Raw genomic sequence first — 115,343 nt, 5'->3', positions numbered from 1 at the left:
GAAGGCCGCCCGCAGGTTCGCGTGCCGGTCCAGCAGCGCCTGCCCGGCCCGTCGCATCCGCTGTGGGTCGACGGCACCGCGCAGTTCCAGCCCGAGCTGGACCAGATAGGAGTCGACGCTGTCGTCGGACAGCAAGGCGTGGAACAGCATTCCGGATTGGAGCGGCGACATCGACCAGACATCGGCCAGGTCGGGGTACCGGCTCTCGAGGCGATCGATCGCGGACTGGTCGAGATCCACGAGGTCCAGGTCCGAGGGGGTCAGCCCGCCCGCGCGGGGGCCCGCGGCGTGTCTCGCCAGGGCTCGGAGCGCGCGGATCCACAGCTCCGCGACATCCTCCACCTCGGCCACGGTGAGCACGCCGCCGGGGAACGACCACGTCGCCCGCAGCTGCGGGCCGTTCTCGGTGGTCCTGGTCATGGCGTTGATGTCCAGTACCGCCGCGACCGGCATCTCCGGGTTGTGGGGGTCGCCGAGCCCCGCGTAGTCGACCGGCAGCCATGCCGCCTCACCGGAACCGCCCGCCGTGGCCGTCGCGAACCGGCCCAGGTAGTTGAAGCTGACCTGTGGCACCGGCAACTCGCGGAGCACGGCCGCCGACGCGTCGTCGAGATACCGCAGCATGCCGAAACCGATGCCGTGATCCGGGATCGCCAGCAGCTGCTCCTTGACCGCCTTCACGGCTGCGCCCGCTGCGGGCCCGCCCGCGAAGGCGTCGTCGAGGTCGATGCCCGAGAGATTCAGGCGGACAGGGAATATCGTGGTGAACCAACCGAGGGTCCTGGCGAGGTCGGCGCCGGGAACGACCTGCTCCTCGCGACCGTGACCCTCGAGGTTGACCAGCGCACTGTCGGCCCACACTCCCCGCTCGCGCCGCCACCGGGTGATCGCCATCGCCAGCGCGGCGAGCAGGGCGTCGTTGACGCTGCCGTGGAACGCCTGCGGCAACGAGGTCAGGACCGCGTCGGTCACGTCGGTCGGCACCGAGACCTGAACTTTCTGCACCGTCGCGTTGAGATCGAGGGCGCGGTCCCGCGGCCTGCTGCCGAGCACCGGGTCCTCGGCCGCCAGCATCTCCCGCCACAGGTCCAGCTCCGCGATGCGCTCCTCGCGGTGCACCACCTCGGTCAGTCCGTGGGCCCACCGGCGCAGGGATGTCCCGACCGGCGCGAGCACGGGCTCGGCGCCGGAGGCGATCTGCGCCCAAGCGGCGGCCAGATCCGGTACCAGGATGCGCCAGGACACCCCGTCGATCGCGACGTGGTGCGCGAGCACCAGCAGCCGGCCCTGCCCCTCGGGCGGGTCGAACCAGACTGCCTGCAGCATGATCCCGGCCGCGGGGTCCAGCCGGTCGGCCGCCGCGTCCAGTTCGGCGGCGGCGATCGCGGTGAACTCCTCTCCCACCACCGACGGCACGGCGACCCGGCGGAGCATCCGGTCCCCGTGCTCCGAGCCGATGGGCTGCACCTCAAGGAACCAGTCGCCCCGATCCGACCGCAACCGCGCGCGCAGCGCGTCGTGGTGGTCTACGACGGCCTGCACGGTGCGCCGCAACGAGACCTCGTCGATGTCGGGTGGCAGGGCCAGCACCGCCGCCTGCGCGTAGCGGTGGAACTCACCGCCGCGTTCGAGCATCCAGCGCACGATCGGTGTGAGCGGAACCGTTCCGACGCCGCCGTCGGGGAGTTCCTCCAGCACCTCGGCCCCGGCGGCCTCCGCGACGCGGGCCACCTCGGCGAGCGCGGCGACCGTCTTGCGCTCGAAGACATCTCGGGGCGTGATGACGACCCCTGCGGACTTCGCCCTGGCCACCAGCTGGATCGACATGATGCTGTCGCCGCCGAGCGCGAAGAACGAGTCCTCGACACCGACCGACTCGAGCCCGAGCGCCTCCGCGAACAGCTCGGCCAGCACCCGTTCCGCCTCGCTGACCGGTGCCCGGCTCGCCGTCACCCGTGCCCCGAAGTCCGGCGCGGGCAGCGCCTTCCGGTCCAGCTTGCCGTTCGCGGTCAACGGCAACTCGTCGAGGACCACCAGCGCGGCGGGCACCATGTGCGCGGCGAGCACCTCCGCCGCGAAATCGGAGACGGCGCCGACGTCGAGAACCGTGCCCGCCTCCGGCACGAGGTACCCGACGAGGCGGACTCCACCGCTGCCGTCGTCGCGGGCCAGCACCACGGTCTGCGCGACGCCAGGGCAGCGCAGCAGCGCAGATTCGATCTCGCCGAGCTCGATCCGGAACCCGCGGATCTTCACCTGGAAGTCGCTGCGGCCCAGGTATTCCAGCTCGCCATCGGTGTTCCACCTGGCCACGTCCCCGGATCGGTACATCCGCGCGCCGTCGCCGCGGAACGGGTCGGCCACGAAACGGCCGGAGCTGAGCCCGGTCCGGCCGAGGTAGCCGCGGGCGGCCTGGGCACCCGAAACGTACATCTCGCCCGAGACGCCGGGAGGAACCGGGTGCAGTCGCTCGTCGAGCACGTACACCCGGAGCCCGGGCAGACCCCGGCCGATGACGGACGCGGACGCCTGGGCCGCGAACTCCCGGTCCAGGGGAATGTGGCTGACGTGCACCGTGGTCTCGGTGATGCCGTACATGTTGACAAGCGCGGGGGCCCGGTCGCTGTGCCTGGCGTACCAACGGCCGAGCTGACCGAGGTCGAGCGCCTCGCCGCCGAAGATCACGTACCGCAGGCTGAGCCCGGCCGGGTCGCCGCGCTCCGCCGCCACCCGGTCGGCCTCGGCCAGCTGGTAGAACGCGGTCGGCGTCTGATTGAGCACCGTCACCCGCTCTCGCCGCAACAGCTCCAGGAACATCTCCGGCGCGCGGGCGGTGAAGTAGTCGACGACCACCAGCGTGCCGCCGTACACGAGCGGGCCCCACAGCTCCCACACCGAGAAATCGAAGGCGTAGGAGTGGAACATCGTCCACACGTCCGTGTGGTCGAATCCGAACATGCCCTCGGTGTTGGCCATCAGCGTCGCCACGTTCCGATGCGAGACGACCACGCCCTTCGGTCGCCCGGTCGACCCCGAGGTGTAGATCACGTACGCCAACGACGCCGGTTCCAGCACCTCGCGGCGATCCGCGTCGGTGATCGGCGCGGAGGGCAGGGCGTCGAGCCGGCTGACGATCTCCGGCGCGTCGAGCCGGACGGTCGGGATCGCCGACCCGGGTACCGACTCGGCGTCCTCCACCGTGGTCAGGACGCACACGGGCCGCGAGTCCTCGAGCATGAACGCCAGCCGTTCCGCTGGATAGGTCACGTCCACCGGCAGGTAGCCACCGCCCGCCTTGATCACCGCGAGGAGCGCGACGACCAGCTCGGCGGAGCGCGGCATCGCCACGGCCACCAGGTCCTCCGGTCCCACCCCGAGCGAGATCAGGTGCCGCGCCAGGCGGTTGGCGCGGTCGTCGAGCTCCGCGTAGGTCAGGGAGGTGTTCTCGTAGGTGACCGCGACGGCTCCTGGATGCTCCGCGGCGCTGCGCGCGAACAGGTCCGCGAGCGTGACAGAGGGGACGGCGACGCCCTCCTCGCCTGCGAGCATCCGGTCCCGCTCGGCGGGGTCCACGATGTCGATGTCGCCGATGGTGCGGTCCGGGTCGGCCGTGACCGCTTCGAGGATGCGTAGGTACCGTTCGGCGAAGGTCGCGGCGGTTTCCCGGTCGAAAAGGTCGGTGGCGAAGGTGAACCCGGCGCTCATGCCCGCGGGCTCGCCGTGGTCGTCGTGTCGTTCGCCGAGGGTGAGCTGCAGGTCGAACTTCGACACGCCCAGGTCGTGGTCGACCGCGTCGACGGCGAGTCCGGGCAGCTCGAGGTGGGCGGACAGGTTGTTCTGGTACTCGATCAGCACCTGGAACAGCGGAGAGTGCGCGGTGGAGCGTTCCGGCGCCAGCACGTCGACCAGTCGCTCGAACGGCAGGTCCGCGTTCCCGAACGCCGCCAGGTCGGTCTCGCGGACCTGGGTCAGCAGGTCGGTGAAGGTCGCCGTGGCCGGGGCGTCGCTGCGCAGGACGAGGGTGTTGACGAACATCCCGACCATGTCGTCGAGCTCCGCCTCGCCACGTCCGGCGACGGGGGTGCCGATGGCGATGTCGGCGGTCCCGGACAGGCGGGCGAGCAGCACCGCGAGGGCGGCGTGCGCCACCATGAACAGTGTCGAGTTGTGCTGCCGGGCAATCGCCGCCAGCTCCCGGTGGATGCGCGGGCCGATCTCGAAGTCGACCACCTCGCCACGGAAGGACCGGGCGAGCGGGCGCGGGCGGTCCGCCGGGAGCTGCAGCAGATCGGGCAGCCCGGTGAGGTTGGACGTCCAGTACGCCAGCTGCTGGGAGATCACCGAGTCGGGGTCGTCCTCCGATCCGAGCAGCTCGTGCTGCCAGAGCGTGAAGTCGGCGTACTGCACGGCCAGCGGGGCCCACTCGGGCTCCCGCCCCTCCACCCGGGAGCTGTACGCGGTCATGACGTCGCGGGCCAACGGCGCCATCGAGAAGCCGTCCGCGGCGATGTGGTGCACCACGACCGTGAGGACGTGATCGTTCTCGCCGAGTTCGAAAAGGCCCGCGCGTAACGGGACCTCACGCGTGACATCGAATCCGGCCGAGACGAAGGACGCGATCCGGTCGGCCAGGTCCGCCTCGGCCACCTCCACAGGAACCAGATCCGGCCCGGCCTGCGCGGCGTCCACGATCCGCTGGACCGGCTGCCCGTCGATGGTCGGGAACTCGGTGCGGAGCGATTCGTGCCTGGTCAGCACGTCGCGGATCGCGGCGCGCAGAGCGACCAGGTCCAGGCGGCCGGTGAGCCGGATGGCAAGCGGGATGTTGTACGCCGACGAGGCGGTGTCGAACTGGTTGATGAACCACATCCGCTGCTGCGCCAGCGAGAGCGGGATGCGGTCGGGGCGAGGGACCGGACGCAGCACGGGGCGGTCCCGCCGGTCGGCGGTGTGGTGCTCGATGGCGGTCGCCAGGCGGTGCACGGTGGGCGCCTCGAACAGCACGCGCACGCCGATGTCCGAGCCGAGCGCCTCGTTGACCCGGGCGATGACGCGGGTGGCGGTCAGCGAATTGCCGCCGAGATCGAAGAAGTCGTCGTCGACGCCGATCCGATCGGCGCCGAGGACCGCGACGAACACGTCCGCGATGGCTTCCTCCGCCGGGGTCGCCGGCGCCCGGAACTCCGCGGTGGACAGCACGTACTCCGGTGCGGGCAGCGCCTTTCGATCGAGTTTGCCGACCGGGGTCAGGGGGATCTCCTCGATCATCACGATCGAGGACGGCACCATGTGTCCGGGCAGCCGGGTGGCGGCATGTGCGGTGAGCCGGGCGGCGAGATCGGCGGCTGATCCGTTCGCGGCGGCCGCGTCCGGGGCGGGCAGCACGTAGGCAACCAGCCTGGTGTCCCCGGACGGACCGGTGTGACCGACCGTCGTCGCGAAGTCGACCTCCGGGTGATCGGTGAGTACGGCGTCGATCTCGCCGAGCTCGATCCGGAATCCGCGGACCTTCACCTGGGAGTCGGCGCGCCCCAGGTACTCGAGTCTGCCGTCATCCGTCCACCGGGCCAGGTCGCCGGTTCGGTACATCCGCGAACCGGGCTCACCGTGCGGGCTCGCGACGAACCGCGCGGCGGTCAGCGGCCCGCGGCGGTGATAGCCCCTGGCCAGACCTGCTCCGGCGACGTACAACTCGCCCGGCACACCCACCGGAACCGGCTGCAGCCGGGAGTCGAGGACGACCTCGGCGACGCCACGGATCGGGCCACCGATGGTGACGGGCTCCCCCGCCGACATCGCGTCGCTCATGTTCGTCGCGACGGTGGCCTCGGTGGGGCCGTACGCGTTGAACAGCCGTCGCGTAGGTGTCGCCCACTCGCCGACCAGCTCGCGCGGGACGGCCTCGCCGCCGACGATCACGGAGGTGAACTCGTCGAGGCCGTCGGGTTCGATGGAGGCAAGGGCGGACGGGGTGAGGAAGCCGTGCGTGACCCGCTGGGCGCGCAGCAGTTCCGCGAGTTCGGCGCCGCCGTAGACGGTCGGCGGCGCGATCACCATCGTCGCGCCCGGCCCGAACACCAGCAGGTACTCGAGGACCGAGGCGTCGAAGCTGGGCGAGGAGAAGTGCAGCACCCGTGAGGTCGCCTCGGTTCGGCAGCGGGCCCGCTCCTCGGCGGCGAAGTTGTCCAGCCCCCGATGCGTGACCACGACGCCCTTCGGCATGCCCGTCGATCCCGAGGTGTAGATCAGGTAGGCCGGGTGGTCGAAGCGAAGCGCGGTGCGACGGTCGGCGTCGGTGACGGGGGCGGAGGACATGCGCGCACAGTCGCGCTCGAGATCGGGATCGTCGATCGCCATCCAGTCAACCCGGCCGGGCAGCGAGTCGCGTTCGGTCGTGACCGTCAGCCCCTCGGTCACGCCAGCGTCGGTGAGCATGTGCACGATGCGCTCCGACGGGTAGTTCGGGTCGACCGGCACGAAGGCCGCACCGCTCTTGGCCACCGCCCACACGGCGAGCACGGACTCGATCGATCGGGAGATCGCCACGGCCACATAGGTCTCGGCACACGCTCCGCGTTCGATCAGGACGCGGGCCATCCGATTCGAGCGTTCGTCGAGTTCATGGTAGGTCACCGAGTCGTGGGCGCAGATCACCGCGATCGCGTCGGCCCGGCGGGCCGCCGCGTCGGCGAGCAACTGCGGCAGCAGCCGGATGGACAGCCCCCTCGGCCCGTACACGGGCGCGAGCCGATCACGCTCGGCGGTGCTGAGCAGGTCCAGCGCGGCCAGCGCCGTGCCGGGATCGGCGGCAACCGCCGCCAGTACCCGGACCACCCGGTCGGCGATGGATTCCACCCCTGCTCGATCGAGCAGGTCCGGCAGGTAGGTGAGCCGCAGCCGCAGTTCCGCGTCGGCGGAGGCGATGACGGTCAGCGGGTAGTGCGTCGCGTCGCCACCTTCGATCACATCCGCGATCCGCATCCCGGCGATGTCAGTGACCTGGGACAGCCCGGCCCGGTCGACGGGATACGACTCGAACACGGTGAGGGTGTCGAAGCCGAGCCCGGATCCGACAGCCTGGGCGATCACCGGCAGGCCGAGGTGGTGGTGGTCGAGCAGGGCGGCCTGTTCGGTCTGGACGCGGCTCAACAACTCACCGAGAGTCTCGTTGGGGTCCAGGGTGATTCGAACCGGCAGCGTGTTGATGAACAATCCGACCATCGTCTCGACGCCCGCGATCTGCGGCGGCCTGCCGGAGACGGTTGCCCCGAACACCACGTCGTCCCGACCGGTCAGCATCCCGAGCACGATCCCCCATGCCGCCTGCACCATGGTGTTCAGCGTGACCCCATGCGTCCGGGCCACCTCACGCAGCGCATCGGTCTGCTCCTCGCTGACCGAGGCGTACGCCTCCCCCGGGATGGTGCTCACCTCGCGTCCCGGCTCCGCGGGGACGAGCAGCGTCGGGTCCTCGACGTCCGCGAACGCGCGTACCCACGCGTCCGTCGACTCCGCGACATCTTGGCGCGCAAGCCATTCCAGATAGTTCCGGTAAGGCGCCACCCGCGGGAGCACGCCGGCATCGCCATCGGTGGCATAGAGGACGAGCAGCTCCTTGAGCAGCAACGGTGTCGACCAGCCGTCGAGCAGGATGTGATGGTTGGTCATATAGATCCGGTGCCGGTGCGGTGCCGTCTTGATCAGCATGAACCGCATCAGCGGCGGCGTCGCCATGTCGAAGCTGGTGGCGCGGTCCGCCGCGAGGATCGTCGCGAGCCGTGCCTCGAGCACCGCAGGAACCTCCTCGGACAGGTCCAGTTCGACCCACGGCACCTCCACGTGCTCGGCGATCAGCTGCACGGGCTCGGCGTCGCCGTCCTGGTGGAAGGCGGCACGCAGATTGGGGTGCCGATCCAGCAGTGCCTGCGCGGCACGCCGCATCCGCTCCGCGTCGACGACGCCGTCCAGCTCCAGTCCGAGCTGGACGAGGTAGGCGTCCACCGACCGATCCGACAGCAGCGCGTGGAACAGCAGACCCTTCTGCAGCGGCGCCATCGTCCACACGTCGGTCAGGTCCGGGTACCGGATCTCGAGCCGGTCGATCGCGGCCTGGTCCAGCGACACCAATCCGAGGTCCGAGGGCGTCAGGCCACCCGCTCCAGGGGATTGGGCATACCCGGCGAGCGCCGTGAGCGCCGTGACCCACAGCTCGGCGAGCTCCTCGACCTCGTCCTCGGCGAGGACTCCGATGGGGAACGCCCAGGTGGCCCGCAGCTGGGGGCCTGCGGCGGTCGTCGCGGTGACCGCGTTGACATCGACGGCCGCCGCGACGGGCAGCCGAGGATCCGTGACGCCGCCGAGGTCCCCCGCGTCCTCGACCGGAAGCCAGCCGGTGTCACCGTGATCGGATGTGGCCGTGGCGAACCGGCCGAGGTAGTTGAAGCTGATCTGGGGTGTGGCCAGCTCGCCGAGCACCGAGGAGGCGCCGTGGTCGAGATGGCGCAGCATCCCGTACCCGATGCCGTGGTCCGGGATCGCCAGCAGTTGCTCCTTCACGGACTTGATCGCCGCACCGGCCGCCGGTCCGCCTGCGAACGCGTCGTCGAGGTCGATGCCGGACAGGTCGAGGCGCACCGGGAACACCGCGGTGAACCAGCCGACCGTGCGGGTCAGGTCTGCGCCCGGCACCACCTGCGCCTCACGACCGTGGCCCTCGAGGGTGACGAGCGCGCCGTTCGCGCGCACGCCGCTGTTCTCACGCCACCGGGTCAACGCCAGAGCCAGTGCGGTGAGCAGGCCGTCGTTCACGCTGCCGTGGAACGCCGAGGGCAGCGCGGTCAGCACCGCCTCGGTCACCGCGGGCGGGAGCTCGATCTCGACCCTGGCCACCGTGGCATTGACGTCGACGGCCGGATCGAGCGGCCGCGACCCGAGCAGCGGGTCCGGCTCGGCGAGCATCCGGGTCCAGGTGTCCAGCTCATCGGAACGGTCGCGCGCGGCGTCGACCAGCGCGTGCGCCCAGCGACGCATCGAGGTACCGACGGCGGCGAGGTCCGGCCGCTCGCCCGCCTCCAGCTGTGCCCATGCGGTCGCGAGGTCGGGTATCAGGACCCGCCAGGACACCCCGTCCACCACGAGGTGATGCGCGACCACGAGCAGTCGTCCGACCCCGGCGGGGGTCTCGAACCAGACCGCCTGCACCATGTTCGCTGCGGACGGGTCGAGTCGGCCCTGTGTCTGCGCGAGTGTGTCGGCCACCACGGCCGTGAACTCCGGGCCGGTGACCGCGTCGACCGGGATCCGGCGCAGCACCGTCTCCGCCGACACCGATGCGGTCGGCAGTACCTCGAGCCCCCAGCCTCCCGGCCCGCCGTGCAGTCGGGAACGGAGCATGTCGTGGCGGTCCAGCACCGCCTGCAACGCGCGTTCGAGCACGTCGCGGTCCATGCCGGGCGGGAGTGTGAGCAGCACGGACTGGGAGTAGCGGTCGAAGTCACCCCCGCGGTCGAGCAGCCAACGCACGATCGGCGTGAGCGGGACCTCGCCCACCCCGCCGCCGGGGAGCTCGTCGAGCGTGGGCACCTCGGCGGTCTCGCCGACCACGGCCACCTCGGCGAGCGCGGCGACGGTCTTGTGCTCGAAGACATCCCGCGGCGACAGGAACATCCCGGCCGTCTTGGCCCGCGAGACCAGCTGGATCGACATGATGCTGTCGCCACCAAGGGCGAAGAAGGAATCGTCGACACCGATCGACTCCACCCCGAGCACCTCGGCGAACAGCTCGGCCAGCAGGCGTTCGGTCTCGGTGACCGGAGCCCGGCTCTCGGTGGTGCGGGCGCCGAAGTCGGGCGCGGGCAGCGCCTTCCGATCGATCTTGCCCGCGGGCGTCAGAGGAAGCTCGTCCAGCACCACCAGCGCGGCGGGCACCATGTGCGGCGCCAGCACCTCCCCGACCGAGGCCAGGATCTCCGTGGCAGCGAGCTCGGCGCCCTCCTCGGGCACCACGTAACCGACCAGTCGCCCTACGCCGCGACCGTCGCCGGAGACGGTGGCCACCGCGTCGGCAACCCCGACGCAGCCCCGCAAGGCGGATTCGACCTCGCCGAGTTCGATCCGGAACCCGCGGACCTTCACCTGGAAGTCGCTGCGACCCAGGTAGGCCAATTGGCCGTCGGGTCGCCAGCGCACCACGTCTCCGGTGCGGTACATCCGGGATCCGGGGTCGCCGAAGGGATTCGCCAGGAACCGGTCCGCGGTCGCCCTCGCCCTGCGGTGGTATCCGCGGGCGAGCCCGGGTCCCATGACGTAGAGCTCACCCGCGACACCCACAGGAACCGGGTGCAGGCGCTCGTCGAGGACCGCGACGCCGCACCCGACCGGGGGCCGCCCGATCGCGACCGCCGTGCCAGGGACCATCGGATCGCTGACGGCGGCGACGACGGTGGCCTCGGTCGGACCGTAGGCGTTGAACATCGTCACAGCGGCCCACTGGCGCACCAGTTCCGGCGGGCAGGTGTCGCCGCCGGTCACCACGCACTCGAGGGCATCGAGCCCGGCCGGGTCGACGGACGCCAGCGCGGCGGGGGTGACGAAGGCGTGGGTGACCCGCTCGCGGGCGAGCAGTTCGGCCAGCTCCGCGCCGCCGTAGATGGTGGGCGGTGCGATCACCATCGTGGCACCCGCGCCGAAGGCCAGCAGCAATTCCAGCACGGACGCGTCGAAGCTCGGCGACGAGAAGTGCAGTGCCCGCGCGGCCGGGCCGACGCCGAACCTGGTGCGTTCGTCGGCCGCGAAGTTCGCGAGGCCGCGGTGCGTGAGCACCACGCCCTTGGGGACACCGGTCGAACCGGAGGTGTAGATCAGGTAGGCGGGGTGCCCGAGCAGCAGCGGCGCATGCCGGTCGGTGTCGGTGACCGCCGTTCCCGGCTGCCCGTCGATCTCGGCGCCGAATCCCGGGTCGTCGAGGACCAGCCACTGCGTCGTGTCCGGCAGGTGCGTACGCGACCGCGAGACCGTGAGACCCAGCGCGGCCCCGGAATCGGTCAGCATGTGCTCGATGCGCTCGGCCGGATAGCTCGGATCCACCGGCACATAGGCGGCCCCCGCTTTCGCCACGGCCCACACCGACAGCACCGACTCGATCGACCGCGCCATTCCGAGCGCCACGATAGATTCCGGGCCGACGTCAAGGCCGATGAGCACGCGCGCCAACCGGTTCGAGCGTTCGTCCAGCTCGCGGTACGTCAGGCTGTCGCCCTCGCAGATCACCGCGACGGCATCGGGATCGATCGCGGCGGCGTCCGAGAGCAAGTGGGGCAGGGTGCACGGCGCCGCCCCTGCGGGTCCGGTGACCGGCGTCAGCGACCGGCGCTCGCTCGGATCGAGCAGCTCGATGTCCCCCACCGCGATCGACGGATCCGCGGTCGCGGCCTCGAGGACCCGGACGAACCGCGCGGCGAGGCCGTCGATCGTCGCCGCGTCGAAGAGGTCGGTGGCGAAGGTGAACGCGGCCGCCACCCCCACGGGGGCGCCGTCCCTGTCGTAGCGCTCGTCGAGGGTCAGCTGCAGATCGAAGTTCGCTGTGACGGAATCGAGTTCAACGGGTTCGATGACGAGCCCGGGTAGCTCCAGCCGCGCCCGTTCGGTGTTCTTGAACTCGAGCATCACCTGGAACAACGGGGAGTGTGCGGTCGACCGTTGCGGGGCGAGGACGTCCACCAGGCGCTCGAACGGGAGGTCGGCGTGACCGAACGCGCCGAGATCCGTCTCGCGCACGGAATCGAGCAACTCGGCGAAACTGGTCGAGCGATCGACGCGGGTGCGCAGGACGAGGGTGTTGACGAACATGCCGACGAGGTCGTCGAGCGCGGCCTCGCCGCGGCCGGCGATCGGCGTGCCGACCGCGACATCGTCGGTGTCCGCCAGCCTGCTCAGCAGCACCGCCAGGACGGCGTGCATCGCCATGAACACGCTCGAGCTGCGCTCCCTCGCGGTCGCGACGAGCCTGCGATGGGTATCGGCGTCGATCGAGAACTCCACCCGGTCGCCGCGCAACGAGCGCTCCGCGGGCCGTTGCCGGTCGACCGGCAAGGCCAGCACCTCGGGCAGGCCGGACAGCGTCCGCGTCCAGTAGTTCAGCTGCCGCGCGATCAGGGACTCGGGGTCCTCCTCGGAGCCCAGCATCTCGCGCTGCCAGAGCGCGTAGTCGGCATACTGCACCGGCAGCGGTGCCCACTGCGGGGACTCGCCCGCCATCCGGGAGCTGTACGCCGCCATGACATCCCGAGCGAGCGGGACCAGTGAGAAGCCGTCGGCCGAGATGTGGTGCACGACGACGACCAGGATGTGCTCGGTCTCGTTCAGTTCGAACAGCGCCGCCCGCAACGGAGCCGAGGCGGTCACGTCGAAGCCGGCGGCGACGAACCGGGCGAGTTCTCCTGGCATCGCATCCGGTGACACCGCGATCGGTGACAGGTCCCCCACCACGTCGTCGGCGTCGACGATCACCTGGATCGGTTCCCCGTCGACGAGCGGGAACATCGTGCGCAGTGCCTCGTGCCGGTCGACGACGTCGAGGATCGCCTTGGCCATGGCATCCGCGTCGAGCGCACCGGAGAGCCGGACCGGCAGTGCCACGTTGTAGGCGGCGGAGGACGTGTCGAACTGGTTCATGAACCACATCCGTCGCTGCGCGAGCGAGACGGGCACCCGCGGCGGACGAGCGGCCGCCTGCAACGCGGGGCGCGGAACCGCCCGTGAACTCTCGGTCTCGGCGCACACGGCGAGCGCGGCCACCGTCGGGGAGTCGAAGAGCTCGCGCACCCCGATCCGGGTGTCGACCGCCGCGTTCACCCGGGCCACCAGCCTGGTTGCCACCAGCGAGTTCCCACCGAGGTCGAAGAAGTTGTCGTACACGCCGATACGGCCGAGGCCCAGCAGGTCCGCGAAGATCGACGCGATGATCTCCTCGATCGGGTTCCGTGGCGCCACGAACTCGGAGGTCTTGGCCGCGAACACCGGTTCCGGCAGCGCGGAACGGTTGAGCTTGCCGGTCGAACCGAGGGGGAACTCCTCCAGCACCATCAGCTGCGCGGGAACCATGTAGCCGGGCAGCCGCGAGGCAACGCGTTCGAGCACATCGTCGGTGTCGATCTCCAAGCCGCGCTCGACGACCAGGTAGCCGATCAGCGAGTCGCCCGTGAGCGCGTCGCTGTGCATCGTCACCGCCGCCTGCACCACCGCCGGGTGTTCGAGCAATGCCAGCTCGATCTCGGACAGCTCGATGCGCAGTCCCCGCAGCTTGACCTGGAAGTCGGTGCGGCCGATGTACTCGATGTTCCCGGTCTCGTTCCACCGCACCAGGTCACCGGTGCGGTACATCCGCTCACCCGGCGCGAAGGGATCCGCCACGAAGCGGTCCGCGGTGAGGTCCGCGCGACCGACGTAGCCGCGTGCCAGCTGGACACCGCTCAGATACAGCTCGCCCGCGACACCGACCGGGACCGGGTTCAACCGGCCGTCGAGCACGTACACCCGGGTGTTCCACACGGGCGCGCCGATGGGCACGACCACCTCGTCCGCGGCGCTGCACGCCCAGTGCGTCACGTCGACCGAGGCCTCGGTCGGCCCGTACAGGTTGTGCAGTTCCGCGACGCTGAACTCACGGAACGCCTCGGCCGCCGACGGCGCGAGCGCCTCGCCGCTGCAGAACACCCGGCGTAGCGACCGGCATCGGGCCGGATGCGCGCCCGCGGTGAAGGTCGACAGCATCGAGGGCACGAAGTGGATCGTGGTGACCCGCTCGCTCTCGATCAGCCGCGACAGGTAGTCCGGATCCCGGTGACCGTCCGGGGCGGCGACCACCAGCCGGGCACCGGTCTGCAGCGGCCAGAAGAACTCCCACACCGAGACGTCGAAGGTGGCCGGGGTCTTCTGCACCACCACGTCCTCGGAGGTGAGGGGGTACCGGTGCTGCATCCACGACAACCTGTTGGCGATCCCGGCGTGCGTGACCGCGACGCCCTTCGGCCTGCCGGTCGAGCCCGAGGTGTAGATCACGTACGCGACGTCGTCGGGGCGCAGGCAGCCGAGCCGGTCGGCGTCCACGATCGGCGACGGGTCCTGCGCGCCGAGGTCGAGCCCGTCGATCTCCAACGCCTGCAATGACTCCGGGAGTGCGCCGCGATCGGCGTGGGTGGTGAGCACGCACACCGGCTGGGCGCTGCCCAGCACATATGCGGTCCGGTCCGCCGGATGGTCCGGATCGATCGGCACGTAGGCGCCGCCCGCCTTGACCACCGCATACATGCCGACCACGAGCTCAAGGGAGCGGCGCATGGCGAGGCCGACGGTCGACTCCGGTCCGACCCCGAGCGAGATCAGGTGACGGGCCAGGCGATTGGCCGCAGCGTCGAGCTCGGCGTAGGTCAGCCGGTCCTCGCCGAACACGACGGCGACCGCGTCGGGCGTGCGCGCGACCTGCGCGTCGAAGAGGTCGCCGAGGGTGGTCGCGGGCAACTCCTGCTCGGTGGCGTTCCAGTCGGTCAGCACCTGCGAGCGCTCGCTCCCGGCGAGGAGGTCGACATCACCGACCGTCACCGCGACGTCCTCGGTGACCGATTCGAGCACCCGGACGAAACGCTGCGCGAACCGGCGGACGCTCGGCGCGTCGAACAGGTCGGTGGCATAGGAGAACGCAGCATGGATCCGGCCCGGCGCGCCCTGGCCGTCATAGGTCTCGGTCAGGGTGAGCTGCAGGTCGAACTTGGCGGTCCCGTTGTCCAGCGCCTCGACGTCCACGATCAGGTCGGGCAGTTCGAGTCGCGTGTGGCCGGTGTTCTGGAGCACCAGCAGCACCTGGAACAGCGGGGAGTATGCGGTGGACCGCGTCGGGTTGAGCACCTCCACGACCCGCTCGAACGGGACGTCGGTGTGGCCGAACGCGTTCAGGTCCACCGTGCGGGTCTGCCTGACCAGCTCCGAGAACGTCACCCCGGCTTCGACGGGTGTGCGGAGCACCAGGGTGTTGACGAACATGCCGACCAGGTCGTCGAGCGCGGCCTCGCCCCTGCCCGCGATCGGCGTCCCGATGGAGATGTCGGAAGACCCGCTCAGCCGCGCCAGCAGGACCGCCAAGGCGGAGTGCAGCACCATGAACAGGCTCGAATCCATCTGCCCGGCCCGCGAGATCAGCTTGTTGTGCAGTTCGGCGGAGATCGTGAACTCCTCGATCGCGCCCCGGAACGACTGCTCAGGGGGGCGGGGACGATCCGTCGGCAGCTCGAGCACGTCGGGGGCGCCCGACAGCGCGGTCGTCCAGTAGTCGAACTGGCGAGAGATCAGGCTGTCGGGGTCGTGTTCGTCACCGAGCAGCTCGCGCTGCCACAGGGAGTAGTCGGCGTACTGCACCTCGAGCGGAGCCCAGTCCGGCTCGCTGCCGAGCCTGCGGGAGTTGTACGCGGCCATCACGTCCCGCGCGAGCGGTGCCATGGAGTAGCCGTCGGCGGCGATGTGGTGGACGACCAGGACCAACACGTGCTCGGTCGGTCCGAGGCGGAGCAGCTCGGTCCGCACCGGGAACTCGGTGGTGACATCGAAGCCGGTCGACGCCAGCCCGGTGACCATGTCGCGCAGTCCGCTCTCGGACACGGGCACGGGCGTGAGATCCGGCACCACCTCGGCGGCGGGCCGGATCAGCTGGAAGGGGCCGTCGGGAGAGTCGGGGAACACGGTGCGCAGCGACTCGTGCCGTTCGACGACATCTGCCAGCGCCCTGGCCAACGCGTCGGGGTCCAGTTCGCCCGCGAGGCGCACAGCGATCGGGATGTTGTACGCCGCCGAGGACGGGTCGAACCGGTTGATGAACCACATCCGTTGCTGCGCAAGGGAGACCGGGATACGGTCCGGCCGCTCCCCCGCTGCCAGCACGGGCCGGTCCGAGTCCCGGCGACCGATCGAATCGATCCGCGCGGCGAGCGTCTCGACCGTCGGCGCCTCGAACAGATCCAGCACCCCGATGTCGCTGTCGAGGACGGCGTTGATGCGCGCGACGACCCGGGTCGCGATCAGCGAGTTGCCGCCGAGGTCGAAGAAGCTGTCCCTTGTGCTGATCCGCTCGACGCTGAGGACCGTCGCGAAGACCCCGGCGACTGCCTCTTCGCTGTGGGTTTCCGGTGCTCGGAACTCGGCGGTCGAGGTGACGAAGTCCGGTGCGGGCAGCGCCTTCCTGTCGAACTTCCCCGCGGGAGTCATCGGGATCTCGTCGAGCAGGACGATGCTGGACGGCACCATGTGCCCCGGCAGCCGGGCGGCCAGGTGCGCGGTCAGCTCTGCGGCGGCGATCGCGGCGTCGTTGGTCGGGTGCACGTACGACACCAGCACGGTGTCCCCGAACGGGCCGGGGTGGCCGACGGTGGCGGCGAAGCTGACGTCGGGGTGTGTGGTGAGGGTGGCGTCGATCTCGCCGAGCTCGATCCGGAAGCCCCTGATCTTCACCTGGAAGTCGCTGCGTCCGAGGTACTCGAGGGTGTAGCCGTACCCGTCCTCGGTTCTCGTCCAGCGCGCGAGATCTCCCGTCCGGTACATCCGGGTGCCGGGCCCACCGAACGGGCTGGCCACGAAGCGGTCCGCAGTGGGGACCGGCCGCCGGTGATAGCCACGGGCGAGACCGGTGCCGGTGACATAGAGCTCACCGGGCACCCCCGCGGGCACCGGGTGCAGCCTGCCGTCGAGCACCACCTCACCGCACCCGAGCGGCGGCCTGCCGATGGTGACCTGTTCACCGGGGGTCATCCGGTGGCTGATCGACGAGACGATCGTCGTCTCGGTCGGGCCGTACGCGTTGAACATCCGATGGCCGGGCGCCCACTGCTGCACCAGTTCCGGCGGGCAGGTGTCGCCGCCGGTGACGAGGCACTCGATGTCATCGAGGCCGGCGGGGTCCACGGAGGCCAGCGCAGCCGGGGTGACGAAGGCATGGGTGACCCGGCGGCGCCCGAGTAGTTCGGCCAGTTCCGCGCCGCCGTACACGGTCGGCGGGGCGACCACCATCGTCGCGCCCGCACCGAAGGCCATCAGCAGTTCGAGGACAGACGCGTCGAAACTCGGCGACGAGAAATGCAGGGTTCGCGACGCCGGGGTCACGGCGAACCGGTCACGCTCCTCGGCGGCGAGGCTGGCGAGGCCGCGGTGGCTCAGCACCACGCCCTTGGGCACACCCGTCGAGCCGGAGGTGTAGATCAGGTAGGCCGGGTGCGTGAGCAGCAGCGGGGCACGGCGGTCCTCGTCCGTGACCTGCGCCGGGGAGTAGCGCTCGAGTGCCGCCTCCAGGTCGGGTGCGTCGAGGACCAGCCACGGCACCGCGTCGGGAAGTCGATTCCTGCGTTCGTCGACGGTCAGGCCGAGCGCGGCACCGGAATCGGTGAGCATGTGCTCGATGCGCTCCGCCGGATAGTTCGGGTCGACCGGCACGAAGGCGGCGCCTGCCTTGGCCACCGCCCACACCGACAGCACGGACTCGACGGACCGGGCCATGCCCAGCGCCACTATCGATTCCGGGCCCGCTCCCCGATCGATCAACATCCGCGCGAGCCGATTCGAGCGCTCGTCGAGTTCGCGATACGTCAGGCTCACGTCCTGGAACACGAGCGCCGCCGAATCGGGGTCGATGTGCGCGGCGTCGGCGAACAGCTCCGGCAATGTCCGCGGCGGCACCTCCGGCCCCCCGAACACCGGCGCCAGGGCGTCGCGTTCGTCGGCGTCGAGTAGTTCGATGTCGCCCACCGCGATCGACGGATCCGCGGTCGCGGCATCGAGTATCCGGACGAACCGGGTCGCGAAACGCTCGACGGTGTCCGGATCGAACAGGTCGGTGGCGTAGGTGAACGCGGCCGACATGCCGGCAAGGGCGCCGTCCGCGTCGTGCCGCTCGGCGATGGTCAGGCACAGATCCACCTCGCCCGCGACGCCGTCGGCCTCGGCGTATTCGACTGTGAGCCCAGGCAGTTCGAGGTGTGGTCGCCGCGCATTGCGTACCTCGAGCAACACCTGGACCAGGGGCGCATAGGCTGTCGAGCGGACCGGACACACCGTCTCGACGAGACGCTCGAAGGACTGCTCGGCGTGGTTGAAGGCGCTGAGCTCGCCGAGGCACGCCTCGTGCAGGAGTTTGCCGAACGAGTCGCCGCCGTCGACCCGCGTGCGCAGGACCACTGTGTTGTCGGAGGACTCGACGGTGCCGTCCACGGTCGCGGCGCGAACCGTGACCGGGGTGCCGATGGCCACGTCGTCGGTGTCGCCGAGCCTGCTCAGCAGCACCCCCAGCGCCGCGTGCACCGCGGAGAACACACTCGAACTCCTGTCCCGGGTCAGCGAGATCAACCGCTCCTGGAGATCGGCGCCGATGTCGAACTCCACACGATGGCGTCGGTCCGACAGCACGATCGGGCGGGGTCGATCCGCGGGCAGCGTCAGCACCTCGGGCATCCCCGAGAGGACTCGCGACCAGTGCGCCAGCAACGACGCGGCTTTGTGCTTGCGCCCGGCCATCCGGAAGCTGCGCGCGTGGATCTCCATCAGCCTGGTGTCGGGATCGGCAGCGACGAACCCCTCCAGCATCTCGACGAAGGCGTGGTGCCGCGATCGCAGGTCGTCGTCCTCGTAGAGGTTCGGGTTGCCCCGGAAGTCGATGACGGTGCTCGGCGGGCTGCCGCTCTGATAGATGTTGACCAGCAGGTCGTCGACCGGGCCCGAGGTCATGATGCGGTTCTCGCCGACGACGGAGCCGAGCGTGACCTGTTGGCTGAACAGCATCACGTTGACCATCGGCGCGTGCAGGGAGCGTTCCCCGCTGCGCCCGGCGTCCCTGCGGATGTCCTCGAGGCTGCAGCGCTGATGCCGCAGCGCACCCATCAACTCGAGGTTGACCCGCTGCACCAGCTCGGCGACGGTGTCGCCCGGCCGCACGCTCAGCCGCAGCGGCACCACGTTGACGAGCATCCCGCCGGATCGGTGCAGAACCGAGGTGGTCCGCGCCGAGACGGGGATGTTGACCAGGACATCCTCGGTACCGGTCATCTGGGACAGATAGCAGGCGAATCCCGCGATAACCACGGCCGCCGACGTCGCGCCGCGCCGGAGGTCGGAGTCCTCGAGCAGCAGGACAGCGTCCTCGGTCAGCGGCGCGCTCGCGAGCCGGCTACGGGCGGCGGCGGGCGCGACCTCCGCCACCAGGCTCGAGCCCTCCTCGATTCCACGGATCCGATCGGCCCAGAACTTGCGGTCCGACTCGAACCGGCTGGAGGTGCGGTACTTCACGTCGAGCTCGTACAGATCCGTCAGCGGAGAGCATTTGGCCGGACCGGCGTCCCCGCCCTCCACCGCGGCGGTGTACAGCGCGGCGATCCGGTTCATCACGGTCGCGCCGCCGTAGCCGTCGAGGGCGACGTGGTGAATTCGGCTGTACCAGAGGTAGTCCCGGTCGCCGACCTGCAGGACGGTGATGTCGAACAGGCGGTCGGTCGAGAGGTTCACCGGGGTCGCATAGTCCCGGTGCATCCACTCCACGGCCGCCGCGGCCGGATCGTCCTCACCCCGGAAGTCCACGAAGCCGAGCGGTAGGCCGATCGATTCGTCGACGAGCTGGAACGGTTCACCGTCGACCTCGATCACCCGGAGATAGGGCGACTGGAACTCGTGTGCCGCCGTCTTCGCCGCCTGGTGCAGCACCTCGAAATCGAGATCCCCGTGCAACTCGATGTACTGGGCGATGGTGATCGGGACCGTCGGGGTGAGCTGCTGGGCGAACCACATGGCGCGTTGCGCCGCGGAGAGGGGGAACGCTCCGGCTGGAATGTTGGTAGCCACCGACGGGCCCCTTTCAGAGTTCCTCACGGGCCGAGCGCAGCCGCGCCACCTCGGTCTCGAGTTCTACGAGGCGCCGATGGAGTGCCTGGATGGCGGCCATACACACCCCGTTCGCGTCGGCGACGGAGATCCGCCGGTCCGTGGATCCCAGCCCGAACGCCGCGGCGAAGTCCTGTGCCATCGGGCCCATATGACGCACCGACGGGTGATCGAACCCGTAGGTCCACACGCTGAGCGGCATCTCGGCCAGGCGTTGCAGGACCTCGTCGGCGCCTGCGGGCACGGACCGGCCGGTCTGGACCCCTCGCCGGTGGCTGAGGGCCGAGTTCAGCCAGGCCAGCGGGTGCCGGGTCCGGGCGGAAAGACGCGCACGCGCTCGCCCCCGGCCGGTGTCCACCCACTGGCCAGGGGCGTCCTGCGCGCGCTCGGTGCTCGCTTTCATGGCTTCGGTCACCGAATCGCCTCGGTTCAGTCCGTGAGTTCTGTGACGTCGTGCTTGATGGTCGCGTCGCTGAGCAAGAGCCCGAGCCCGAGCCCGATCGCTCCGAGTCCGAGTCCGAGCCCGATACTGAGCGCCGCGCCGCCGAGTCCGATTACAAGTCCGAGCATGATTCCTCCTGATTGTCGTCTGGTGTCGGAAGTCGGCCGATGTGCCGAACTCCCTGTTGTGAACACCTACAACCCTGATTCATCGACGCGGGCGCCGAAACCAACCCAAGGGGTGGTGACGCCCACCCTTCCCGAAACCCGTGCGGCGGAACCCAACGACTGAAACAGCTGTGCCACAAGAGAGTTGATGGCTGTACCTTGGTCAGGGCGTCATCAGATCATCACCAGAAATCCTGTGCGTGAGCATGCTGGGGCGACCATCCCCGATTCTTGGCCCGGTCCCCGATCGGGACCGAATCCGGGGCGTGATGTGCGTCTGCCGCCCGCTGTTCGAATAGGCGGGCGCCGCGCCGGCGGGTCTGCCGGCCTGCACGTACGCGTTCATCACAACCACCTTTGACGCAGGTCTTTCACGATACGCCGAAGCCCCTGTGCGCGGTCAGCGGCGAGTTTCCCGATTCGACCCTCACGAAAAAGTATTCGACGTGGTCGAGGTGGGCGTCAAGGCGATCAAGGTTGTTCCTTACCTCAGCTATCGAGAATTCGATCTTGCTGCGCGCACCTCCGGAGGGCACGATGGAAACGTGCCCTGGGGTTGTCGTGGACCGAGCAACTGAGTCTCGCCTGATCTACTCGGACAGGGAAGGTCGACAGCACAAGCTGGACCTCTCCCCCGATAGCCCACGCCTGACCGTCGGGCGCTCACCCGATTCCGGGCTGCCGTTGACCGCCGACGAGGAGGTGTCGCGGCTGCACGCGGTCATCGAATGCGTTGGCAGCCACTGGACCGTCGTCGACGACGGCATGTCCCGCAACGGCACCTTCGTCAACGGCGAGCGGATCACCGGGCGCCGACGACTGCGTCAGGGCGACAGCATCAGGATCGGCGGAACCCTGTTGACCTACAACGAGTTCGGCGGCGCGGTCGACGACGCGACCATGGTCGCCGCGAACATGCCGAACGTGCGGTCGTTGACCGAGACGCAACGCGCGGTGCTGACCGGGCTGTGCAGGCCGTACAAGCACGGGGCGACGTTCGCCAATCCGGCGTCGAACCAGCAGATCGCTGCGGAACTGTTCCTCAGCGTCGATGCGATCAAGACGCACCTGCGGGCACTGTTCGCCAAGTTCGATGTCGAGGACCTCCCTCAGAACCAGAAACGGGTGCGGCTGGCCGAGCTGGCCATGCAGAGCGGCATCATCAACGAGCGCGACCTGTGATCAGCCGGCGTTGGCGAGGATGCCCTTGTCCGTCGAGGTAGCCGACCCGCCGTGACCTGCGCGGGCGACCAGCGCGGCCACCGCGTGCGCGACCTCGGCCGCGCGCTCCAGGATCACCGAGTGACCGGCCCCGCTGATGCGCACCAGCTCGGAGGCAGGCAGCCGGGACGCGATGGCTGCGGAGTGCTCGAACGGGGTCATCACGTCGGCGTCGCCGCACAGGACCAACGAGGGGATCCCCACCAGGGAGGACAGCGACTCCGACTCGTCGAAGCCGATCAGGGATTCCAGGAAGCTGGACATCGTGACCACCGAGGTGTCGTTGACCATCGCGGCCGCGAGCGCGACGACCCGCGAATCCACCTGGCGGTTGCCGCACCCGATCACCCGGACGATTCCGGCGCACAGCATGCGGCTGAGCTGCTTGGAGCCCTGCATCATCCGGGGCGCCCGGCGGACCGCCTTCCGGAAGGCGGACACGATCGGGGAATGGAGGAGCCGACCGAGGCCGGCATCCGTGAGCCCGTTGGCGGCCGATGCGATGAGCGCCATCCCGACGATTCGCGAGCCGATCGAGTCCGGGTACTGCCGCGCGTAGGCCAGGGCCGTCATGCCGCCCATCGAGTGGCCGATCAGCACTACGGGGCCCTCGGGGACCACCGTGCGGATGACTGCGTCCAGATCGTGTCCGAGCTGGTCGATCGTGTAGGTGTCGACGGGGCCGTGGCCGGAGTCGCCGTGCCCGCGGTGGTCGTAGAAGACCATGCGGACGTCGGCGCCCCAGGAGTAGGAGAGGTATTCGCGGAGGAAGGACCACGATTCCGTGCGCAGGCAGTGACCGTGCACGAACACCGCGGTGATGGGGGCGTCCACCCGGCCGTACTCCTGGACCGCGAGGGGGACGCCGTCGTCGGCGAGCACCGTGATGCGGCGACCGGCATGATCTCGTGCGCTCGGCGTGCTCAACATTGCGTCCTCCGTACCTGGGTTCGTCCTGTTCCGCCCTCGTCTGCGGTACATACCAATCTGCTATCTGCGGTCATATGGAGCCAGCTACCCAAGTACTCGCTATATCGACCTGAGGGTGAAGTTTCTTACACCTGGGGTGGAATCCGCGGAAATTTTGCTCGACTGGAGTCGTTCCAAGCAGGGGCGAATCCCTCACCCTCAGAACGGTGGGGGTCGGCGCTTCTCGCGTGCGGCGATGATCGCGAGGTGTTCGGCGTGGTGGGCGCGCAGTTGTGCGCACCGCGCGAGGTGGCCGGGGTCGGTGATGGTGGCGAGTTCCGGGAGCGTCGGCGGTAGGTCGGTGGGGTGCATGTGGGTTTCCCACCAGGTCAGTTCGTAGATGCCGGGGTCGGGTGGTTCGGGCGGCGGCGGTGCGGGTGTCGGCTTCGAGGTCGGCCGCGCTGCGAGTTTCTTGGTGCGGGCGCTGGGTCGTTGTTCGACCGGGAGCGGCAGGGTGACCCCGATTGCGCCGTGTTGGCCGATCCAGACGATGACGTCGCCGTCGAGGCGGACGACGCGGAAGAGTCGGTCGGTCTTGGCCTGGTGGTGCCAGATGCAGGCGGGTTCGCCGTTGCTCTCCACGGTCCAGCCGCCCGCGAGAGGGTTGTCAGGGTCGAATTCGACGATGTGGTCGAACTGGCAGTCGCGGGCCTTGACGGTGCAGCCGGGAAACGTGCAGGTGTCGTACTTGTCGAAGACCGCGGCACGGACGGCGTTGCTGGGCCGGTAGGTCAGGGCGCCGCGGGGCGGGTGGTCGTATCCGCCGTGCCCGTCCGGGTACTGGCCGTCGAGCAGGGCCGGGTTCGCCGCGATCGCGTCAAGGATGTCGGTAATCCTGGGCTCGCGAGTGCCGACGCCGGGTGAATACGGAGGCGGTGTCGACGAGTCCTGTCGGGGCGGCAATTGCCCTGCCTTCCTCCGGCGCAGTCGATAGCGGCTCGGGACGCCAGGTGTGGCGGTCTGGACAGAGCTGTCCCCTGAACCGATGTCCACTGAATCAATGTCGCCCTTCGGTTCTCGTGGCGAATCATCGTCGTCAGTGTCGCCATGGCTGCCGTTCTCGCCCTCATCGTTGGCGGCAGCGTTGTGCTCCGCCTGGATGCGCCGAGCATCGGTGATCACCGCCTGCCACGTCGCATCCCCGGCGAGCAACCTCGCCAACTCCGGATCGATCGGCCCGTGACCCTCCACATGCCCGGGATGATCCGCCAACCGAAGCAGACTCTCCAGATCGATATGGATATGCACCTCGGGTTTTGGCCGCTCGGTGCGCGGCAAATGCGCGGTCGGACAGTCATCGCGCCCGCATTGGCAGTGCAGATAGCTCTCGCCGTGCACCAGCGCCATGAACGCATCCGTGCGCAGGTTGTCGACGGTGCGGGGATCCTCCCGGCAGACGGTGCCCGCCATCTCCTGGACGAGCGATTCGAGGGTCCGGCCCTCCGCCGCCGTCAGCGTCGCATATACCTGGGCCATGCCGTGCAGGTCCGCGGTCACCGACACCCGACGACAGTGACGCTCACGCCGCTTGCGCAACTCTTCTGCCTCGATGGGGTTGATGCGGATCAACTCCCGCATTACCTCCGCTACGAGTTTCTTCGGCGTCAGATACAGGGCCGCGTCCGCGAGGTGGCCCTCCATCCGTTCGAGGGTGGCGTCGGAGATCTCCGCGGTCGCGTCGACGATCGCGAACACCCGCGGAAAGTCCACCCGACCTGACACGAACACCTCACGTATCAACGGCAGCCGCAGATCCAGCGCATTGCCCACCGCCACATACCGTTCCGCCGTGAAGGCACTCACACCCAACGCCAGCGAGGTCTCCATCTCCGCCGACCGCCCGGCCCGGTAGGCGAACTCCTCCCCGAACAGATCAACCTCGTGCGCGAACTGCCGCCGCGCAAACGCAGCCGCCGTCAACACCTTGTGCGCCGCGGCGATGTTCTCCGCCCGCCCGTACTCCCGCAACGCCGACAGAGCCGCGGCACCGTCCTCGAAATCCACCGGGCGCTCGACGGCGCGGGCGCCCTCACCTGCGGCGCCACCCCGAAACCCCCCGGTATCGAACATGTGTACGAGTCTACGCGCGGCCGCCGACAGAAATTTTGGGTGCCAACCATGCACACCCAGCACCGGCGGATACCTCCATCGCCAACGCAACACGACCGAAGGCAAACGTCCCGCGAGGTTGACGCTGCCTCAAACAGCAAATCGCCAAAAGTCTCTAGCGGCCCATGCGCGACGACTCGAAGAATGGCTGGTGCCCGTTCGATTCCGTGGATCGCATCACGGCCCAAGCAGAGAAGCTAGTGCCACATCAGGCAATGTTCGCCCTGCTGTGTCCATTGGCTGTGTGGATCGATACCCGATGATTGAGCACATGACGAATGGCATGTCCGTGTCCGGAAGGACGACTCGTCCTGGGCCGCCTCATCTGGTCGGTCTGACCGAGCCGGCTGACCGTCCCTGCAACGTATCCGAGAATTTCTGGGCAGAGTTGTTGGAGGTCGGCTGGGCGGCACGGCTGCGATCCCAGGGCGGCCAGACTCGATTTCAGTTGCGCTACTACGGGGAGCGGTCCGAAGGGCTAATCGTCGGTGACGACTTGCCCGCGCTGGTGTACGCGGTCACCGAGTCTGGACAGCAGATTCTGCTGTTCGACGGTGCGGCGCATGGCCATGACGCGATGTTCTGTGACAGCTGGGACGAAGCCAGACTGCGCACTCGCTGTGCCAATCAGGTGTATGTCGATGCTGAAGGCGAGAACACATTCGAGCTGGTGGTCTGGGTCGGCTACAACATCGACTGGGGGGATGAACGGCACTCCATTACGGACGCTGACGATCCCGACCTGGTCACGCTCGTCGACGGTCGTCGTATCCCGTTCGAGGTCGCCCGGCACGCCGCCTTCGACGCTGTGTTGATATCCGCCACGAACGTGCGGGGCCAGGCCACCGATGCCGTGTCGGAGGAACTGGCCTGAACGGTGCCCACGGCGGGGACGTCGCGTGCCGTTCCGGATGCTGGTCCACGCGGCGCGGTGTTGCCAGGCCGTGCGGGTGGCAGAACGAGTACACGTCCGCGAGGTCGTGAACAAGGCGAACGTTGCCTGATGCAGCAGATACTCCGCGACCTGTCTGAGGATTTGTTGACGCACCTCGGCGATGTCCACGGGTGCGACCTCACCGAGTAGCCGGGCACCGGTGGACTCGCGGCTGTCGATGAGAGCGAGCAGGAGGTGTTCGGTTCCGATGTGGTCCTGACCGAGCAGTGCAGTCTCGCGTGGGCTCTGTTCGAGCACGATCTTCGCTCGGGGCGTAAACGGAATCTGTCCTGATCGGCCAGCCTGGGGCTGTTCGGAACAGCTGATCCGGCTGTCAACGGCTTCGACCGACAGGCCCAACGACTCCAGCGTCTTCGCCGCCACACCGTCGCCCTCACGGAGAAGGCCGACCAAGAGGTGCTCGGTGCCCAGGTAGTCGCGGTTGCGTGCCTGCGCTGCTTCGGATGCCAAACATGATCGGTGAATTTCTCGAACACAGGCTGCTCCTATCGGACTCTCCACCGTGTGGTGCCCACCAACCCTCAGTATCTGCCGATCCTGTCCGGTCAGGACGGCTCCGCTCCTGACTCGACACAGCGTTCTCTTAGGCGGCCCCACCCAGGTGTCACATTCGATCCTTCGCCGGTGTCTTCATGCCGAGAGCACATAACCGGAGGAGGAATGATGACCACCAGGATCCCGCGGGCCGAGCTGACCGGCGTCTACGGCGCGATCGTCAAGCGGATGTCCCGCAAAATGTTCGGCGAGGTACCCGAGCCGGCCGAGGTGGCATGGCACAACCGCAAGGTGCTGAATTTCAGTTTCACCATCGGACGCAAGGCGCAGAAGTGGGATCAGTGCGACGAAAACCTGAAGACCTTCGCCCACATGGCGGTGGCCAGCATGGTCGGCTGTAGCTTCTGCCTGGACCTCGGCTACTTCCAAGCCAACAACGACGGGCTCGATCTGACCAAGGCACGCGAGGTGCCACGCTGGCGCGAGTCGGACGTGTTCACGCCGTTGGAGCGGGAGGTGATGGAGTACGCCGAGGCGATGACCCAGACCCCGCCCACGGTGACCGACGAGATGTCCGCACGGCTGCTCGAGCAGCTCGGCGCACCGGCGCTGGTGGAGCTGACCGCGTTCATCGCGCTCGCGAACCTCTACACCCGGAGCAACACCGCAATGGGCATCACCTCGCAGGGGTTCTCGGCGGCCTGTGGCCTCAAGCCGCTCGCCGTACGCTCGAAGTCATGAGCGACGACCCGTTCGTCACCCACCGCAGCCTGCTCTTCACCGTCGCCTACGAGATGCTCGGCTCCGCCGCCGACGCCGAGGATGTCGTCCAGGAGACCTGGCTGCGCTGGGCCGAGGTCGACAGGGCCAAGGTGCACGACCCGCGGGCCTATCTGGTCCGGATCGTCACCCGGCAGGCGCTGAACCGGCTCCGGTCGCTGTCCCGCCGCCGGGAGGACTACGTCGGGGAATGGCTCCCCGAGCCGCTACTGACCAGTCCCGATGTGGCCGAGGACGTCGAGCTCGCCGAGAGCGTCTCGATCGCGATGCTCACCGTGCTGGAGACCCTCGGTCCGGCCGAGCGGGCGGTGTTCGTGTTGCACGAGGTGTTCGAGACGCCGTACCAGGAGATCGCCGAGGTGATGGGCAAGAACCCGGCCGCGGTCCGGCAGATCGCGCACCGTGCCCGCGAGCACGTCGCCGCGCGGCGGCCACGGATGCAGGTGGACCGAGCCCAACAGCAGGCGGCCGTCGAGAAGCTGATGGCCGCCCTCTCCACCGGTGACGTCCAGGGCCTGATGGAGGTGATCGCCCCGGACGTGGTGGTGATCGCCGACGGCGGCGGCATCGCGGCGGCTGCGCGCAAGCCCATCGTCGGGGTCGAACGGGTGGCGGCCTTCCTGTCCCGCGCGGCAAAGATCCCGGATTTCGTGACCACGTCGACGTTCTTCAACGGCCTGCCGGGAATTCGGATCGATGTCGGTGGCGAGGCCACCGCGGTGAGTGTGGTGGTCGAGGACGGCCGGATCACGCGGATCTACGCGATCCGCAACCCGCACAAGCTGGGGCGGCTGGACCTGGTAGCGGATCTGCGGCGCTGAGGATCGCTCACCTAACCGAGCTCGCCGAGTCGCCGCTCGGCCTCCTCGAGACGCCGACGGGCGCCGAGGAGGTCGCTCTCGCTCCGCTCCGCGGCTTGGGCCGCCGCGGTCTCGGCGCTGCGCGCGAACTGCCGCTCCTGTTCGGCCCGCTCGAGTTCGCCCCTGAGCGCGGCGATCCGGACGTCGATCTCCGCCGTAACCTCCGACGCTCGTTCGAGTTCCACCCGTGCGCCCTCGGCGGCCGCGGTCGCCTGCTCCAGGTCAGCGGTGGCCTCGGCGAGTTCGGTTCGGGCGCCTCCCAGCAGGTCCGGGGCGGCCGCCGCAGGCTCCGTTGTCTCGGGCCCCGGCTCCGGCTTCGTCGCGGCAGATTCCTGCTCGGCGACCACGCTCAGCCCCGCCGGCCCGAACCCGCTGTAGCTGGCCGCGGTGACCACGCGGCCCGCACGGACCCGGTCCGCCACCTCTGGATCCGCGAGCGCCGCATGCAGGGTCTGCCCGACCTCCCGCAGCGAACCCTCGCCGACCTTCCGCCCGTGCTCAGCCGCGAGCCGACCCGCCCGCCGGGCGAGCGCGCGGACGACCTGCTGCCGCTGCGAGGACAGCTGCCTCAGGTCTTCGCCGGACAGCTGCCGCTGGGCGTCGCGCAGCTCCTCGCCCAGCCGGAGCAGCGCCGCGACCTCGTCCGGCGACTCGCGGGCCAGGAGATTGACCACCCATCCGACCGTCGTCGGCCTCCGCAAAGCGGTGATCGCGCCCGCGAGCGCCCGATCCCCGCCCTCGCGGGCCTCGGCGGCGCGAGCCGTCCTCTTCTCGACAAACTCGCCGGGGTCGAGGGCGTAGAGCTCGTCGGCGACATCGTCAAGATCCACCCCTCGATCCTGTCACCGTCGCCGCCGCGGCGCGGTCGACCCACCGATCAGATCGGGGTCATCTCGGCGATCAACCACTCGTCGCCGACGCGCTCCATCGTCACGATCACCCGACTCGACGTCGAGGTCGGCGCGGGCGACAGCGTGCTGGTGGTGATCTGGTCGACGAAGGCGAGCAGTCGCGCTTGATCGGCGGCACCGCTGAGATAGCCGGTCTCCGCGATCCGCGCCCTGGTGCTGATCCCCTCGCTCTTCGACTTGGGGGCGACGGTGTTCGCCGCGAAGTCACGGAACCCCTCTGCGAACGTCCCGGTGGCGCCTCGCGCCGCCTCGTCGAGATCGGCATCCACCGTCGCGGCGTCGTAGCTCAGCAGCGCCTCGATTCGCTCCGGTGCCGCGGCCAGCGCCTCGCCGCGGGCCGACTCCCGCTGCGCCTCCGTCCGGTTGGTCCACACCAGCGCCGCCGTCACGAGCAGCGTTGCGAGGAGCACCAGAACGGCCCCGCCTGCCGCGACCCGCCGCGTCCGCCCGCTCACGGCACGAACTCCACACCCGACATCAGGAGCCGGCCGTCGACCTCGTCGATCGTCACCCGCAGCCGATAGCTGCGCGATGTCGCGGTCGGACTGTCGACATTGCCGACCTGTGACGATGCCGCCACGATCACCACGCCCGATTCTCCCGACTCGCTCACCAGCGCGGCCGAGTCGATCCGCCCGTCCGAGTTCACCGCCGCGTCCCGGATCGACGCCGCGAGTCCGACGGAGCTGTCCCCGAGCTCCTGTGCGAACGCACCGGTGCTCCACTCCCGCAGCTGCGCCATGTCGTCCTCCGCGGTGTCGGTGTGCACGTCGATCAGGGCCAGCACCCCGTCGCCTGCGGCCTCGACCAGCGCCTCGCGATGCGACTCGCGCGAGCGATCGCCGAGATAGGTGGTGGTCGCGACGACGGCGCACGCCAGCACCGCGATCGCTGCGGCGCCGGCCAACGCGGACAACAGGATTCGACGTCGTCCCGACGACCATCGGGTGCAGTCATCCACCACCGGCGAGTCGGGGACCTCCGTGTCGACCGCGGTCACGGCCGCGGTCCCGTCAGCAGCTGCTGCCATCCCGGTGTCCCTTCCGCGGGGGCTGACGCGGGCGCCGCCGCGGGGGCGAGGTCGGTGTGTCGGGTTCCCGCTGGGCCCGTGTACAGCTCGTCCGGCGCATTTGTACCGCTCGGGACGAACGGTTCGGGGCTGCGGCAGATCTGGGGGTTCGGCGCCCGCTTGCCCGGCACCTCCGTACACGGGATGTTCCGGGATCCGCGCACCGCGAAGATCGAGTCCTGCGGCACCTTGCAGTACAGGTCCGGGGGTGTGTCGGGGACGGTCGTCTGATTGGGATCACGACGCTCCGAGGCGGGCAGGTATCCGGTCGAGCAGGCGGCCGGGTCCTGGGCCTCCAGGTGGAAGTTGACGTTGGCGGCGCCGTCGGCCTGGCCGCGCTGCACCACCGTCTCCTGGGCCGCGATGAGCGGCGGGAGGATCACCAGGACCTGTTCGAGGGACGCGTTGTACGTGACCGCGACCTGCTCGGTGCTGGTCAGATTCGCCAGCAGCAGGGGCAGGGTCGGACGCAGGTCCTGGAACAGCGTGTCGGCCTCGTCGGCGAACCCCGGGCCCTTGTCGAGGATGCCGCGCACCGACCCGTCTGCGGTCGCCAACTGGCCGCTCAGGTGCGCCACATTCGTGGTCCACTGCCGGATCTGATCGCCGGTCACCACCTGGGTCTCGAGTAGCGGGGCGAGTTGCTGCACCAGGGTGGTCGCGGGAGTGGTCGCCTCCGACGCCTGGTCGATGAACGAGGTGGTCGAGTCCAGTAGCCGCGCGAGGTCCGGAGCCCGGCCCGCGAAGGCGGCCGCGGATTCGTCGATCACCGCGCGCAACTTGTCCTGCGGAACCGATTCCAGCATCGCCTTCGCCTGGTCGAGAACGGGGCCGATCTCCTGCGGCACCGTCACCTGCTCGGCCGCGATGACGTCGCCGTCGGCGAGGAACGGCCCCTCGGTGCCGGTCGGCTGCAGATCCACGTACTGCTCACCGATCGCGGACACGCTGCGCACCGCGACCGTGAGATCGCTGCTCGGCACCGGCACCGCGCTCTCCAGCGTCAGCTCGGCGCGCACACTGTCCGGGTCGAGTCGCACCTCCCGCACCCGACCGACGGTGTCACCGCGATAGGTGACGTTCGCGTTGCGGTACAGGCCACCGGCATTCGGCAGTTCCACAGTCACCGTGTAGCGGCCGATCCCGAGCGCGGTCGGGACCCTCAGGTAGGAGACCGCCGCCGCGGTCATGCCGATCACCGCGATGACCGCGAAGATCGTCAACTGCGTGCGGACCATTCGCGTCAGGATCATCGACCGCTCCCCTCCTGTCCTGCCGCGGCCGTGAGCGGCGCGGTCATCGGGTTGGTGGGCTTGCCGCCGGACACGGACGGCGGCGGACCGAACGGCGTGCCGAAGCCGAGGCCGGTCCGCAAGCGATCGGAGGTCAGGTCCATCAGCGCCCACAGATTCGTGTAGTCGCCGCGCATGCCCTGGTCGATCGCCGTCTGCGGGAACGGGAAGGTGCTGAGGTTGCCCAGGTTGTTGATGAGGTCCGGCCCCGCCTCGACGACCTTGGCCAGGGTCGGCTCGAGTGCCGCGAGATCGGCCTTGAGATCCTCACGGCTCCTGTTCACGAGGTCGGTCCCCACGTCGCCGAATCTCCCGACCGCGTCCAGGGCCGCCGTCAGGTCGGCGCGCTGCGCGGCCAGCACCCCCATCGCCGGGTCCAGGGTTTCGATGGCCCGACCGAGAACGTCTCGCTGAGAGCTGATCTCGCCCGCGAACAGGTCGAGGTTCGCCATCGTGGTCACCATCGCATCCCGCTGCCGGTCCAGGATCTCGGTGAGCGAGTCCAGCTGCGGCAGCAGGTCCCGCACCGCGTCCTGCCTGCCGTCGAGCGCCTTGTTCAGTTCGGTGGTGATGGTCTGCACCTGCGCGAGCCCGCCGCCGTTGAGGACGACGGACAGCGCGGTCAGCGCCTCCTCCGTGGTCGGGTACACCCCCGCCGAGGCCAGCGGGATCACGGACCCGTCGTCGAGCCTGCCCTCCGGCGCGACATCGGTCGGCGGCGCCAGCGCGATGTGCTTGGAGCCGAGCAGGCTGGTCTGGCCTATCTTCGCGGTCGCGTTGGCCGGGAGCTGCACCGAGTCCTCCAGCGACACGGTCACTCTCGCATGCCAGTTCTGCGTCTCGATGGAGCTGATGCTGCCGACCGTGACGTCATCGACGAGCACCGGCGAGTTCGGGCTGATCGTGGTGACGTCGGGCATCTCGATCACCACGGTGTAGCTCCCCTCGCCCCGGCCGGCCGCGCCGGGCAGGGCCACCGAGTTCAGCCCGCTCCACTGGCAGCCCGACAGCAGCGTCGCGGCGGCCACCACCGCGCCGCCGATCCCCCACGCGCGCTTCGTCATCGGGTCGACCTCCCTGGTGTCATCAGATCGGCCAGGTTCGGCGGTACCGGAACCGTCGGCATGGTCAGTGCAGGCATCGACGTGGCCGCCGCCGGCTTCAGCTGCGGTTCGCTGTACACCAACTGGTCCGGGGTGGCGCCGAGCGCCCGCGTTGGATTGATGCTCAGATCCGGGTAGTTGGCCCTGACGGTGTTCAGCAGCGGACCGAGATACTGGGCGCACAGTTCCGCGCCCTTTTCTGAGGTCTCGTTCGCGAGGCCGGCGATGCCACCGCATATCAGGTCGATCGGGTTGCCGATGTTCTGGAAGGCGGGCACCCCGACCATCGCGCCCTGCGCGGGCCGGTAGACGTTGTAGTAGTTCGACAGTGCGGTCGGCCCCAGGTGCAGCACCTTCTCGAGTCCGTCCTTCTTGTCGACCAGCACCTGCGACACGTCCGCGAGGGTGCGCACCTGCTCGGTCAGCCCGGCCCGGTTCTGCGCGACGAAACGCTGCACGTCGGCGATCGCGGTGTCCAGCTGTGCCAGCGCGGGCGCCAATTGCGTTCGGCTGTCGGCCAGTACCCCTGTCACGGTCGCGAGGCGGCCCTGGAACTGCACGATCTGCTCGTTGCTGGCGGCCAGCGCGGTGGTGAACGCCTGCAAACCGCGGATCGTGCCGAAAAGATCGCCGCCGCTGCCTGCAAGGGTGCTCATCGCCCGCGACAGCTCCACAACGGACTCCCCCAGCGCGGCGCCGTTGCCCTGCAACGCGGTTCCCGCCCCCTCGAGCAGGTTCGCCGCGGGCCCGGGGTCGTCCCCATTCGGCCCCAACGCCTCCGCCGCCCGGCCCAGTTCCTGCTTGACCCGGTCCCACTCGACCGGGACCGCGGTGCGCTCGAGTCCGATCTCGGCGCCATCGGCCAGGGCCGGTGTCGACTCCTCCGTCACCGCAGGGGTCAGCTGGACGAAGCGCGCGGAGACGAGGGACTGCGCCACGATCACCGACTTCGCGTCCGCCGCCACGGGCACCGAGCGATCCAGTTCGAGTCGTACCCGCACCCGGTCGCCATCCGGGTCGATGCCGGTCACCTTGCCGACGTCGACCCCGACCACGCGCACGTCGTCTCCGACATACAGGCCGGTGACGGAGGTGAAATAGGCCGTCACCCGGTAGTGCCGGAAGTGGTCCACCGCAAGGTAACCGGACACCACGACCGCGGCGGCCAGTGCGAGGCCCACCCCGCCAACGGCCATCCTGCGCCAGGTGATCATCAGCGGACCTCCGGAATCGGCAGCGGCGCGGGCGCCAGCCCGAACATCGCATTGATCAGCGGCTGGTTGTACTGGGCGGGCAACAGGTTCTGGATGTACGCGTAGTAGAACGGGCCGCTGGCCACGGTGTCGCCGAGGGTGCCGACATAGGTGCCCAACCCGTCGATGCCCTGCGCCAGGTGGTCCCGGTTCTTCTGCAGGATCCCCACCACGGTGTTGAGCTCGTCGAGGACCGGGCTCAACTGCGCCTCGTTGTCGTGTACCAGCCCGCTCAACTCTGTCGAGACCGCGGAGACGTTCGTGATCACCTCGGACAGGGCGCCCTGGCGACTGACGAGCTCTCCTAGCAGCGCATTGCCGTCCACGAGCAGGGAATTCACCTGCGGACCACGCTCGGCGAGCAGGCCGGCCACGTTGTTCGCGTCGGCGAGCAGCGCCCTCAGGGTCTCGTCGCGGCTGCTGAGGCTGGTGGAGATCCGGCTGACTCCGTCGAGGGCGGGCCGCAGGTTCGGGGCGCTGTCCGCCATCACCTTCCCCACCTCGTCCAGTGAGGCCGACAACTGGTCGAGGTCGATGTCCTCCACGGTCGTGGTCAGGTCCCCCAGGACATCCGGCAAGGAGTACGCCGACCGGGTGCGTTCGAGGGATATCTGCCCGCCCACCGGCATCCGTCCGTCGTCCGCCAGGTCGAGGGTGACCGCCCGCTTGCCGAGCAGCGACATGGTGGTGATGGCGGCGGCGGTGCTCTCCCCCAAACCGATCGATCCGTCGAGGGTGAAGCTCACCACGGCTCGCCCGCCCTCGACACCGATCTCCTCGACGGTGCCGATCTTCACTCCCGCGGCGTTGACCTCGTCGCCGACGGCCAGCCCGCTGGCATCGTCGAACACCGCGCTGTACCCCACCCCGGACTTCAGGAACTGAAGGTCCTGATACTGCAGCGCGGTCAGCACCACCGCCGCGGTGACGGCGAGGCCGATCACCCCGACCCGCACCGCGTGGCTCTCCACCATGTTCCTCATCGCGGCGCACACCTCCCGGTCTTCTGGTCGACCAGGTCGACCGTGATCGGCCTGCCGTCGGCACCGTCGACCTTCATCGCGATCCCGCACAGGTAGAAGTTGAAGAAGGAGCCGTAGGCGCCGATCCGGATGAGCTGTCGGTAGTTCGCGGGCATCGATTCCACGATCCGGTTCAGCTCGCCCTGCTGCTCGATCAGTGGATCCAGGCTCGTGTTCAGCTCGGTCAGGGTGCCCGCGATGTTCGGCCGGGTGTCGGTCAGCAGGTCGGCGAAGGTTCCGGTGGCGGTGTTCACGCTCGTCACGGCGTCGCCGATCAGTTGGCGGTCCGCGTCGAGGCCGCTGACCAGCTGCTGCAGGTGGTCCAGGGTGCCACTGAACTGCCCACCGCGAGAGCGTAGTTCGCTCAGCACCCCGTCGAGATTGTCGATCACGCGGCCGATCAGCTCGTCGCGGTCCGCCAGGGTGTTGGTGAGCGAGCCCGTGTGCGCGAGCACCGATGAAACGGTCCCCGACTGCCCCTGGAACACCTCCAGCAACGACATCGACAGCGCGTTCACCTGCTCCGGGTCCAGTGCCTGGAACAGGGGCTTGAAGCCGCCGAGCAGCGCGTCGAGATCCAGTGCGGGCGCGGTGCGTTCGACCGGGATGGTCGCGTCCTCGACGAGCGGCTCGGCGGTGCCCGGGCTGTCGAGCAGCTCGAGGTACCGGTTGCCCACCAGGTCCTGGTACCGCACCGCCGCTCTGGTCTCGACGGTCACCGTGTTGCCTGCGTCGACGGTGAACTCCACCTGTGCCCGCCGGTTCTCGCCGAGCTCGACGGCGCTGACCGCGCCGACCGGCACCCCCGCGATCCGTACCTTGTCGCCGGGCTTGAGGCCGGACACGCTGGTGAACTCGGCGCCGTACGAGTTCGCGCCGCCGCTACGCAACTGGCCGAACACGAGGATCAGTCCCGCGTTCACCAGCAGCATCACCAGGACGAAGATCCCGAACTTGACGGTGTACCCGCGCACTTTCATCGGACCGCCGTTCCGAACAGGTAGGTCATCAGGTTCGCTGTCGCACCGCTCGGCAGGCCGCCATTCGGCTGACGCTCGGGGGCAAAGGGATTCACCCCGATATCGGTGACCAGGAAGGGTGCGTTGACGTTCGGGTCACGCAGTGGCAGTCCCATACAGTGCGGGCCGCCGGTCGCCGCGACCTTGGGCAGGTCGTCGGGATAGTGGTAGGGCTCGGTGCCCGCGATCAGGCCGATCGACATCTTGATCCCCGGCTGGCCGTTGTACGCACCGTCGCCGATCTTCTTGCTCTCCTGCAGTCCGGTGAACATGCAGGGGATCACCGGCGAGTACTCCTCGAGGAGCACCGCGGTGGGGCGCAGCAGCGAGACCACGTCGACGGCCGCGTTGCTGTTCTGCGTCAGCACCTCGTCCCCCGTGTTCGCGAGCCCGGTCACCTCGAGCAGCAACAGGTCCAGGTCCGCCTGTCGGTCCACCACGGTGTTCCCGGTGGTGGTCAGCGCGCCGAGCGAACGCATCAGATCCGGGGCCACCGCGGCATAGGTGTCGGACACGGGCGGCAGCTCGGTCAGCACCTGGTCGAGCGCGCCGTGGGCCGCCCCGAACTCCACCAGCGACGAGTCCGCCTGTCCGAGTGCGACACCGAGCCGGTCACCACGGCCCTGCAGCGCGCTCGAGAGGGCGGCAAGCGTGGCGTCCAGCTTCTCGGGCTGGACGGTGCGCAACACCTCGGTCAGGTTCTCGAAGACCGTGTTCATCTCCACCGTCACGTGTGAGGCGTCGATGGTCGAACCCGCGGCGAGCCGCTCGGCACTGGGCTGCTCGGGCGCGGACATGCTCACGAACTTGGCTCCGAATGCCGTGTTCGACGTGACCTGCACGTCGACGTTCGCCGGGATCGCATCGAGCGCATCGGGATCGATCAGCAGTGACAGGAGCGCGGTGGACTCGCCGGACTGGATGATCGAATCGACGGTGCCTACGGTGACGCCCGCCATCTTCACCCTGGCGCCCGGATCCATCACCAGGCCCGCGCGCTGCGCGACCACGGTCACCGGAACCCGGTCGGAGAAGGACTGATCGAACATCGCCACGGCCAGTGCGACGACGCCGCCGATCGCGGCGACCAGCGCGAGTGCGGCCAGCTTGTACCCGTTCGTGCGCATCTTCCCCCCTAACCCGACAGGTTGAAGTTGCCGGACCCGCCGTAGATGGCGAGCGAGACGAGCAGGGTCACCGCGACCACACAGATCAGTGACAACCGGACCGCGCGACCGACCGCGGTGCCGACCCCCGAGGGCCCACCCGTCGCGTTGTAGCCGTAGTAGGTGTGGATCAGCATGACCAGCATCGCCATCACGAGGACCTGCACGAACGACCACATGACATCGATCGGGTCGAGGAAGGTCGAGAAGTAGTGGTCGTAGAGCCCGGACGACTGGCCGAACAGCACCACGGTGGTGAACCGGCCCGCCAGGAACGAGGCGACCAGCGCCAGCGAGTAGAGCGGCAGGATCGAGATCATGCCCGCCACCACCCGGGTACTGACGACGTACGGAACGGAGCTGATCGCCATCGATTCGAGCGCGTCGATCTCCTCGCTGATCCGCATCGCACCGAGCTGCGCCGTCGAACCGGCGCCGATGGTGGCGGACAGCCCGATGCCCGCGATCACCGGCGCCGCGATCCGCACATTGATGAAGGCGGAGAAGAACCCGGTCAGCGCCTCGACCCCGATGTTGCCCAGCGAGCTGAAACCCTGGATTGCGATCGTGCCACCGGAGGCAAGGGTGAGAAATCCGACGACGGCCACGGTCCCGCCGATCAGGGCCAATGCGCCTGTGCCCATACTGATCTCGGCGATCAGCCGGAGCACCTCCTTGGGGTGTTTACGCAGCGCCCACGGCACGTGCGCGAGCGCGCGGACAAAGAAGACCGCCTGGCGGCCGATGTCGTCGACGGTTCGGGACAGGCCTGCCGCACGGTTGCGGGTACGGCCGAACTTGCCGGTCGTCGCCAATGCCATCGCGTCAGCCCGCCGTCAGCCGGATGCCCACCGCGGTGACGATGGTGTTGACCACGAACAGCGCCATGAAGGCGTACACCACGGTCTCGTTGACCGCCTCCCCCACGCCCTTGGGCCCACCGCGCACCGTCAGCCCCCGATAGCAGGCGACCAGCCCCGCGAGCAGGCCGAACAGCGCCGCCTTCACCATCGAGATCGCCACCTCCGGCAGACCGGTCAGCAGCGTGATGCCGTCCGCGAACGCGCCAGGGTTGACGCCCTGCAGGAACACCGAGAACACGAACCCGCCCGCAATGCCGATCACGCAGACCAACCCGTTGAGCAGCAGCGCGACCACCGTCGACGCCACCACCCGCGGGATCACCAGCCGGGTCACCGGATCGATGCCGAGCACCTCCATCGCATCGATCTCCTCGCGGATGGTGCGGGAGCCGAGGTCGGCGCATATCGCGGTGGCCCCGGCACCCGCGACGATCAACACGGTCACCACCGGGCCCACCTGGGTGACCGCACCGAGGGCGGCGCCCGCCCCGCTGAGGTCGGCCGCCCCGATCTCACGGAGCAGGATGTTGAGTGTGAAGCTGACCAGCACGGTGAACGGCACCGCGACCAGCACCGTCGGCACGATCGACACCCGTGCGATCATCCAGCTCTGTTCCAGGAACTCCTGGAGCTGGAAACGGGTGCGCACCAACCCGACCGCGACATCCGCCCCCATCCGGTAGAAGTGGCCGAGCTCGCGCATCGGCCCCTTCAGCGTCGTACTCGCCACGAGCCCTCCCTCGTCGTGTGCACGCCCTGTCAGTGCGCTACGGGACACCCAGACGCGCGGGTTCCGTAATCGACCTCGAAGCTCGTGACCCCGTTGATCCATCCGGACTGCAGGCGGCGGGGATCACCGAGCTTCGAGATGTCGGGCATGTGGTCTGCGATCTTGTTGAAGATCAAATCCAGTTCCATTCGGGCCAAGTTGGCCCCGATGCAGTAGTGCGGCCCGGTCCCCCCGAAGGCGAGGTGCGGGTTCGGATCCCTGGTGATGTCGAAGGTGCGTGGGTTGTCGAACACGTCCTCGTCGAAATTCGCTGACCCGTACAGCAGTACCACTCGCTGTCCCGCCTTGATGGCGGTTCCACCGATTTCCGTGTCCACCAGTGCCGTTCGCTGCAGTGAGGTCAGCGGCGACGCCCAGCGGATGATCTCGTCCGCCGCGGTGCGGGGACGCTCATGTTTGTAGCGCTCCCACTGCTCGGGGTGCTCCATGAACGACATCATGCCGAGCGTCGTCGCGTTTCGGGTCGTTTCGTTGCCTGCAACCGCGAGCATGATCACGAAGAAGCCGAACTGCTCGGGGGTCAGGGCCTCCCCGTCGAGGTCGGCGTGCACCAGCGTGGAGATGATGTCCTCGAGCGGCTCCGTGCGGCGCGCCTCCGCGAGCTGGTAGGCGTAACCGAGGATCTGCGCCGACGCCATCCGCGAGGCGCCCTCGAGGGTCTCGTCGTCATATCCGGTCATCTGGTTGGACCACTCGAAGAGCTGTTTCCTGGCGTCCTCCGGGACCCCGAGCAGTTCCGAGATCGCCTGCATCGGGAGTTCACTGGCGACCTCGGAGACGAAGTCCCCGCTCGGGTTCGCCACCGCGGTGCGGGCGATGAGGTCCGCGCGCTCGTCGAGGGCGGCCCGCATCGACTCGACGGCACGCGGGGTGAACAGCCGGGAGACCAGTTTGCGCAGCTGGGTGTGCTCGGGCGCGTCCTTGTTGATCAGGACGTGCTTGGTCACCTCCAGCTCCTCGGCGGAGATGTCGTCCTGATGCCGTGGGATCGATCCGTTCACGTGGTTCGAGAAGTGCACGGGGCGGCGCGAGATCTCGCGCACGTCGGCGTGCCGCGAGACCACCCAGCAGCCGCCGTCGTGGAAGCCGCCGGTGCCCGGTTCCTGCTCGTTCCACCACACCGGGGCGCAGCGGCGCAGTTGTGCGAACTCGGCGAGCGGCACGCGGTCGCCGTACAGCTTGGGATCGGTGACGTCGAAGCCCCTCGGGAGATCGAGCGCCGGGACGTGCTGATCGGTCATGGCAGGCCTTTCGGGCGAGGGTCAGTCGATTCGGTGATCGGGCGCGCGGCCGGCGGCATGGCCCTTGGCCCAGCGGTAGTCCGGCTTGCCGCTCGGCGTCCGCTCGACCTCGGCGGCGATCCAGAACGATCGCGGGATCTTGTATCCGGCGAGGTGGCTGCGGGCGTGCTTCTCGAGGCTCTCGAAGTCGGGCGTGCCGTCGCGGGGGCACAGCACCGCGGCCACCCGGTATCCCCAGCGCTCGTCGGGCACCCCGATCACGATGGCGTCGTACACGTCCGGATGAGCCTTGACGATCGCCTCGACCTCCTCGGCGAACACCTTCTCGCCGCCTGTGTTGATCACCATGTTGCCGCGACCGAGCAGCGTGATCGACCCGTCGTCCTCGATCCTGGCCCGATCGCCGGTCACCACAGCACGTTGCGTGGAGCCTGCGGGATGCACATCGGCACAGCCGTTGATCTCCCGGAAGATCTCCGCCGATTTGACGGGGTCGTTGTAGTAGCCGAGGGGGACATAGCCGAGCTTCGCCAGCCATCCCTCCCCACCGGAACCCGGTGCGAGCACCCGATTCTCGTCGTCGACCACCACGGTGTGCCGGTGCGATCCCACCTTCGGGCCGCCGTGCTGCTCGAAACCCTTCATGGCGAACCCGATACCACCGAAGCCGGTTTCGGACGAACCCACCGAGTCCGAGATCATCAGGTTGGGGATGGCCTCGAAGAACGCGTCCTTGACCGACGCGGAGAACAGCGCCGCGCCCGAGGCCACCACGGCCAGGCTCGACGTGTCCGCCTTGACATTCCGGTAGGCCTCCACCAGCGGCCGACCCATCGCGTCGCCGGTGATGACCATCGCGGTCGGCCGGTGCCGGGCGACCAGGTCCCAGGTGCGTTCGGCATCGAATTTCGCGGAGTAGACCACCGCATTGCCCGCCAGCAACGCCGTGAATGTCGGCATCAGCGCCGAGGTGTGGATCAGTGGCGGCAGGATCAGCATCCGGATCTGCTCGCCCGCGGCCCCGGTGCGGGACTGCTGGTACTCGTCGGCGATCGGTTCCCCGGTGAAGAAGTCGAGGCCGCCGCCGAGGACCCGCCACATGTCCTCCTGCCGCCACACCACCCCTTTCGGCCTGCCGGTGGTGCCGCCGGTGTACAGGATGTAGACGTCGTCGCCGCTGCGTTCGTCGAAGCCGCGGGCCGGGGACTCGGCGGCGAGCGCTTCCTCGTACCGGACCGCGGCCCGAACGAGCACCGGGGCGTCGACGGCGGCCGATTCCAGCTCGTCCGGCACCTCGATCAGATGCCGGATCCGGGGCATAGCGGGCGCGACCTCCGCGACCCGCTCGCCGAACCCGCGGTGATAGACCACCGCCTCCAGGTCGGCATCGTCGTAGAGGTAGGCCAGCTCGTCGGCCGTGTAGCGATAGTTGACGGTCAGCGGCACCGCCCGGATCTTGAATGCCGCCAGCACCGCCACCATGGTCTCGATCGAGTTGTGCATCTGGATACCGACGTGCGCTCCCACGCCCAGCCCGACGGACTCCAGGTGGTGGGCGAGCCGGTTCGCGCGCTCGTCGAGCTCCCTGTAGGTCACCTGCTCGTCGCCTGCGATCACGGCGACGCGATCGCCCATGGCGTCGACGGCGTGCTCGAACAGGTCCGCGAACGTATATGCCATGCGAGTCCTTCCAGCGTTGGACGCTCAGATCACCGTGAGCGGCAAGGGGATTCCACGATCTGCGAACACGAACCCGGCTCCGGTACTGACCCGGGTGATGGCGACCTCCACACACTCGGGCGCGGGTTCGTCCTCGGTCACCACCTCGACGAGGAGCGCGTCGACGTCCTCCGAGAGCACCCGGACGGTGAAGCGGGGATCGACCCCACGCACCAGCGCCTGCAGCGGCTCGAGGTGGTCGCCGTCGATCAGGGCGGGCCAGCCTCCGTCGGCGTCCGCCGCGCCACCGCGACCGAGCAGCAGCTCCAGCCGCCCGCCCCCGAGCCGGATGTCGCTGTCCACGTACTGCTTCGGGCTCAGCAGCGGATGCACCGACAGCACCTCGGCAAGGCCTGCCAGGTCACGCGGCAGCCCGAGCGCATCGCGGATCCGCTGCGCGGCTACCCCCGCGATCCCGGTGAGTTGCTTGCGAGTGATCTCGAGCGCCTTGTCCTCCTCCGCCCGCTTGCGGACCGCGAGCAGGAACCCGAGGGCGAGCAGGTGGTGCTGCAGGCAGACCTCCTCCGCGATCCGCACCAGGGCCGAGTGCGAGAAGTCCGCGAACCGGACGTCGGAGAGCAACGGACCCGAGTAGTCGTGCGCGCCCTCCCCCGTGCGGTCGATGGGGCTCAGCTCCACCGTGTTGGCCGCGGTGCGGCCGATCTGCTCGGTGTGCGTAGTCATCTGGGGCGGCGCGTGCGACGGATCGATGACCACCGTCCACGCGCAGTGCGGCTTCCGGTCCACCGGTCGGCGCGGCGGGCGGTGGATGGGCCGCACCTGTGCGTGCGGGTTGGTGGCCAGCGCGGTCGCATCGAAGGTCGGGTCCTCGATGTCGTGGCACATGGTCTTCACGTACTCGTCGCCGAGCGGCTCGACGTCCATCAGGGCACCGCAGTGATCGAGCCAGAACTCGCCGTGTGCTGGATCGTCGACCCGGTACCGAAAGTCCATGAACTGGGGTGGTGCCCCGATATCGAGCTGCAGTCCCTTGAAGATCGTGACCACGTCGTCGCCCTCGTACCCGAGCGCCCTCTGCATCCGGCGCGTGTACCAGGGGCTCGACGCCTGCCACTCCTCGATCGCGACGGCCGCCATGCCCTCGCGCCCGAACTCCACGATCAGGTGTGCCATTCCCGAGCGATCGATCAGCTGCCCGCACAGCAGCAGCTCGGGCACCAGGGTCGCGAGATCCGCCCGGGAGAGCGCGTCGAACGACCGCCTCGACTGGGCCTCGGTCCTCACCACAGCGGGACCGGAGTCTGGCCGATCGGGTACCAGCCGGGGAGCTTCTCACCGGAGACGGACCGCTGGATGCGGGACTGCATGCCCGTCGACAGCGCGTTGTCCTTGATCATCTCCATGAACAGCGCGGAGACGTGGCCGAAGTCGAAGAAGTCGCGCTGCCAGGACCACTGGAAGTCGCCGGCGTAGCGGAACCAGCTGCCGCCCATGCCGTAGACCTCGTAGTTGCTGCCGTCGGCCCGCTTCGCATCGGCGACCTGCTTCCACAGGCCGATCACGTTACCGCTGCGTTCGTCGACGACGATCTCCTGGTACGGGTAGGTCCACCCCTCGAGCCCTTTCATCTCGAGGCCGAGTGCGATGTCGCGGATCTCCTCGCGGCCGACCGTCATGATGTCCTGCTTCGGGCCGATGTTCCAGCCGTAGGTGGCGTCCTCGGTGTAGAACTCGGCCAACGGCGTCCAGTCCCGCACTGCCTCGGCCTTCTTGTTCGCCTCGATCCAGCGCTCCACCATCTCGTCGAGTTCCGCACGATCGAACTGGGACATCACTGGTCTCCTTCGGATTCGGTCATTCTCAGCGCGCGGGTCGGACAGAACTTCACCGCGTTCTCCACACTCGCGCGCAGGGACTCGGGAGGGTTGGGGTCGAGGATCTGCACGGTCCCATGCTTGGGCACCGAGAAGACCTCGGGCGCCTCCATCTCGCAGGCGGCATGCCCCTGGCACAGGTCCGCGTCGACCTCGATCCTCATCGGATTCCCCGCCTGCGATATCGGACCCGGCACGGTTGCTCGAGTTGGACCACCATCTTGCTGTGGTCGTTCCGGTACGAGTCCGACGGCTGCGCCATCTCGAACTCGAAGTCCCGCAAAAGGATCGAGAAGATCGCCTTGAGCTGCATCTGCGCGAAGGCGGCCCCGACGCAGCGGTGCCTGCCCGCCCCGAACGGGATCCAGGTCCACCGGTTGACGATGTCCTCCTGGTTCGGATCGATGTAGCGACCCGGGTCGAAATCGTTCGGGCGCGGGAAGTCCTCGGGGATCCGGTTGGAGATCGCCGGGGTCGCCGCGACCAGGTTGCCCTTCTCGATCCGGAAACCACCGACCTCGAAGTCATCACGCGCCAGCCGCAGCAGGATGATCAGCGGCGGGTGCAGTCGCAGGGTCTCCTTGACCACCGCCTCCAGCACCGGGATCTGCCGCAGTGCATGAAAGCTGATGTCCGCGCCGTCCGCGTACAGCTCGTCGAGCTCGCCGACCACCTGTTTCATGGCGTCCGGGTGCCGGAGTAGCTCGATCAGGCTCCAGGCCGCAGTGCCGGAGGTGGTGTGGTGGCCCGCGAACATCATCGAGATGAAGATCCCGGTGATCTCGTCGGCGCTGAAACGCTCCGCACCGGTCTCGTCCTTGATCGAAACCAGCACGTCGAGCATGTCCCGGTCGTCCTTGCCCCGCGGTGGGTTCGCGATCCGTCCGGTCATGATCTCCTGCACCAGCGCCACCAACGCCAGCCGCGCCTCGTCGCGGCGCCGGAAGCTCTCGATCGGCGCGTACGGATCGACGAATGCGAGTGCGTCCGTGCCCTGTTCGAGCTCGTGGTACAGCTTGGCGAACCGATCGTCGAGCTGGTCGCGGAACTTCTTGCCGATCAGGCAGGCCGAGGAGGTGTAGATGGTCAGCTCCGCGAAGAAGTCGAGCAGGTCGATCTCCCCCTCGTCGCCCCAGCCCGCGACCATCGCCTCCACCTCGGCACCGATCGTCGCGGCGTGGCCCTTCATCTGCTCACCGCGCAGTGCCTGGTTGTGCAGCATCTCCTTGCGCCGCTCGGGGCTGGCGTCGAACACCACACCCGCCCCGAAGATCGGCTTCATGAACGGGTACGCGGCCTGTTGGTCGAGGTCCTCGTCCGACGAGCGGAAGAAGAACTCGTTGGCCTCGGCCCCGGAGAGCAGCACCACCTCGCGGTCGGCGAGCCGGAAGGTCCCGACGTCGCCGCACTCCTCCCGCACGCGACGCATCAACGCGATCGGATCGGTGCGCAGTTCCTCGAGATGGCCGTGCTCGTGCTCACCGCCGGACACGCGTTGGGGGTCTTGCAGACTCATCTCTTCGCCTCCTTCGGGTCGGGGTGGTTCTCGGTGGCGGGGGCACTCAGCGGCGCCTCCGGCTGGACCTCGACCAGCACCAGGTGCGCGCCGCGCGGCGCCGACACCACCGCGACAACGGCGTTCGCGATGTCGGAGGCGCGCAGGAAGTAACCGTGCCTGGCGAAGCCCCAGGTCTTCCAGGATTCAGCGAGCGGGCCGATGACCTCCGGGGTGGAATCCATCCCCATCCCGGTGAGCGTCGGCCCCGGCCTGACGATGGAGGCGCGGATTCCGGTGCCCTCGAGCTCCATTCGCATCTGCCGACCCATCGCCTCAAGTCCAGCCTTGGCCGCGTCGTAGGCGCCCATCAGCGGCCGCGGACGGTCCGCGCAGTCGGATCCGATCAGCACGAAGTCGCCGCGGCGCCGCTCGCGCATGCCGGGCAGGATCCGGTGCGCCAGCCTTTGCGCACCGACCAGGTGCACCTCGACCTGCTTGAGGAATCGCTCCGGCTCCATCTGGTCGGCCGCACCGAACTCGAGGTCGCCCGCGCCGGAGAGCACGATCTCCGTCGGCCCCAATGCATCCTCGGCGGCCGTGACGAACTCGTCGACCGAGGCGGCGTCGGTGACGTCGAGGAAGTGCGCGAACGCGTCGCCCCCGCCCTGCCGGATCTTCTCCGCGATCGCCTCGCACTCCGCGACCCGCCTGGCGCCCAGCGCCACCGGGTGGCCGAGCTCGGCGAGCGCATAGGCGGTGGCGGTGCCGATCCCGGAGGAGGCGCCGGAGATGACCGCGGGCCTGCGCTCCGGGTTCGGTTCGAATCGTGGCATCAGCGCACCTGCACCTTCACCGGCAGGGCCGCGAAGCCTCTGACGTTCGTCGAATGGACGCGCTCGATCCCGGACTCGTCGACCTCGAAGTCGGAGACCTTCCTGGCGAACTCGGCGAGCGCGATGTTGGCCTCGAGCCTGGCCAGGTGGGCGCCGAGGCAGAAGTGAACGCCGCCACCGAAACTCGCCAGCTTGTTGGTCGAGCTCCGTCCGATCTGGAACTCGTCGGCCTCCTCGAACACGTCGGAGTCCCGGTTCGCGGATCCGATCAGGAGCAGCATCTTCTCCCCGGCGGGCACGGTCTGGCCGTAGTACTCGAGATCAATCGCGGTGGTGCGGGCGACGATCTGGCTCGAGGTGTCGTAGCGCAGCGTCTCCTCCACCCAGTCCGGTGCCCGGTCCGGGTCGGCGAGCACCGGCGCGACCTGGCCGGGATGGCGTGAACCCCAGTACAGCGCGTTCCCCAGCAGCTTGGTGGTGGTCTCGTTGCCCGCCACCACCATCAGGAACATGAACCCGAGGATCTCCTCGTCGCTGAGCCGGTCCCCGTCGATCTCGGCCTCGAGGAGCGCGGAGGTCAGGTCCTCGGTCGCCGACCGCCTGCGCTCGGCGATCATGTCCCGGTAATAACCCATCAGACTGATCGAGGACTCCACCGCGGCCTGCGGGACGTCCTGGACCCCGTCCTCCCGGTGCACCACCAGGTCCGCCATCCGTCGCAGCTCCGCGCGATCCGGCTCCGGCACCCCCATCAGCTCGGAGATCACATCCATCGGCAGCCTGCCTGCCACCTCGGCGATCCAGTCGAACTCGCCCGCCGCCAGCGACGGCTCCAGGTACTGATCGGTCAGTTCCAGGATGCGCCCCTCGAGCTCGGCGACCCGGCGAGGCGTGAACCCGCGAGAGACCAACTGCCGCAACCGCATATGCCTCGGGTCGTCCATCGCGAGGAACGACATCACCAGGTGCGCGTGCGGTCCGTACGCGGCCGGATCGAGCGAGACGCCGTTGGCACTCGAGAGCCGGCGATTGTCCTTGAAGGCGTCGGCGACGTCGCCGTGCCGCGAGAGCGCCCAGAACCCGATGTCCGGATTGTGATAGATCGGCGACTCCTCACGCAGTCGCTTGTACGTGGGGTACGGATCGTCGTGGAAGTCGTAGTCGTACGGATTGAAGACCACCGGGGTGATCAGGGCTTCGGTCATCGTGGCTCCAGGATCAGTCTGGCGGAGGCCTCTAGTCGCTGCGCGAGTTGCGGGTAGGACCCGTATCCCATCCCGGCGCGCAGGAGAGCTCCCGCGTAGAGAAGTTCGAGGGTTTCGAGCAGTTCTGGGTCGTATCCCGGGCCGAGGGCCTGACCGAGCCGGTTGTGGATCTCGAATCCGATCCGGCTGCGCAGGTGCTCGACGTCCGGATCGGCGCCGAGCAGCGCGCCGGTCACCGCGTCGGACACCTCCGGCTCGTCGGCAAGGAGCAGTGCAATCCCACGCAGCACCGACAGCACCCGTTCCGTGCGGTCCAGGCCGGTGCCGTCCGGAACCTCGGAGGCCTCGAGCCGTCGCCAGAAGACCTCGGCGACGAGATGTTCCTTCGATGAAAAGTAGGTGTACGCGGTCGCCGGGCCGACGCCCGCCCGCGCGGCCACCGCACGCACGGTCAGCCCACCGAACTCCTGCTCGCGCAGCACCTCGACGGCGGCACCGGTCAGTCGCTCGACGGTGTCGGCCTGCTTCTCGGTCAACCGCCTTCGGGTCGACTCGAAACTACGACTGGACACGTGTCTGGACATTACTACGGTCTCCCGTCCGGCGGTACCCTTTATCGCGCTCTAGAGCCCGATCTTCATCCCGGCCCCGCCGTCGACTCGCAGTTGCTGACCGGTCACGTACCGCGATTCGTCCGAGGCCAGATACACCACCGCGTGCGAGATGTCCGCCGGCTCGACCCACGGAATCGGCATGGCCTGCATGAACGGGAAGGTCAGCGCCGCATCCTCTGCGGTCGGGTTCTCGAGGTCGGGCCGGAACGTCTTGTACATCGGCGGACTCTGCAACATGTCGGTGTTCACGTTCGTCGGATGGATCGCGTTGACCCTGATCGAACTCGGCCCCAACGTCAGCGCCAGCGAGTTCGTGTAGGCCTGGATCAGCTTCTTGGCCAGCCCGTACCCGTCACCCCCCGGACCCTGCAGCGCCTGCTGGCCGTTGAACCCGGTCTGCGGCACCAGGCCGGCAACCGAACCGATCGCGATGACCGAGCCGCCCTCGCCCAGATACTCCATCGCCGCGTGCACGGTGTTCACCACCCCGATGAAATTCACGTCGAAGGCGTCCACGAATCCCGCGTTGGGAACGTGCTTGCCCAGCGGACAGATTCCCGCGTTGGCCACCACGACGTCGAGGCCTCCCAACTCGGCGACCGCCTCGGCCAGTGCCGCCTCGACGGCCGCCCGGTCGCGGACGTCGACGCGGGCCGTGACGGCCCTGCGGCCGGTCTTCTCGACCAACCGCGCCGTCTCCTCCAGGTCGGCCTCGGTGGCGAGCGGGTATTCGTTGCTTGCGATGTCCGCACAGAGGTCGAACGCGATGATGTCCGCGCCCTCTTCGGCGAGATGGACCGCGTGACTGCGGCCCTGCCCCCGCGCTGCGCCGGTCACGAACACGACCTTGCCTGCGACTCGATTCATCGGATCACTCCCTGCAATCAATGGAACGTTCGACGTTCTTCTGCCTGAAAGCATTGCGAGGCACCTCTGTGCGAACTATAGTCCAGACACCTGTCCAGATGTGGAGGAATTGAGCATGACGCTTCGCCCGACCGACAGCTCGGCCCTACTGATCGACGGAAAGCTCGTCGCCGGCTCCGGCGGCACCTTCGAGGTGCTCAACCCCGCGACCGAGGAGGTGCTCGGATCGGCGGCCGAGGCCACCGCCGCCGACATGGACGCCGCGATCGCGGCCGCCCGCCGCGCGTTCGATCAGGGCACCTGGTCCCGCGATCATGCGTTCCGCGCCCGGTGTCTGCGCCAACTGTGCGACGCCTTGCAGTCGCACATCGAGGAGTTGCGCGAGGTGACCATCGCCGAGGTCGGTGCGCCCGCGATGCTGACAAGCGGGCCACAGCTCGAGGGGCCCGTCGAAGACCTGCGCTACTGGGCCGACCTGGCCGAAAACTATTCGTGGGAACAGGATCTCGGGTCCGCGACGCCGATGGGGATCCCCACCGCTCGCCGGGTGCTGAAGGAAGCCGTCGGGGTCGTCGGCGCGATCACCCCGTGGAACTTCCCGCACCAGATCAACTTCGCCAAGCTCGGGCCCGCCCTGGCCGCGGGCAACACCGTGGTGCTCAAGCCCGCACCCGACACCCCGTGGTGTGCGGCGCTGGTCGGCAGGGTGATCGCCGAGGAGACCGAGATCCCGGCGGGCGTGGTCAACATCGTGACCTCCACCGATCACGCGCTCGGCGCGCAGCTGTGCACCGACCCGCGCGTCGACCTGGTCTCGTTCACCGGGTCCACCGCGACCGGCCGCACGGTGATGGCCTCGGCGGCCGACAGCCTCAAGAAGGTCTTCCTCGAGCTCGGCGGCAAGTCCGCGTTCATCGTTCTCGACGACGCCGACCTGGCGAGCGCCTGTTCGGTCGCGGCATTCTCGGTCTGCGTGCACGCCGGACAGGGCTGCGCGCTGACGACCCGGCTGCTGGTCCCGCGCGCCCGCTACGACGAGGCGGTCGCAGCGACCGCCGCGATCATGTCCGGCATCCGCGCAGGCGACCCCAGCAAGACCGGAACCGTCTGCGGGCCACTGATCTCCGCGCGCCAACGCGAGCGGGTGGAGGGCTACCTGAAGCTCGCGGTGGCGGAGGGCGGCACCATCGTCACCGGCGGTGGCCGACCCGCCGACCGGGACCGCGGGTTTTTCGTCGAGCCGACCCTGATCGCCGGGGTGGACAACTCCGCGCGGGTCGCCCAGGAGGAGATCTTCGGCCCGGTCCTGGTGATCCTCCCGCACGACGGCGACGAGGACGCCGTCCGGATCGCCAACGACTCGCCGTACGGGCTGTCCGGCTCGGTGTGGGGCACCGACCCGGAGCGGCTGAACCGTGTGGTCGCGGGCGTGCGTACTGGAACGCTCAGCGTCAACGGCGGGGTCTGGTACTCCGCGGACGCCCCGTTCGGCGGCTACAAGCAGTCCGGGATCGGCCGCGAGATGGGCGTGGCCGGCTTCGAGGAGTACCTGGAGACCAAACTCGTCGCCTCCCCCGCGACAGCCTGATCCGCAGCCCGCTACACCTACCGAGGAGACAACACATGGGACGTTTCGACGGACGCACCGCCATCGTCACCGGCGCGGCGCAGGGCATCGGCGAGAGCTACGCACGGGCACTCGCGGCGGAGGGCGCCAACGTTGTGGTCGCCGACCTCAACCGTGAGCTGGGCGAGACCGTGGCCAAGCAGATCACCGCAGACGGGGGCTCCGCCGCCTTCAAGGAAGTCGATGTGGCGGACGGGGCATCGACGAAGACGCTCGCGGACTTCACGATCGAGAGATACGGCAGCATCGAGCACCTGGTCAACAACGCCGCGATCTACGGCGAGATGAAGATCGACTCGCTGCTCACGGTCGACTGGGACTACTACCGGCGGTTCATGAGCGTGAACATGGACGGCGCGCTGCAGGTCTGCAGGGCCGTCGTCCCGCACATGCGGGCCAACGGCGGCTCGATCGTCAACCAGTCCTCCACCGCGGCCTGGTTGTACTCGAACTACTACGGACTGGCGAAGGCGGGTGTCAACAGCCTCACCCAGCAGCTCGCCACCGAACTCGGCTGGTCGAACATCCGCATCAACGCGATCGCGCCCGGCCCGATCGACACCGAGGCCACCCGCACCGTCACCCCCGGCAACATCGTCAAGGACATCGTCCGGCGAATTCCCCTGCAGCGCATGGGAACCACCGAGGACCTGGTCGGTATGTGCCTGTTCCTGCTCTCCGACGAGGCGGGCTGGGTGACCGGGCAGATCTTCAACGTCGACGGCGGACAGGTGTTCCGGTCGTGACGGGCGGCGACACCGACATCACGGTCGGCTACATCGGCCTCGGCAACATGGGCGCGCCGATGGCCACCCGGCTGCTCGACTGGCCCGGCGGCCTGGTCGTGTGCGACGCGCGACCCGAGGCGCTGACCCCGTTCACCGATGCAGGAGCCACCGCCGCGGACACGCCCGCCGCGGTCGCCGCACATGCCCAGGTGATCTCGGTGACCGTCCTCGACGACGCGCAGGTGCGGGAGGTGGTCGACGGGCCCGATGGGATCCTCGCCGCCGCCGCGCCCGGCACGGTGATCGCGGTGCACTCGACGATCAGCGACCGGACCGCCACCGACCTCGCGCAGCGTTGCCGGGAACGGGGGGTCGACCTGGTCGATGCGCCCGTCAGCGGCGGCGCCCCCGGGGCCAAGCAGGGTCGGCTGGCGGTCATGGTCGGTGGATCCGAGGAGGCCTTCGCCGCGGTCAGCGGGCCGTTCGCACACTGGGCCGACCTGGTGGTCCACGCAGGGCCGGTCGGCGCGGGCACCCGGATGAAGCTGGCGCGCAACCTGCTCCACTTCGTCTCGTTCACCGCGGCCAGCGAGGCACAGCGCCTCGCCGAGGCCGCGGGCCTGGACATCCGCGAGCTCGGCAAGGTCGTCCGGCACACCGACGCCATCACCGGGGGCGCCGGCGCGATCATGTTGCGCGAGACCACCGCCCCGGTCGCCGAGGACGACTTCTGGCACCCGATCCTCTCGCACGTCCGCAACCTCGGCGAGAAGGACCTGTCCCTGGCGCTCGACCTCGGCGAGCGGCTCGACGTCGACCTGCCGCTCGCGCGGCGAGCCCTCTCCGATCTCGGCCCCGGACTCGGGGTCGGGACCGGCACACAATCCGACGCTGCAACGAAGGAGCACGCATGACCGACGGAAATGGTGTCACCGAAGCCCGCGCGCGGGGGGTGGCGATGATGAATCAGGTCTACGGCTGGGAGATGCCGGCCGACATCCCCGGCGACTTCTTCGCGGTCACCGCCGACCATCTGTTCGCCGACATCTGGACCCGGCCCGGGCTGAGCCTGCGCGACCGTCGACTGTTGCTGCTCGGCGCCATCACCGCGCAGGGTCAGAGCGACGTCGCGAAGATCCAGATCAACGCGGCGCTGCACAACGAGGAACTGACCGAGGAACAGGTCGAGGAGGCGGCGATCTTCCTCTGCCACTATGTCGGCTGGCCGCTGGGTACCGGACTCAACAACGCCATGATCGCCGTCAAGGCGGACCGCCGCAAGGCCGCCCGCGCCGCGGAGAAGGCCGCGGAAACCACCACCGGTTGAGGCTCGGCCGGAAATACTGCACTCTAGGCAACAACTCTCGAGACAAGGATCACATTCATGGCCGAGGCCACTCCCATCCGCCCGCAGCCCGCTGACACCATCGAAACCTGGCACTACGAAGCCGACGTGGTCGTCGCCGGCTACGGGATCGCCGGGGTCAGCGCCGCGATCGAGGCCGCTCGAGCGGGCGCGGATGTCCTGGTGCTCGAGCGGACCAGCGGCTGGGGCGGCGCGGCGGCGCTCGCCGGCGGATTCATCTACCTCGGCGGCGGCACCCCGCTCCAGCAGGCGCTCGGCTTCGAGGACTCGCCTGCCAACATGAAGGCCTTCATGATGGCGGCCCTCGGCCCCGGCGCCGACGAGGAGAAGGTCACCGACTACTGCGAAGGCAGCGTCGAGCACTACAACTGGCTGGTGGACAACGGGGTTCCGTTCAAGGAGTCCTTCTACGGCCAGCCTGGCTGGGAGACCCCGTTCGACGACGGGCTGATGTACTCCGGCGGCGAGAATGCGGCGCCGTTCAACACCATCGCCACCCCGGCGCCGCGCGGGCACGTCCCGCAGATGGCGGACAAGCGTACCGGTGAGAAGGGCGGCGGCTACATGCTGATGAAGCCGCTGGTGGAGACAGCCGGGGAGCTCGGCGTCCGTGCCGAATACGACATGCGGGTGCAGCGCCTGATCGTCGACGGGGACGGTCGGGTCGTCGGGATCATCGCCAAGCAGTACGGCAAGGAGATCGCGGTCCGCGCCCGCACCGGCGTGGTGCTTGCCACCGGCAGCTTCGCCTACAACAAGGAGATGGTGCAGAACTACGCGCCGCGCCTGATCGGCAAGCCGGGCGCCTCGATCGAGGAGCACGACGGCAGGGCGATCCGGATGGCACAGGCCCTCGGGGCGGACCTGGCGCACATGGATGCCACCGAGGTCGCGTTCTTCGGCGACCCGCAGCTGATGGTCAGGGGCATCCTCGTCAACGGCCGCGGCCAGCGGTACGTCAACGAGGACACGTACCCGGGCCGGATCGGCCAGGAGACGTTGCTGCGCAACGAGAACCAGGCCTACCTGATCATCGACGAGGACGCCTACGAGGAGGGCTGCGCGGGCGACAGCTCGACGCCGTTCTTCCGGTTCCAGCCGAAGTGGGTGGCGGAGACGGTCGAGGAGCTCGAGTCGGAGATGGGCCTACCTGCCGGCACGCTGGTCTCGACCGTCGAGGTGTACAACCGGCACGCCGAGAACGGCGAGGACCCGGTGCTGGGCAAGAAGTCCGAATGGTGCAAGCCGATCGGCTCCCCCATCGCAGCGCTCGACCTGCGCAACTTCACCGCCGGGTTCACCCTCGGCGGACTGCGCACCACGCTCAACTCGGAGGTGCTGCATGTGAGCGGCGTGCCGATCCCCGGCCTGTTCGCGGCCGGCCGCTGCACCTCCGGCGTCTGCGCGGGTGGCTACGCGAGCGGAACCTCGCTCGGCGACGGCAGCTTCTACGGTCGCCGCGCCGGAGTCGCCGCCGCGAAGGGCTGAGGCGGCTGGGCCGCCTGTGCGTGGTTGACGAGTCCCCACACTCGTGTCTGTGTTCAGGACATCGCGAACAGTTGATGTCTCAGGACATCGTGAACACTGAACGGCCCACCCCGTGACAATCGGGGATGGGCAGAACAGGGTTTTCGATGGATCCAGAGTTCGTGTCCGCGATCGTCCGCGCAGCAGGCGGCGAGAACGTCAACATCGCCGACTTCTGCAGATCCCACTCGATCTCACGCACGACGTTCCACAAGTACTTCGCACGGTTCAAGGCCGAGGGAACCGGCGGGTTCACCAGACGCTCCACCGCCCCGCACACATCACCGACCCGAACGTCGGCGGTGCTGTGCGAGGCGGTGGTGCGTGCCCGTAAGGAACTCGACGACGCAGGACTCGACAACGGACCGCAGAGCATTGCCTGGCGGCTCGAGTCCCTCGGGTTCGATCCGTTTCCATCGCGGGCGACGGTGTACCGGATCCTGCTCGACCACGGCCAGATCGTCGCCCAGCCCCGTAAACGACCCAGGACGAGGCGGCGGTTCGAATACTCCGATCCCGGCGGGTTGTGGCAGATCGACGGCATGGAGCACTACCTGTCCACCGGTGAGAAAGTCTGCGTCCTGCAGATACTCGACGACCATTCCCGGTTGGACGTCGGCTCGTGCGCCGCGGTCAGCGAGAACGGCGCTGAAGCCTGGCGGGCGCTCGAGCAGGCCTTCGCCGGCTACGGCCTGCCGGTTCGGGTGCTCTTCGACAACGGTCGCGCGTTCTCGGCCAAGCACCGTGGCGGAACGTCCGCCCTCGAGCGCACCCTCGCCGCGCTCGGGGTGCAGACCATCACCTCGTCCGTCTACAACCCGCAGACCTGCGGGAAGAACGAACGCGTGCACCAGACCTTGCAGAAGTGGTTACGCAAGCAGCCGGCACCCGACACCCTCGAGGAATTGCAGAGCCTCCTCGAGCAGTACCGGGTGGTCTACAACAACCGGCGCCATCAGAGCCTGGCGGGGAAGACGCCGCAGCAGCGATACGACGAGAAACCCACTGTCGCAGCTACTCCGGAGCCGAAGATCAGGCACGGCGAGATCGCTCGATCGATCTCACACACCGGCATCGTCCAGTTCGACGGACATTCGATCTCCCTGGGCAGAGCCTGGGGAGACCGGACAACTAGTCCCCACTCGAACGGCCTGTTCGCTCTGGATGGGGCGATCCGGGATCACCAGTCTGGTGTGTGTTTCCGCGGGATCCCCCCCTTGACGCGGCCGTAAACCGTGCCTGATTTGTGACCTTTGTCTTTCATGAAGTTCGCGTGCGTGTTTCATTACGGTCCCTTCTAGGGGTGGAGATTCCATCTTGGTCAAGGGGAGGACACAATATGGCTATTCGAATGTTGTCCGGGAAGTCTGCTGCGCGAGCCACATTCGTTGGACTGGCCGCGGCGACACTGGCGGTCACAGGTGCAGGCGTGAGTTCGGCGCAGACCGAGACCGGCTGGGTCGGAGGGACGCCTCCCGTCGGCGGGGTCATCTACCTGCATGCATCGACCATCAGCAACGCGCCAACCCTCTCGGCATCGACAGCCATCTAACCGAGTTTCGGGCAGATGGTTCCCGACTTCAGGATGGGAGTCCAATCACGCCTGTTCAAGAGCGGTGTGCTCTGCAAAATCACTCCCTTGCAGTACAACCCGATCTCCACCTCGCGGCTCGAGAACCGAACGAGCGGTGACTGCGGTTCGGGTTCATACGACAGCCACGGATTCGTGCAGGCAGGAGATGGCGTGAACTGGTCGACCTACGTGACGTTCCCGACCAATCCGCTCGACTATGTGGCGCCGGCACCACTGGCGAGGGCGACCGCTCCGACTACAGCTCCTGCCGATCTGTCTGCTGGAACCAACGCGGACGGGTCCACCTACGGAACCGCCGCCGGCGTCAAGGAAGCGACGGACATTCCTGATCTTGTCGCGAGCTACGGATCGGACGGAACCTTCGGATATGTCAAGGCAACCGACCTGAACGAAGTCAAGAACAACAGCGGCAGCATCCCCCTTTACGACCGCGACGGCCGGGCGGTCATCGGGGCCTTCGGACTGAACTAGAGGGGGCGAGAAGTACGTGGCTCGGCTTCCGGCGAACACCCCGGAGTCGAAGCGGAACGAGATCACGGCCGCGCGCGCATCCGCACAGACACGCGCGGCGGCACCGCCCTCATCCGATGATCGAAGTGGAGGGACGATCGTTCCGTTTGGTGGCAACAGTGGCACCGTCGACAGTGCTTGGGAGTGGTCGATCGACGACCATCGGCCTATCGTCAACTGCCCGGGCGACGGTGGGGAGTGCGTACAGATCGACTGGAACGACATCCATTTCGAGTACAACATCTTCTTCAACAGCGAAGTCACCCTCTCCGGAACCATGCAAGCGCGAGATTCGATCGGAACCTTTGGGGTGAAGAACTTCACTTGCCAGTTGAAGGCCGACAAGAACCTCGCGATTGATCCCGTTCGCGCGACGTTCACCAACTGTGTCGGGGCGCCAAAGACAAAGAGTCTCTTGATCTACGACCAGACGAGGTCGCATACCTACACAAACGAATTGAACTGGATGAACATCAAGTTCGAATCGTATGACGCCACATATGGAATCTCCTTCGGCACAGTGGAGTACAAGAGTCCGAACTTCAAGAAGGAAAGTTCTGGAGCCCAGACGTTCAACTACTAGATAGGGGGCTCAAATGACCTCCGACCAGGAACAACGGCTGGCGATACTCGAGGCCGTGCAGTGGGCAGTTGATCACCCACTCGACCTCGTCCGCATCGCCACCGATTCCGATTCCGATACAGAATCGGATGCGGTCTCGGCGATTATGCGACAGTCTGGGCTGACGGAGTGGCAGTCCGAGTTCTGTCTGTCGATGCCATTTCGGCGGCTCATGCGTAAGAATCGCGAGCAGTTGGCTGCCGAACTGCGTGAAATCAGAGAGTCGATGGGCCAGGACTGAGTGAAAGTGTCCCGTCGGAGTGGGTCGGTCACGATCATCGTGACCGACCCCCTCCGTTTTCCCTACTGGCGGGGCGAACGCTGAGCCGCCCTCCCGAGCTGATTTGTGCTCGCCCGCGGTGTTCTGCGGGATGATGGCGGCGGCTGCCCACCTATTCGTCAACGCCGAAGGACACCATCATGGCCCCGCACGAGCCGATCTGGCAGGAACTGCAAGACCTCCACGGTGCGAGCAGTGAGCTGTACGTTTCCGGTGTCATGGATCATCAGTACATCCGCCATGACCGGTCCCTGGACGAGGGCACGTGGACGTTCCAGCACGGCCCCGACAGCCGATGGCGGATCGAACGGTCCGGCCTGGTGCAGTACCTCCGGCACGGCGCCGCTGCACTCGCGCGGTTCGATGATGGGATGCGCTCGGTAGCGCCCGAGCAGACACGCCTGGTCGCGCTGCTGCCGATCAGCCCCCTCCGGTTCCTCGGCGGCCCCACGTCGATCCTGTTCGACCTCAATACCGATGCCGAACCGACCATCCTCGGCACTACCACCATCGCTGGACGGCGGGCGTGGCAAGTTCGCCTGACGGCGGGGGCCGGCGCAGACCCCACAGAGCTCGACTTCGACCAGGAGACCGGGATGCTGCTCGGTCTGAGAGGGCTCGGCGGCAAACTCGCCGCGACCATGAAGGACCTGCGAGTCGGTGAGCAGATCCTCGACGACGCGTTCACCTGGGGGCTACCCACGGCACCCTCACCGCTGATCGAGCGCAGATCAGCGACGGAGATCCAACAGCTCCGAGAGATTCCGGTCGCCGTGCCGAGATACTGGCCCACCGGAATCGGACACATGCCGCAGGCTGGTGACCCCGACACCGGAGAACTCATTCTCAACCTCGAGGTCGACGGCGCACCCATCCTGGCGCGGTGGCCCCTGAACACCCATCTGACATTGCTCGATCAGCTGCTCGTGGCCGGTCACCGGCATCATGTCGGATGGTCCGACGCCACCTGGCACTGGCGCCTCTACACCCGGACCCCTCTCGAGCAGGACGAGGTCGATCGCATCCGAGACTCCATGCGACACCACTGACATGATCGGAGCCGGCAATGGCCCTAGCCGGGGCGGCGGGCCTTCTTCATCAGCTGGCAGCCCGGGTGCCACCCACCTCGGGAGCGAGGGGCACGGTCGAGGGCATCGGCCCCGCGCTGCCTTCTTCTATCGCCCGGCGGGGCTCTGTGAGATGTGTTCGCGCAGGCGGCGTAGAAATCTCTCGCGATGCCCGTGCAGAAGTTCCGCCTCGGCGGCATACACGGCCTCTTCATGCTGCTCGACCCTGCGCAGTTCGAGTGCGCGGGTCACGCGCGCCGGGGCGGTCTGCTCGTGGAGTCGGCAGGCGCGAGTCGCGGCTGACTCGTCATTTAGCAGGTCGGCGGCCGCGCGATCGCAGTCGATGAGGGCCTTCTCGTATCCCAGGCGCAGCGCCGACTCTTCGGGGAGCCGCACGACGGCGACGTCCTCGATCAGCTGGAGCGGTAGGCGTGCGAGCCGGTAGTTGAATCGGGCCATCGCGATCGGGAGGCCGAGCACGGTTCGATCGTATCGGTAGTGCGGCGGAGCCGGGCTGTGGGTGATTGCTGAACCCCGCCCCGTGTGGTGACCTGCGAGACGACGGGACCGTTCATTCATTGGCTCCGGGTCCGTCCGGTCCTGGCCATCTACGCCCGTCGTGCACGCCGTGGGCATTTTCTGTGAGGGACGGTGCCGACTGTTGGCTCCTGGAGGGATCGCCTAAGCGGTGCGTTCCCACGCCGATGCGGCTGATGATGCGGCGGCCACGGCCGCTAGGAAGGTAACCGGCCAGACGATGGAAGGGCTGTCGGTGCTGGCCGAAGTCAGCGATGCCCAAATGGAACTGAGTCGGCGCGGGCGCGGTGCATTGTTGCGCCAGGACGCCTAGTAGCCGATCGACGGCAGCCACGCGCCCTTCGGCTCGTTGTAGAGCCCGATCGTCATCAGCGTCGACTGCTGGACGATCTTCAGACCAGCATCGAAGCACCAGGCCATGAGGCGGGTGTTGCGTGACGGCACGAGGAACCCGAGGCCGGTGAACTCGTCGGCGCTGGCGAGCAGCGCGATGACGTCGTCGTCGGCCTTGCCGACCGCGTGCCAGGTGTAGCCGATGCCCGTCGCATAGCCGGTGATCTGGCCGCCACGCTCGACCACGCGGGCGGTGCCGACATTGACCCAATGTTGCAGCTCGTCGTGGCGGTCGTGGCCGTGCACCTGCCGGCAGATCTCGTCGCAGGCGGCGATGTCGTCCGGTGTCGCCGGGCGCACGACTGCGCCGGGAATCGCGGACCCGCGTGGCGTTCCCTGGAAGACGGACAACAGCTCACGCACGGCGAAGCCGAGCTTGGCGTACAGGGAGAAGGACCGGTAGTTGTACGCCGTCTGTACCAGCCGCACGCCTGCGACGTCGCGCTCGCGCGATCGCTGAAGCAACGCATTCATCAACGCACGCCCCGCCCCCGCGTCCGACGCCGCCGGGTCGACGCAGACGGGTCCTATGCCGACGATCTTGCCGCGCTCGTCCTGTAAGGCGCTGCCGACGATGTGACCGTCGCGCTCGGCAATGTGACCGTCGCGCTCGGCAACCAGACTGTAGATGCCGTCGGTGTCCAGCATCGCCTTGATCTGGAAGTCGGCGAATTCGGGCGTGCCCGCTTCGATCGGGAAGTTATGGCGCGTGGCGAGCGCCTCGAAGGCGTCGAACATGAGGCGCCCACACACCTGGGCATCGTCCGACGTCGCCTCGCGAATCTGCAGCTCGGTCATTCACCTATTGTCGCGCTTGCGCTGCCGACGGGCGTCCCAATGGGGGATCCTCATCCGGCGCTCATTCGGCGTTCCTCATTGACCTGGCAGAGGCGCGTTTCGTTAGTCCGGAAAAGGGCCTGGTGCCGTCATGGGCGAAGGATCCGAAGATCGGCTCGCGGATGATCAACGCCCGCTCCGAGACAATCACGGCGAAGCCGGCGTTCAAGGCCGCCGCAGCCCGCCGACGCTGTGTCCCGCCTGCCGAGGGCTACTTAGAGTGGCTCAAGGGCGAGGACGGGAAGAAGATCCCGTACTTCCTGAACGGCGACGGCCCGATCGCGATGGCCGGCCTCTACGAGCTGTGGCCGAACCCCGAACTCCCTGAGGACGATCCCGGCCGCTGGCTGTGGACCTGCACCGTCCTGACGCGGCCGGCCACCGACGCCGCCGGCCAGATCCGCGCGAACCGGCGAGCGGGCCGCGAGGCTGCCGCACCTGTTGCTCACCTACCGCGACGCGGACCGATATCCGGTGATCGCGCCGGTCGGGGTGGCCGGGGCGACGCCGATGGCGTCCGGCTGCGCGTGCCCACCTGGGTTCCGCCAGGCGGCCGCCGTGCCGGTCTGCTCGCGCATTCCTATCGAGCCCAGCTCGTCGGCCTCGAGGCCCGCCAGAACACGGGCTGGCTCGAGGTCACCGGTGCCGAGGCGCGCTACGCGCCGCACACCGAGTTCGGGTTCCGCGCACCCGCGAACAAGACGATCGTGTTGCTGGCCAACGGTTTCCTGGCCCGGCGCGGCCTGCCGAAGGCCCGTAAGCAGGGGCGGGTCCAGGCGCTGGGCTGATCCACCCGCGCTACGGGAATTACGCCGAGGACTCGTCGGTGTGGTCGGACTGGTCCCTGAGTTGCCGCCCAACTGGCGAGCAGTTCCAGCGCGTCCGCGGTCGGGGGTTCCCGCCGGCGCCGTGTAACGCGCGACGCGGGGCTGACTTCGAGAACGGGAACGGTGGCAACCACCGGTGCGCCCGTCACCAGGGCACCGTTCCCGCGTCGTCGAAGAATCCGCCGGTCGGGCCGTCGTCGGGCAGGGTCGCGAGGCGAATCGCGACGGCCGCACCCTGTTGCGGTGTACGGACGCCGCGAAAACCATTGAGGTCGGTGGCAGTGAAACCCGGACAGCCGGAGTTGATCAAAATGTTGGTGTCACCCAGTTCCTTGACGTACTGGATGGTGAGGGCATTGAGGAAGGTCTTCGAGGCCAAGTAGGCGGCGGGAACCGGGCCCATGTCGATGCCAGGTGTGGTTTGCAGGGCGAGCGAGCCGACGCTGCTGGACATGTTGACGATTCGCGGTGACGCCGAGGCGCACAGCATCGGTAGCATCGCGTTGGTCACCCGGATTACCCCGATCACGTTGGTTTCCACGACGATTCGCACGGTCGTGGGATCGACCGTGGTCGGTGTCTGCGGCACACCGCCGGTGATCGCGGCATTGTTGACCAGAACATCGAGCCCTCCGGCATGGTCGGCGATCAATTCGGCCGCCGCGGCCACACTTGCGTCGTCGGTCACGTCGAGCGGCACACCGAACGCATCGGTCCCAGCCGCGCGCAGCTTCTCCACCGCGGTGTCGCGGCGTTGCCGATCACGCGCGCCAACACCGATTCGCCAGCCGAGCGCGCCCAGGCCAGCGGCGATCTCGTATCCGATTCCCTTGTTCGCGCCGGTCACCAGCGCAATCGTCTGTTCACTCACACCGCCGATCCTGCCGCGATTCCGGGGGCAGCGTCCAAGACCGATCGGGTGGGCGGCGATACCGCACGGGTATTGGTCGTGGTCATCGCCGGATACCATGGCCTGGTGGAGACGCGGGAGATGCGATACTTCGTCGCCGTCGCCGAGGAGTTGCACTTCGGACGGGCGGCACAGCGGCTCTCGATCGCGCAACCACCACTATCGCGAGCCATCCAGCAGCTCGAACGGCGGCTCGGAGTCGTCCTGCTGCACCGCACCGCTCGCGCAATCACTTTGACCAAGGCCGGGTCGGTGCTTCTGCAGGAGGCCCGGCCGGCCCTCGAAGCGGTCGAAGCCGCCGAGCGCCGCACCCGCCGCGCCGCCACCGACCGGGCCGGCGTGGTGCTGGCCGCCAAGGCAGGAGCGTCCAGAGAACTGTTGTCGAAGCTGTTGGACGCCTACGCCGCCGACCCCTCCGCTGTCGCAGTCGAGGTGATGCTCTGCGGTCCCGGCGAACCTGAAGGCCTGCTACGCAACGGGCGTGCCGACGTTGCTCTGCTCCAGCCGCCCTACGACACGACGGCCGGATTCGACACCGAGGACCTGCACACCGAACACCAGGTCGTGGTCCTACCCGCGGGGCACCCCCTCGCCATCCGACCCCACATGTCGATGGCCGAGGTCAACGCCCTGACGGACCTGCCCCTGCCACGCTGGCCTCGACGGGATGGGAGTTATCCCGAGGGCCCCGGCCCGAAGGTTCGCGACCATACCCAATTGACCCAGCTGATCACGCTCGGCCGGGCCTGCGCGCTCATGCCCGAATCGCTCCGAGCACAGCTACGCGGCGAGCACGCCATCGTGCCCGTGCCGGACGCACCGGCCGTCACGACCGTCATCGCCTGGCCACCACACAGCAGATCCCAAGCCGTCGCCGACCTTGTCCGTACGGCGGTACATCTCTAGCCGATAACATCAGCAACAGGCCCTAGTTCGAGACCGGCTCCCGGTTCAGCTTGCCCGCGAGCCGCCCCAGGTAGGCCACCACCTCGGCCTCGGACTTGTCGGGCACGCCGAACACGACCTCGGTCACGCCGAGGTCCTCCCAGCGGGCGAGCTTGTCCGGGTCGGGCTTGCCTGCCAGCACCACGACCCTGGGCGCACCCTCGCGGCCTGCCTCCTGCCAGATGCGGCGCAGCAACAGCACATTGTCGTCGATGTCCTGCTCGATCGGGGTGGTCATCCAGCCGTCGGCGGACCGGGCGATCCACTTGAAGTTCTTCTCGTTGCCCGCCGCGCCCACGATCACCGGAACACGAGGCTGCTGAATGGTTTTCGGCCACGCCCAGCTCGGTCCGAACGTGACGAACTCGCCGTCGTACTCTGCCTCCTGCTGCGACCACAGCGCCTGCATGGCCTCGAGGTACTCGCGCAGCATGGTCCGGCGCCGCCCCGGCGGCACACCGTGGTCGGTCAGCTCGTCGAGGTTCCAGCCGTACCCGACGCCGAGCACCACCCGGCCGCCGGAGAGGTGGTCGAGCGACGCGATGGTCTTCGCCAGGGTGATGGGATCGTGCTCGACCGGGAGCGCAACCGCGGTACCGAGTGCGATGCGTTCGGTCACCGAGGCCGCGGTCGCCAACGCCACCCAGGGGTCGAGGGTGCGCATGTAGCGGTCATCGGGCAGCGTCTCGTCACCGGTCTGTGGGTGCGCGGCGTCCCGCCGGGCCGGGATGTGGGTGTGCTCGGGGACGTAGAAGGAATCGAACCCGGCCCCCTCCGCGGCGACGGCAGCGGCCGCGGGGGTGATCCCGCGGTCACTCGTGAACAGCGTGATTCCAAATTTCACCAGGGTCTCCTTGCGCCGTCTGCGAGCCTCGAATCACGACCGAGACTATTAGCTGGACATCTGTTTGGCAAGGTGTCCAGACCGATCGGTCTCCATGCGAATCTAGAACTCGTTCACATGCTCAACCAGGGGTGGTACCAGCTATTATTGCCCGCCATCGGTCGGCTTCATGACACAGGTTCGTATAGCAAAGGGCATGACGGCCGGCGGTATCATCACCGGGCGTCACGCCCTCGACCTCGGAGTCAGCGCCTAGGGGACGACGATCGTGCCGCGCCCCTGGACATGCGGGAAGTTCGTGTCGATCTGGACTTCGATCCGCCCGACCCCGGTGTCCGCGGTCATCGGCACCCACGGGCCGTCCGTCGGCGAGAGCGGCGTGTTGTCGCCGAGCGGCACCGGTGGCCCCGGGAAAACTCCGCTCGCGCCGGTGTCCAGGTTCTTCCAGCGCAGGGTGGCTTCGACGCCGCAGTAGGGGGCCTGGAACAGGCCCGGAACGAAGGTGAACTCCGGTCGCACCCAGATCGTCGGGTTCTGCCCGAAGAAGAGGGCGTTTGGGTCGTAGTGCGCGTCCACTGTCCCGACGCACCCGATCGCCCCGCCGCCGAGCGTGTACGTCGGCGAGATCCCCACCGGGTCGGACGACGACCCGGTCGACGCCGTGGCGGTGCCACCCGTCAGCGACGCCGCCACCGCGACCGACACCACAACTGCCCGAATCGTTCTCATCGTCCCTACCCCCCAGCCGACGCTACGGCGTCATCTCGTAGGCGCCATCGTAGGCCCGCACCTGCTCCCACACCCGACCGAACCGATCCTCGTCCACCACCGGCTTGCGGATCGCACCGAGCGCCCACTCCTGCTGAGCAGGCGTCGACGACGGCTTCCCGTGCAGGGCAACGGCATACCCGGAGAAATCTCGGACCTGGAAGTCGAATATCTGGTCGACCAGGTCCCGGTCGAGCCCGGTCATCTCGGCCTGCTCGAGGATCAGCTGCCCGTAGACGACGAGCGAGAACAGGTGCCCGACGTTGAGCAGGAAGTCCAGGTCCTTCTGCTGCGCGGCATCGGGAGCCGCGGTGGTGAGCAGCTTCTTGAGCTCCAGCGCCTGTTCGTAGAACCGCACCACGTTCGGGATGTCCTGGAACCGCTCGTAGACCTTCGTCCAGTCGTGGAACTGCACCTTGGCCGCGCCGCGGGTGGGACCCTGGTTCCAGAAGAACTCGTCGTCGGCCGCGTCCGTGCGGGTGCAGATCTCGGGGAAGCTCGCCGGGTTGAACATGTAGTTCGGCATGAACTTCAGGATCAGCCCGACGTTGACGTGAACCGTGCCCTCCAGCTTGGGCAGGCAGCCGATGACCTCCACGGCCTCACGGAAGTAGGTGTTCTTCTCGTACCCCTTGGCCGCGACCACGTCGTGCAGCAGCGCGATCACGCGCTCGCCCTCGGAGGTGACCTTGGCCTTGGTCATCGGGTTGAACAACAGGTACCGACGGTCCTCGAGGCTCGCGCTGCGGAAGTAGTCGACGGCCCTGGCGCTGAACTGCTTCATCGCGACCATCCGGGCGTAGGCGTCGACGAACGCCGCCCGCACGTGGGTGAAGTCGGTGACCGGGTTGCCGTAGAGGATCCGGTTCTGCGCGTGGGTGATCGCCTCGTAGAAGGCGTGCTCGGTGATGCCGATCGAGCCGGTGCACAGGTTGAACTTGCCGACGTTGACGGTGTTGAGCGCCGCCTCGAACGCCTGGACACCGGTGTGCAGGATGTCCTCCTCCCGCACCGGGTAGTCCTCGAGCCGGAAGGTACTCACGTACATCTGGCCGTGGATGACGTTGTCGATGAGCTTGTAGTTCGGATGCTGGCTGTCCGCGACGAAGAAGACGTACCCGTCGGACCCTTCGACGTCGGTCCTGCGACCGAACACCGACACCATGCCGGCGACATTGCCGTTGCCGATGTAGTACTTCTCGCCCGTCGCCCGGAAGGCGACGTCGCCGTCGTCCGATTGCGGGGCGAGCAGCATGTCGGTGGAGTACACGTCGGCGCCGTGCTCGCGCTCCGAGAGACCGAACGCCATCACGCCGCCCTCCGCCAGCTCGCGGGCGGCCCGCTGCTTCGCGGCGGTGTTGTCGCTCATCCAGATCGGCCCGAGGCCGAGGATGGTGACCTGCCAGGCGTACCAGTAGGCCAGGCCGTAGAACCCGAAGATCTCGCTGAGGGCGGCGTTGCGGGCCGCGTCCCAGCGACGGTTCGGGTCGCCGTCACCGAACTCCGCCGGGGTCTGGAAGGTGGCGAAGAGCTTCTCGCTCTTCACGAACTCCAGGAAGTCCGACACCCAGGTCGCGTCCAGGTCGTCCTGGAGCAGTTGCTTCTTGCCACGGTTCTCGAACCACTCGACGGTCGCACGCAGCAGCCGCCGGGTTTCCTCGTCGAACTCGGCGAAGTCGCTGGTGGTCGGGTTGAACAGTTGTCCGTTCGCGGACATGGGTTGCCCCTCTCTCGCAGATCAGCTCGCGTCTGAGATGAACCTACCAGCGAGTAGCTATTCCACCCCCTTGTGTCGCAGGTCACTTCGCTGCTACGTTCTGGAACAGAGACACAGTTTTGTTTCATCGTCCAAGAGCCGACAGGAACCCACGATGCCGCTCGACTTCGATTCCGCCATTCGCGAGGCCGTCCCCATGCCGGTCGACGACGAGATCGCCTCGACCTCACCTCGGCTCGGCCCCGATTCCCTGATCTGGAAGTACTACGGCGACGTCCGCGGACTGCTGGGCTTCCAGCGGATCGCCGGGACCGAGAACTGCATCGAACAACTCGGCAAGGCGGTCGAGGACCACTCTGTGATCTTCTCGGACACCCTCGGCCGGGCACGGCGCAGCGGACCCCCGATCATGAAGACCGTCTACAGCGAGGACCCGCACCGCTGGGGCCGCACCGTCCGCGACTTCCACAAGCCGATCAAGGGCACCGTCGCCGATGGATCGCGCTATCACGCGCTCAACCCGGAGCTCTTCTACTGGGCGCACGCCACCTTCGTCGACCAGGTCCTCTACGTCACCGACACCTTCGTCCGGCGCCTGTCCCACGAGGAGAAGGTCCAGATCTTCGAGGAGGGCAAGACCTGGTACCGCCTCTACGGGGTGAGCGATCGCAGTCAACCGCAGACCTACGAGGAGTTCCTCGAGTACTGGGAGCAGATGCTCGACCGGTTCGTCCCGACCCGCACCATCGTGTACGCCACCGGGTACATCAGGAAGGGCGTGCCCGGCCCCCGACGGATCCCGGCACCGGTGTGGCGACTCCTGTCGGCCCCCCTGAACGGCTTCATCCGCACCGTCGTCGTCGGCACGCTGCCCCCACAGATGCGGGAGGTCTGCGACCTCGACTGGGATGCCAAGAAGGAGAAGCGGTTCCAGCGGTTCGCTGCCTTCTCCCGCCGGATCAACCCGCTCGTCAACCGGCTGCCCCTGCGCGCGCTGTACCTGTCATGGGCCTACGACGCCTGGCGCCGGGTCGGCATCGACCCTCGCCCCCTGATGAACGTTCCCACCGCCCCCACCGCCCGCTAGGAGTTCCCCGTGCGCACCAAAGTGCTGGCAGCACCACCCGCAGGCAGCGGCCTCCGACCGATCTACGGCACCGGCGACCCCGGCGTGATCGAACTCCTCCGCTTCTTCCGCAATCCGATCGAGCTGGTGGCCCAGCGCCGCGCGGCCTTCGGGGACATCACCTACATCAAGGCGTTCGGCCTCGAGTTCGCCATCCCCCTCACCGCGGACGGCACCGAGTCGGTGGCCATGAACCGGCAGAAGGCGCTGGCCGCCGAACCCGCGTGGGGCTTCCTCATCGGTCCGTTCTTCCGCCGCGGCATCCTGCTGATGGACTTCGAGGAGCACCGCCACCATCGACTGATCCTGCAGCAGGCCTTCAACAACAAACGCCTGCGCGGGTACCTGGACGAAATGCAGCCGATGCTGCGCAAGGGGGTCGAGCGACTCCCGACCGGCAAGAACGTGCTCGTCCTGGACGAGCTCAAGGCGCTCACCCTGGACCTGGCCCTGGAGATCTTCCTCGGGATGGACCTGCCGCGCGCCGAGGCCGATCGGATCAACAAGGCCTTCATCGACTGCGTGAACGCCGGGATGTCGATCATCCGCAAGGACATTCCGGGAACCAAGTGGGCTAGGGGCCTGGCCGGGCGACGCGTGCTCGAGGAGTTCTTCCATCGACACCTGCCGGCCAAACGCGCATCCGGCGAGACGCCCGATCTGTTCTCGGTGCTCTGCCATGCGCGGTCCGAGGAGGGGCACACCTTCACCGACGAGGACGTCGTCAACCACATGATCTTCGTGCTGATGGCCGCGCACGACACCTCGACGATCACCCTCACCACCATGGCCTACTACCTGGCCAAGCATCCCGAGTGGCAGGACCGTGCGCGGGCGCAGTCCCGTTCGCTGCCCCGCGAGATCAACTACGACAACCTCGACGAGTTCACGGTGCTCGACGCCGTGATGAAGGAGTCGCTGCGACTGAACTCCCCGGTGCCGGGGCTGGCTCGACGAGCGTTGGAGGACACCGAGATCAACGGGCACTTCGTCCCGAAGGGCACCTACGTCAGCGCGGTGGGCATGGTCAACCACCACAACCCGGACCTGTGGACGCATCCCGAGCACTTCGACCCGGATCGCTTCTCCCCCGAGCGCGCCGAGGACAAGTCACACCGCTACGCCTGGATGCCGTTCGGGGGCGGCGTGCACAAGTGCATCGGCCTGTACTTCGCCCAGATGGAGATCAAGACGATCATGCACAACCTGCTCCTCGAGTACGAGTGGTCGGTACCCGCCGACTACACCTGGAAACTCGACAATTCCACGCTGCCGGTCCCGAAGGACCACCTGCCCGTCACGCTGCGGGCGCTGTGACCGCGGATATGCTGGCACACGATGAACACGCGTCCCGCCCCCGTCGCGCCGACCGCACCTCCCGCGGAGCAGGCGATGCTCGACGCCGCCCGGGACGAGTTCGAGCGCTACGGGATCCGTCGGACCAACATGGACGACGTGGCCAAGCGTGCCGGGATCAGCCGCAGCACCCTCTACCGGAAGTTCCCGAACAAGGACGCCCTGGTCGAGGTGCTGGTGTTGCGCGAAGCGGGGCTGTTCTTCGATCAGCTCGACGCCCTGGCCCGGGATCTGGACCCGGTACGGGCCGTGGTCGAGTGCTTTGCGCGGGGCATCGCTCTGACGCGGGAGATTCCGCTACTCGGCCGGATTCTCGAGAGCGAACCGGAGATGCTGGTCGAGGTGACCACCCGCACCGAGGGCGCACCGATCGCGGTCGCTGCCGCCCGGGTGGCCGCCGCGCTGCGACACAGTGGGGCGACCATGCCCGAGGACGACCTGCTCTCGGTCTCCGAGATCCTCATCCGGATCTCGATGTCGCTGCTGCTGCACCCGCACGGCCGACTGGACACCACCGATCCCGATGCGGTGCGTCACTACGCCGAGAGGTACCTCGCCCGACTGGTGTGGTGACACCATGACGGCGTCGGTCGAGGCGCTGTTGCGCCAGCTGCCGCCGTCCACCGAGTTCGCCTCGGCCACGGCCCCTTTCACCGGCGAGCCCCTCCCCGACGTTCCCCAGACCGGAACCGAGTCGGTGGCCGCAGCGGCGCTCGCCTGCCGCGCCGCGCAGCCCGCGTGGGCGGCCAGACCGGTGCGCGATCGGCAGCGGGTGCTGGCGCGGTTCGCACGGCTGCTGGTCGACGACCACGACCGGCTGTGCGACCTCATGCAGTGGGAGACCGGCAAGGCCCGCGTGCACGCCGCCGTCGAGGTGCAGGGCGTCGTCTCCGTGGCCCGGCACTACGCGGCCCGCGGCGGCGCATACCTGGGCGAGCGGCGCGCGCTCGGCGCGGTGCCCGGCCTCGTCTCGGCCCGCGTTGGGTACCGCCCGAAGGGGCTCGTCGGGGTGATCGCCCCGTGGAACTACCCGCTGTTCCTGGCCGTCGGCGACGTGGTCCCGGCGTTGCTCGCCGGGAACGCGGTCCTCAGCAAGGCCGACTCGCAGGCCCCGCTCACCCTGCTGCACGCGCGGCACCTGGCGGTGCGGGCGGGGGTGCCCGAGGCCGCGTGGCAGGTGATCGCCGGACCGGGGAGCCGGATCGGGCCCGCCCTGATCGACGAGGTGGACCACCTGAGCTTCACCGGCTCGACCGCGACGGGGCGCGAGATCGCGCGTCGCTGCGCAGACCGCCTGATCGGGGCCTCGCTCGAGCTCGGCGGCAAGAACCCGCTGATCGTCTGCGCGGACGCCGACCTCCGCGCCGCCGCCCGCGGCGCCGTGCAGGCCGCCTTCTCCAATGCCGGGCAGATGTGCATCGGCATCGAGCGAATCTACGTCCACGAGAAGGTGTTCGACAGCTTCCGCGACGAGCTCGTCAGACGGACCGCGCGACTGCGGCTGGGAGCCGGACACGGCTACGACGTGGACATGGGTTCGCTCACCTCGCAAGGGCAACTGGACCTCACCCTTCACCATGTGGCGGACGCCTTGGCCAAGGGCGCGAGCGTCGCAACCGGCGGCAGGCCCCGGCCCGACCTCGGTCCGTTCTTCCACGAGCCCACCGTGCTGACCGGTGTCACCACCGAGATGGCCGTCTACGCCGAGGAGACCTTCGGTCCGGTGGTCGCCCTGTACCGGGTGACCTCGGATGCCGAGGCGATCCGCCTCGCGAACGAGGGAGAGTACGGCCTGAGCGCCAGCGTCTGGACCCGGGACCTGCGGCGTGGCCGCCGGATCGCGGCGCAGGTGGTCGCGGGGGCAGTGAACGTCAACGACGGCTACCTGTCCGCGATCGCCTCGCTCGGCGCGCCCATGGGCGGGATGCGCAGCAGCGGCACCGGGCGGCGGCACGGCCGGGAGGGCGTCGTCCGCGACACCGAACCGCAGACGGTCACCACCCAGCGCATCGCCACGGCCTACCCCGACCGATTCCGCGGACCCCTGCTCCGCGCGATGAACGCGGGCACCCGTGCGCTGCTCGCCATTCGACACCGATCATGAGGAGAACGATGCGAATCCTCGACGAGGCGCTCGCCGCAGGCACGCTCTGGCGGGCAGGGGCAGTGCCGCGCAACCCATGGGCCTTGGCCTCGGGTGCCCGCGCGGTCGCCCGGCTCGGGCCGTTCGGCGGTCTTCCCGCCTTCGGGGCTTCGGCCTTCCCCGACCGGGTCGCCCTCGTGGACGACCGGGGCCAGCTGACGTTCGCCGAGTTCGCGGGGCGCACCCACCGGCTGGCACACGCGCTCACGTCCCGGCTGGCCTCGCCGCGGCCGGGGATCGGCATCCTCTGCCGCAACCACGCCGATGCCGTCGTCGCCCTCTGCGCGGCGTCGGCCGCGGGCGCCCGGGTGGTGCTGCTCAATTCGGATTTCGGCCCGCGCCAGGTGGCCCAGGTGGCCGCCCGCGAGCGACTCGATGCGCTCGTCTACGACGAGGAATTCAGCACCGCGGCATCGGGTTTCGACGGCCCCCGGTGGTGCGCCTGGACCGAGGACGCCCGGGCGGAGAGCTGCATGGCCGCCCTGATGACCGGCGAGTCCGCCGCGCTGCCGGCCCGGCCGGCTCGATCCCCGGCGTTGGTCGTGCTCACCAGCGGCACCAGCGGGCTGCCCAAGGGCGCCCCGCGCTCGCAGGCACCGTCGCTGCTGGTCCCCGCCGGGCTGCTCTCGAAGATCCCGCTACGCGGCGGCGAGCGCGTGCTGCTGTCCGCACCGGTCTTCCACGGCTGGGGCCTGATCGTCGCGACACTGACCCTGACCCTTGGCTCGACGCTGGTGCTGCATCGAAGGTTCGACGCCGCGCGGGTGCTGACGGACCTGCAGCGGCACCGCTGCTCCACCCTGGTGGCGGTCCCGACCATGCTGCGTCGGCTGGTTGCGCTCGGTGACGCGATTCCCGCGGCCGACCTGTCCGCGCTGCAGATCGTCGCGAGCGGCGGCGCCCGGCTCGACGGCGCCCTGGTCGCCCAGGTCACCGCGGCGCTCGGCCCGGTGCTGCACAACCTCTACGGTTCCACCGAGGCCTCGTACATCAGCATCGCGACACCGGAGGACCTGGCCGTGGCCCCGGACTGCGCGGGACTCCCGCCCCGTGGCACCGTCGTCCGCATCGCCGACGCGGACGGCACGAGCGCAGCGGTCGGTGCGGAGGGCCGGATCCTCGTGCGCACGCCGGGCCAGATCGACGCGTACACCGACGGCACCAGGAAGAGCGATCCCGACGGGTTCCTCGACACCGGCGACCGCGGCCACCTGGACGCCGCCGGACGCCTGTACGTGGCCGGCCGCTCCGACGCCATGATTGTCTCCGGTGGCGAGAACGTCTTCCCGGAGGAGCTCGAGATGGCGTTGCTCGCGCATCCTGACGTGGCGGACGCCGCCGTCACCCCGGTACCGGACGCCGAGTTCGGGCATCGGCTGCGCGCGTATCTCGTCCGGGCCGACGCCCCCGCCGGTCGGGACACGCTCGACGAGCAGGCGGTCCGCCGATACCTCGCCGCGAAACTGCCCCGGTCGCGGATGCCGCGCGAGATCGTGTTCGTCGACCGCCTCTCGCGCGGGTCGACGGGCAAGCTCACCCACCACACACTCGACGAACTGCAGGAGGAGCACAGATGAGGGGCATCGATCTGACCGGCCGGGTTGTGGTCGTCACCGGCGGGGCCCGCGGCATCGGCCGCGCCACCGCGACCGCGCTGCGCGCCGCCGGGGCCCTGGTCGCGATCGGCGACATCGACGAGGCCGAGGTGATCCGCACGGCCGGGCAACTCGGCGTGCTCGGCGCCGTGCTGGACGTGGCCGATCCCCAGTCGGTGACATCGTTTCTCGCCCAGGTGGAATCGGGACTGGGTCGGCCGTGGGGATGGGTGAACAACGCAGGCATCATGCCGCTCGGCACGCTGCTCGATCAGGACGACGCCATCGTGGACGCGGCGGTGGACGTCAACCTGCGCGGCGTCCTGCACGGCACCCGCGCCGCCGGACGGGCAATGGCCTCTTCCGGTGGCGGACGGATCGTCAACATCGCCTCGATCGCCGGCTGCATCCCCGTCCCCGGCATGGCCGTCTACAACGCGACCAAGGCCGCGGTGCTCTGCTTCGGCGACGCCGCAGACGCCGAATTGTCCGCCGCCGGGGTGCGGGTGTCGACGGTGCTGCCGTCGTTCACGAACACCGCGCTGCTGGACGGCACCCACCCCGGCCGACTGCTCACCCCGATCCCGCCGGAGACGGTCGCCGACGCGGTCGTCGCGACGCTGCGGTCCGGCAGGCGCCGGGCGGTCGTCCCGCGCCGGCTGTCCGGTGCCCTGCTGTGGCCGCTCTTCCCGCGTCCGCTCGCCCGCCTGCTGCGGCGGGCGACCGGGCTCGACCGGGTGTTCCTGGACACCGACTCCGGTCGCGCCGCCTACGACGCACGAATCCGCGGCGGGTCCACGTAGATCGGGACGCCGCCGCGGTGTGTGAGAGCATCCAGTACCGCATCACCACTCGAGCCGAGGGACCGCTTCCGGATGTTCACCGCCGTCGCACTGCTGGCCGTTGGCGCGGCCGGATACTTCGGCTACCGGCGACTGCGCCGCGATCCCGCGCTGCGCGCGGACCTGTGGGCCCGGGTCCGGACGTATGCACTGGCGGCCGGGCTGTTGGCGCTGGCGGCGGTTGCCGTGCGCAACGGACCGACGGGTGAGACAGCACTGGTCCTCGCCTGCGCCGCCGTGCTCGTCGTCCCGCTCGCCACCCGCGCGACCGCGCAGGACCGGGCCGCGGCCCGCGAGTCCCTGCGCCGCTCCCAACTGGGTCTCGAACCGCGCAGGCCGCTGGTCAACGTCCCCGCGCTGCAGGCCCGCTGGGTGGCCGCAGGCGCCCTCGCCTACTTCTGCATCGGGGGCTTCCGCGGCTTCGTCGCGCTCAACGCCGTCTTCTCACAGCACGCACCGGACGCCGGCTGGGTGCTGTCGGCGGTCGTCGCGGCCACCGCGGTGGCCGCGGTCGCCCACGTGAGCGTGCAGCGGCGCCGGGTGGCGGCGGAGGATGCCCGCCTGAACGCACTGGACCGGGCCGTCAGCTGACGGCCCGGTCCGGTACTGCTTGTTTCGTGCGTCAGCCGCGGACGGCGGCGAGCACCTCGTCGAGCGCGGACCCGGCGGGCACCTCACGGGACTCCCCGGTGAAGCGGTCCCGCAGTTCCACGTTGCCCTCGGCGAACCCACGGCCGACGACGACCACCAGCGGCACACCGAGCAGCTCGGAGTCCTTGAACTTCACGCCGGGCGAGGCCTTGCGGTCGTCGAGGATCACCGACAGTCCGGCGCGGTCCAGCTCCGCGGCGAGCGCCTCGGCGCCCTCGCGGGCCGCATCGTCCTTGTTCGCGATCACCAGGTGCACGTTCGCGGGCGACACCTCGGCCGGCCAGCGCAGGCCCTTGTCGTCGTGCTGCTGCTCGGCCATCACCGCGACCAGCCGCGAGACGCCGATGCCGTAGGAGCCCATGGTCGGGCGGACCGGCTTGCCGTTCTCGCCGAGCACGTCGACGCCGAACGCGTCGGTGTACTTGCGGCCGAGCTGGAACACGTGGCCCACCTCGATGCCGCGGGCGGCGACCAGCGGTCCGGCACCGTCGGGCGAGGGGTCGCCGTCGCGCACCTCGGCGGCCTCGATGGTGCCGTCCGGGGTGAAGTCGCGGCCGGCGACGAGACCGACGACGTGCTTGCCCTCCTCGTCGGCGCCAGTGATCCAGCTGGTGCCGTCGACGACCCTGGGGTCGACGAGGTAACGGACGCCGTTGGCCTGCAGCGCCTTCGGGCCGATGTAGCCCTTGACCAGGAACGGGTTGTTCTTGAAGTCGGTCTCGGTGATCAGCACGTATTCGGCCGGCTCCAGCGAGGCCTCGAGGCGCTTCTCGTCGACCTCACGGTCGCCGGGGATGCCGATGGCGAGCAGTTCCCACTCACCGCCGGGCACGCGGGTCTTGACCATGATGTTCTTCAGCGTGTCCGCGGCGGTGACCGCTTTTCCGAGGTCGGCGCCGTTGGCCCAGTCGACCAGCGACTCGATGGTCGGGGTGTCCGGGGTGTCGTACACCTTGGCCTCGGGCTGCCCGTCGAACGGGATCGCCGCGGGAGCGAGGGTCTTGACCGCCTCGACGTTGGCGGCGTAACCGGACTCGATGCACCGGACGTAGGTGTCCTCACCGATCGGGCTCTCGGCCAGGAACTCCTCCGAGGCGCTGCCGCCCATCGCGCCCGAGGTCGCGGAGACGATGACGTACTTGACGCCGAGCCGCTGCAGGATGCGCTCGTAGGCGTTGCGGTGTGCCTGGTAGGACGCCTCCAGGCCCTCGTCGGTGAGATCGAAGGAGTAGGAGTCCTTCATCACGAACTCGCGGCCGCGCAGGATGCCTGCACGCGGGCGCTCCTCGTCGCGGTACTTGGTCTGCACCTGGTACAGGGTGACCGGGAAGTCCTTGTACGAGTTGTACTCGCCCTTCACGGTGAGCGCGAACAGCTCCTCGTGGGTGGGGCCGAGCATGTAGTCGTTGCCCTTGCGGTCCTTGAGCCGGAACAGGCTGGCGCCGTACTCGGTCCAGCGGTTCGACGTCTCGTAGGGCTCGCGCGGGAGCAGGGCGGGCAGCAGGATCTCCTGCGCGCCAATGGCATCCATCTCCTCGCGGACGACCCGCTCGACCTCGCGCATCACTCGGAGGCCCAGCGGCAGCCAGGAGTAGACGCCCGGCGCGATGCGCCGCACGTAGCCGGCGCGGACGAGCAGCTTGTGGCTGGCGACCTCGGCGTCGGACGGGTCGTCGCGGAGCGTGCGAAGGAACAGCTGAGACAGGCGGGTGATCACGGGGTATCAGGATAGTCGGAACGCCACGGCGGCGGTGCCGCCCGGTCCCTCAGTGCGCGGCCCGCCCGGTACCGTTACCGCTCGTGCTGGTGCTGCTTCCCCCCTCCGAGACCAAGTCCGACGGCGGCAAGGGCGTCCCCCTCGACCTGGGCGAGCTGTCGCTGCCCAAGCTCACCGCGACCCGCGAGGTGCTGGTGAACGCGCTCGTCGAGCTGGCCGCCGACGCCGAGGCGTCGAGCCTCGCGCTGGGGCTGAGCTCCGGGCAGTCCGACGAGATCGCCCGCAACGCGGCGCTCTGGACCTCGCCGACGCGACCGGCCCTGGAGCGCTACACGGGGGTGCTGTTCGACGCCCTCGACGCGAAGTCGTTCACCCGCGCGCAGAAGGCGAAGGCGCTGACCCGCCTCGCGGTCGGCTCCGCACTGTTCGGCGTGGTCCGCGCGGGCGATCCGATCCCGGCCTACCGGCTCTCCGGCGGCTCGAAGCTGCCCGGGATGGGCACCCTGCAGTCGGTGTGGAAGCCCGAGCTGACCTCGGCTCTCGAGGCGGAGGCCAACGGCCTGGTGGTGGACCTGCGCTCGGGCACCTACCAGCAGCTCGGCCCGGTGCCGGGTGCGGTGATCGCCACCGTGCTCACCGAGAAGCCGGACGGCAGCCGCTCGGTGGTCAGCCACTTCAACAAGCACCACAAGGGCCTGCTCGCCCGCGCGCTGGTGGTCTCCCGTGCGGAGCCGTCCGACGTCAAGGGCGTCGCCAAGGTCGCGGCCAAGGCCGGGCTGCGAGTCGAGATCGCCTCCCAGCGGGAACTGATCATCCTGACGTAGGCACCTCCGGCGCCCGTGCGCGTGTTTCACCCCGATGGGGGTACACATCGCTCACAGGTGCGGAAGGCGGCTCACAGCCGGGGATCGACCGCCTCCGACTCCAGGGCGAGCACGGCGAACACCGCCTGGTGGATCCGCCACAGCGGATCGGCCCTGACCAGTCGGTCGACCGCCTCCATGCCCAGCGCGTACTCGCGCAGCGCCATCGACTGCTTGTGCCCCAGGTTTCGGTTGCGCAGCCGCTCCAGGTTCTCCTTCTCGGTGTAGTGCGGACCGTAGATCAGTCGCAGGTATTCGCGGCCACGCACCTTGATGCCGGGCTGAACGCGACGAGCGCCGGCCTGCGCCCCGTTGGCGAGCGGTTTGACCACCATGCCCTCGCCGCCTGCGCCGGTCAGCTCGTCCCACCAGGCGATGCCCGCGGCCTCCGACTCCGGCGAGCCGGTGTCGACGACGACGCGCCGGGTCGTGGTGAACAGGGTCGGTGCCGCCGCCACGAGCCGGTCCGCGATCGCCAGGTGCCAGCCGTGATCGCGATCGCTGTGACCGGCGCCCTCGGTGGCCAAGACCTGGAACGGCGCCACCCGCACGCCGTCCAGGCCGTCGGTCGGCCAGACGTATCGCCGGTAGGCATCGGTGTAGCGCGCGACGTCGGCCGCCCTGCTGTTCACCCGCTCGAGGAGATCCCCGACGTCGAGTCCGCGCTCCGCCGAGGCCTCGAGCACCGATCTACGGCCCGCCAGGTCGGCGCGCGCGGCCGCACCCACCGCGGCGTACTGCGACCGGAGCAGCCCCTCGGACTTCGCTGACCACGGCAGCAGCTCCGCGTCCAGGAGCATCCAGTCGGTGCCGAGCTCCTCCCACAGCCCGGCGTCCCCGACGGCCTCCGCGACGAGGGTCACCAGGCGCTCGGTCTGTTCCTCGTCGAACATGCGCCGACCGGTTCGGGTGTGCACCATCCCGGACAGGCCGTCCGTGACGCCGAATCGCGCGGCCACCACCGAGGCATCGCGGCACACCATCACGATCGCCCGCGAACCCATGTGCTTCTCCTCGCAGATCACCTCGCTCACCCCCGCTTTTCGGTACTCGGCGAAGGCTTCGGCTGGATGCTCGAGGAGACCGGGTCGCGACGAGGTCGCGCACGGCGCCATCGTCGGCGGCAGGTAGTGCAGCCACTGCGGCGCCACCGCCCATCGGCTCATCACCTCGAGCGCACCCGCCGCGTTCTCGGGCCGAATCGTGATCCGTCCGCGCAGCGCGGTATCCACTCCCCCGACCCGGAGAATGTCCTCGATGTCGAGGGCCTGCGGATCGGGCTCCGGCATGTGCAGCGGCTTGGCCGGCGGATACCACTCCCGATCGGCCGGAACGGAGACCACCTCGCGCTCGGGGTAGCGCATCGCCGTGAGCGCGCCGCCGAAGACGCACCCGGTGTCGAGGCAGGCCGTGTTGTTGAGCCACCGCACATCCGGCACCGGCGTGTGCCCGTACAGCACCATCGCGTCGCCGCGATAGTCCTCTGCCCACGGGTAGCGGACCGGCAAACCGAATTCGTCCGTCTCACCGGTGGTCTCGCCGTAGAGCGCGAAACTGCGCACCCGACCGGACGCGCGATTGTGGTACTCCTCCTTCAGGCCCGCGTGGGCGACGACCAGCCGCCCGTCGTCGAGGACGAGATGCGCGACCAGCCCGTCGCAGAAGTCCGCGACGGCGCGGCGGAACTCCTCGGACTCGGACGCGAGCTGCTCGAGGGTGCGGTCGAGACCATGAGTGGCGTTGACCTTCTGGCCGCGCAGCGCCTTCACGAGCTTGTTCTCGTGGTTGCCCGGCAGTGCCAGCGCGTGACCGGCCGCGGCCATACCCATCACCAGCCTCAGCACACCCGGCGAGTCGGGGCCACGGTCCACGTAGTCGCCCACGAACACCGCGGTGCGCCCGGCAGGCGGAAGTGCATCCATCGGCCTACCCTGCTCGTCCCGCCGCACCGTGTATCCCAGGGCACCCAACAGGGTTTCGAGCTCGCCGAGGCAGCCGTGGATGTCCCCGATCACGTCGAACGGCCCGGGCAGATCGCGACGGTCGCTCCGCAACGGCTGCCGGACGATCCGCGCCGACGCCACGTCCTCGACCCCATCGAGGACGTGGACCGTGCGGAAACCCTCACGAGCCAACCCGCGCATCGACCGCGAGAGCTGCTGGTGTTGACGTCGCAGGACGCTGCGATCGAACCCTCGGTCCCCCCGGGCAGCGTTGCGCTCGGCGCACACCTGCTCGGGCAGGTTCAGCACGATCGCCACGGGCAGCACATCCTGGGAGCGGGCGAGGTCGATCAGTTTCTTGCGGGCCGCAGGCTGGACGCTCGTCGCGTCGATGACGGTCAGCTTCCCGGCGCGCATTCGCTTGGTGGCGATGAACTCGAGGACCTCGAACGCATCGACGGTGGCCTCCTTCGAATTCGGGTCGTCACTGACCAATCCGCGACAGTGATCGCTCGAGATCACCTCGTACGCGCCGAAATGCTCGGCCGCGAAGGTCGACTTCCCCGACCCGCTGATCCCGATGAGCACGACCAACGACGGCTCGGGTATCTCGAGAACACTCATGCCGAAACCTCCCGTCGGATGAACACGGCCATCTGGGTGGGCGCGCCACGGGTTCCGTCGACATCGCCGATCCCCGTGAAGCTCACGTCATAGTCGTGTGCGGACGTGACCTCTGCTGCCCAGGCCTCGAATTGCGTTCGGCTGAACTCGAATCGGTGGTCGGGATGCCGGAAGGTGCCCGGCTCGAGATTCGGATACAGCACGTTGTACTCGGCGTTGGGCGTGGTCACCAGGACCACCCGCGGGTGCATGTCGGCGAACACCGACCGCACCAGCGCCGGCAGCCGCGACTCGTCGACGTGCTCGACCACCTCCATCAACACCACCGCGTCATACCCCCTCAGGCGTGGATCTCGGTAGGTGGCCGACGACTGGAGCACCGAGATCCGCTCCCGCTGACGGTCCGACAGCTCGGCCAGCCCGAGCCTGCGTTCCGCCTTACGCAGCGCGCTGTCGCTGACATCGACGCCGACGATCTTGGTGAAGGCAGGCCGGGCGAGCAGCTCCCGCAACATCTTTCCCTCACCGCAGCCGACATCGACCACCCGCGCAACACCGAGGTCCTCGAGCGTCGCGATCACCGCGTCCTGACGCCGGTTCGCGAGGCCGGCGTTGACCGCCGGCACATCACCTGTTTCCGTGGTTGCGTCCTCGACCAGCCGATCGACGACGGACGCCACCAGCTCACGTCGGTGCGCGAGGTAGCGCGAGGCGATCAGCTCGGCTTCCGGGTGGCCGCTCAGCCACTCCCCCGCCATCCGAACCAACTTGTCGGCCTCCTCCTCGCCGACCCAGTAGTGCTTGACGTCATCGAGCACCGGCAGCAGGACATAGAGGTGTCGCAGCGCCGCGGACAACGTCTGCGTGCCGACGAGCGTCAGGCTCACATATACCGAGTCACCCCACTGCGGAATGGTCTCGTCCAGCGGGAGCGGCTCCGCGATGACGTCCCAGCCGAGTGGCCCGAAGAGCCGGCCCGGCAGGTCTGCGCCGCCCCTGGCCGGCATCGCCGGAATGGTGACCCGTAGCGGAAGGGCCGTCAGCGGAAGTTCCTGGCGCGATGCAAGCGTCCCGGCGAGGGCCGATTTGAACACTCGCGAGATCGCCACCGCCAGCATCGACGACCCGGCATACGGTCGGTCGTTGACGTACTGCCCCAACGCGAAACCGTCACTGCCCCGCCGGAACTTGCTGCGCGCCAAATCGACTGGATCGACGTCGAGGATCATCGCCACGGTGCAGCTCGACTGCGAGGACTCAGGATAGAGCACGGTCGCGGTCCCCACCGACAACTCGAACGTCTGCACCCGATCGGGATGCTTGTGCAGGAGGTAGCCGAGGTCCGACGCATCCGGGAAGCCGCCAGTCGCGGTCGCGGTCAGTGTGAACAGCACCATTCGGACACTACCGGCGGTGTCGAGCGACTTTCCGTCGCGACGGTCGGCGGGTTGCGGCGGCTGCGCGTCTCCAACTCCCGAAAGGAGTACCGCACGACAGGGGGTGGGTGGCGGGGCCTGATATATGCGCAGCTCCACAGGCCCGTGGCGACTGCGACGATGACAGCGCCGCCGGACCCCAGGCTCGCCGCCTTATGGAAGAGCAACCACACTCCCCCGGCCCACATCACGAAGCCGGCCCCCCATAGCACCGATCTCGTGTGCGATGTCCGCGCCGAGACATAGCGCCAGATCGCCAAGCCGAATCCCCACGTCCCGATGACCGTCACCACCATCGCCGCGAGAAACCACCAGACCGCCGGAGCGTCGGTCCGATCGGTGAGCACTCCCGTACGCCACACCCCCGACTCCCTTACGCGGTGATCGGTTTGGTGTGCGGATTCCCGGCACCGACATGGGGATCGGGTTGGGCCACTCCCGGTTTCGTGAGCGTCCAGGCGTAGGCGGGCGGCAGGTTGGTCCAGACCTTGACGCGATCCTGGCGGAAGCGTGCGCGGAACTCGGCGAGCGCCCGTGCGCTGCCTCGGCGGTGCCGACGGTGCCGTTCCCCGGAAAACCGGTCGACCGCCGCACCGCCGAGATACGAGAAGTAGGTGATGCAGCCGCCGGGCTTGAGTACCCCGTCCAGGGCTTCGCAGATCGCACGCGTCTCGTTCTCGGTGAAGTTCGCGAACGGGAGTCCGACCACGATGACGTCGTACTTTTCGGCCGCCGGGAGTCCGACGATGTCGGCCTGGCGGATCACGATCCGCTCCGCGCAGGCGCGGAGAGCCGGATCGACACCGATCTCCGCTCGGAGGTACGCGGCGAGTCGCGGGTTCCGTTCGACACAGGTCAAGGTGTCGTCCGGGCCGATGCGGGCCGCGATCGCCCGGCTCAGCGCACCCGTCCCCGCACCGACCTCGAGGATCGACAGCGCGGTATCGGTGGAACGGGCGATCGACTCCGTCAGCGCACGTGCCAGTCGGGGACTGCTCGGCGCGATCGCGCCCGTCGTCCGCAGGTCGCGGCCGGCCTCGGCGGCAAACAGCGCGTGGCCGCCGAATCGTGTCGGAGAGATCCTGGCGGCAAAATTCATCATGTCCCCACAGTGCGGGCGCGGCACGGTGGGCCGCATCGGCAATCCGGCCACCGGCACCCCCGACGAAAGTAGGTGGTACCACCGGCGATCGGTCGAAACAGTCGATGCCGAAGCCGATTCCGCGGGTACATTCGCAACGTGATCTCCATCCTCGTCGTCGACGACGATCCGTTCGTGCGCCAGGGGTTGGCCGACATGCTCGCCACCGACGACCAACTGTCCGTGGTCGCGCACGCGTCGGACGGCGCCGATGCGGTGCGAGTTGTTCGGTCCCGTGACATCGACGTGGTGCTGATGGACATCCGGATGCCGACGATGGACGGGATCGAGGCGACGCGCCGGATCGCGGCACTGCCGTCCCGTCCGCGCATCCTGGTGCTCACCACGTTCGATCTGGACCAGCACGTGTATTCGGCGCTCGCGGCAGGGGCAGACGGATTCCTGCTCAAGGAGACACCTCCCGCGGGGATTCTCCGAGCGGTCCACGTCGTTGCGGCGGGCGGTTCGATGTTGCATCCCGGCGCGGCGCGGGCGCTCATCGACCGATTCCACCAACAGACAGCCGAGTCCGCGCAGGCCGCGGCAGAGCGCATCGCGCGCCTCACCCCGCGCGAGACGCAGGTCCTCGAGCGGGTCGCGCGGGGTGACTCCAACGCCGACATCGCGGAGAGGCTGTCGATGCGCGAAAGCACGGTGAAGGCGCACGTCAGCCGGATTCTCACCGCTCTTGACGTCTCGAACCGGGTGCAGGCGGCGCTGGTGGCGCGTGACGCTCAGCTGCTCGGCGAGTCCGGCTGACCGTTGGGCCACGGCAAGCTTGCGAACACCCGGAACCCGCCGTCGAAGGTTGGCCCGTGCTCGAACGTTCCCGCGGCGACCATGACGCGCTCGCTCAACCCCTCCAGTCCCGTTCCGGCCCCAATCATGGACGTGGCCGACGACGGCTGCTGCGGGGCAGCATTGACGATCTCGATGCTCAGACGGTCACCGGGGGCTCCGTGAATCGCGATCGTGGTGGCGGCGCCCGCCGCGTGCTTGTGGATGTTCGTCAGCGCCTCCTGGGTCACGCGGAAGGCCGCGTGCGCCAGCACGGAGGGTGCCGGACGGTCCAGGTCCGCGCGGATGTCCTCCACGATCGGGACGCCCGCGGCACGCGACGCGGCGATGAGCGCGGGAATGTCCCGCAGCAGCGGCTGCGGCGGTTCCGGCGCGGGTTCGTCGGACGAGTCCCGGAGCACGCCCAGCACGCCGCGCAGATCCTCGAGCGCACCGCGGGCGGTGTCGGCGATCAGCGTCGCGCTGCGGTGTACGCGGTCGGCATCCGGTGCGCGGGTCACCTGCAAGGCGCCGGCGTGCAGTGCGATCAACGAGACCTTGTGCGCCACCACGTCGTGCATCTCGCGGGCGATGCGGCTGCGTTCGGCCAGCCGAGCCTGGGCCGCTCGTGCCTCGCGTTCGGCTTCCGCCTGACGGACGCGATCGTGAAGTCCGTCCAGATAGGCGCGGCGCAGGCCGATATAGGCGCCGAGAACGGCGAAGGCGGCGATCGCGAACAATGCCGAGCCCAGCACGGTCGGATAGTCCTCCGCGGTACGCCGGAAAGACTCGGACACGGCGTCCGTCAGCGCCCCGGCCACCGTCAGGATCCAGAGCCATCGGTCCCGGCGGCGAACCGCAAGGGTGCAGATCGCGACGAGCATCAAAAGATTCGACCCGGACAGAGCACACACGAGAATGCCGACGCACGTGATCGCGATCGGATACCGGCGGCGCCACCACAGCGTCGTGGCGGCGGCGACCGAAATCGCCGACAACCAGAATGCTTGCGCCGAATGGTCGCCCGCCTGCACGAACCGCCCGACAAGGACGAAGATCGTCGCCGCCAGCAGCGCGATGTCGCGAATCCGCGGAAGACGGGGCTCGAGCCTCCGGCGGTACTCCTCGAGGGCGGTCACACGCTGAGTATGTCGCGTATCCGATCACGAACGCTCCGTCAGTTGGTCCATCGTCCGGGCGGAGGGTCCATGGATGTATAGGCGGGGAGCGGGAGCGGCTGATCGTTCAGGAACGTCTCCAGCAAGCCTGTGTAGATCTCCGGTTGGTCCGTCGAGACCCCGTGGCCGGCACCCTGGATGTCGACCAGCGTGGAGTGGGGGAAGGTGTCTCGGTACTCGCGTGAGACCGGCCAGCGCAGGAAGTCGCATTGGGCCGCCATGACCAGGACGGGAACCCGCGCGTTCGTGAGCGCAGGCCTGGGATCCGGGATGGAGCCGAAATCGGCCGTCGTCATCTGATTGACGTAGAACCCCTGCAGATTGTCGTGCGGCGGCGTGGTGACCTCGCGTGAGCACGAGGCCCCGTCGCGGCCGGTGAGGGCGACCTCGTGCATCCACGAGTCGGCCTCGGCGTCGGGGACGAACGCATGTGCGGCTTGGGGATTCACGCCCATCAACAGCGATTGGGCGAGAATGCGCGGGTTGCCCATCAGTTCGTCGTAGCGTGCCTGCTGGGCGGGATCCATCTCGTGCCAGGGTTCGCCGACGCCGTCGGGAAATGCCGTCGGCCAGATCGCTCCTGGCGCGACGAAGACGGCTTTCGCGACGCGATCGGGGTGCGCAGCGATGTACTGCGCCGTCAGCGATCCGCCCCAGGACCGTCCGACCAGGACGAGTTGCTCGGCACCGAGTTCTTGCCGTATCGCTTCGAGATCGGCCACCTGGCGCTGCACGGTGTAGTCGGTGACATCGTCGAGTCGGGTCGAACGGCCCGCCCCCACTTGGTCATACGCGTACACGTCGAACCCCTGGGCGGCGAGTTCGGCGCCGCCGACCGGTATTCCCTCGCCGGGTGTTCCCGGTCCGCCGTGCACGAAGATCACCGGCGGCTTCGGGGTCGGGAGTGCGGCGGCCGGGGCGTGGACGTAGGCGATGCGCGAACCGGTCGGCAGGTCCCAGTACTGGACGTCCGACGGCACCGCGGAGTCCGGCTGAGCAGGGAACGGACTGAGGATCGTCGATGCTGCCAGCGCGGCGACGGCCACGCCGATCACCACGCTCAGTCCGGCCGCACCCACCTTCGCACGACGCGCCCCCGTCAGCCGAAAACCCCACCAGCTCACCAGAAAACAGACGGCGACGGCGCCGGCCAATCCCGCTCCGAGGAACAGCGCCGGGATGTCAACCGCGAGCGCCACCAGGCCCACCGCCAGCGCTCCGACGACGATCGCCACCACGATTCCGAGGACGATGGTCACCACCCCCAGGGCGATACGCCACCGACTGCGCGCCTTCGTGGGCATTGCCGATTCTCGCGGCTCAGCCGTCATTGCAGGTCCTGTCCCCCGTCATTGCCTGTTCGTCGCACCATACTGGACGGTCGCCACAGGCGGAGCGGACAGGTGCGGCCTCCGGCACCGCTAGGACTCCTGCGCCGCCTTCTCCGCGGCCTGCGCCTGTGCGACCTGCTGCGGGGTGAACCGGATGAACAGGGCCACGACGGCGGCGAGGGCGGCGAAGATCGCGCAGCCGAGCAGGGCCGTCGTATAGCCCTCGCTGAGCGCGAACAGCTGGTCCGCGTTCATGGTCGACGCCACCCCGGAGGTGCCGCCGAGCGAGAGCGTCTTGGACGTGGCCATCGCGCCGACGATCGCCAGCCCGATCGGGCCGAAGAGCACCTGAGCCACCTGGGCGATCGCGGACAGCGGGCCGATCTCGTGCTGCCCGACCCCGGCGATCGCGCACAGCGGCAGCGGCACCACCGCGAGGCCGACACCGAATCCGACGCCGACCACCAGCATGAACAGGTTGCCCATGTAGGTCGCCGAGGTGTCCAGCGTGGAGCCGTACAGCAGGCCCAGCGTGGTCAGGACGGTGCCGGCGACGATCAGCCACCGGGGCTGGACGCGGACCGCGAGCTTGGACGCCACGAATGCGGCGGCGCCGAGGCCGAAGGCGAACGGCACGAACGCCATGCCCGCGGCGAGCGGGCTGTAGCCGAGGATGTCCTGCACGTACAGCGCCACGAACGGCGCCAGGCTGAACATCACCGCGCCCACCAGCGCGATCGCGATGAAGGTGGCCACCCGGTTCCCGTTGCGGAACAGCGAGAACGGCAGCAGCGGGTTCTCCGCCCTGCGCTCGACCAGCAGGAACGCCGCCAGCATGCCCAGCCCCACGGCCAGCGCCGCGATCACCGGCGGGCTCGTCCAGCCCATCTCCGCGCCCTCGGTGAACCCGAAGACCACGCCGGTGCAGCCCAGGGTCGCGAGCACCGCACCCGGCACGTCCAGCTTGAGCCGCTCGGCGCCGGTCTCCACCAGCGAGGGAACGGCGAGGCCGATGATCAGCAGCCCGATCGGCACGTTGATCAGGAAGATCCAGCGCCAGGACACCTCGGTCAGTGCGCCGCCGACGATCAGTCCGGTCACGGAACCGATGCCGGTCATGGCCGCGAAGATCGCGATCGCCTGGTTGCGGACCGGGCCGGGCGCGAATGTCGTCGCCACCAGGGCAAGCGCGGTCGGCGACGCGATCGCCGCACCCACGCCCTGCAGCGCCCGCGCCGCGATCAGCGAGACCTCACCGGTGGCGAGTCCGCAGACGAGCGAGGCCACCGTGAACAGCACCACGCCGCCGATGAAGACCCGCTTGCGCCCGAAGGCGTCGCCGAGCCGTCCGCCGAGCAGCATCAGGCCGCCGTAGGTCAGCGCGTAGGACGTGATCACCCAGTTCCGGCCCGCGTCGCTCAGGTCGAGATCCTGCTGGATCCGGGCCAGGGCCAGCGAGGCGACGGTCCCGTCGAGCACCATCATCAGCTGCATACCGCCGAGGACGACGATGGCGAGACCGAAGGCTCGCGTGGTCACGGGGTACTTCACGACAGTGGAGTCAGGCACGGTCGCCCAGGTTACTGCGCGTCGGCGGTCAGGCCCGCGACCGGCCCGATCACGACGATCGCGGGCGGGCGGATGTTCTCCTCGCGGACCCGGGCCGCGACGGTCGCCAGATCGGCTCGCAGCACCCGCTGAGCGCGCGTGGTGCCCTCCTGGATCACGGTCACCGGGGTCTCGGCCGGCCTACCGCCCTCGGTGAGCACGGCGGCGAACTTCTCGATCCGCTCCACCGCCATCAGCAGCACCAGGGTGCCGCGCAGCTTCGCCAGGGCCGACCAGTCCACCAGCGAATCGGGGTGGTCCGGGGCGATGTGCCCGCTGACGACCACGAACTCGTGGGTGACGCCGCGGTGGGTCACCGGGATCCCGGCCGCGGACGGCACGGCGATCGCGCTGGTGATGCCCGGCACCACGGTGACCGGCACCCCGGCGGCCGCGCAGGCCTGCAGCTCCTCGAAGCCGCGGCCGAACACGTACGGGTCGCCGCCCTTGAGCCGGACCACGAACTTGCCCGCCTTGTAGCCGTCGATCAGCGCGGCGTTGATCGCCTCCTGCGCCATCGCGCGGCCGTACGGGATCTTCGCCGCGTCGATGACCTCGACCTGGGGGCCGAGCTCGGCGAGCAGCTCGGGCGGCGCCAGCCGGTCCGCGACGACGACGTCGGCCCGGGCCAGCAGCCTGCGGCCGCGGACGGTGATCAGATCCGGGTCGCCGGGTCCGCCGCCGACCAGCGCGACGCCGGGCACGTGCGGCTCGGCGACGTCCACCACGCCACCGGACTGCAGGGCCTCGACCAGCGCGGTGCGCACCGCGGCCGAGCGGCGGTGGTCGCCGCCCGCCAGCACACCGAGCTCGAGCCCGTCGAAGGACGCGCTCGCGGGGGTGACGGCGGTGCCGTTGCGGGCACTGTCCGCGCGGACGCAGAAGATGCGGCTGCGCTCCGCCTCGGCGACGACGGCGGCGTTGGTGTCCGGCTCGTCGGTGCAGGCGATGGCGTACCAGGCGCCGTCCAGGTCGCCGTCGGCGTACGCGCGCAGGTCGATGGTGATCTGGCCGCCGGTGGCCATCGCCTCGACGGCGGGGGTGACGGCGCGGCTGACCACGTGCACCCTCGCCCCGCAGGCCACGAGCAGGCCCAGGCGCCGCTGTGCGACGGTGCCGCCACCCACGACGACCACCCGTCGATCGGTCAGGTTGAGCCCTACGAGGTAGTTGGGCTCGTCTCCGGCCGCTGCTGGCACTTCGTGCTCCTTGACTGGGGTATCGGGGGTCTTCGGGCTACCAAACATTACGGGCGACGGCAACGGTGACGCCATTGCGGGCGCGTTTGCGCACCAGCAGGTCGCCGCCGCCCGCGCCGAGGACCGCCGCGGCCTCGGCGACGCTCGGCGTCCCGACCTCGGCCGCGACCCGTCCTGACGGTGTCGGCACGTCCACGGCAGAGAGTTCGTCGGCCGTGAACCCGAGCACCGGTACACCCAGCTCGGCCGCCGCAATGGCGATCGAGGACTCGGTGGCCTTGCGTTCGAGGGTGGCCAGCGCGTGCAGCTCGGTCGGGTCGTCGACGACGGCGCTGATCGCGGCCAACACGGTGTCGGGGTCCACCCCGTCGCGGGCACCGATGCCCACCACCAGATCACCCATTGGACGCCTCGAAATCTCTTGCCGCGGAGACGAACCGGCGCACGGAGGCCGGGTTCCCCGCGGGATGGGTGTGCAGGTAGGAGGCGTGCACGCCGCCGCCCGCGAAGCCCTCCCGCGTCGAGGTTCCCGCCGCCCGCCAGCCCCAGGCCGGGGCCCAGCCGTCCACCGAGGTCGAATCGAGCCGGGTCCGGTGGAACTCGTGACCGACCACCCTCGTCCCCGGTTCGAACAGCACCGACTCCCCCAGCGCGACGGCCTCCCGGTAGCCGAGCGTCAGCGATTTACCGAACTCCGCGTCCACCCCGATCACCCCCGCCATCGGGTGCCCGTCGAGGCGACGCGCCAGGTACAGCAGGCCCGCGCACTCGGCATGGATCGGCATCCCGCGGCGCGCCAGTTCGCGGACGGTGGTGAGCAGCGGGATGTTCGCCGCCAACTCGGGCGCGTGCTCCTCCGGGAACCCGCCCGGCAGCACCAACGCGGCCGCGCCCTCGGGAAGCTGCTCGACGGCGGGGTCGAAGGTGCACACCCGCGCGCCCGCCGCCTCCAGCAGTTCGCGATGCTCGGCATAGCCGAAGGTGAACGCCGAGCCACCGGCCAGCGCCACCACGGGATCGGGTCCCGGCGCGTCCGTACCGGCCTCGTCCGCGGCATTCCAGGCCGGCACGCCGACGCTCGAGCGGGCCAGCGCCCGCACGGCGGGCAGGTCCACGTGCCGCGCGATCAGCTCGGTCATCGCGTCCACCGCGTCGGTGGCCGCCCGGCCGTGCTCGACGGCGGTGATCAGTCCGAGATGCCGCGAGGGCACCGCCAGCTCCGCGAGCCGGGGCACCACCCCGAGCACCGGCACCCCGACCCGGTCACAGGCCTGGCGCAGCACCTGCTCGTGCCGCTCGCTGCCGACCCGGTTCAGGATCACCCCGCCGATCCGGACACCGCTGTCGAAGGTCGCGAAGCCGTGCAGCACCGCGGCCAGCGACTGGCTGTGGCCGCGGGCGTCCACGACGAGAACGACCGGGGCGCCGAGCAACCCGGCGACCTGGGCCGTCGACCCCTCCGCGGCGCCCTCGGGCGCCGGGTCCGCGATCTTGCCGTCGAACAGGCCCATCACGCCCTCGACGACGGCGATGTCGCAGCCCGCGCTGCCGTGCCTGTACAGCGATCCGATCCGGTCCGCGCCGACCAGCACCGGGTCCAGGTTGCGGCCGACGCGGCCCGCGGCGAGGCCGTGATAGCCCGGGTCGATGTAGTCGGGCCCCACCTTGAACGGCGCCACCCGATCACCGGCCGCACGTAGGGCGCCGATCAGACCCGTTGCGACGGTGGTCTTTCCACTGCCGGATGCAGGTGCCGCAATGACGACCGCCGGAACGGTGTTCACCACTCGATGCCCCGCTGGCCCTTGCGTCCGGCGTCCATGGGGTGCTTGATCTTGGTCATCTCGGTGACGAGGTCGGCGGCATCGATCAGGGCCTGCGGCGCATCCCTGCCGGTGATCACCACGTGCTGGTTCCCCGGCCGCGCAGCCAGCACCTCGACCACCTCGTCGACGTCCACCCAGCCCCACTTGAGTGGGTAGGTGAACTCGTCGAGGACGTAGAACTTGTGCTCCTCGTTGGCGATCCGGCGGGCCACCTCGCGCCAGCCGTCCAACGCGACGCGGGCGTGGTCCTCGTCCTCGCCCTTCTTGCGGGTCCAGGACCAGCCCTCGCCCATCTTGTGCCACTGCACCGGTCCGCCGACGCCGGTGGACTCGTGCAGCTCACCGAGCGCGCGGAACGCCGACTCCTCGCCGACCTTCCACTTCGCGCTCTTGACGAACTGGAACACCCCGATGTCGAAGCCCTGGTTCCAGGCTCGCAGCGCCATCCCGAACGCTGCGGTCGACTTCCCCTTGCCGGGACCCGTGTGCACGGCCAGCACCGGCGCGTTGCGGCGCTGCCGGGTGGTCAGGCCGTCGTCGGGGACGTTCTCGGGAAGCGGTACACCCTTGGGCATCGTCTCTTACTCCTCTTTCCGTTCTAGGCCGCGAGCTTCGAGGTACCGGCCCGGACCACACCGGCCACCTGCTCCGCCGAGAGCTCGCCGAGCCGGATGTAGGCGCCCCGCAGCGCGGTCGCCAGGTCACGGGCCAGGCCCAGCCGCACCATGCCGGACTCGCAGTCCACCACCACCGAGGCCACCGACTCGCCCGCGAGCAGGGTCGCGGCCACCCGCGCCCGATGGACCGGGTCGGTCCCACCGGTCGCGCGGCCGTCGGTCAGCGCGACCACCATCGCCCGACGCTGGGGGTCGCGCACCTTCTCCCGCAACACCACCTCGCGGGCCTTCAGGAATCCTTGCGCCAGTGGGGATTTACCGCCGGTACGCAGCGAGCGCAGCCGCCGGACGGCGACGTCGACGGACGAGGTGGGCGGCAACACCAGGTCGGCGGCGGCGCCCCGCACCGTGATCACCGCGACCTTGTCGCGGCGCTGGTAGGCGTCGCGCAGCAGCGAGACGACGGCGCCGGTGACCGCGGAGAGCCGGTCCCGCGCTGCCATCGAGCCGGACGCGTCGACCACGAAGACCACCAGGTTGCCCTCGCGGCCCTCGCGATGCGCCCCGCGGATGTCGCCGGGCGCCAACAGCATCCGGCCTTCCCGCCGCCCGCGGGCGACCTGGTGCTCGGCGGCCGCGAACAGGGTGCCGACCAGGTGTAGCCCGCGCCCCTGTTCGGTGGTGGGCCGCACGGTCCGGCCCTGAGCGGAGCGTGAACGCGAGCGCCTGCCCGGCGCGCCCTCGCCGACGCCGGGGATGGTCAGCAGCCGGGTCTTGAACTGCGCGGAGGGCGCCGCGGCCTGGCGTTCGGGGGCGCGGGCCGGGCCGGGCCGTTCGGTCTCGCTCGGCTCGGCGGACTGCTGGGCTTCGTCGGGGGTCGGTGCCCCGTCGGACTCGGGCTCGGGCGCGCCGCCACCGGGACCGTCGGGATCGGGCTCCGGCTCGGGTTCGGGCTGATTCGCCTGCTCGGCGGCGTCCCGCATCGCGTCCTCGAGCTGCTGCGGGTCCAGGCCCGGCTCGTCGAACGGGTCGCGGCGACGCCGGTGCGGGAGCGTCAGCTCCGCGGCGATCCGCACATCCTCCTCGGCGACGGCCTCCGCGCCGCGCCAGGCGGCGTGCGCGGTCGCCGTCCGGGCCAGCACCAGGTCGGCACGCATGCCGTCGACGTCGAAGGAGGCGCACAGCGCGGCGATGCGGCGCAGTTCGGTGTCGCTGAGTTCGATGGCGGGCAGGGCCGCCCTTGCCGCGGCGATGCGGCGGGCCAGCGCCGAGTCCTCGTCGGCGTACCGGGCCGCGAATCCGGCGGGGTCGGCCTCGAAATCGAGTCTGCGGCGCACCACCTGCATGCGGACGTCCACCTCGCGCGAGGCCGCCACGTCGACGGCGAGGCCGAAGCGGTCGAGCAGCTGCGGGCGGAGTTCGCCCTCCTCCGGGTTCATGGTCCCGACGAGGACGAATCGCGCGGGATGGGAGTGGGAGACGCCGTCGCGCTCGATGTGCACGCGACCCATCGCGGCGGCGTCGAGCAGCACGTCCACGAGGTGATCGTGCAGCAGGTTGACCTCGTCGACGTAGAGCACGCCGTCGTGGGCCGCGGCCAGCAGCCCGGGCTGGAAGGCCCGCTCCCCGTCCCGCAGCACCTTCTCCAGGTCCAGCGAGCCGACCACCCGGTCCTCGGTGGCGCCGACCGGCAGCTCCACCAGCCGGGCGGGCCTGCCACCGTTGCCGTCGTCGACGGGCGGCAGCAGCGCGGCGAGCGCGCGCACCACCGTCGACTTCGCGGTGCCCTTCTCGCCCCGCACCAGCACTCCCCCGATTCCGGGGTGCACGGCGCAGAGGGTCAGGGCGAGCCGGAGCGTGTCCTGACCGACGATCGCACTGAACGGAAAACCCGGTTCGGACCCGGTACCAGCTTGTGCCACAGCGTTTTTCCCTTCACTCCCCGGTGTCCACGCCGAGGGTTCGGACCTCTACCCGCTGCCGCGGCGATCTGACTCCGGTTCCGGACGTGGCCGGATCCATCACAGTGGCGGGACCGTGCCTGGTTCACACAGGACTTCCCCGCGGCAGGGATTGTCGGATCCTGACTCTAGACCTCGCGCCAGGGCTCGCCGCCACCGCGCCGCATCGGCACGTGCGGGATCCCGTCCTCGATGAACTCCTCGCCGTCGGGGGTGAACCCGTGCTTGGCGTACATGTCCACCAGGTGGCTCTGCGCGCTGAGCCGGCACGGCGCGGACCCGACCTCCGCGAGCGCCGTGCGCAGCAGCCTGGTGGTGTGCCCGTGCCCGCGCGCGTCCGGGTGGGTGCACAGCCGCCCGATGCGGTAGGAGCTGCCGGCGTCGTGCTCCTCCATCAGGCGGAGGGTGCACACGACCTGACCGTCCTGCTCGATCCAGAGGTGCCTGGTGCCGGGGAGCAGGTCCCGCCCGTCCAATTCCGGGTACGGGCAGGCCTGCTCCACGACGAACACGTCGACCCGCAGTCTCAGCAGGTCATAGAGCGTGCGGAGGTCTAGATCGAGCGCCCAGGCGCGGTGCAGCGCCGCTGTTGCCGTCATACGGTGTGACTATCACACCGCGGCGGAGGCGGTCTCCTGAACGTCGGTGTCGAGTTCGAGCACGCGGCTGGACCAGTCCCAGACCTCGGTGAACAGCGACTTGTCGTCGGAGAGCTTCAGACCGAGCGAGGGCACCATCTGCTTGAGCTGCGGCTCCCAGGACGCGAACCGGTCCCCGAAGCAGCGCTTGAGCACATCGAGCATCGCCGGGACCGCGGTCGAGGCGCCGGGCGAGGCGCCGAGCAGACCGGCGATCGAGCCGTCCGCGGCGCTGATGACCGCGGTGCCGAACTCGAGCACGCCGCCCTTGCGCTTGTCGCGGCGGATCACCTGGACGCGCTGGCCGGCCGTGATCAGCTCCCAGTCCGCTCCGATTGCCTCGGGGACGAACTCGCGCATGGTCTCGATCCGACCCTCCGCGTTCTTCGCCAGCTCGCTGACCAGGTACTTGACCAGGCCGAGCTCGGAGACGCCGACGCCGAGCATGGACAGCAGGTTGTTCGGCTTGACCGAACCGGGCAGGTCGGTGACCCGCCCCTCCTTGAGGAACTTGGGCGACCAACCGGCGTACGGGCCGAACAGCAGGCCCGGCTTGCCACCGATGACGCGGGTGTCGAGGTGCGGGACCGACATCGGCGGGGCACCGACCGCGGCCTTGCCGTACACCTTCGCGCGGTGCTGATCGATCAGCTCCGGGTTGGTGCAGCGGAGGAAGGCACCGCTGACGGGGAAGCCGCCGAAGCCCTTGGCCTCCTTGATGCCGGACTGCTGCAGCAGGTGCAGGGCGCCGCCGCCTGCTCCGACGAAGACGAACTTGGCGTTGACGACCTTGCGGCCGCCAGTGCGACGGTTGTGCACCTTGAGCTTCCAGCTGCCGTCGGACTGCTTCTTGATGCCGGTGACCTCGTGACCGAAGTGCACGGTGCCGCCCGAGGAGGCGACGTGGTTGAGCAGCTGCTTGGTCAGCGCGCCGAAGTCGACATCGGTGCCGCCCTCGGTCCAGTTCAGGGCGACGGGGTCGGAGTAGTCGCGACCCTTGGCCATCAGCGGCAGGCGGCGGGCGAACTCGTCCGCGCTGTCGGTGTACTCCATGCCGTTGAACAGCGTGTGTCCGGCGAGGGCGTCGTAGCGCGCCTTCAGGTACCTCACGTTGTCCGCCCCGTGCACGAAGCTCACGTGCGGGATGGGGTTGATGAATTCCTTGGGGGCGGTGAGGATGCCCTGTTCGAGCGCGTGTGCCCAGAACTGCCGGGAGACCTGGAACTGCTCGTTGACCGTGATCGCCTTGGCGATGTCGACGGAGCCGTCCTTGTTCTCGGGGGTGTAGTTGAGCTCACACAGAGCCGAGTGTCCGGTGCCCGCGTTGTTCCACGGGTCGCTGCTCTCCGCGGCGGCGGCGTCGAGCCGCTCGAACACGCTGATCGACCAATCCGGCTGTAGCTGCCGCAGGATGGCTCCGAGGGTCGCACTCATGATGCCCGCACCCACGAGCACTACATCGGTCTTGGTCTCTACCGCGTTGTTGTCTGACACTGGAAAATCGACTTCCTTGTCCATTGGCAGTGCGCAGTCGCGCCGACTGCAGCGGATAGGTTACCCGCGCGTACACGCGTCGTTCACCTCACCCAATTGTGCGCCACTGCGGGGGGCATTCCTGCGCATTACATTGTGATCTGTGACTACTTGGGCTCCCGACGTCCTCGGCGACGGATATCAGCAGTTGACCATCCCACTCGGAATCGATCCCGACGGCGAAGGTGAGATCGACGCCACACTCGTCAGGTACCAGCCAGAGGGCGGGATCGACCGCACGCCCGCGCGGGCCGTGCTCTACGTGCACGGGTTCACCGACTACTTCTTCCAGCACCACATGGCCGAACACTTCCACGACCAGGGCTACTCGTTCTTCGCCCTGGACCTGCGCAAATGCGGCCGCTCACTGAAGCAGGGCCAGACCCCGCACTTCGTCACCGACCTCGCCCTCTACGACGAGGAACTGGGCCGCGCGCTGGCACTGGTCCGCGAGCAGATCGGCGGCGGCACCGTCCTGCTGGTGGCGCACTCCACCGGCGGGCTGATCCTGCCGCTGTGGCTCGACCGGCTGAACAAGCGGCCAGGCGGCAGCGCAGGCGCAGGCATCGCCGGGCTGATCCTCAACAGCCCGTGGTTCGACCTGCAGGGCCCGTCGTACCTGCGCAGCGTCGGCACCGTGGCCGTCAAGGCCGTCGGCCGGGTCAAGGACCGGCTCGCCCTCAAGCAGCCGCCGATCGACGTCTATGGGCGCAGCCTGCACGTCGGGACGGGCGGCGAGTGGGACTACAACCTCGAGTGGAAGCCGATGACCGGGTTCCCGGTGACCTTCGGCTGGCTGCGCGCGATCCGCCACGGCCACGCGAAGCTGCACCGCGGGCTCGACGTCGGGGTGCCCTCGCTGATCCTGCGGTCCGAGAAGACGCACTACTCCTCCCGGTACACCGCCAAGTCCGACGAGGCCGACCTGGTGCTGGACGTGAGGCAGATCGCCCGCTGGGCGGGCTGCCTCGGCGACCGCACCACGATCGTGCCGATCGAGGGCGCCCGGCACGACGTCTTCCTCTCCACCGAGGTGCCGCGCAAGCAGGCCTTCGACGAGGTGGACCTGTGGCTGAACTGGCTCCACGGACACGGCGCATGAACCACTTCGACCTCGCGATCATCGGATCCGGTTCCGGCAACACCATTCTCGACGACCGGTACGCCGACATGCAGGTCGCGCTGCTCGAGGACGGCGTCTTCGGCGGCACCTGCCTGAACGTCGGGTGCATCCCGACCAAGATGTTCGTCTACGCCGCCGAGGTCGCCCGCACCATCGAACACTCGAGCAAGTACGGCATCGACTCGCGCATCGACAAGGTGCGCTGGCCCGACATCGTCAGCCGGGTTTTCGACCGGATCGACCCCATCTCGGCGGGCGGAGAGCGCTATCGGCGCGACGAGAGTCCGGGCACCACACTGTTTTCCGGCCACGCCAGGTTCATCGGACCGCGACGCCTGGAGACCGGGACCGGCGAGGTGATCACCGCGGACCAGGTGGTGATCGCGGCCGGATCGCGGCCGATCATCCCCGAGGCGGTGACCCGCAGCGGAGTCCGCTATTACACCAACGACAACATCATGCGGCTGCCGGAACTGCCCGAGCACCTGGTGATCATCGGCAGCGGGTTCATCGCCTCCGAGTTCGCCCACGTCTTCTCGGCATTCGGCAGCAAGGTCACGATCATCGGCCGCGGCAACCGCCTGCTGCGACACCTCGACGGCGACATCTCGGCACATTTCACCGCCCTCGCCCATGAGAAATGGGATGTGAGACTGGGCAATCCGGTGACGACCGTGCGCGGCGGCGACGGCAACGTCGAGGTGGAACTCGCGGATGGCAGCGTGGTCTCGGGCGACACCCTGCTGGTCGCGGTGGGGCGGGCCCCGAACGGCGACCGGCTCGGCGCCGAGACCGCGGGGGTCGACATCGACGACGAGGGACGGGTGCTCGTGGACCGGTTCCAGCGCACCACCGCGGAGGGCGTCTTCGCGCTCGGCGACGTGTCCTCGCCCTATCAGCTCAAGCACGTGGCGAACCACGAGGCCCGGGTGGTGCAGGAGAACCTGCTGCGCAACGCGTGGGCGGACGGCGCGGACCTGGTCCGCACCGATCACCGGTTCGTGCCGGCGGCGGTGTTCACCGACCCGCAGATCGCCGAGGTCGGGCTCACCGAGGAGCAGGCCCGCGATCAGGGCCTCGACATCACGGTGAAGGTGCAGAAGTACTCAGACGTCGCCTACGGCTGGGCGATGGAGGACACCGAGGGCCTGTGCAAGGTGATCGCCGAGCGCGGCACCGGCAGGCTGCTGGGCGCCCACGTCATCGGCGCTCAGGCGCCCACGGTGATCCAGCCGCTGATCCAGGCGATGAGCTTCGGCCTGAGCGCCAAGGACATGGCCAGGGGCCAGTACTGGATCCACCCGGGTCTCCCCGAGGTCGTCGAGAACGCCCTACTGGGCCTCGAGTAGGCGGCTGCGCCGCCCGTGCGCGGTTGACGACTCCCTGGACTCGCTAACCGCGCACGGGCGCGGAGCGCCTACCAGCTGCTGGTACGGAGGACGATCTCGGTGGCCATCTCGGCGGCCGCGCCCTGCGGCACCGAGCCGACGCCGTCGAGCTGGACGACCCGGAAGTCGGAGTAGACGTGCCTGCCGCTGGTGTCGGCCATCGGCCGGCCCAGCGAGTTCCCGATCAGCAGCGTCGTCGGCATTTCCACGGGCGCACAACCGGACTCGCGCACGACACCCTCGAGATCCGGCACAGCAGGGTGCGGGCAGTCCGCCACGACCAGACTGGCGAACCGGCCGAAGGTCTTCGCGGCGAGCAGCCAGGCCAGCGCGGCACCCTCGCGGTTGCCTGCGAGGTTGACCCACGGCAGCTTCAGCGCGTCGAGCAGCGCGATGGCGCTGGTCTCGTCGAGTCCGTCGATCGACTCGGGCACGACCGTGCGCAGGTCGGAGTTGTGCAGTCGCTCGCACACCGCGTCGAACACGGATGCGGACTCCCCTGCACCAGGGAGCAGCAGCACCGTGTGCCTGCTCTCGGGGCCGGCGACGCGAACGGTGTAGGTGCCCTCCCCGACGGGAACTTGCGTCAATTCCATGGCTACGGACGGTACGCCATCGGGCCGCGCCCACGATCGCTTGCACACCGCACCCAAAGGTCTTATGGTTCATTACATGAGTAATGAACCAGTAAGCCTCGCGGGCGGCGGTTCCGGTGAACGACGACGGTAGGCCGCTGTTCCAGCAGATCGCCGAGCTCGTGGAGAACTCCATCATCGACGGATCGCTGCCGGAGGACGGCCAGGTTCCGTCCACGAACGAGCTCGCCGCCTTCCACCGGATCAACCCCGCGACGGCGGCGAAGGGGCTCGGGCAGCTCGTGGCCGAGGGGATTCTCTACAAGAAGCGAGGTATCGGGATGTTCGTCACGGAGGGCGCACGAGACGCGCTGCGATTCCGGCGCCGCGAGCACTTCGTGCGCCAGTACATCGAGCCGCTGATCGCGGAGGCCGACAAGCTCGGCATGTCGATCACCGAACTCAAGTCCATGCTCGACAACCGGGAGGAAAGCAGATGACCGTGACCGCCATCGATGCCGAACCGATCGTGTCGGTTCGCGGCCTCAGCAAGCGGTTCGGCGACGTCACCGCGCTCGACGACGTCTCCCTCACCATCGAGCCCGACAAGATCTACGGCCTGCTCGGCCGGAACGGCGCGGGCAAGACCACGCTGATGCAGATCCTGACCGGACAGGACACCCAGACATCCGGCGACGTGACGGTTCTCGGCGGCACACCCTTCGAGAACGCGCGGGTCCTGCGCAACATCTGCTTCATCAAGGAGAGCCAGACGTACGTCGACGACCTCCGAGTGAAGCACGTGCTCGCCGCCGCCGGGCATCTGATGCCCGGCTGGGACCGCGAGTTCGCCGACCGATTGCTCGACGATTTCCAGCTCCCGCTGTGCCGCAAGGTCAAGAAGCTGTCCAGGGGCATGAAGTCCACGCTCGGCGTGATCATCGGGCTCGCCGCGCGGGCACCGCTCACGCTGTTCGACGAGCCCTATCTGGGCCTCGACGCCGTCGCCCGGCACCTGTTCTACGACCGACTGCTCGCCGACTATGCCGAGCACCCCCGCACGATCGTGCTGTCCACGCACCTCATCGACGAGGTCAGCAACCTGCTCGAGCACGTCATCGTCGTCGACGGCGGGCGGATCATCGTCGATGACGACGCCGACGCGCTGCGCAGGCGGGCAGTGGTCGCGACCGGGCCGGCCGAGACCGTCGACGCGTTCGCGGCGGGCGCCCGGGTGCTGCATCGCGAATCGCTGGGTTCGCAGGCCCGCACCACGGTCGAGCGCACGGCGACCGAGCCCGAGCGCGCCCTGCTGCGCGCGGCGGGTGTCGAGCTCGAACCCGTATCGCTGCAGGACCTCGTCATCGCCACCACCACCGGAGCACGGGAGATCACCGCATGACCACCCAGACCGCAACCACTACGATGACACCGCCGCGCACCGAGCCGGGCTCCGATTCCCGGATCGGCGCCGTCCTCCGCGTGCACACCGTGGCGTGGCCGCTGCTGATCGCCTGGCCTGTCGCCATCCTCGCCTCCTCCTTCCTGATCAGCTACACGATCTACTTCCTGGTCGACAACGATCAGGAAGAGGGTTTCACCGGCAGCGTCTTCTCCGTATACGGGTTCGTGCTGGCGTTCTACCTGCAGGCGATGGCCCAGACCTTCCCCTTCACGCTCGGCATGAGCGTGACTCGTCGCGAGTTCTTCTCCGCCACAGCGCTGTTGGCGCTCGCCCAGTCGGCGGTGTTCGCCGCGGCGCTCTACCTGCTGTCGGTGGTGGAGGCCGCCACCGACGGTTGGGGCGTGTGGATGCGGATGTTCGGCCTGGCCGACTACCTCACCGACAACCCGCTGCTGCAGTTCCTGACCATCTTCTCGACGCTGCTGCTGACCACGGCGATCGCGATTGCCGCCGGCGCGATCTACCAGCGCTGGCGGGCAACGGGACTACTGGCCGCCGGAGTCGGGGTCCTCGGCCTCGGTGGTATCGCCGCGATCCTGATCACCTGGGCGCGGTGGTGGCCCGCGGTGGGCGACTGGTTCGCCGACTCGCCGCGGGCCCTGCCGCTGGTGGCGCTGCCCCTGACCGGCACCGCGATCGCGATGGCGGTCGCCTGGCTTGCGCTGCGTCGGGCGACCCCGTGACGTCCCGCGATCAGCGAACGGGGTCCACCACCGCGCGGCCGTGCGTGACCACCGGAAGATCCCGCGGCGCACCGCCGTTGATGATTTCCTCGATCGCGTCCACGTCGAGGTGCCGCTCCACCAGGTCGGCCAGCAGGTCCAGCTGCGCGGTCCGCTCCGCCGCCACCGAGGTGTCGGGCGCGACCGTGAACGGCCGCCCGGTGACGGCCGCGACCCGGGTCAGGAACCCGCGACGGAACTCGTCCGACTCGAGCAGACCGTGCCAGTGGGTGCCGAACACCTGCCCACGGACGCTGCCCTCCGGCTCGCCGTCCGCGCCGAGCAGCAGCGGCGGGTCTGCGTTGCGGACGACCCGCCCGTGGTGGATCTCGTAGCCGGACACCGCAACCGAGTCGGCGGTCCCGGTGACCTGCCGCAGCACCTTCTCGGGCGCGAACTCGATCTCCATGTCCAGCAGACCCAACCCGTCCACCGTCCCCGCGCCCGATTCGACGTCGTCGACGATGGTGCGCCCGAGCATCTGGTACCCGCCGCAGATGCCGAGGGTCGGCAGCCCAGCCGCGGCCCGCGCGTCCAGCGCGTCCGCGATCCCGCTCGAGCGCAACCAGGCCAGGTCCGAGACGGTGGACTTGCTGCCGGGGATCACCACCAGGTCGGCATCCTGCAGCCGCGACGGCTCGCCGACCCAGTGCACCGAGACGCCGGGTTCGCAGGCCAGGGCCTCCACGTCGGTCGCGTTGGACACCCGCGGCAGTCGCACCGCGGCCACCCGCAGCCACCCCTGACCCGCCGGCGCGGCGGGCCTGCCTACCGGGGCGTCCACGACCGTGGACAGCGAGTCCTCGGCGTCGATCCAGAGTCCCTCGGCGAACGGCACCACGCCGAGGGTGGGGCGTCCGGTCATCTCCCGCAGCTGGACCAGGCCGGGCTCCAGCAGACCCACATCGCCGCGGAACTTGTTGATCACGAAACCGGCGATCAGTGCCTGGTCCTCGGGTGAGAGCACGGCGAGGGTGCCGAACAGGTGCGCCAGCACGCCCCCGCGGTCGATGTCCCCGACCACGATCACCGGGAGCGAAGCCGCCCGCGCCAGCCCCATGTTCGCCAGGTCCGTCGCACGCAGGTTGATCTCCGCGGGCGATCCGGCGCCCTCGCAGATCACCACGTCGAATTCCGCTCGCAGCGAAGACAACTCGTCGGCGACGACGCCCCGGAGCCACTCCCGATGCTCGATGTAGTCGCGGGCCCCCACGTTGGTCACCGCCCGACCGCGGACCACCAGCTGCGAGGTCCGGTCGCTGCCCGGCTTGAGCAGCACCGGGTTGAAGCGCACGCTCGGCTCGAGCCCGCAGGCCCGCGCCTGCAGTGCCTGCGCCCGCCCGATCTCGCCGCCGTCGAGGGTGACGACCGAGTTGTTGGACATGTTCTGCGCCTTGAACGGCGCGACCGACACCCCGCGCCGGGCCAGCATCCGGCACAACCCGGCGACCAGCACGCTCTTGCCCGCGTCGGAGGTCGTTCCGGCGACGAGCAGCGCACCCTTCACGACCGGGGCGGGCCCCGACATCATGGCAGCGTGAGAATTTCCGCGCCCGTGTCGGTGACGACGATGGTGTGCTCGAACTGGGCCGTCCACTTGCGGTCCTTGGTGACGACGGTCCAGCCGTCGTCCCAGATGTCGTAGTCGACGGTGCCGAGGTTGATCATCGGCTCGATGGTGAACACCATGCCCGGTTCGATGACGGTGTCCACGTTCGGCTGGTCGTAGTGCAGGATGACCAACCCGTTGTGGAAGGTCTCGCCGATGCCGTGGCCGGTGAAGTCCCGCACCACGCCGTAGCCGAAGCGGTTGGCGTAGGCCTCGATGACCCGCCCGATGACGTTGAGCTCGCGGCCGGGCTTGACCGCCTTGATGGCGCGCATCGTCGCCTCGTGGGTGCGCTCGACGAGCAGGCGGTTCTCCTCGGACACGTCACCGGCCAGGAAGGTGGCGTTGGTGTCGCCGTGCACCCCGCCGATGTACGCGGTCACGTCGATGTTGACGATGTCGCCGTCCTGGATCACCGTCGAGTCGGGGATGCCGTGGCAGATGACCTCGTTCAGCGAGGTGCAGCAGGACTTGGGGAAGTCCTTGTAGCCCAGCGTGGACGGGTAGGCGCCGTGGTCGATCATGTACTCGTGCGCGATCCGGTCGAGCGCGTCGGTGGTGACGCCCGGCGCGACCGCCTTGCCCGCCTCCTGCAGGGCCTGCGCGGCGATCTTGCTCGCCACCCGCATGGCCTCGATGGTCTCCTGCGTCTGCACCCACGGCTCGTTGCCCTCGTTGACGGTCGGCTTCCACGCATACTCCGGCCGCTCGATATTGGCGGGGACGGCGAGCGTCGCGGAGACGGTTCCGGGGCTGAGCTGGGTGCGAACTGGCATACGGACAAGGGTAGACGCACCGCGTGGGCACACCGTCAGACCCACCGCGTCGCGTCCTGCCGCGGCGCGGACCATGTCGTACCGAGGTCACCCCTGCTTGGGCACCCAGTGATCGACCTCCAACTCGAAATCGTGTTTGAGCTCGCCGTACGCCGCGCGAAGGGCGTCTTCGCCCTCCCCGTATCGCTTGATGGCCGTGTCGCGTGCCTCCGCGAAGACCACCTGCGCCTCCTTGGACGATCGCCGCACTGTCTGTGGGAGCTCGGTCCGGTTCACCGCTGCCCCTCCTCCGTCGGTCGAGGCCGTCATTTCTTGCCCCTCGATTGTCCGCCCGTCGACACCTCAGCGAAAGCGCCGGTCCGAACTACACAGGTCGACTGACACGCCCGGGGAATCCCCACGCTGTCGCCGCCAGGTGGTACCAACGGAGGCAGGATGCCGATCGCCCCGACCCGGAGGTAGCACCATGGCCTGCGCCGCGTGTGCCGACAGTCTCGACCACTGTCACGGAACCCTGATCGTGCACCGGACCGACCCCGCCGAGTGCACCGAAGACCAGTGCGCTGACCTGACCGCGATGCGGCACCCGCTGGTGCTGGACTGCGGCGACGTCCCGCTCGGCTGCCGCTGCGCGGATTCGGCCGGGCAGTCGTCGCGCGCGTCGTAGGTATCCGATGACCATCGACCCCGTCGCCGGCGACGACGGCAGACACGAGACCGAGACCGAGCGCCTCGACCGCAACTGGGCGAGCATCCTGCAAGAGTTGCGGGTGACGCAGACCGGTGTCCAACTGCTGACCGGCTTCCTGCTGATCCTGCCGTTCCAGGAGCGGTTCGCGGAGCTGTCGACCTACGAACGGGGCGTCTACCTCGCCACCGTGTTCTTCTCGATCGCCGCCACCGTGCTGTTGATCGCCCCCGTGGGGTTCCACCGGATCCTGTTCCGCAGACGGAAGCTGGACACCATCGTCTCGACGGCGCACCGCCTCGAACTCAGCGGGCTGGTGATGCTGGGACTCGCCCTCACCGGCGTGGTGATGCTGATCGCCGGAACCGTCGTCAACTCGGTCGTCGGGGCCGTTGCCGCCGGCTGCACGGCCATGGCGTTCGCCTACTTCTGGATCGTCCTCCCGCTCACCTACCGACGCGACTGACCCTTTCGGCGGTGTTCGGCTAGTGCTTGAATTGAGCTGAAGTCAGGACCTTTCCGATTCCACGGATCCGAGATGGTATTGATGCCCGAAGTTGGGCGTTCCCCCGCATGAATCACCCCGTGTGCCCGTCCATGGGTGTGGAAGAGGAATTCCTGCTGGTCGACCCGGACACGGGTCTCCCGCAGATGCGGAACTCGGCGGTGATCTCCAGCGCCACCGAACTCGGGGTGTCGCTCCAACTCGAGCTCTCGCAGTGCCAGATCGAAACCAATTCCCCGGTGTGCTGGGACAGCAACGGGCTGCGCACCCACCTGCTCGAGGCCCGCAGGCTCGCGGCCGCCGCGGCCGCCCGCAACGGCAGCAGGCTGCTCGCAACAGGCACGCCGCCCGCGGGTCCCGCCCGGATGCCGGTGAGCGACTGTGACCGCTACCGCGCCATGGCGAAGCGGTTCGGCACCCTCGCCCTGGAACAGGGCATCTGCGGCTGCCACGTGCACGTCGACGTGCCCGACCGGGAGAGCAGGGTGCAGGTCTGCAACCAGGTTCGGCCCTGGCTCCCGACGCTGCTGGCGCTGAGCGCCAACTCGCCGCTGCACCGGGGGATCGACAGCGGCTTCGCGAGCTGGCGGACGATCCTGTGGTCGAGGTGGCCGGTTTCCGGCCCGCCGCCGTACTTCGAGTCGGCCGATGCGTACGACGAACTGGTCGCGATGCTGGTCGACTGCGACTGCCTCCTGGACGAGCGCATGGTCTATTGGGACATCCGCCCCTCCTCCCACCTGCCCACCGTCGAGGTCCGGGTCTGCGACGTGATGCCCACCGTGGACCAGACGGTGCTGATCGCGACGCTGGTGCGGGCCCTGGTCATGACGGCGGTGTCTGCCGTCGAGCGGGGGGACGACCCGCCCGACGTCGAGCTGGCGACGCTCCGGATCGCCAACTGGATGGCCGCCCGAGACGGCCTGTCCGGTCTCGGCCTCGACCCGCGAACGGCGCAGCCCGTCCCCTGCACGCGCCGGGTCGAGCTCCTGCTCGACCACGTGCGGGATGCGCTCGACGAGCTCGGGGAGGGCCGCCGTGTCGAGGCGGCCCTCAGGTGTGAGCTCGAGCGGGGCAATGGCGCGATCTGGCAGCGAAACGCGTTCGCGAACAGCCGCAGCATCGGCGAGGTGGTGCGGTCCGCGACGGAACGGACCCTCGAGCACTGCGAGCCCCTACCGGCGTAGTCGCGCCCGCAGGCGTCAGAACGTGGTGTTGATCGGTCCCGGGGTCCACAGCCCGGATCGCGGCCTGGTCGTGACGTCGAGGGTCGCGGGATCGGCCGTCGGGTCGAGCGACGTGAACTGCTCGATCTCGCCCCAGTCCCGACCCCAGTCCTGATCCAGATATGACGGGATGGTCCTGGCGGCCAGCAGCATCTGCGTCCAGCCGAGCGGTCCGCCGCCGAAGTGGTCCTGCCACAGGTTCGTCGTCATGGCGCCGATCCGGTCCGGGAGGATGCGGTACTCGGGGACCTCGGCCACGCCGTCGCGATGGTCGAACGGTCGCTGACACGGGAACGCCAGCCCGACCGACCAGTCGACCAGCACGGGTGTCTGCGACCCCACCACCGAGTTGAGCGTCTGCGTCTGCGGTACCCGCGGCGGGGTCACCGCGAGCCACTGCTTGGGATCCCGGTCGTTGTCGGACGCGACGATCCGGACCACGTCGGCCTCGGCGGGCAGCGCGTCGAGCGGGACCCGGAGGTTGCGCCAGGACGGCGCGGGACCGGGGTCGAGCGGGGCCACCGTGCCGAGGGCGACCGCCGCGCCGTCGCCCTGTCCCCTGCCGTACTCGAGCTCGAGATCCTGCCCTTCGGTGACGATTCCGTCGGCGTCGACGGATCGGATCCGGCCGGCGGCGGCGATCGAGATGAGGTCACCCCGCGAACCGTCGGAGCCGACGGGCGGGAGCCGGTACCAGCCGGTCGTCAATGTGGCGACGCCGCCGGCCAGGTGACTGCCGAGCACCGGGGTGGTCGCCGGATCGAGGCCATACGGCAGGGCCACCGCGCTGCCGTTGAGGCCGACCCGTCCGGCCCCGCCCGCCGTGCCCGCCGCGTTGCCCGACTTCGCCTGGTTGTCGTTCGAATCGACCGAGTTCGCCGTGACCGAATCCGACGATTCCTTGTCGGCGCTCAGGTCGGCGGCGACACCGTTCGGCTCGAAGCCGACCGTGCCCGGTCCGGCCAGGCCGGTCGCGGAGCCACCCGAGAGCGGTTGCAGCATGGAGGCATTCGGGTCGGTCTCGAGCAAGACGTCGTTGGCGAGACCGCAGACCTGGCCGCCGAGCGCGTTGAAGTTCGCACGGCCGACGGAGTACGCCGGGTACTGCGCGACGGCGCCCTTGGCGAGCGAGAGGACCTCGAAGAGCACCATCGCCGCCGCGGCGACGGTGAGCGGAGGAATAGCCCAGAGCCGACTGGTCCGCCCCGAACCGTTGCCGGCGTGCGGCTCTCGGACGTGACACCAGACCGCGACGAGCAGCATCGCCATCGTGGCGCCGAGCAGCATGGTGCCCGCGCCCAGCCCTCCGATGGAGACCGGCTTGTCCCACCACGGCACGCTGTAGCTCGAGACGTACCACCAGCCGTTGCTGCCGGTGAACGACATGGCGAGCACGAACAGCACGGCCGCGGCGAACAGCGCACGGTTGCGAGGCGACCGCAGGACGTGGACGCTCACGGCGACCGTGGTCAGCACGGCGACCGCCCCGGCCAGTCCCGCGTAGATCCCCAGGTGGTGCGTCCACTTCGTCGGGGTGAACATCATCAGCACCATGGCGCCGAGGGTGATCCCGAGGATCCGGCGCGCCGGTCCGGCGGCGGTACCGGGGATGCGGCCACCCTTGCGGAGCATCGCCAGGATGCTCACGGCGACGCCGAGAATCATGATGAAGATGCCGAACCGCCGCGCGAGCGATCCGTCGGGCGAGATGTTCAGCAGCCACTGGTAACGCAGGTACTCGTCGAACCACTTCTCGTTGGGCCCCGCGACCTCGTGCACGCGCTGCATCTCGAAGACCGCCGCCAACGTCTGGTCCGCGAAGATCACCGCCAGGATCGCGGTGCCCGACGCGAGGAGCGGCAGCAGCAGCGCGAGATATCCGACCTCCTTCGCGCGCGCGACGACGACCTGGCCGATGGGGCGCAGTCCGGCGATCAGCGCGGCGAAGCAGATGATCCCCGAGGGGCCGACCGAGAGGGTCATGGCGGCGACCAGGATCGCGCCCGCGGCGGGGAGCAGCCGTCGGGTGGCGATGGCGCGCTCGACCGAGCACCAGGTCAGCAGCACGCCCGCCGCGACGATCGGTTCGGGGCGCAGCCCGTTGTTGTACGGGAGCCAGACGGCGAGGAAGACCAGACCGCCGGTCCACAGGGCCAGCCGGTTGGCCCGCGCCGCCGCGCCGAGGCGCGGCACCACCTCACGGCTGAGCACCAGCCAGGTCACGATGCCCGCGATCAGCGCGGGCAGCCGGACGAAGGGGCTCGCGGGCGTGATGTGGGCGAGCAGCCCGAACACCTCGTAATACGGCGTCCCGAAGGGTGTTTCGGGCACCCCGTAGTACCGGAAGTAGTTCGCCATGTAGCCGGCCCGCTCGGCGGCGCGGGCCATCGTGAACTGATAGCCGTCGTCCGAAGTGGTCGCGCCGATGAAGTGCCACAGAACCAGGGTGCCGATGATCACGGCGTCCACCACGCCGAACTTCCACCAGCGTGCGGGCAGGAACCTGCGCGAGCGCCTGCCGTCGACGCGGTCGAGGCGGTGCAGGGCGAGGAGGGAGGCGAGCATCGCCAGCACGCCGACGACCATCGCGATCAGCTTGAGCGTCGACGGCGTCGAGGTGAAGCGCGAGTCGAGTTCCGCGGTGACCTGGAGGCCGGCGGGCGCCGCACCGTCCAGATCGGTGAACACCCCGACCATCTGGGGACGGAGGTCGCCCTCGTGCACGGTCGGCGCGATCCCGGAACCGGTGATCTCGGCGGTGGTCCTCGTCGCGTCGGAGGACACCGCGATCGCGCAGTCGCCGCCCGCGAGCCGGTCGAGCGGCGCGGACAGCAACACCGTGTCGCGCAGGACCACCTCGATGCGGCCGGGATCATCCGCGCCCGCGGGCGTGACCTTGGCCACGAGGCCGTAGCGCTCGGCGTCGGGGGCACCGTTCGGGGCAGTGGCGACGAGGGTGCCGCCCTGCCCCACCAGCGGGCCGATGGCCGTGCAGGGGATCGCGACGTCGAGGCTCACCGGCGAGTACGAGACGAGCGGCGCCGAGACGCTGCGCGCCAGGTCCTGCTGCGGCCATGAGAGCACCGTCTCGTCCGTCACGACGGGCAGCAGCGGCACCGACAGGGTGAGGAGCATGCCGATCAGGCCCGTGACGATCGCGGTCCAGCGGGCGCCGCGGAGCGAGGACTTCCCGTGCGCCTCGTGGGGAGGGATCTCCGGACCGTTTGCCGATGCGGGTCTCGTCGCCACGATGCTGTCAACCACGGGTTCGGATGCTAACCGCAATCAACTCATGAGTGAAACGAACGACTCCCGCGCTCACTCCCGCAGCGTGGCGAGGAATGCGACGCGATCGCCGCGATAGAGCGAGCGGACCCGCTCGATCGGCACACCCGCTGTGTCCAGGGAGATCCGGTTCAGCAACAGCATCGGCATCGCGGTCGTCGAGTCGAGCAGGGCGGCCTCGCGCGGCGACGCCAGCACCGTCTCGATCCGTTCGGTGGCCGAGTCGAAGGTCACCCCTGTGGCGCGGATCGCGGCGTACAACGAGGTGCCCGGGTCGAACGTCCGTGCCATCGAGGCGAATCGGCCGGCAGGCAGGTACGTACTCTCGAGCCCGATCTTCTGCCCGTCCGCGAGCAGCACCCGCTCGAGATGGATCACGGCGGCCCCGGCGGACAGCCCGAGGTCAGCGGCGAGCTCGGAATCGGCCCGCTCGTTCGTGAAGGTGACCAACTCCCTGCCGGGCACCCGGCCCTGGCTGACCGCGCCCTCCGTGTACGAACAGAGCGAGAGCGGCTGGGTGAGTTTGGGGCTGGCGACGACGGTGCCGCGGCCGCGCCGCTGGATCCTGCCCTCCACCAGCAGCTCGTGCACTGCCTGGCGCACCGTCTCCCTGGACACCTCGAAGCGCACCGCGAGGTCACGCTCCGCGGGCACGGGATCGCCCTCGTCGAGATCGTCGATGATGGTCGCCAGTTCGGTGCGCACCCGGTAGTACTTGGGCGCAGACCCCCCCACCTCGCCCGATCCGATCCCCTTGTCGTTCATGCAGGTCAGCGTACCTCAAATTGGTCTATACCAATTGTTCATCCGGCGTTCTCCCCACCATCACCAGATGGTCTAGACCAAAATGCATGCTCTCGCCATGCGAATTCTGATTGTGGGCGGAGGCATCCTCGGCACGGCCCACGCCGACGAGGCGATCCGCCGCGGACACGACGTGGTCCAGCTCGAGCGCGAGACCGAGGCCCGCGGCGCGACCGTGCGCAACTTCGGCCTGGTGTGGGTCTCCGGCCGCGCCGAACACGAGCTCGACGCGGCCCTGCGCTCGCGCCAACTGTGGGAGGACCTCGCCGTCCGCGTCCCGGCGATCGGGTTCCGCGCGGCCGGCTCGATGACGCTGCTGCGCACTCCCGCGGAGGTCGCGGTCGCCGAGGAGGCGATGACCCGCCCCGACGCCGAGGCCCGCGGCTTCGCGCTGCTCGACCCCGAGCAGGTGCTCGCCGTCAACCCCGCCCTCCGGGGAGAGTTCCTCGCCGGGCTGCACTGCGGCCGCGACGGCGCCGTCGAGTCCCGCGTGGCCCTGCCCGCGATCCGCCGCCACCTCGAGGAGAGCGGCCGCTACACCTTCCACGCAGGCACCGAGGCCCGCGAGGTGACCTCCGACGGTGCAGGCGTGCACATCCGCGACGACCACGGGCGCGTGTTCGACGCCGACCTGGCCATCATCTGCCCCGGCGCGACGCTCGGCGGCCTGGCCCGGGACCTGGCCGGGGAGCTGCCCCTGCGCCGGGTCCGGCTGCAGATGATGCAGACCGCCCCGCTCGGGGAGGAGCTGACCACGGCCATCGCCGACGGCGACAGCCTGCGGTACTACCCGGGTTTCGCGGGCGGCGCCCTCGAGAACCTCAGGACCGTCCAGCCGCAGTCCCCGACCGCGGAGGCGCACCGCATGCAGCTGCTCTGCGTGCAGCGCCTGCACGGCGGACTGACCATCGGCGACACCCACGAGTACGACGAGCCGTTCGACTTCGACGTCGACGAGGCGCCGTACGAGCACCTGACCGGGGTCGTCGAGGAGCTGCTCGGCCGCAGGCTGCCCGCGATCGTCAAGCGCTGGGCGGGCGTCTACAGCCAGTGCCTCGACCCCGGCGAGCTCGTGCACCGCGGCAGCCCCGCGGACAACGTCTGGGTGGTGGCCGGCCCCGGCGGTCGCGGCATGACCCTCGGCCCCGCCCTCGCCGAACAGACCGCCGACCAGCTCGGCCTCTGAATCACCGACTCATCCATCGCCCCAGGAGAAATCGTGACCGTCACCCCCATCGAACTCGCGGTGCTCGACATGGCGGGCACCACCGTCTCCGACGACGGACTGGTGCTGCGGGCCTTCGCCGCGGCGGCCGACGCCGCCGGCCTGCCCCCCGAGGGCGCCGAGGCCGACGACGCGCGCCGGTATGTCCTCGACACCATGGGTCAGTCCAAGATCGTCGTCTTCCGCGCACTGTTCGGGGACGAGGACCGCGCCCAGGCCGCCAACATCGCCTTCGAGTCCGCCTACGACCGGTTGATCGAGGAGGGCAACGCCGAGCCGATCCCCGGTGCGGCGGAGTCGATCACCGCGCTGCGCGAGGCCGGGATCAAGGTCGCACTGACCACCGGGTTCAGCCGCGGCACCCAGGACGAGCTGCTCTCCGCGCTCGGCTGGCAGACCATCGCCGACCTCACCCTGTCCCCCGCCGAGGCCGGCCGTGGTCGGCCCTACCCGGACCTGATCCTCACCGCGCTGCTGCGCCTGCGCGTCGACGATGTGAAAAGCGTTGCGGTGCTGGGCGACACGTCCAACGACGTGACCAGCGGGCTGCGCTCGGGCGCGTCGATCGTCGCGGGCACCCTCACCGGGGCCCACGACGAGGACCAGCTCCGCGCGGCGGGCGCCACCCACGTCGTGCCCTCGGTGCGCGAGTTCGCCCAGCTCCTCCTGAATCCCTAGCACACCCGTCACCCACAGTTAGGAATCCGTCATGCGCATCCGCCCCAGCCTGGCCGCAGCCGCCCTGGCCGCGACCCTGCTCACCCTGACCACCGCCTGCGGTGGCACCGGCACCGCCGCGAGCTCCGACACCGAGACGGTCACCGTCTACAGCGCCGACGGCCTCAGCAACTGGTACAAGGCCCGGTTCGACGAGTTCACCAAGGAGACCGGCGTCGCCGTCAACCTGGTCGAGGCCGGCTCCGGCGAGGTCGTCTCCCGCGTCGAGAAGGAGCAGTCCAACCCGCAGGCCGATATCGTCGTCACGCTGCCGCCGTTCATCCAGAAGGCCGACGCGCAGGGTCTGCTCCAGCCAAGCGGCATCGACACCTCCGCGGTCCCCACCGAGGAGAAGGACCCGGCGGGCAAGTACGTCCCGGTCGTCAACAACTACCTCAACTTCATCGCCAACCCTGGCGCGAACCCGGCCCCCGCGACCTGGGACGACCTCCTCGGCGAGCAGTTCAAGGGCAAGCTGCAGTACTCCACCCCCGGCCAGGCAGGCGACGGCACCGCGGTGCTGCTGCTGCTCCAGCACCTCAAGGGCAAGGAGGGCGCGCTCGACTACCTGAACAAGTTGCAGGCCAACAACGTCGGACCGTCCTCGTCCACCGGCAAGCTGCAGCCCAAGGTCAGCAACGGTGAGCTGTTGGTCGCGAACGGCGACGTGCAGATGAACCTCGCGTCCATCGCGGACGACGGCTCCGAGTTCAACGTCTTCTTCCCCGCCGAGACGAACGGTGCCCGCACCACCGTGGCGCTGCCCTACGTGATGGGACTGGCCAAGGGCGCCCCGCAGTCCGAGCAGGCCAAGAAGCTGATGGAGTACCTGCTCTCGGAGAAGGCGCAGCAGACCGTCGGACCCGACGCGTTGGGCGTCTCGGTCCGCAAGGACGTGCGCGAGTCCGCGACCGTCGACGTCAATGACAAGTCCACCCCGGCGGGCCTGCTGAACGGCGTCACCGTCTGGACCCCGAACTGGAACACCGTGATCACCGAGCTCGACGCCGATGTCGCGGCCTACCAGAAGGCCACCGGGAGCTGACATGAGGAAGATCAACACCGGGCTGGCCCGGCCGAGGATCGGATCGGCTCCCACGCGAACCGCCGACACCGGAATCCTCGGGGCCACCGACTACTCCGCGCCCGCCATCACCTTCGACCGCGTCAACGTGGCCTACGGGCGGGGCTCGAGCGCCACCCGGGCGTTGATCGATTTCAACCTGCGGGTGTCCCCGGGGGAGACCGTGGCTCTCCTGGGGCCCAGCGGGTCCGGCAAGTCCACCGCGCTCAAGGCACTGGCCGGCTTCACCCGGCCGGTCTCGGGCTCGGTCCGGCTGGCGGGCAGGGATATCACCGACCTGCCGCCGGCCAAGCGCGGCATCGGGGTGGTCGTGCAGTCGTATGCACTGTTCCCGCACATGCGGGTCTCGGAGAACGTCGCCTTCGGACTGCGCTCGCACCGGGTGCCCCGCGCGGAAATCGGCACGCGGGTCGCCGAGGCGCTGGAGATGGTGGGCATGTCCGCCTTCGGCAAGCGACTGCCCCGCGAACTGTCGGGCGGGCAGCAACAGCGGGTCGCCATCGCGCGCGCCCTTGCCATCCGACCGAAGGTCCTGCTGCTCGACGAGCCGCTGGCCGCGCTCGACGCCCAGCTCCGGCAGAGCATGCTGGCCGAGCTCCAGCAGCTGCGGGCCGCCCTGCCGGACACCGCCATGCTCTACGTGACCCACGACCAGAGCGAGGCGTTGGCGCTGGCCGACCGGATCGCCGTGATGCGCGACGCCCGGCTCGTCGACGTCGACACCGCGGAGAACCTCTGGAAGCGGCCGCCGAGCAGCTTCACCGCGGCCTTCCTCGGCGGCGCGAACCTGCTGCCCTGCACCGTAACCCGGGTCATCGGTACCTCGGCCCTGGTGTCGGTCGGCGGCACACCGGTCACCGCGCACGCGCCACGGCCGGACATCAGCCCGACCGAGTGGGAGTCCGAGGCCGGAGCCCTGCTCTGCCTGCGCCCGCACGCGATCACCCTCACCTCGCCCACCGAGCGCGGCGCGCTCCCCGGGCGGGTCACCGCGAGCGTCTGGCGCGGCTCGACCACCAGGCTCACCGTCGCGCTCGCCGCCCTGCCCGACGCCCTGCTCGAGGTGGACGTGACCGGGCACGACGAACGGCCCGCCGGAACCGCTGTTGGCGTTCGCTTCCCGGACCAGGGCGCGGTGCTCGTCCCCGCACCGGGGCCGGCGTCATGACCGCCGTCCTCGATCGGGTCCACCTCGATCCCCCGCCCGTCCGGCCAGAGCCGAGCCGGTGGCGGCCGGTGGCCTGGGCGCTGCCGCCACTGCTGCTGGTGCTCGGCTTCGCCGTCTACCCGATGGCCCGGGTGCTGGCCGAGTCGACCGTCACCGACGACGGCAGGGGCCTGTCCACCTGGACGGAGGTGCTCGCGTCCGCACAGTTCCGAAACGCGTTGTGGCGCACGATTGAAATTGCGGTCGCCTCCACACTCGGATGCCTGATGCTCGGCACCTTCCTCGCGCTGGTGCTCGCCTTCGTGCCCTTCCCCGGCTCGAAGGTGGTCGGCCGGCTGATCGACACCATCTTGTCCCTGCCCTCGTTCCTCATCACGCTGGCGTTCACGTTCCTGTACGGGACCGCGGGCGCGGTCAACGCCCTCCTCGCGCAGCTCACCGGCGCCGACAGCGGGCCGCTGAACTTCCTGAACACCCCGCTCGGCGTGATCGCCGCGGAGATCACCTTCTTCACCCCGTTCGTGGTGCGGCCCTTGCTGGCCGCCTTCACCCAGCTGCCCCGCGAGCAACTCGACGTCGCGGCCAGCCTCGGTGCCTCCCCGTGGCGGGTGCTGCGGACCGTCGTGATGCCGGAGGCCTGGCCCGCGCTGATGGCGGGCGGCTCGCTGGTACTGCTGTTGACGCTCAACGAGTTCGGCATCGTGCTGTTCACCGGGGCCAAGGACGTCGTGACGCTGCCGGTGCTGATCTACACCCGCGGCATCGTGACCTTCGACCTGCCGGGCGCCGCGGTGATCGCGAGCGTCCAGGTGGTGCTGTCGCTGTCGCTGTACTGCGGCTACCGATTCCTGTTCAACCGACTGCTGGGAGGCCGCCGTGCTGCTGTGGACCACACGCGCTAGGGCGTTGACCCTTGCCCTCTTCGGCGTCGTGGTGGTCGTGGTGTTCGTCGCCCCCATCGCCACCGTCGTCGCCGCCGCCCTCGCCGGGTCCTGGACCGGGCCGCTGCCGTCGAACCTCGGCCCGAAGAACGTCTCCGCCGCCCTCTCCGAGGAGAACCTGGCGAGCCTCACGGTCAGCCTGCAGACCGCGTTCATCGCGGGCGCGCTGGCGCTGTTCGTCGGCACCTGGGCGGCGCTCGCGGCCCGCGAGGCGCCCGTCTGGCTGCGCAAGACCACCGACGCGGTCTTCCACCTGCCGATCGCGGTGCCGTCGGTGGCGATCGGCCTCGGGCTGCTGATCGCGTTCAACGCCGAGCCGCTGCTGCTCGGCGGCACCAAGTGGATCGTGATCCTCGCGCACACCGTGCTGGTGCTCGCGTTTGCGTTCAGTTCGGTCTCCGCCGCGCTGGACCGGCTCGACCCCGCCTACCGCCAGGCCGCCGAGTCGCTCGGCGCCGGACCGACGCGGGTACTGCTGCGGATCACCCTGCCGCTGCTCCTGCCCGCGCTCGGCGCGGCCGCGGGCCTGGCAATCGCGCTGTCGATGGGTGAGCTCGGCGCGACCATCATGGTCTACCCGGCCACCTGGAAGACGCTGCCGGTGACCATCTTCGGTCTCACCGACCGCGGCCAGGTGTTCCTCGCGGCCGCCGACACCACCCTGCTGATGGCCGTCACCCTGGTCGCCCTGCTGGTGGTCGGGCGCATCCGCAGGCGATAGGCGCTGACGCGCCCGTGCGTGGTTGACGAGTCCAGGGACTCGTCAACCACGCACGGGCGGCAGAGCCGCCTACTTCTGGCGCAGGAGGTAGCGCTGCACCTTGCCGCTGGGGGTCTTCGGCAGCGACGGCACGAAGTGCACGGTCCGCGGGTAGGCGTGCGCGGCGAACTTCTTCTTGACCAGCGTCTGCAGCTCGGCCTCGAGCTCGCCGGTGCCCAGCGCGCCGTCGCGGAGCACCACGAAGGCCTCGAGCACCTCGCCGCGCAGCTCGTCGGGCATGCCGACCACGGCAGCCTCGATCACGTGCTCGTGCATCACCAGGACGCTCTCCACGTCGAAGGGCCCGATGCGGTAGCCGGCCATGATGATCACGTCGTCGTCGCGCGAGGAGAAGAAGAAGTGGCCGTCCTCGTCGGTCTTGCCCGCGTCGCCTGTGATGTACCAGCGGCCGTCCGCGCTGAAGCGCTGCGCGGTCTTCTCGGGAGCGTCGACGTAGCCGGTGAACCACATCAGCGGGCTGGCCTCGGCGTCGATGGCGACGCGACCGGGGGTACCGGCGGGCGCGACCTCGTCCGCGTCGTCGAGCAGCACCGCGCAGCTCCAGCCCGGCAGCGGCCGGCCCATCGAGCCGGGCCGCACGTCCTCGCGCAGGCCGTCCGCCCACGCGTTGACGATGAACATGCCGTGCTCGGTCTGCCCGTAGTGATCGCGCACCTCGACGCCGAGGGCGCTCTGGGACCAGGCCACGACGTCGGGGGTGAGCGGCTCGCCCGCCGAGGACGCGCGACGCAGCGACAGCCCCTCGGGCACCGGCGTGGTGTCGGCGCGCAGGCTGCGGTAGACGGTCGGCGCGGCCGCGAAATTGGTGACACCGAACTTCTCGATGATCTGCCAGGTGAGCGGCGCGGAGAAGCCCGAGTGCAGCAGCAGGCTGCGGGTGCCCGCCGCGAGCGGGCCCAGCAGCGCGTAGTACAGCCCGTAGGCCCAGCCGGGGTCCGCGGCGTTCCAGAACACGTCGTCGCTGCGGACGTCGAGGCCGAACTCCTGATAGGCGTGGAACGAGGCCAGCGCGCGCACCGGCACCGGCACGCCCTTGGGGGTGCCGGTGGTGCCGCTGGTGAACAGCTGCACCATCGGGCCGTTGCCGCCGACCGCGACCGCGGCGCCTGCCGGGTCCTCGGCGGTGTGCGCCGCGAGCAGGTCGTCGAATCGCAGCTGGTCCGCGGACTCGGGCTCCCCCGCCGCGACGATGACCCGCCAGGACGCGTCGGCCGGGATGTCCTCGCCGGGCGCGAGCTTGGCGAGCTGGTTCTGATCGGACACCACGAACTTGGCGCCGCTGGAGCCGAGCCTGAACGCGATGGCCGGGGACGCGAACGCGGTGAACAGCGGCACGTGCACGGCGCCGCGACGCCAGATGCCGAGCAACGCGATGACCAGCTCCGCGGACTTGCCCATCAACGTCGCCACGCAGTCGCCCGGCTCGACGCCGAGCTCGGCCAGCGCGGCCGCGAACTTGGTCGATTCCGCCCGCAGCTCGCCGTAGCTCAGGTTGCGCGAGGTCAGATCGCCCTCGATCACCGTGAACGCGACATCGGTGTCGGGGTGCCGGTCACACAGCAGGTCCGCGGCGCAGGCCTGCGGCGTGTCGTACTGCTCCAGCAGCTCGCGCACCCGCGAGGTGGCATCGGTGCCCATGGTTTGCTCCTTCAACAGCGGTCCGGCAGACGCCGAACTCCTCCATAGCCCTATGATCTAGCTCACAAACAACACGCACCACCCCCGGAAAGGGGTAGCCCATGCTCTCCCGCACCCCACCCCTGCTGCGGCCCCGCGACGGCGACGCCCTGCGCGCCGAACTGCGCGCGGTCGCGGCACGGGCGAACGTGCCAGTGCTGTTCGGCGGCGAGGTCTCCG

93 protein-coding genes and 2 pseudogenes (2 of these 95 running past the window's edge) are annotated in these 115,343 nt (G+C 69.2%); 41 read left to right on the top strand and 54 right to left on the bottom strand.

From position 1 onward, the window contains the following. The 3 genes in view from ABIC28_RS05190 to ABIC28_RS05180 are tightly spaced (at most 14 nt apart) and all read right to left on the bottom strand, a layout consistent with a single transcriptional unit that may run on beyond the window. On the bottom strand, positions 1–19,863 hold the 5' portion of the coding sequence (locus tag ABIC28_RS05190) for a non-ribosomal peptide synthase/polyketide synthase (RefSeq protein WP_354577816.1). It extends 6,975 nt beyond the left edge of the window; 19,863 of the gene's 26,838 nt are visible here — the first part of the coding sequence; its start codon is at positions 19,861–19,863; its stop codon lies off the left edge, out of view. 13 nt (positions 19,864–19,876) lie between these two features. After that, on the bottom strand, positions 19,877–20,317 hold the full coding sequence (locus ABIC28_RS05185; protein WP_257017317.1) for a tail fiber domain-containing protein: 441 nt from the start codon (positions 20,315–20,317) through the stop codon (positions 19,877–19,879). A gap of 14 nt (positions 20,318–20,331) precedes the next feature. Further along, positions 20,332–20,472 (bottom strand): hypothetical protein, encoded by a 141-nt coding sequence (locus ABIC28_RS05180; protein ID WP_169310410.1) that lies wholly within the window; start codon positions 20,470–20,472, stop codon positions 20,332–20,334. Positions 20,473–21,048: 576 nt separating this feature from the next. On the opposite strand from ABIC28_RS05180, the gene ABIC28_RS05175 reads away from it, so the two are divergent. Then, a complete protein-coding gene (locus tag ABIC28_RS05175; protein ID WP_097211113.1) occupies positions 21,049–21,693 on the top strand; it encodes an FHA domain-containing protein in 645 nt (214 codons plus the stop codon). Here the strand turns inward: ABIC28_RS05175 and ABIC28_RS05170 are convergent, their stop codons facing one another. Further along, a complete protein-coding gene (locus ABIC28_RS05170) occupies positions 21,694–22,662 on the bottom strand; it encodes an alpha/beta fold hydrolase (RefSeq protein WP_097211112.1) in 969 nt (322 codons plus the stop codon). It abuts the gene before it with no gap. Between the two features lie 198 nt (positions 22,663–22,860). Further along, positions 22,861–24,771, bottom strand: a complete 1,911-nt coding sequence (locus ABIC28_RS05165; RefSeq protein WP_354577813.1) for an HNH endonuclease signature motif containing protein — start codon at positions 24,769–24,771, stop codon at positions 22,861–22,863. A gap of 298 nt (positions 24,772–25,069) precedes the next feature. On the opposite strand from ABIC28_RS05165, the gene ABIC28_RS05160 reads away from it, so the two are divergent. Continuing rightward, a complete protein-coding gene (locus tag ABIC28_RS05160) occupies positions 25,070–25,684 on the top strand; it encodes a hypothetical protein (protein ID WP_354577997.1) in 615 nt (204 codons plus the stop codon). Between the two features lie 210 nt (positions 25,685–25,894). Here ABIC28_RS05160 and ABIC28_RS05155 read toward each other — a convergent pair. Continuing rightward, a pseudogene (locus tag ABIC28_RS05155) lies at positions 25,895–26,266 on the bottom strand (Clp protease N-terminal domain-containing protein); the annotation flags it as partial. 162 nt (positions 26,267–26,428) lie between these two features. Between ABIC28_RS05155 and ABIC28_RS05150 the strand changes: the two are divergent. Both ABIC28_RS05150 and ABIC28_RS05145 read left to right on the top strand, forming a co-directional pair. Beyond that, positions 26,429–27,001, top strand: a complete 573-nt coding sequence (locus tag ABIC28_RS05150) for a carboxymuconolactone decarboxylase family protein (protein ID WP_209926071.1) — start codon at positions 26,429–26,431, stop codon at positions 26,999–27,001. Beyond that, entirely contained in the window at positions 26,998–27,861 is an 864-nt protein-coding gene (locus tag ABIC28_RS05145) for an RNA polymerase sigma-70 factor (RefSeq protein ID WP_209926070.1), read from the top strand. Before ABIC28_RS05150 ends, ABIC28_RS05145 begins: the two co-directional genes overlap by 4 nt. Before the next feature lie 11 nt (positions 27,862–27,872). On the opposite strand, the gene ABIC28_RS05140 is transcribed toward ABIC28_RS05145, so the two are convergent. Genes ABIC28_RS05140 through ABIC28_RS05040 form a run of 21 tightly spaced genes read right to left on the bottom strand, consistent with a single transcriptional unit; the run spans position 27,873 to position 48,200 of the window. Continuing rightward, a complete protein-coding gene (locus ABIC28_RS05140) occupies positions 27,873–28,730 on the bottom strand; it encodes a hypothetical protein (RefSeq protein WP_097212784.1) in 858 nt (285 codons plus the stop codon). 47 nt (positions 28,731–28,777) lie between these two features. Beyond that, a complete protein-coding gene (locus ABIC28_RS05135; protein WP_257017566.1) occupies positions 28,778–29,266 on the bottom strand; it encodes a hypothetical protein in 489 nt (162 codons plus the stop codon). After that, complete coding sequence (locus ABIC28_RS05130) at positions 29,263–29,841, bottom strand: Rv1363c family protein (protein ID WP_354577810.1); 579 nt, start codon at positions 29,839–29,841, stop codon at positions 29,263–29,265. The genes ABIC28_RS05135 and ABIC28_RS05130 overlap by 4 nt, the downstream gene beginning before the upstream one ends. Then, positions 29,808–31,133 (bottom strand): MCE family protein, encoded by a 1,326-nt coding sequence (locus ABIC28_RS05125; protein WP_097212782.1) that lies wholly within the window; start codon positions 31,131–31,133, stop codon positions 29,808–29,810. Before ABIC28_RS05125 ends, ABIC28_RS05130 begins: the two co-directional genes overlap by 34 nt. Further along, the gene (locus ABIC28_RS05120) at positions 31,130–32,236 is read right to left on the bottom strand and encodes an MCE family protein (RefSeq protein WP_097212781.1); all 1,107 of its coding nucleotides are present in this window, start codon (positions 32,234–32,236) and stop codon (positions 31,130–31,132) included. The genes ABIC28_RS05125 and ABIC28_RS05120 overlap by 4 nt, the downstream gene beginning before the upstream one ends. Then, complete coding sequence (locus ABIC28_RS05115; protein ID WP_354577807.1) at positions 32,233–33,489, bottom strand: MCE family protein; 1,257 nt, start codon at positions 33,487–33,489, stop codon at positions 32,233–32,235. Before ABIC28_RS05115 ends, ABIC28_RS05120 begins: the two co-directional genes overlap by 4 nt. Continuing rightward, on the bottom strand, positions 33,489–34,511 hold the full coding sequence (locus ABIC28_RS05110) for an MCE family protein (RefSeq protein WP_354577805.1): 1,023 nt from the start codon (positions 34,509–34,511) through the stop codon (positions 33,489–33,491). Before ABIC28_RS05110 ends, ABIC28_RS05115 begins: the two co-directional genes overlap by 1 nt. Then, the gene (locus tag ABIC28_RS05105; RefSeq protein WP_097212779.1) at positions 34,508–35,530 is read right to left on the bottom strand and encodes an MCE family protein; all 1,023 of its coding nucleotides are present in this window, start codon (positions 35,528–35,530) and stop codon (positions 34,508–34,510) included. Before ABIC28_RS05105 ends, ABIC28_RS05110 begins: the two co-directional genes overlap by 4 nt. Beyond that, positions 35,527–36,696 carry an MCE family protein gene (locus ABIC28_RS05100; protein WP_097212778.1) on the bottom strand — a complete coding sequence of 390 codons (1,170 nt, stop codon included), beginning with the start codon at positions 36,694–36,696 and terminating at the stop codon, positions 35,527–35,529. The genes ABIC28_RS05105 and ABIC28_RS05100 overlap by 4 nt, the downstream gene beginning before the upstream one ends. Positions 36,697–36,704: 8 nt before the next feature. Then, entirely contained in the window at positions 36,705–37,556 is an 852-nt protein-coding gene (locus ABIC28_RS05095; protein ID WP_097212777.1) for an MlaE family ABC transporter permease, read from the bottom strand. Positions 37,557–37,560: 4 nt separating this feature from the next. After that, complete coding sequence (locus tag ABIC28_RS05090; RefSeq protein WP_037175188.1) at positions 37,561–38,301, bottom strand: MlaE family ABC transporter permease; 741 nt, start codon at positions 38,299–38,301, stop codon at positions 37,561–37,563. A 56-nt stretch (positions 38,302–38,357) separates the two neighbouring features. After that, complete coding sequence (locus ABIC28_RS05085; protein ID WP_354577802.1) at positions 38,358–39,629, bottom strand: cytochrome P450; 1,272 nt, start codon at positions 39,627–39,629, stop codon at positions 38,358–38,360. Positions 39,630–39,650: 21 nt separating this feature from the next. Continuing rightward, the gene (locus tag ABIC28_RS05080; RefSeq protein WP_354577800.1) at positions 39,651–41,309 is read right to left on the bottom strand and encodes an acyl-CoA synthetase; all 1,659 of its coding nucleotides are present in this window, start codon (positions 41,307–41,309) and stop codon (positions 39,651–39,653) included. 24 nt (positions 41,310–41,333) lie between these two features. Beyond that, a complete protein-coding gene (locus tag ABIC28_RS05075; protein WP_373560270.1) occupies positions 41,334–42,593 on the bottom strand; it encodes a hypothetical protein in 1,260 nt (419 codons plus the stop codon). Next, on the bottom strand, positions 42,590–43,141 hold the full coding sequence (locus tag ABIC28_RS05070; protein ID WP_097212773.1) for a Cif family virulence factor: 552 nt from the start codon (positions 43,139–43,141) through the stop codon (positions 42,590–42,592). The genes ABIC28_RS05075 and ABIC28_RS05070 overlap by 4 nt, the downstream gene beginning before the upstream one ends. Continuing rightward, complete coding sequence (locus ABIC28_RS05065; RefSeq protein ID WP_097212772.1) at positions 43,141–43,347, bottom strand: ferredoxin; 207 nt, start codon at positions 43,345–43,347, stop codon at positions 43,141–43,143. The genes ABIC28_RS05070 and ABIC28_RS05065 overlap by 1 nt, the downstream gene beginning before the upstream one ends. After that, complete coding sequence (gene cyp51, locus ABIC28_RS05060) at positions 43,344–44,699, bottom strand: lanosterol 14-alpha demethylase (protein WP_097212771.1); 1,356 nt, start codon at positions 44,697–44,699, stop codon at positions 43,344–43,346. The genes ABIC28_RS05065 and cyp51 overlap by 4 nt, the downstream gene beginning before the upstream one ends. Next, positions 44,696–45,514 (bottom strand): SDR family oxidoreductase, encoded by an 819-nt coding sequence (locus ABIC28_RS05055; RefSeq protein ID WP_354577798.1) that lies wholly within the window; start codon positions 45,512–45,514, stop codon positions 44,696–44,698. The genes cyp51 and ABIC28_RS05055 overlap by 4 nt, the downstream gene beginning before the upstream one ends. Further along, complete coding sequence (locus ABIC28_RS05050; protein WP_209926066.1) at positions 45,514–46,719, bottom strand: cytochrome P450; 1,206 nt, start codon at positions 46,717–46,719, stop codon at positions 45,514–45,516. Before ABIC28_RS05050 ends, ABIC28_RS05055 begins: the two co-directional genes overlap by 1 nt. After that, entirely contained in the window at positions 46,716–47,303 is a 588-nt protein-coding gene (locus tag ABIC28_RS05045; protein ID WP_097212768.1) for a TetR/AcrR family transcriptional regulator, read from the bottom strand. The genes ABIC28_RS05050 and ABIC28_RS05045 overlap by 4 nt, the downstream gene beginning before the upstream one ends. A gap of 39 nt (positions 47,304–47,342) precedes the next feature. Next, positions 47,343–48,200, bottom strand: a complete 858-nt coding sequence (locus ABIC28_RS05040; RefSeq protein ID WP_209926064.1) for a mycofactocin-coupled SDR family oxidoreductase — start codon at positions 48,198–48,200, stop codon at positions 47,343–47,345. 115 nt (positions 48,201–48,315) lie between these two features. On the opposite strand from ABIC28_RS05040, the gene ABIC28_RS05035 reads away from it, so the two are divergent. From ABIC28_RS05035 to ABIC28_RS04985, 11 genes are all read left to right on the top strand, one after another. After that, on the top strand, positions 48,316–49,788 hold the full coding sequence (locus tag ABIC28_RS05035; RefSeq protein ID WP_354577795.1) for an aldehyde dehydrogenase: 1,473 nt from the start codon (positions 48,316–48,318) through the stop codon (positions 49,786–49,788). 35 nt (positions 49,789–49,823) lie between these two features. Beyond that, positions 49,824–50,573, top strand: coding sequence for an SDR family oxidoreductase (locus ABIC28_RS05030; protein ID WP_354577794.1), 750 nt, complete (start codon positions 49,824–49,826; stop codon positions 50,571–50,573). 47 nt (positions 50,574–50,620) lie between these two features. Next, complete coding sequence (locus ABIC28_RS05025) at positions 50,621–51,469, top strand: NAD(P)-dependent oxidoreductase (RefSeq protein ID WP_354577985.1); 849 nt, start codon at positions 50,621–50,623, stop codon at positions 51,467–51,469. Then, the gene (locus ABIC28_RS05020; RefSeq protein ID WP_097212764.1) at positions 51,466–51,882 is read left to right on the top strand and encodes a carboxymuconolactone decarboxylase family protein; all 417 of its coding nucleotides are present in this window, start codon (positions 51,466–51,468) and stop codon (positions 51,880–51,882) included. Before ABIC28_RS05025 ends, ABIC28_RS05020 begins: the two co-directional genes overlap by 4 nt. 57 nt (positions 51,883–51,939) lie before the next feature. Next, complete coding sequence (locus ABIC28_RS05015) at positions 51,940–53,409, top strand: FAD-dependent oxidoreductase (RefSeq protein WP_354577792.1); 1,470 nt, start codon at positions 51,940–51,942, stop codon at positions 53,407–53,409. 146 nt (positions 53,410–53,555) lie between these two features. Beyond that, a complete protein-coding gene (locus tag ABIC28_RS05010) occupies positions 53,556–54,680 on the top strand; it encodes a DDE-type integrase/transposase/recombinase (RefSeq protein ID WP_209926053.1) in 1,125 nt (374 codons plus the stop codon). A 197-nt stretch (positions 54,681–54,877) separates the two neighbouring features. Beyond that, positions 54,878–55,000 (top strand): hypothetical protein, encoded by a 123-nt coding sequence (locus ABIC28_RS05005; RefSeq protein ID WP_269588176.1) that lies wholly within the window; start codon positions 54,878–54,880, stop codon positions 54,998–55,000. A gap of 15 nt (positions 55,001–55,015) precedes the next feature. Beyond that, a complete protein-coding gene (locus tag ABIC28_RS05000; protein WP_354577790.1) occupies positions 55,016–55,513 on the top strand; it encodes a hypothetical protein in 498 nt (165 codons plus the stop codon). A 16-nt stretch (positions 55,514–55,529) separates the two neighbouring features. Further along, the gene (locus ABIC28_RS04995; protein WP_354577789.1) at positions 55,530–56,135 is read left to right on the top strand and encodes a hypothetical protein; all 606 of its coding nucleotides are present in this window, start codon (positions 55,530–55,532) and stop codon (positions 56,133–56,135) included. Between the two features lie 13 nt (positions 56,136–56,148). Next, a complete protein-coding gene (locus ABIC28_RS04990; protein ID WP_354577787.1) occupies positions 56,149–56,415 on the top strand; it encodes a hypothetical protein in 267 nt (88 codons plus the stop codon). Positions 56,416–56,594: 179 nt separating this feature from the next. Next, a complete protein-coding gene (locus ABIC28_RS04985) occupies positions 56,595–57,503 on the top strand; it encodes a hypothetical protein (RefSeq protein ID WP_269588179.1) in 909 nt (302 codons plus the stop codon). Positions 57,504–57,629: 126 nt separating this feature from the next. Here the strand turns inward: ABIC28_RS04985 and ABIC28_RS04980 are convergent, their stop codons facing one another. Together ABIC28_RS04980 and ABIC28_RS04975 are read right to left on the bottom strand one after the other, a co-directional pair. Further along, a complete protein-coding gene (locus ABIC28_RS04980; protein WP_354577785.1) occupies positions 57,630–58,001 on the bottom strand; it encodes a hypothetical protein in 372 nt (123 codons plus the stop codon). A 366-nt stretch (positions 58,002–58,367) separates the two neighbouring features. After that, positions 58,368–59,249, bottom strand: a complete 882-nt coding sequence (locus ABIC28_RS04975) for a GNAT family N-acetyltransferase (RefSeq protein ID WP_354577784.1) — start codon at positions 59,247–59,249, stop codon at positions 58,368–58,370. Positions 59,250–59,365: 116 nt separating this feature from the next. On the opposite strand from ABIC28_RS04975, the pseudogene ABIC28_RS04970 reads away from it, so the two are divergent. Beyond that, positions 59,366–59,689: pseudogene (locus ABIC28_RS04970) on the top strand (SOS response-associated peptidase family protein); the annotation flags it as partial. A gap of 571 nt (positions 59,690–60,260) precedes the next feature. On the opposite strand, the gene ABIC28_RS04965 reads toward ABIC28_RS04970, so the two are convergent. Continuing rightward, entirely contained in the window at positions 60,261–60,962 is a 702-nt protein-coding gene (locus tag ABIC28_RS04965) for an SDR family NAD(P)-dependent oxidoreductase (RefSeq protein ID WP_257017562.1), read from the bottom strand. Positions 60,963–61,091: 129 nt separating this feature from the next. Between ABIC28_RS04965 and ABIC28_RS04960 the strand changes: the two genes are divergently transcribed. Beyond that, the gene (locus ABIC28_RS04960) at positions 61,092–61,931 is read left to right on the top strand and encodes a LysR family transcriptional regulator (RefSeq protein ID WP_307861240.1); all 840 of its coding nucleotides are present in this window, start codon (positions 61,092–61,094) and stop codon (positions 61,929–61,931) included. A gap of 22 nt (positions 61,932–61,953) precedes the next feature. Here ABIC28_RS04960 and ABIC28_RS04955 read toward each other — a convergent pair whose 3' ends face one another. From ABIC28_RS04955 to ABIC28_RS04945, 3 genes are all read right to left on the bottom strand, one after another. Then, positions 61,954–62,814 (bottom strand): LLM class F420-dependent oxidoreductase, encoded by an 861-nt coding sequence (locus tag ABIC28_RS04955; protein WP_354577782.1) that lies wholly within the window; start codon positions 62,812–62,814, stop codon positions 61,954–61,956. A gap of 252 nt (positions 62,815–63,066) precedes the next feature. Next, positions 63,067–63,543 (bottom strand): hypothetical protein, encoded by a 477-nt coding sequence (locus tag ABIC28_RS04950; protein ID WP_143548487.1) that lies wholly within the window; start codon positions 63,541–63,543, stop codon positions 63,067–63,069. Between the two features lie 22 nt (positions 63,544–63,565). Further along, positions 63,566–65,299, bottom strand: coding sequence for an acyl-CoA dehydrogenase family protein (locus ABIC28_RS04945; protein WP_209926043.1), 1,734 nt, complete (start codon positions 65,297–65,299; stop codon positions 63,566–63,568). Positions 65,300–65,453: 154 nt separating this feature from the next. Here ABIC28_RS04945 and ABIC28_RS04940 point away from each other — a divergent pair, with 154 nt between their 5' ends. The 7 genes from ABIC28_RS04940 to ABIC28_RS04910 all read left to right on the top strand — a co-directional run bounded on the left by ABIC28_RS04940 (position 65,454) and on the right by ABIC28_RS04910 (position 72,952). Beyond that, positions 65,454–66,386 (top strand): oxygenase MpaB family protein, encoded by a 933-nt coding sequence (locus ABIC28_RS04940; RefSeq protein ID WP_097212752.1) that lies wholly within the window; start codon positions 65,454–65,456, stop codon positions 66,384–66,386. A gap of 9 nt (positions 66,387–66,395) precedes the next feature. Next, positions 66,396–67,742, top strand: coding sequence for a cytochrome P450 (locus tag ABIC28_RS04935; protein ID WP_209926038.1), 1,347 nt, complete (start codon positions 66,396–66,398; stop codon positions 67,740–67,742). A gap of 21 nt (positions 67,743–67,763) precedes the next feature. Beyond that, positions 67,764–68,354 carry a TetR/AcrR family transcriptional regulator gene (locus ABIC28_RS04930; protein ID WP_097212750.1) on the top strand — a complete coding sequence of 197 codons (591 nt, stop codon included), beginning with the start codon at positions 67,764–67,766 and terminating at the stop codon, positions 68,352–68,354. Positions 68,355–68,358: 4 nt separating this feature from the next. Next, on the top strand, positions 68,359–69,885 hold the full coding sequence (locus tag ABIC28_RS04925; RefSeq protein ID WP_354577777.1) for a succinic semialdehyde dehydrogenase: 1,527 nt from the start codon (positions 68,359–68,361) through the stop codon (positions 69,883–69,885). An 8-nt stretch (positions 69,886–69,893) separates the two neighbouring features. Continuing rightward, positions 69,894–71,501: an AMP-binding protein gene (locus ABIC28_RS04920; RefSeq protein ID WP_354577775.1), complete on the top strand. Its 1,608-nt coding sequence runs from the start codon at positions 69,894–69,896 to the stop codon at positions 71,499–71,501. Then, the gene (locus ABIC28_RS04915) at positions 71,498–72,322 is read left to right on the top strand and encodes an SDR family NAD(P)-dependent oxidoreductase (RefSeq protein WP_354577773.1); all 825 of its coding nucleotides are present in this window, start codon (positions 71,498–71,500) and stop codon (positions 72,320–72,322) included. Before ABIC28_RS04920 ends, ABIC28_RS04915 begins: the two co-directional genes overlap by 4 nt. Before the next feature lie 72 nt (positions 72,323–72,394). Beyond that, complete coding sequence (locus ABIC28_RS04910) at positions 72,395–72,952, top strand: hypothetical protein (protein ID WP_097212746.1); 558 nt, start codon at positions 72,395–72,397, stop codon at positions 72,950–72,952. 31 nt (positions 72,953–72,983) lie between these two features. Here ABIC28_RS04910 and ABIC28_RS04905 read toward each other — a convergent pair whose 3' ends face one another. Further along, positions 72,984–74,729, bottom strand: a complete 1,746-nt coding sequence (locus tag ABIC28_RS04905; RefSeq protein ID WP_269588191.1) for a proline--tRNA ligase — start codon at positions 74,727–74,729, stop codon at positions 72,984–72,986. Positions 74,730–74,812: 83 nt separating this feature from the next. On the opposite strand from ABIC28_RS04905, the gene yaaA reads away from it, so the two are divergent. Continuing rightward, positions 74,813–75,553 carry a peroxide stress protein YaaA gene (gene yaaA / locus ABIC28_RS04900; protein ID WP_097212744.1) on the top strand — a complete coding sequence of 247 codons (741 nt, stop codon included), beginning with the start codon at positions 74,813–74,815 and terminating at the stop codon, positions 75,551–75,553. A gap of 71 nt (positions 75,554–75,624) precedes the next feature. On the opposite strand, the gene ABIC28_RS04895 is transcribed toward yaaA, so the two are convergent. The 3 genes from ABIC28_RS04895 to ABIC28_RS04885 all read right to left on the bottom strand — a co-directional run bounded on the left by ABIC28_RS04895 (position 75,625) and on the right by ABIC28_RS04885 (position 80,697). Next, positions 75,625–78,159 carry a polynucleotide kinase-phosphatase gene (locus ABIC28_RS04895; protein ID WP_354577769.1) on the bottom strand — a complete coding sequence of 845 codons (2,535 nt, stop codon included), beginning with the start codon at positions 78,157–78,159 and terminating at the stop codon, positions 75,625–75,627. After that, positions 78,156–79,556 carry a 3' terminal RNA ribose 2'-O-methyltransferase Hen1 gene (locus tag ABIC28_RS04890; protein ID WP_354577767.1) on the bottom strand — a complete coding sequence of 467 codons (1,401 nt, stop codon included), beginning with the start codon at positions 79,554–79,556 and terminating at the stop codon, positions 78,156–78,158. The genes ABIC28_RS04895 and ABIC28_RS04890 overlap by 4 nt, the downstream gene beginning before the upstream one ends. Before the next feature lie 412 nt (positions 79,557–79,968). Continuing rightward, entirely contained in the window at positions 79,969–80,697 is a 729-nt protein-coding gene (locus ABIC28_RS04885; RefSeq protein ID WP_354577765.1) for a class I SAM-dependent methyltransferase, read from the bottom strand. A gap of 138 nt (positions 80,698–80,835) precedes the next feature. Here ABIC28_RS04885 and ABIC28_RS04880 point away from each other — a divergent pair, with 138 nt between their 5' ends. After that, positions 80,836–81,495 (top strand): response regulator, encoded by a 660-nt coding sequence (locus tag ABIC28_RS04880; RefSeq protein ID WP_354577763.1) that lies wholly within the window; start codon positions 80,836–80,838, stop codon positions 81,493–81,495. Here the strand turns inward: ABIC28_RS04880 and ABIC28_RS04875 are convergent. From ABIC28_RS04875 to mqo, 10 genes are all read right to left on the bottom strand, one after another. Beyond that, positions 81,471–82,652: a sensor histidine kinase gene (locus ABIC28_RS04875; RefSeq protein ID WP_354577761.1), complete on the bottom strand. Its 1,182-nt coding sequence runs from the start codon at positions 82,650–82,652 to the stop codon at positions 81,471–81,473. The two genes, ABIC28_RS04880 and ABIC28_RS04875, sit on opposite strands and share 25 nt — an antisense overlap. 38 nt (positions 82,653–82,690) lie before the next feature. Continuing rightward, positions 82,691–83,995: an alpha/beta hydrolase gene (locus tag ABIC28_RS04870; RefSeq protein ID WP_209926022.1), complete on the bottom strand. Its 1,305-nt coding sequence runs from the start codon at positions 83,993–83,995 to the stop codon at positions 82,691–82,693. 117 nt (positions 83,996–84,112) lie between these two features. Then, complete coding sequence (locus tag ABIC28_RS04865) at positions 84,113–85,591, bottom strand: MFS transporter (RefSeq protein ID WP_354577758.1); 1,479 nt, start codon at positions 85,589–85,591, stop codon at positions 84,113–84,115. 11 nt (positions 85,592–85,602) lie between these two features. Beyond that, positions 85,603–86,829, bottom strand: coding sequence for a uroporphyrinogen-III C-methyltransferase (cobA, locus tag ABIC28_RS04860; RefSeq protein WP_097212736.1), 1,227 nt, complete (start codon positions 86,827–86,829; stop codon positions 85,603–85,605). A gap of 37 nt (positions 86,830–86,866) precedes the next feature. Further along, positions 86,867–87,232, bottom strand: coding sequence for a cobalamin biosynthesis protein (locus tag ABIC28_RS04855; protein ID WP_077041276.1), 366 nt, complete (start codon positions 87,230–87,232; stop codon positions 86,867–86,869). Beyond that, positions 87,225–88,613 (bottom strand): cobyrinic acid a,c-diamide synthase CobB, encoded by a 1,389-nt coding sequence (locus ABIC28_RS04850; RefSeq protein ID WP_502944987.1) that lies wholly within the window; start codon positions 88,611–88,613, stop codon positions 87,225–87,227. Before ABIC28_RS04850 ends, ABIC28_RS04855 begins: the two co-directional genes overlap by 8 nt. Further along, complete coding sequence (gene cobO / locus ABIC28_RS04845; protein ID WP_269588198.1) at positions 88,610–89,230, bottom strand: cob(I)yrinic acid a,c-diamide adenosyltransferase; 621 nt, start codon at positions 89,228–89,230, stop codon at positions 88,610–88,612. Before cobO ends, ABIC28_RS04850 begins: the two co-directional genes overlap by 4 nt. Before the next feature lie 23 nt (positions 89,231–89,253). Further along, on the bottom strand, positions 89,254–91,194 hold the full coding sequence (locus ABIC28_RS04840) for a magnesium chelatase subunit D family protein (RefSeq protein ID WP_354577755.1): 1,941 nt from the start codon (positions 91,192–91,194) through the stop codon (positions 89,254–89,256). 167 nt (positions 91,195–91,361) lie between these two features. Then, positions 91,362–91,832, bottom strand: a complete 471-nt coding sequence (locus tag ABIC28_RS04835) for a GNAT family N-acetyltransferase (RefSeq protein ID WP_269588200.1) — start codon at positions 91,830–91,832, stop codon at positions 91,362–91,364. 12 nt (positions 91,833–91,844) lie between these two features. Beyond that, positions 91,845–93,389 carry a malate dehydrogenase (quinone) gene (mqo, locus tag ABIC28_RS04830; protein ID WP_097212730.1) on the bottom strand — a complete coding sequence of 515 codons (1,545 nt, stop codon included), beginning with the start codon at positions 93,387–93,389 and terminating at the stop codon, positions 91,845–91,847. 118 nt (positions 93,390–93,507) lie between these two features. Here mqo and ABIC28_RS04825 point away from each other — a divergent pair, with 118 nt between their 5' ends. Then, on the top strand, positions 93,508–94,506 hold the full coding sequence (locus ABIC28_RS04825; protein WP_097212729.1) for an alpha/beta hydrolase: 999 nt from the start codon (positions 93,508–93,510) through the stop codon (positions 94,504–94,506). Further along, positions 94,503–95,876 carry a mycothione reductase gene (gene mtr / locus ABIC28_RS04820; RefSeq protein WP_269588201.1) on the top strand — a complete coding sequence of 458 codons (1,374 nt, stop codon included), beginning with the start codon at positions 94,503–94,505 and terminating at the stop codon, positions 95,874–95,876. The genes ABIC28_RS04825 and mtr overlap by 4 nt, the downstream gene beginning before the upstream one ends. A 68-nt stretch (positions 95,877–95,944) precedes the next feature. Here the strand turns inward: mtr and ABIC28_RS04815 are convergent, their stop codons facing one another. Continuing rightward, positions 95,945–96,511, bottom strand: a complete 567-nt coding sequence (locus ABIC28_RS04815; protein ID WP_097212727.1) for a hypothetical protein — start codon at positions 96,509–96,511, stop codon at positions 95,945–95,947. Between the two features lie 116 nt (positions 96,512–96,627). Between ABIC28_RS04815 and ABIC28_RS04810 the strand changes: the two genes are divergently transcribed. The 3 genes from ABIC28_RS04810 to ABIC28_RS04800 are packed head-to-tail and all read left to right on the top strand — an operon-like array spanning position 96,628 to position 98,638. After that, positions 96,628–96,990, top strand: a complete 363-nt coding sequence (locus ABIC28_RS04810; RefSeq protein ID WP_097212726.1) for a GntR family transcriptional regulator — start codon at positions 96,628–96,630, stop codon at positions 96,988–96,990. Beyond that, positions 96,987–97,892 (top strand): ABC transporter ATP-binding protein, encoded by a 906-nt coding sequence (locus ABIC28_RS04805; protein ID WP_269588202.1) that lies wholly within the window; start codon positions 96,987–96,989, stop codon positions 97,890–97,892. The genes ABIC28_RS04810 and ABIC28_RS04805 overlap by 4 nt, the downstream gene beginning before the upstream one ends. After that, a complete protein-coding gene (locus tag ABIC28_RS04800) occupies positions 97,889–98,638 on the top strand; it encodes an ABC transporter permease (protein WP_245220891.1) in 750 nt (249 codons plus the stop codon). Before ABIC28_RS04805 ends, ABIC28_RS04800 begins: the two co-directional genes overlap by 4 nt. A gap of 10 nt (positions 98,639–98,648) precedes the next feature. On the opposite strand, the gene ABIC28_RS04795 is transcribed toward ABIC28_RS04800, so the two are convergent. The 3 genes from ABIC28_RS04795 to ABIC28_RS04785 form a co-directional block, all read right to left on the bottom strand. Then, positions 98,649–100,205: a cobyric acid synthase gene (locus ABIC28_RS04795; protein ID WP_097212724.1), complete on the bottom strand. Its 1,557-nt coding sequence runs from the start codon at positions 100,203–100,205 to the stop codon at positions 98,649–98,651. Continuing rightward, complete coding sequence (gene map, locus ABIC28_RS04790) at positions 100,205–101,062, bottom strand: type I methionyl aminopeptidase (RefSeq protein ID WP_097212723.1); 858 nt, start codon at positions 101,060–101,062, stop codon at positions 100,205–100,207. Before map ends, ABIC28_RS04795 begins: the two co-directional genes overlap by 1 nt. An 87-nt stretch (positions 101,063–101,149) precedes the next feature. After that, positions 101,150–101,338, bottom strand: a complete 189-nt coding sequence (locus tag ABIC28_RS04785; protein WP_097212804.1) for a ChaB family protein — start codon at positions 101,336–101,338, stop codon at positions 101,150–101,152. 190 nt (positions 101,339–101,528) lie between these two features. Here ABIC28_RS04785 and ABIC28_RS04780 point away from each other — a divergent pair, with 190 nt between their 5' ends. The 3 genes from ABIC28_RS04780 to ABIC28_RS04770 all read left to right on the top strand — a co-directional run bounded on the left by ABIC28_RS04780 (position 101,529) and on the right by ABIC28_RS04770 (position 103,442). After that, entirely contained in the window at positions 101,529–101,729 is a 201-nt protein-coding gene (locus tag ABIC28_RS04780) for a hypothetical protein (protein ID WP_354577751.1), read from the top strand. A 7-nt stretch (positions 101,730–101,736) separates the two neighbouring features. Further along, entirely contained in the window at positions 101,737–102,216 is a 480-nt protein-coding gene (locus ABIC28_RS04775; RefSeq protein ID WP_097212721.1) for a DUF6328 family protein, read from the top strand. Positions 102,217–102,347: 131 nt separating this feature from the next. Beyond that, the gene (locus tag ABIC28_RS04770) at positions 102,348–103,442 is read left to right on the top strand and encodes a carboxylate-amine ligase (RefSeq protein WP_354577748.1); all 1,095 of its coding nucleotides are present in this window, start codon (positions 102,348–102,350) and stop codon (positions 103,440–103,442) included. A gap of 15 nt (positions 103,443–103,457) precedes the next feature. Here the strand turns inward: ABIC28_RS04770 and ABIC28_RS04765 are convergent, their stop codons facing one another. Beyond that, positions 103,458–106,745: an arabinosyltransferase domain-containing protein gene (locus ABIC28_RS04765; RefSeq protein ID WP_502944986.1), complete on the bottom strand. Its 3,288-nt coding sequence runs from the start codon at positions 106,743–106,745 to the stop codon at positions 103,458–103,460. Positions 106,746–106,799: 54 nt separating this feature from the next. Continuing rightward, positions 106,800–107,531, bottom strand: a complete 732-nt coding sequence (locus tag ABIC28_RS04760; RefSeq protein WP_097212719.1) for a GntR family transcriptional regulator — start codon at positions 107,529–107,531, stop codon at positions 106,800–106,802. Between the two features lie 97 nt (positions 107,532–107,628). On the opposite strand from ABIC28_RS04760, the gene ABIC28_RS04755 reads away from it, so the two are divergent. Genes ABIC28_RS04755 through ABIC28_RS04730 form a run of 6 tightly spaced genes read left to right on the top strand, consistent with a single transcriptional unit; the run spans position 107,629 to position 113,426 of the window. After that, on the top strand, positions 107,629–108,756 hold the full coding sequence (locus ABIC28_RS04755) for a TIGR03364 family FAD-dependent oxidoreductase (RefSeq protein WP_354577746.1): 1,128 nt from the start codon (positions 107,629–107,631) through the stop codon (positions 108,754–108,756). Positions 108,757–108,789: 33 nt separating this feature from the next. After that, positions 108,790–109,473 carry a phosphonatase-like hydrolase gene (locus ABIC28_RS04750; protein WP_354577743.1) on the top strand — a complete coding sequence of 228 codons (684 nt, stop codon included), beginning with the start codon at positions 108,790–108,792 and terminating at the stop codon, positions 109,471–109,473. A gap of 31 nt (positions 109,474–109,504) precedes the next feature. After that, positions 109,505–110,557: a 2-aminoethylphosphonate ABC transporter substrate-binding protein gene (locus tag ABIC28_RS04745; RefSeq protein WP_354577741.1), complete on the top strand. Its 1,053-nt coding sequence runs from the start codon at positions 109,505–109,507 to the stop codon at positions 110,555–110,557. A 1-nt stretch (position 110,558) separates the two neighbouring features. Further along, the gene (locus ABIC28_RS04740; RefSeq protein WP_354577739.1) at positions 110,559–111,764 is read left to right on the top strand and encodes an ABC transporter ATP-binding protein; all 1,206 of its coding nucleotides are present in this window, start codon (positions 110,559–110,561) and stop codon (positions 111,762–111,764) included. Beyond that, positions 111,761–112,666 (top strand): 2-aminoethylphosphonate ABC transporter permease subunit, encoded by a 906-nt coding sequence (locus tag ABIC28_RS04735; protein WP_354577737.1) that lies wholly within the window; start codon positions 111,761–111,763, stop codon positions 112,664–112,666. Before ABIC28_RS04740 ends, ABIC28_RS04735 begins: the two co-directional genes overlap by 4 nt. Beyond that, positions 112,641–113,426, top strand: a complete 786-nt coding sequence (locus tag ABIC28_RS04730; RefSeq protein WP_354577735.1) for an ABC transporter permease — start codon at positions 112,641–112,643, stop codon at positions 113,424–113,426. The genes ABIC28_RS04735 and ABIC28_RS04730 overlap by 26 nt, the downstream gene beginning before the upstream one ends. A gap of 69 nt (positions 113,427–113,495) precedes the next feature. Here ABIC28_RS04730 and ABIC28_RS04725 read toward each other — a convergent pair whose 3' ends face one another. Beyond that, on the bottom strand, positions 113,496–115,124 hold the full coding sequence (locus tag ABIC28_RS04725) for an AMP-binding protein (RefSeq protein WP_097212713.1): 1,629 nt from the start codon (positions 115,122–115,124) through the stop codon (positions 113,496–113,498). 101 nt (positions 115,125–115,225) lie between these two features. Between ABIC28_RS04725 and ABIC28_RS04720 the strand changes: the two genes are divergently transcribed. After that, positions 115,226–115,343, top strand: partial view of a LuxR C-terminal-related transcriptional regulator gene (locus ABIC28_RS04720; protein ID WP_097212712.1) — the 5' portion only. 749 nt of this gene lie beyond the right edge of the window; 118 of the gene's 867 nt are visible here — the first part of the coding sequence; it begins with the start codon at positions 115,226–115,228; its stop codon lies off the right edge, out of view.

Origin of the sequence: Rhodococcus sp. PvR044, from assembly GCF_040548995.1 — a bacterium.
GTDB lineage: Bacteria > Actinomycetota > Actinomycetes > Mycobacteriales > Mycobacteriaceae > Rhodococcus_G > Rhodococcus_G oryzae.
The sequence above is the reverse complement of the archived record's forward strand: the minus strand, read 5'-3'. Positions and strand labels throughout refer to the sequence as shown.

What these genes read in the sequence shown, in the direction of transcription:
- ABIC28_RS04835 (WP_269588200.1), bottom strand. Translation starts at nt 91,832, where the DNA reads ATGACGGCAACAGCGGCGCTGCACCGCGCCTGGGCGCTCGATCTAGAC.
- ABIC28_RS04945 (WP_209926043.1), bottom strand. Translation starts at nt 65,299, where the DNA reads ATGTCCGCGAACGGACAACTGTTCAACCCGACCACCAGCGACTTCGCC.
- ABIC28_RS05180 (WP_169310410.1), bottom strand. Translation starts at nt 20,472, where the DNA reads ATGCTCGGACTTGTAATCGGACTCGGCGGCGCGGCGCTCAGTATCGGG.
- ABIC28_RS04950 (WP_143548487.1), bottom strand. Translation starts at nt 63,543, where the DNA reads ATGAGAACGATTCGGGCAGTTGTGGTGTCGGTCGCGGTGGCGGCGTCG.
- ABIC28_RS05080 (WP_354577800.1), bottom strand. Translation starts at nt 41,309, where the DNA reads ATGGCATATACGTTCGCGGACCTGTTCGAGCACGCCGTCGACGCCATG.
- ABIC28_RS04740 (WP_354577739.1), top strand. Translation starts at nt 110,559, where the DNA reads ATGAGGAAGATCAACACCGGGCTGGCCCGGCCGAGGATCGGATCGGCT.
- ABIC28_RS04885 (WP_354577765.1), bottom strand. Translation starts at nt 80,697, where the DNA reads ATGATGAATTTTGCCGCCAGGATCTCTCCGACACGATTCGGCGGCCAC.
- ABIC28_RS05150 (WP_209926071.1), top strand. Translation starts at nt 26,429, where the DNA reads ATGACCACCAGGATCCCGCGGGCCGAGCTGACCGGCGTCTACGGCGCG.
- ABIC28_RS05115 (WP_354577807.1), bottom strand. Translation starts at nt 33,489, where the DNA reads ATGATCACCTGGCGCAGGATGGCCGTTGGCGGGGTGGGCCTCGCACTG.
- ABIC28_RS04795 (WP_097212724.1), bottom strand. Translation starts at nt 100,205, where the DNA reads ATGTCGGGGCCCGCCCCGGTCGTGAAGGGTGCGCTGCTCGTCGCCGGA.
- ABIC28_RS04800 (WP_245220891.1), top strand. Translation starts at nt 97,889, where the DNA reads ATGACCACCCAGACCGCAACCACTACGATGACACCGCCGCGCACCGAG.
- ABIC28_RS04855 (WP_077041276.1), bottom strand. Translation starts at nt 87,232, where the DNA reads ATGGGTGATCTGGTGGTGGGCATCGGTGCCCGCGACGGGGTGGACCCC.
- ABIC28_RS04780 (WP_354577751.1), top strand. Translation starts at nt 101,529, where the DNA reads ATGGCCTGCGCCGCGTGTGCCGACAGTCTCGACCACTGTCACGGAACC.
- ABIC28_RS04890 (WP_354577767.1), bottom strand. Translation starts at nt 79,556, where the DNA reads ATGGTGCTGTTCACACTGACCGCGACCGCGACTGGCGGCTTCCCGGAT.
- ABIC28_RS04925 (WP_354577777.1), top strand. Translation starts at nt 68,359, where the DNA reads ATGACGGCGTCGGTCGAGGCGCTGTTGCGCCAGCTGCCGCCGTCCACC.
- mqo (WP_097212730.1), bottom strand. Translation starts at nt 93,389, where the DNA reads ATGGACAAGGAAGTCGATTTTCCAGTGTCAGACAACAACGCGGTAGAG.
- ABIC28_RS04770 (WP_354577748.1), top strand. Translation starts at nt 102,348, where the DNA reads ATGGGTGTGGAAGAGGAATTCCTGCTGGTCGACCCGGACACGGGTCTC.
- ABIC28_RS04920 (WP_354577775.1), top strand. Translation starts at nt 69,894, where the DNA reads ATGCGAATCCTCGACGAGGCGCTCGCCGCAGGCACGCTCTGGCGGGCA.
- ABIC28_RS05110 (WP_354577805.1), bottom strand. Translation starts at nt 34,511, where the DNA reads ATGAGGAACATGGTGGAGAGCCACGCGGTGCGGGTCGGGGTGATCGGC.
- ABIC28_RS04975 (WP_354577784.1), bottom strand. Translation starts at nt 59,249, where the DNA reads ATGACCGAGCTGCAGATTCGCGAGGCGACGTCGGACGATGCCCAGGTG.
- ABIC28_RS04895 (WP_354577769.1), bottom strand. Translation starts at nt 78,159, where the DNA reads ATGAGTGTTCTCGAGATACCCGAGCCGTCGTTGGTCGTGCTCATCGGG.
- ABIC28_RS05120 (WP_097212781.1), bottom strand. Translation starts at nt 32,236, where the DNA reads ATGACGAAGCGCGCGTGGGGGATCGGCGGCGCGGTGGTGGCCGCCGCG.
- ABIC28_RS04910 (WP_097212746.1), top strand. Translation starts at nt 72,395, where the DNA reads ATGTTCACCGCCGTCGCACTGCTGGCCGTTGGCGCGGCCGGATACTTC.
- cobO (WP_269588198.1), bottom strand. Translation starts at nt 89,230, where the DNA reads ATGCCCAAGGGTGTACCGCTTCCCGAGAACGTCCCCGACGACGGCCTG.
- ABIC28_RS04805 (WP_269588202.1), top strand. Translation starts at nt 96,987, where the DNA reads ATGACCGTGACCGCCATCGATGCCGAACCGATCGTGTCGGTTCGCGGC.
- ABIC28_RS04745 (WP_354577741.1), top strand. Translation starts at nt 109,505, where the DNA reads ATGCGCATCCGCCCCAGCCTGGCCGCAGCCGCCCTGGCCGCGACCCTG.
- ABIC28_RS05000 (WP_354577790.1), top strand. Translation starts at nt 55,016, where the DNA reads ATGGTTCCCGACTTCAGGATGGGAGTCCAATCACGCCTGTTCAAGAGC.
- ABIC28_RS05025 (WP_354577985.1), top strand. Translation starts at nt 50,621, where the DNA reads ATGGGCGCGCCGATGGCCACCCGGCTGCTCGACTGGCCCGGCGGCCTG.
- ABIC28_RS04755 (WP_354577746.1), top strand. Translation starts at nt 107,629, where the DNA reads ATGCGAATTCTGATTGTGGGCGGAGGCATCCTCGGCACGGCCCACGCC.
- ABIC28_RS05175 (WP_097211113.1), top strand. Translation starts at nt 21,049, where the DNA reads ATGGAAACGTGCCCTGGGGTTGTCGTGGACCGAGCAACTGAGTCTCGC.
- ABIC28_RS05035 (WP_354577795.1), top strand. Translation starts at nt 48,316, where the DNA reads ATGACGCTTCGCCCGACCGACAGCTCGGCCCTACTGATCGACGGAAAG.
- ABIC28_RS05020 (WP_097212764.1), top strand. Translation starts at nt 51,466, where the DNA reads ATGACCGACGGAAATGGTGTCACCGAAGCCCGCGCGCGGGGGGTGGCG.
- ABIC28_RS04915 (WP_354577773.1), top strand. Translation starts at nt 71,498, where the DNA reads ATGAGGGGCATCGATCTGACCGGCCGGGTTGTGGTCGTCACCGGCGGG.
- ABIC28_RS05160 (WP_354577997.1), top strand. Translation starts at nt 25,070, where the DNA reads ATGATTGAGCACATGACGAATGGCATGTCCGTGTCCGGAAGGACGACT.
- ABIC28_RS05170 (WP_097211112.1), bottom strand. Translation starts at nt 22,662, where the DNA reads ATGTTGAGCACGCCGAGCGCACGAGATCATGCCGGTCGCCGCATCACG.
- ABIC28_RS05095 (WP_097212777.1), bottom strand. Translation starts at nt 37,556, where the DNA reads ATGGCATTGGCGACGACCGGCAAGTTCGGCCGTACCCGCAACCGTGCG.
- ABIC28_RS05045 (WP_097212768.1), bottom strand. Translation starts at nt 47,303, where the DNA reads ATGTCCAGACACGTGTCCAGTCGTAGTTTCGAGTCGACCCGAAGGCGG.
- ABIC28_RS05105 (WP_097212779.1), bottom strand. Translation starts at nt 35,530, where the DNA reads ATGAAAGTGCGCGGGTACACCGTCAAGTTCGGGATCTTCGTCCTGGTG.
- ABIC28_RS05085 (WP_354577802.1), bottom strand. Translation starts at nt 39,629, where the DNA reads ATGACCGATCAGCACGTCCCGGCGCTCGATCTCCCGAGGGGCTTCGAC.
- ABIC28_RS05125 (WP_097212782.1), bottom strand. Translation starts at nt 31,133, where the DNA reads ATGATCCTGACGCGAATGGTCCGCACGCAGTTGACGATCTTCGCGGTC.
- cyp51 (WP_097212771.1), bottom strand. Translation starts at nt 44,699, where the DNA reads ATGAGTCTGCAAGACCCCCAACGCGTGTCCGGCGGTGAGCACGAGCAC.
- mtr (WP_269588201.1), top strand. Translation starts at nt 94,503, where the DNA reads ATGAACCACTTCGACCTCGCGATCATCGGATCCGGTTCCGGCAACACC.
- ABIC28_RS04940 (WP_097212752.1), top strand. Translation starts at nt 65,454, where the DNA reads ATGCCGCTCGACTTCGATTCCGCCATTCGCGAGGCCGTCCCCATGCCG.
- ABIC28_RS05165 (WP_354577813.1), bottom strand. Translation starts at nt 24,771, where the DNA reads ATGTTCGATACCGGGGGGTTTCGGGGTGGCGCCGCAGGTGAGGGCGCC.
- ABIC28_RS04870 (WP_209926022.1), bottom strand. Translation starts at nt 83,995, where the DNA reads ATGCCCACGAAGGCGCGCAGTCGGTGGCGTATCGCCCTGGGGGTGGTG.
- ABIC28_RS05090 (WP_037175188.1), bottom strand. Translation starts at nt 38,301, where the DNA reads ATGCGCGAGCTCGGCCACTTCTACCGGATGGGGGCGGATGTCGCGGTC.
- ABIC28_RS05145 (WP_209926070.1), top strand. Translation starts at nt 26,998, where the DNA reads ATGAGCGACGACCCGTTCGTCACCCACCGCAGCCTGCTCTTCACCGTC.
- ABIC28_RS04735 (WP_354577737.1), top strand. Translation starts at nt 111,761, where the DNA reads ATGACCGCCGTCCTCGATCGGGTCCACCTCGATCCCCCGCCCGTCCGG.
- ABIC28_RS05130 (WP_354577810.1), bottom strand. Translation starts at nt 29,841, where the DNA reads ATGGCAGCAGCTGCTGACGGGACCGCGGCCGTGACCGCGGTCGACACG.
- ABIC28_RS05030 (WP_354577794.1), top strand. Translation starts at nt 49,824, where the DNA reads ATGGGACGTTTCGACGGACGCACCGCCATCGTCACCGGCGCGGCGCAG.
- ABIC28_RS04725 (WP_097212713.1), bottom strand. Translation starts at nt 115,124, where the DNA reads ATGGGCACCGATGCCACCTCGCGGGTGCGCGAGCTGCTGGAGCAGTAC.
- ABIC28_RS04985 (WP_269588179.1), top strand. Translation starts at nt 56,595, where the DNA reads ATGGCCCCGCACGAGCCGATCTGGCAGGAACTGCAAGACCTCCACGGT.
- ABIC28_RS04990 (WP_354577787.1), top strand. Translation starts at nt 56,149, where the DNA reads ATGACCTCCGACCAGGAACAACGGCTGGCGATACTCGAGGCCGTGCAG.
- ABIC28_RS05010 (WP_209926053.1), top strand. Translation starts at nt 53,556, where the DNA reads ATGGATCCAGAGTTCGTGTCCGCGATCGTCCGCGCAGCAGGCGGCGAG.
- ABIC28_RS05070 (WP_097212773.1), bottom strand. Translation starts at nt 43,141, where the DNA reads ATGTCCCAGTTCGATCGTGCGGAACTCGACGAGATGGTGGAGCGCTGG.
- map (WP_097212723.1), bottom strand. Translation starts at nt 101,062, where the DNA reads ATGCCAGTTCGCACCCAGCTCAGCCCCGGAACCGTCTCCGCGACGCTC.
- ABIC28_RS05040 (WP_209926064.1), bottom strand. Translation starts at nt 48,200, where the DNA reads ATGAATCGAGTCGCAGGCAAGGTCGTGTTCGTGACCGGCGCAGCGCGG.
- ABIC28_RS05015 (WP_354577792.1), top strand. Translation starts at nt 51,940, where the DNA reads ATGGCCGAGGCCACTCCCATCCGCCCGCAGCCCGCTGACACCATCGAA.
- ABIC28_RS05100 (WP_097212778.1), bottom strand. Translation starts at nt 36,696, where the DNA reads ATGCGCACGAACGGGTACAAGCTGGCCGCACTCGCGCTGGTCGCCGCG.
- ABIC28_RS04760 (WP_097212719.1), bottom strand. Translation starts at nt 107,531, where the DNA reads ATGAACGACAAGGGGATCGGATCGGGCGAGGTGGGGGGGTCTGCGCCC.
- ABIC28_RS04775 (WP_097212721.1), top strand. Translation starts at nt 101,737, where the DNA reads ATGACCATCGACCCCGTCGCCGGCGACGACGGCAGACACGAGACCGAG.
- ABIC28_RS05055 (WP_354577798.1), bottom strand. Translation starts at nt 45,514, where the DNA reads ATGCCACGATTCGAACCGAACCCGGAGCGCAGGCCCGCGGTCATCTCC.
- ABIC28_RS04815 (WP_097212727.1), bottom strand. Translation starts at nt 96,511, where the DNA reads ATGGAATTGACGCAAGTTCCCGTCGGGGAGGGCACCTACACCGTTCGC.
- ABIC28_RS05050 (WP_209926066.1), bottom strand. Translation starts at nt 46,719, where the DNA reads ATGACCGAAGCCCTGATCACCCCGGTGGTCTTCAATCCGTACGACTAC.
- ABIC28_RS05065 (WP_097212772.1), bottom strand. Translation starts at nt 43,347, where the DNA reads ATGAGGATCGAGGTCGACGCGGACCTGTGCCAGGGGCATGCCGCCTGC.
- ABIC28_RS04930 (WP_097212750.1), top strand. Translation starts at nt 67,764, where the DNA reads ATGAACACGCGTCCCGCCCCCGTCGCGCCGACCGCACCTCCCGCGGAG.